Raw genomic sequence first — 115,343 nt, forward strand, 5'->3', positions numbered from 1 at the left:
ATGCTCATCTCGCTCTCTTTGCTCGTGCTTAACTTTTTGCTGCTGCTCATCTGGGTTAGTACAGGGACGGTCGAGGGGAGTTCGCCAGCCGCGGTTGTGCGGCATACGGCTGAAGGGCTGAAGGCTGCGAATAATGGGTATGTTCTTGAGGCTGAAACGGCGGCACGGCTGGATGACCAGCAGGTGTGGGCGATGTTAATTAGCTCGGCGGGGCAGGTCACGTGGGGGCACAGCTTGCCCGAAGAGCTCCCTGCCCACTATAGCTTGACGGACGTCGCCAAGCTTTCCATGAGCTACTTGATGGATTATCCCGTATTTGTGTGGGAGCATGCAGACGGACTTATTGTGATTGGCTATCCGAAGGACAGCCTTGTCAAATACCAGCATATACTGCCGACCGACTGGGTCAAAAATTTGCCGCTGCGCGCCCTGCTCCTACTCATAGGGAACCTTGTGCTGGTGCTGATTGTCGCCCTGCTGATCGGTTCCCGGCTCCTGCTTTCCATCCGCCCGCTGACGCAGGGCATACAGGCGCTTGCCGCGGATCAGGAGGTGCAGCTTGAGCCCAAGGGAATGCTCGCTGACCTTGCCCAGTCTGTCAACCATGCCTCATCGCTGCTGCATCAGAAAAATGCTTCGCTCAAAAGCAGGGATGAAGCGCGATCCAACTGGATCGCTGGCATTTCCCATGACATTCGCACCCCGCTTTCCATGGTGCTCGGCTATGCCAGCGAGCTGGAGGAGCATCAAGAAATTCCACCGTTGCAGCGAAAGCATGCGGGTATTATTCGTTATCAAGCAGAGAAGCTGCGCACCTTAGTAAGCGACTTGAATCTCGTTTCCATGTTGGAATATGAAATGCAGCCGCTCACTCCGAAGGCTTTGCGGCTGGCCGCACTGACTCGCCAGGTGGCATCCGATATGATTAATGCGGGGCTTGAGCCCAGCTATACGCTCGAAATGGACGACATAAACGAAACCGCCCAAATATACGGGGATGAGCGTCTGCTGCTGCGCGCCATGACCAATCTCGTCCACAATGCGATCCGCCATAATCCACAGGGATGCGACATCAGGCTGCGAGCAGAGCTTGCGGCCGACAAGCATACGTGCCGCTTCATCGTATTAGACAATGGACGAGGCATCCCGCCGGAAGAGCTGGCCGATGTGCTGGAGCTGCCTTTTTCCGCAAATCGAAAATATGCCAGACCTTCCGGACATGGTCTCGGGCTGCCGATGGCTTTCCGAATAGCCAAAGCCCACCACGGGCGCCTGACGTTAACTAACGGGCCTAGAGCCGGACTCGCCGCCGAGCTTGAGCTGCCTTGCTTGGAAACGCGATAAGCTGTTGTGTGCTAGGAATACTCTAGAGGCTAAAAAGCTGCTCCCTGCACCTGGATCGACTTGGCGGACACAGCAGCAGCTATTTTAGAAAAATCATGGGTTATGGCACCTTATACGGACTCAGGAGCCGCTAATACGCTGATTTTCGCCATTTTGATGGGATAATGAGGGCAATAGCGGATTTCCTGTCCGCTTAGGCAGACTCAAAAAATTAGTAGAACCATACAATCACACGAGGGCAGTTCTTCCTTCGTATAGCCGTTCTCGCGAATCTGCAATTCGTGAATGACTTTGACCGTCAGCCGGGTATAGAGTCTTCCAGTTTGCGCAACCCTTTGCGAATGGTATTCCGGCTGACCTGGGAGATGGCTGACGCTGCTCTGCCTATTTTTCTTCATCCATTCATCCACTCATTCATTCACGGAGTTGTTTGGGTCTGTTTTTTCTTTCATGTGCCTTATACCGTGCGATTTCTGGAGGCGCCGAGGCCGGACAGGAGCAGCAGAGCGCTAACGACAAGCAGCAGCAACAGCGGGGGCTTCCAGCTTGCCGTAATATCATGAAGCAGACCGAACAAGATCGGTCCGGTTGCCGCCAGCAAATAGCCAACCGATTGCGACATGCCGGAAAGAGCAGCGGAATCGAAGGCATCTTTCGTGCGCAAGCTTAAAAAGATCATGGCCAAGCTGAACGCACATCCTCCGCCAATTCCGAGTAAAACGGTCCACAACGAAATGAACGCATTTCCTCCGAAATAAAGACCTCCCAATGAAACAAACAACAGAACCGTCATGATGATGACCAGCAAACGTTGGTTCTTCATGCGTCCCGCCACGATCGGCACAATGAACGCTACGGGCAGCGCGGCCATCTGAAACAGCGACAGCAGCAAGCCGCCGCTGTCTTCATTCAAGCCCCGGCTTGACATGATTTCAGGCATCCAAGCGATCAGCACATAGAACAAGAGAGACTGCATCCCCATAAAAATCGTAACCATCCATGCCAGTGGCGAACGCCACAGACTTCCGCGCTTCGATGCACCGCTCGTCGCTGCCCCAACAGCCGCCCGACTCGCCCGGGCTTGAGGCAACCAGAACAGCGCGGCCAACAGAACGAGTATGCCCCAAATGCCGAGCGCGCCATTCCAGCCGAAACCGAGATCGCGGGCGACCGGAACACTGACACCGGATGCGATTGCCCCGCATAAATTCATTGACACGGAGTACACGCCGGTCATGAGGCCGACTTGCTGAGCAAAATTCCGTTTGACGAGACTTGGAATGAGCACGTTGCACACCGCAATCGCCAGCCCAATCAAAGCAGTGCCTACAAACAACGAAGCGGTTGCGGTCAACGAACGGATCGCGATACCCGCCATGAGTAAAACCAGCGCATAAAGCAGGGTCCGCTCCGCCCCCAAGCGGCGTGCCAGAAAGGGTGCGAACGGTGAAAGCAGCGCGAAAGCAAGCAACGGCAGTGTAGTGAGCAGACCTGCCGCAGCATTCGACAGTCCGAGGGATTCGCGAATCGAGCCGACCAATGGGCCTACCGACGTTAGCGGCGACCGCATGGTCAGTGCGATCAGGACGATGCCGAGGATGATCGGCCAACCCAGCGACAAAGACTTCTTCGCCATCATTGACTTCGTATCGCTTGTTACGCTCATAGCCGCTCGCCTCCTTTGACCTCAAGAACTGCTTTCGATTCCGCAATATAACGGTGAACCGTTGCCACGGCACGATCGGCGTCTTGATCGACAATCGCTTGAACCAATTGCCGGTGCATCTCCAAGAAATCCCCATCGGCTTCATAACGAGTCAAGCTTGTAATCGAATCTTGTGACGCGTCCGCGATATGGCTGTACAATTCAATCAAGATTTCATTATGAGACGCCGCGATGATGCCTTGGTGAAGACGGATATCCTCCGTAACAATGGCATCCATGTCACCGCGTGCTGCCGCCCCCTCCCAGCGTTCCAGTTGGAGAAGAAGCTCTCGCGCCTCTTCGTCCGTTCTGCGCTGTGCAGCCAGATGGGCTCCCTCGCGTTCGAGTGCATGCCGGACTTCCAACGTCTGCAGCGTATCGGAGCGCATAATTCGTTTTTGCAGCACCACTCCCAGCGCGCTCGAAGAGCTGACGTACGTTCCGTCCCCTTGCTTCGTCTTTAAGAGTCCCGCGTGGATCAAAGCCCGAACGGCTTCCCTCAATGTATTGCGGCTAACATTCAACTCGACCATCAACTCCGGCTCGGCCGGAATACGCATCCCCACAGCCCACTTGCCGGACTCGATCTGTCTTTCCATTTGCAATGCGACTTGCTCGACCAGCGTCAATCGATTTGTTTTCTGAAGCATACGTCAGTCCTCATTTCATCTATTTATCAAACATAGGATGTTTGGTTAATTGGTATTTTAACATACTTATATCGTGGAGACAACTCCTTCCCTAAAAAACCAAGCTTCGATATATTGAAGTTTGCATAAACATCCTAGTAAAATTGTAATTCTATTATTTTCTATCGTTACCAATCCTCATTTAATGTCGTATAACTCTTTAGATTGCTTTGCTGCCCGCATGGATGCTGTCGAAAAAAATCGTTCTTTCGATAAACTTGTCCAGCCAATCTAGCAAATGGGCAAAAAAGAAGCTACACTAAAGCTATCGCAATATCTGAGGAGGGATCAACGTTGCCAAAAGCGCCATTCCTTGTTTCTACTCTATTATTCATGTCCTTGCTATTTCTGTTATTTCCGCATCAGGTTGCCGAAGCAGGCATGTGGAGCAACATAAAGGGCATTTTCTCCGCCCCCGAAAAAATCGACGCGCTGGAGCAGCAATATATGGATGCCAAGCAGCAGCTTGATGCACAGAAGGAGCAGCTCACCGAATCGCTGCAAAGTGCAGAGCAATACGCAGCCAGGCAAGAGGAGCTCATGCAGCAGAACGAGCAGTTCCGCAAAACCAACGAGCAGCTAATGGAACAGAACAACGCGCTTATACAAGAAATGGAGCAAATCAAGCAGAAGCAAGCCAGCTTTACGCAAAAGCTCATCAATACAGCAATCATCATTATGATTATTATTTTCGCCTATATTCTTTCCCTTCGCGTTTGGCGCTATCTCGTTTGGCGCAAACAGAAGCATGTCGGCAGAGGAGTGTAGCGGATGAAAGCAACCTCCCCCGCGCCGATTGGACATGTGAAGGTGACGCTTCAGGAAGCGGACAAGCTCCATGTGCTCCATCCGGGAGCGATTATTGCTTACCAAGGCGCACCGCAGCAGCGCGAGGATCGTTTTATGAATTTGGCAGGCGTCTATCGCAAAAAGAAATGGGTGCGCGCCCTGCTGAGCGGCCCCTCCGAATTTATTATCGGCTTGCCGCCGGGCTGCTCGCTGGAGACGATCCCCATCGGACCGGAAAGCGATTTGCTGTTCGACTACCGCCACGTGCTCTATTTCACAGACGGCATGCAGCTCAAAAGCGTCATTCAAAAAATGAAAAATGTGTGGATCACCCGCGAGCTGGTGCGGATGCGCTTCTCCGGCCCCGGCGAGCTTGGCGTCATCACAAGCGGCGACATTGCGGTGCTCCAGTTGGACAAGGAGCGCCCGCTTTTTGTAAATACGAGCTCGCTCGTCGCTTATCCCGCCAATGCGAGCATCCAGCTTGCCGTTTACGGCAATCAGCTGGCGAGCCAGAACATGAACGTCCAGTGGAAAATAACCGGCAGCGGCCCTGTTCTTATTCAGACGGGCTCGCATGGAAAAGATTTGGAGCATCCGCTGCAAAACGACGGATTTTTCAAGCGATTGCTGCGTGAAGTGCTGCCGTTCGGCAGCGTGTATATTAAATAGTAAAAGGGCATTGCAAAAAACACCCGAAATCGCTGTACTAGCGGTTTCGGGTGTTTTTTGTATTTGGGGCGTTCTTTTCCAAGAAAGATAAGAACGTTAGTTTTAGTGCGATATATGTAGAAGCAGATTGAGAGTAAAAATAGTCTTACTTTTTGCAACTTTAATCTGCGCACTCCGTACGGAGTGCGACAGTTGCATCAACCTATCTCCCATGGGCTGCACAGTTTCAATCCACGTACTCCGTACGGAGTGCGACGGATGCAGTCGCTTAAGGGGATTAATGCTATTAAGTTTCAATCCACGCACTCCGTACGGAGTGCGACCGCCACTTGTCCTGGCGCATATGGCTATTTTTCCGTTTCAATCCACGCACTCCGTACGGAGTGCGACAGACTCATTGGTGCTTGTGTCGACAGCAGTAACCTGTTTCAATCCACGCACTCCGTACGGAGTGCGACCTCACAAATTTCCTTTTTCAATACCGTGGGACATTGTTTCAATCCACGCACTCCGTACGGAGTGCGACGATGTAATATGCCGATACTGAGCCAGACACTGGCTGTTTCAATCCACGCACTCCGTACGGAGTGCGACGATATGACAGAAGAGCAATTCGACAAATTGTCTGTTTCAATCCACGCACTCCGTACGGAGTGCGACGACAGTAGATAGCCCTTTCACCAGATCAGTAAGGTTTCAATCCACGCACTCCGTACGGAGTGCGACTCCAGGCGGAATTTGCAGCTAAACAAGCAGCATTTGTTTCAATCCACGCACTCCGTACGGAGTGCGACCGGATGGCACCGCGCGCCGGGAGGCGCGCGCGGGGCGGTTTCAATCCACGCACTCCGTACGGAGTGCGACCAGGGCTGGGAAGTAGTCATCGTGTATATCGAAGTTTCAATCCACGCACTCCGTACGGAGTGCGACCCGAATGTTTCTTTTATAGTCAGGTCGCTGAACGTGTTTCAATCCACGCACTCCGTACGGAGTGCGACATGAACGGCATGTCTGAGGGTAAAACCCTTAGCGGCGTTTCAATCCACGCACTCCGTACGGAGTGCGACAGCGAAAATACAAGTGATTGATCCCATCATGGCATCAATCACCTCTTTTTTCAATAAATATAATACTAGAAAAATCTAGATCAAATCTTGACTTTTCTTGAAATAGCTCAAAATCGACATGCTTCTACAATTTCTGAGGTGCGAATCCCCTAGGGTTTTTATGTGAGCTTCACATTCGCACCTGGGCATGTAATCTCAGCTGCTAAAAAACTTTATGCAACTACGCCGTCTTAAAGCTCGACACCGTATGCTGGAGATCATCCGCCAGTTGGGCCAGCGATTGCGCGGTCGCTGCGGATTCTTCGCTGCTCGCTGCGGACTCCTCGGCAGCAGCGGAAACATTTTCAACGGTAGTCAACACGTTTGTCGCTTGGGCCGCCTGCTCTTCGCTCGCTGCGGCAATTTCGGATACGCGATGGCCTGTATCGTTGACCATCTTCGTAATACGCTCGAATGCTTCTCCCGTTTTCTCCGACAGCGTTGCGCTTTCCTCAACTGCATTCACGCTGCGCTTCGTATTTTGCTGCATACCTTGAATAATGACCGTAATTTTCTTCGTCGCTTCGCCACTTCGCTCCGCCAGCTTGCGTACCTCATCGGCTACAACAGCAAAGCCTCGTCCTTGTTCGCCTGCCCGTGCTGCTTCAATGGCTGCATTCAGCGCAAGGAGGTTCGTTTGATCGGCGATATCCTCAATGACCTCGATAATATCGCCAACCTGATGGGAATCCTGCTCCAGCTGGGACATTTGCTCGCGCACGCCATTCATGCTTTTCACCGAGTTGTCGATAATGGTGCGGCCTTCTCTAGCAATTTTCATCGCGGAATCCGATAGCTCTGATGCTTGCTCTGTACTTTGAGCGACCGATTGAATGGCCATCGTCAGCTCGCTGAACAGCTCATGAATCGTCTGTGCCGCCGATGCTTGAGCTGTGCTCCCGCCGGCAATTTCCTCTGTAGCAGCCGAAATTTGCTCTGCAGCCGCAGCTACGCTGTGCGATGATTCAATAATACCGCTAACCGTTCCGTTCAAACGGTCAATCATATGGTTGAAGGAGCTTGCAAGATTGCCGACCTCGTCCTTCGTATGGATGTCTACCTTTTCACGCAGATCGCCGTCGGCCACATTTCTCGCCAGAACAACGATACGGCTGAGCGGCTTCGAAATCATCCGGGACAACACGATTCCGAAAATAATGCTCAGCAGGAATGCCAGCACCACAATGACAATTGTAATCAACAAAGCGCTATTATATGCTTCCGCCCCCTTCTGGTTCGCTGCGTCCGCTTCACGAATCGAAAGCTCGATGCTATCCTCAAGAATCTTGAAAACAATATCACCCTGCGTTTTTAATTCGTTACTGATCAAATTTTTAAACGCGGCATCATCGCCGGAATTATTGAGTTCAATACCCCGGTTGTAAATGACCAAATAAGCTTTCCAATCCGTATCAAAGCTATCAATGATCCTTTTAGCATCATCGCTCATATTCGTTGCTTTATATTTTTCAACAGCCTGCTCGACATGTGTTGTCGTTTCCCTAATTGTAGCAAGCTCTGCCTGCATTTTCTGCTCCGTATCATGCATATACAGGCTTCGGATTTGAACCCGCATACTGGTATAGTTGACCTGCGCCTCATAAGCTTCTTTAACAGGAATCAAATTATTGGAATACATATCATCCTGCGACGCATGCATTTTATTCAAATTATAAATACCGAATAAACCTACGACACCTAAAATAATCGCAACAATCAGAAATGCGGATATTAATTTGACACTGATTTTCAAGTTGTAGAACCAATTCATATCAAATACCCTCCCTATTCTATCTAATATTTGCTGTTAGTTTGTTTTCTTGCAGATCTGGCAAACGACGTTCTAGCTGATGCCGCTTGCTTTTTTCATAATGCCGCCAATTTCCAAAATCAACGCAATTCGCCCGTTGCCCAAAATCGTTGCTCCTGAAATACCGTCCACCTTGCCCACATAGGAACCAAGCGTTTTAATAACGACCTCTTGATTCCCAAGCAGCTGATCGACCGCAATAGCCAGCCGCTGCTCCGCTCTGCCGATCATTACGACCGGAATTTTGTCGGGTCTGCCCTCCGTGCGTGTATAGCCGAACATTTCATGCAGCCATACGAACGGTACGATCTGATTGCGGATTTTAATAACCGGCGAGCCTTTTATCATTTTGAGCGTGCTTGTATCGACTCGAATAATTTCCACAACGGCGCTCATTGGCAAAATAAACGTTTGGTCGCTCGCCTTGACGAGCAAGCCCGTTGTAATGGCAAGCGTCAGCGGCAGCCTTATCGTGAACTTCGTTCCAACGCCGACGGACGTATCAATATCAATAATTCCGCCAAGCCGCTCGATATCCGTCCGCACGATATCCATGCCCACGCCTCTGCCCGATACATCGCTAAGCTGGGAGGCCGTTGAGAAGCCTGGTTGAAAAATAAGGCGCAGCGCCTTATGCTCATCAAGCAGTGCCGCCTCCTCTGCGGTGATGACACCTTTGGCAACAGCGGATTTACGCAGCTTGTTCGTATCAATGCCGCCGCCATCATCCTCGACGACAACAACAACCTGATTATCCTCATGCGCCGCGCTTATTCTAACTGTTCCCTGCTCAGGCTTGCCGCATTTAACCCGCTCTTCCGGCATTTCAATACCGTGGTCCACCGCGTTGCGGATCAAATGAATCATCGGATCGCCGACCTCTTCAATAAGCGTGCGGTCAAGCTCTGTATCGCCGCCGACCATTTGCAGATCAACGCTTTTATTCAGCGTTTGCGCCAAATCACGGACCATGCGCGGGAAACGGCTGAACAGCTGCTCGATCGGCAGCATCCGTACTTTTAGTACGTTTTCCTGCAGGCTGCCAATCAATCTGGACAGATGATCGCTGATTTCGCCGAGGTCATCCATCGTCTCGGAATACCCATATGCTTGATGCAGTGTTTGAATGGCCTGCTTCAAGCGGGTTTGGTCGATTACTAGCTCTCCGAGCAAATCGAGTACATTTTCCAGTCGTTCCACGTTGACGCGAATCGTCTGCTGTTTCACTGACGCTTTGGACTGCTGCGTCTTGTCTGCTTCATCCTGCGCTACGCTTACGGCAAAACCGGGCAGCATGTCCACGTTCTCCTGTTCCAGCTCCAAAACTGCGGCTGTCTCAGCCTCCGGTTGGGACGGCATCGATGCCTCCACCCTTACGCTCTGCACGTCCATCAGCCCAGCTACCGCCAGCTCAAGAGCATCTGGCTCCACCTCTTGAGTGGCAATCAGCCACCGTATCGCATGAATATCCTGATCATCCTTCACCAGCTTCATATTGGGCTCATTCCACAGCACCTCGCCAAACGCACGCAAGGAAATATCAATAATGCTGATGCGAGCGAGCTTCATCATGCAGTCCTCAGTCAGCTTGACGGTAATTGTATATACGGTTTGACCGCTATGTATATATTCTCGCAGCAACTGCTCCGCCTCTTCCGGCAAAGCTTCGCCTGCTGATTCCTTTGCAGCCGCGACTGATTCCGTATTTGCTTTCGAGAAGCGTCCCAATTCCTTGATGACCGCCGAAGGGTCCGGCAGCAGCTCCTCGTGGATAATGCTGTTTTGCAAATCTTTAATAAAGTCGAGACATTGAAAAAATAAATTCGTTAATTCCCGTGTCATCTCAAGCTCTTCATTGCGCAGCATATCAAGCAGATGCTCCCATTCATGGGTTAGCTGCTTGAGCTCCATATAGCCCATTGCCGCGGAAGAGCCTTTAATCGTATGTGCCGCCCGGAAAAGCCGCTGAATGCCCTCAGAATGAGAGCCTTGCTTTTCCAAAGATAAAATCTCTTCTTCCATCGTCATAATCTGTTCCTCAAGCTCTTCGAGAAACACTTGCCTGAATTCCGAGTTATCGAACATATGCACCACCTTGTAAGCGTTGACTTAAGAGCTACCTTGCTGCTTGAAGTATGCTGTGTGAAGCAAGAAGCATTAATCGCGCAGCAGCACCTCATCGATCTTTAATATGCCGACCAATTCTGACTCTGTAAGACCGATTCCTGTAAAATAGGCACCGTTAATGCCGCCTACCCGCTCCGGCGGTGGCTGAATATCGTGAAACGTCGTAACCTTGTACACCCGATCTACAATAATGCCGATCGACTCCTCCTGATGATGAACAACGACGATTCGCGTCGCTTTTGAATACACATCCTCATCCAGTGAAAATAACGCTCGCAGGCTAATAACCGGAATAATTTTGCCGCGTAAATTAATGACACCCATCACATAAAACTGGCAATTCGGTATTTCGGTAATTTCCTGCATACGTATAATTTCATGAACTTCAGCTATACGTATGCCATAGCTTTCTTCCCCTACGCCAAATTGTACATACTGCATTTGCTCTACCCCCTGCATGATTTCACCCCCTTTCATATTCTGCCTTTGGTAACGTCCAGCAGCTTTCTGCCAATCTGCTCAATGGGCAGCACATAATCGACGGTTCCCCGATCAACTATCGGCGCTCCGGTTGCGTTTTTTATTTTTTACACAATTCTGACTTTACTTTATAAATATCGGCTGACAGCTCTCCCGACGGCTTGGCGACAAAATCAACCGCCCCGCACTGAAGCGCCATAATGGTCTCTTCTCCACCAAATTTTACATCTTCAGTCCTCCCGTTTTGCTGATTGCTGCGCCTTATTTCCTACACAATAACAAACATCTCTGAATCATAACTGAATCTTTTGTCGATTTTTGTAGCATTTTAACGAATTTAATTAGCATTACGCGTTAACTTGATCAATTAGGAAACTTTTCATAATCTTCTCAAAAGCGCAAAAAAACTACCTTTGTCTCAGACAAAAGGCAGCTTCTTATTATCCCCTATCAGGTTGATTGCATTAGCGACTCATATCGGTCTACAAGCTCGGCATGTGGACAAGCTCCAAGCTCCCCTGCACTGCGCTTGCAAAACTGCTTAAATACGGTGTCGGCCTTCACCCGATTGCCTCCTCTCTTATAGCAGCGGACTACGAGCCATAAGGCCCCCTCATCGTAAGGCTCCTTGTTTAAGTATTCGAGCGCATAATCCGTTGCTACAAGAATATCTCCCTGATTCAGCAGCTCCTCGACAAGCCGCTCCACAACCAGGCCTCCGATAAGCCTATAATGCTCGCGCAGCCGATAAACCCAGACGCTCTGAATGTCAGTCAGCACTTCCTCCTTGTATAAGTTCACCGCCTGTCGGAGCAAAAATAGGCTGCCCATGTCGACCGCACGTTTCGCTAGCTGTTGAAATTCAAGCATATCTGAGGACATATGCTCGGCAGTCAAAATATACTTCTCCCGCAGCGATTTAATCCGAACCCTCCCGTCCAGCCCATTACGCTTCAACAGCTGACGGAGTTGATACACGCAGGTGTGAATGTATGCCCTTGCCTTCGTATCTTCCATTCCAGGAAAAACATCATCCATAATATTCTCCACGCGGCATTCCCGGTTCGTCCATAAATACGCGAACAGCTCCTTCGTTTTCAGCACCTTCCATTTGACGGGACCTGCTGTCCCATACAGGTTCAGCTTGCCGAAGCATTGAACGTCGACTCTGTCTTTCTGCTTTACCGCCTCGGCGGCCAATTTATTTCTCCCAATTCTGCGTTGACGTACACGCTCCACCGTTCGCTGAAGCCGCTGCGGGGCTACCGGTTTCAAAATATAATCCTCCACATTCAGCTCATAAGCCTGCAACGCATGATTGTCAAATGCCGTGACAAATACGGTAGCCGTCCCTGGGCAATAAGCGAGCATTTCCTCCGCGAACATAAGACCAGAAATTTGCGGCATGTAAATGTCTATGAATACGACATCTGGCGGCTCGCGCTTAATGGCCGCAAGCCCCTCCAGCGGATCATCATAAAGCTGAATGGAGCCGATTCCTTCACAGTTCGATAAATATTCCTTCATTTCCTCAAGCGCCCAGTGCTCATCATCCACCACCGCGACGTTCAACATTTAAAATCCCTCCCTGTGCCGGTATCAAAAAGGTAACGGTCGTGCCTCCGCTTTCGCGCCGTCTAATATGCAGTCCCGTTCCAAAATGGCGGAGCAGCCGCTCGTTTGTATTCGCAAGCCCAATTCCCTGCCTCAGCTGCTGCCCACTTGGCAATCGCCTGCTTGGCGGCTGTTTCCTTATGCGCATGAAGCTTTCAAGCTGCTCCTCCGGAATACCGACTCCATCGTCCTTAATAATGACGCGGATGCCCCCAGGAACGGAGAGCGTAATAATTTCAATCGTGCCGCCAATGAGCTTGGCTGTAATGCCATGGCGAATCGCATTTTCCACCAGCGTCTGAATGATAAAGGGTGGCAGGTGAAACTGCGTCGCTCCGAGCTCGTAATTCACCTGCAGACGGCTGCCAAATCTAGCCTTCTCCAAATCCAGATAGGCGCTGACGAGTGCAAGCTCGACCTTGAATGAAACAGCCTCCGCCTGATTCTCAAAATCAAAGCTGCTGCGCAAAAATTCACTCAGGCTGCGAAGCAGTCCCCTCGCTTCCTCGGCATTACGCTTGCTGATGAAAATGATTGTACCGATTGCATTAAACAAAAAATGCGGCTTAATCTTCGCACGCAGCATCGCCAGCTCCGTCTCTACAAGCCCGGCCTCTGATTTTCTCAGCTGCATGAGCATGCAGAGCTTATGCTTAAGCTCTACAGCGGCGAAGGGCCGCAATAAATAATCATTCATCCCAGCTGTGTAGAGCCGTTCCAGCTGACTCCTGGCCTTGATGTCAAGCAGTAGGAGTATGTATAGCTCCTTGCTGCCGCTTGCCTCACGAATAGCGCGGCACGCGGCTTCAGCATCCTCTGCCAGAGAAGCGTCAATAAGACATAAGTCAGCCTCGTCGCCCTGCTTGAACCAGAGCAAAGCGTCTTCCAGCCTGCTCTCAGCCGAGATTTGTATATTTTGTTCTGTGAACACATCCGTAATAATCGCTCTTTCGGTTACGCGGTCATGAACGAGAAGCGCATGAAGCAATGCAAATCCCCCATTCCAAATTATAGTAGATAAAAACGTCTAGTAACTATATCGGTTATAGAAGCTTTTCTTTATACTATGCTCTGTAGGGAGACGCAGAAAAGACCGGTTGCTTTCAACCGGCCTTGCACGAAGCGTATGTTTTTATACGTAGGTTATGTTGTGCGAAATTCTGCTGCCTACTCTTCCTTCGGAATCAGCTTATAGATTTCTCCTGACTCAAAAGCATCAATGAGCCGTCCCAGCCACTTGTAATACGCGAGTGCTTCCTGAAGCTTCTGTCTATCGCTTGCGAGCACATCAAGAAAGGCTTCGGAATGCTCCGGATTTTCCTCCAGCTGTTCAATTTCCTTAAGAGAACGGGTTAGGGCAAGTACATTTTGCTCAGCAGCCTTCCTCCATTTAATCGAGAAAAAATCCGTGAAGTTCTCATGCCAATCCGGCACCACCTCATACAAATCTTTGCGTGAGCCTTTGCCCCATACTTTATTGATCATTTTCAGATCGTATAATGTCCGCATTCCGGTGCTCATTGACGTTTTGCTCATTCCCATCGTAGCACTCATTTCGTCCAGCGTGACAGGCTCGCGGTTGAAATACATATTGCCATATAAATGCCCGATGGACAGCGTTATGCCATACAGATCCATGTTTTTGCCGATTGATTCAATGACGCGCCGGCGCGTCTTCAGCAGCAGCTGCTGCTGCTCTTCTGTTAATGCTGCAAGTTCATCCATGTCGTTCCTCCTGAGGAGTGGCGTGTCCCATTCATCCTACAACATGTATTGTAATCAAACGCCTAGGGTAATGTAAAGAAACATGTTGATATGAAAAAGGGAGTTATCAGGAGTATTCTGTACAAAAAGTTTGTAAAGTTATAACTGTACAAAGTATACAAGGGCTCACGCCTTTTGACCATTACATTGTTATCCAACTACACTTGTAAGCAGACGAACACTCGAAGCTTGGTGAAGGAGCGTTATGATAAAGCGTCCACCTCGCTTCCTGTGCCAAGGATCGTGGAGGGGGTACTACATGGCTATTATAGAAGCTAAAAAGCTGACCAAGATTTTCGGAGCGGACCCAAAAAAAGCAATACCGCTGCTGGATAAAGGATGGTCAAAGGAAAAGATTCTAAAAGAAACAAAGCTGACTGTCGGCGTGAATCAAGCCAATTTTTCGATAGAGGCCGGACAAATATTTGTCATTATGGGCTTATCGGGCAGCGGCAAATCGACGCTCGTTCGCTTATTGAATCGCTTAATTGAGCCGACGGGCGGACAAGTGCTGTTTAATGGCAAGGATGTGCTCAAGATGACGGCGGAGCAGCTCAGGCAGTTTCGGCGCAAGCATGTCGGGATGGTGTTTCAGAAATTTGCGCTGTTCCCACATCGCACGGTGCTGCAAAACATCGAATACGGCCTTGAAGTTCAGGGCATCAACAAGTCGAAGCGCCGGGAAATGGCGATTCAATCTTTAGAGCTTGTAGGCTTGAAAGGCTACGGCGACAGTTATCCCGAGCAGCTAAGCGGCGGGATGCAGCAGCGCGTAGGTCTTGCAAGAGGACTTGCCAGCGATCCCGAAGTGCTGCTGATGGATGAAGCGTTCAGTGCACTTGACCCGCTTATCCGCAAGGATATGCAGGATGAGCTGCTGGAGCTGCAATCGAAGATGAAAAAAACGATCGTCTTCATTACTCATGATTTGAATGAAGCGCTGCGCATTGGCGACCAAATTGCCCTAATGAAGGATGGCAGCATTGTGCAAATTGGCTCACCGGAAGAAATTTTGATGCAGCCTGCCAATAAATATGTCGAGCGTTTCGTCGAAGACGTCGATTTGTCCAAGGTGCTCACCGCCTCCCATGTCATGGCGAAGGCCGAGACGATTACGAATGAGAGAGGACCGCGCGTTGCGCTCCAGCTCATGCGTGCCAGAAGCATTTCCAGCTTATATATGGTGGACAGGGAAATGCGCCTGCTTGGTGTCATTACGGCTGACGACGCTGCGAAGGCTTTGAAGGAAGGGCTGTCGCTTGAATCGCTGACCCAGCGTGATGTTCCGACCGTCTCCCCCGATACGCTGCTCAATGAGCTGTTTGAGCTGATGGGCAATGCCCGATTGCCCGTTGCAGTCATCGGTGAAAATGGCCGATTAAAGGGCATCGTCATTAAAGGCGCAGTGCTCGCCGCACTCGCAGGCAATACCGAAATAGAGGCAGGTGTTAAAGCATGAATATACCCAAAATCCCTTTAGCGGACTGGATTGGGGCGCTGGAAACATGGCTTGAAACCCATCTCAGCCCCTTCTTCAAGCTAATTAAAGTGGTCGTTGGCGAAACGGTTGGCGGATTAAATACCGTTCTCGACTTTTTCCCGGCGATCGTGCTCATTATTCTTTTTACCGCAGCAGCTTGGTTTCTCGGCAAATGGCGCATGGCGCTGTTTACGTTTGTCGGCCTGCTCATCATTGATAATCTCGGCTACTGGAGCCAAACGATGCAGACGCTGTCGCTTGTGCTGACCTCTGCCCTCATTTCAGTCGTGGTAGGTGTTCCTGTTGGCATTTTGTGTGCACGTAAAAATAGCATTCAAAATATCGTTACTCCGATTCTTGACTTTATGCAGACGATGCCGGCCTTCGTTTATTTGCTGCCTGCCGTCTCCTTCTTCTCGCTTGGCGTCGTGCCAGGCGTCATCGCTTCGATTATTTTTGCGATTCCACCAACGATTCGCATGACCAATCTTGGCATACGCCAAGTTCCGGAAGAGCTGACTGAAGCGGCGGACGCGTTCGGCTCTACACCGTCGCAGAAGCTGATCAAGCTGCAATTGCCGATTGCGCTGCCAAGCATAATGGCGGGCATCAATCAGACGATTATGCTGTCGCTTTCGATGGTCGTTATCGCATCTATGATCGGCGCACAAGGTGTCGGCTCGTACGTTTACCGTGCGGTGACACAGGGCAACACTGGAGTTGGCTTTGAGGCGGGGATTGCCATCGTTATACTGGCGATTATCCTCGACCGCTTGACGCAAAATGCGATTCGCCGTACGAAAAAGGCGTAATTAATCGCAAGTCCCTTCCCGCCTATACAGCGGGATAGCTGCTCGATCAATCGAAAGATTTTCAGAAGGAGTGTTATTGTTGAAAAAAATGAAAATGCTAGTTGCTGCCGTTATGCTCGCTGTTCTAGCCGCCGGCTGTTCTTCCGCCAGCGGAAGCAAGAACATTACCCTTGCTTATGTCGCTTGGGATTCAGAAATTGCGAGCACCTATGTCGTTAAAGAAGTGTTGGAACAGAAGCTGGGCTACAAGGTTGAAATGCTTCAAGTGGATGCCGGGCCGATGTGGGCTGGCATTTCCGACGGAAGCGCAGACGGAATCGTTGCCGCTTGGCTCCCAAGCACGCATGCCTCTTATGCAGATAAATATAAAGGGCAATATGAGGATCTCGGCGCTAACCTAGAAGGCACCAAAACCGGACTTGTCGTTCCTAAATATATGGACATCAACAGCATCGAGGATTTGAATGATAAGACGGGTCCCGAGCTGGACTATAAAATTATTGGCATTGAGCCGGGTGCCGGACTTATGATGGCTTCGGAGAAAGCGCTCGATGCATACGGCCTGCGTGATAAATGGACGCTGCTTGAAAGCTCGTCCGCTGCAATGTCGCAGGAGCTTCAGAAGGCGTATGACAATAAGGAGCCGATCGTTGTAACGGGTTGGACACCACATTGGATGTTCGCCAAGATGGATCTGAAATATTTGGATGATCCGAAAAATGTATACGGCAGCGCGGAACAAATCCATACGATTGTACGCAAAGGACTGAAAGAGGACAAATCGGAAGCTTATGCTTTCCTCGACAAGTTCAACTGGACGCCGGAGGATATGGCGAAGGTCATGGTTGCTATTCAAGGCGGCGAAACGCCAGAAGCAGCAGCTAAAGCCTGGGTTGAAGGCAACGCGAAGCTAGTTGATGCTTGGTTGAAATAATTCGGCCTTGCTTTCATCAGCAGCGCGCGCTATAATACATCTAATTTCATTACAACGACTTGCTGATGACGAGAATCCAACTCCGAGGCGTTCTCGTCAAGAGAGATGCTTAGCGCTTCTCCTAAGTTAACCGGGCCCGCCCGTTATCGCGGAACCAAAGCGGATCGTTCGGCACTGCCGTCCGGTCAAGTTGGGTGGCACCGCGAGTTTAACGCTCCTCGTCCCAAAAGGATGAGGGGCGTTTTTTGCGTTTTTATTTAAAAGGCGAAGGAGCGCGGTAACATGCTGGACATGAAATGGATTCGCGAAAACAAAGAGCTGGTGCAGCAGGCGGCGGAGCATAAGGGGCTGGATTTTAACGTTCAGCAGCTGCTGGATGCCGATAGCCACAGACGCGAGCTGCAGCAGAAGGCGGACGAACTTAGGCAGGAGCGCAATGCGCATTCGCAGCGCATTGGGAAGCTGATGCAGAGCGCAAATGCGAGGCAGCAGAAGCAAGGAGCGGAGCAGCACGGGGCAAAGCAGCAACAGGCGGCGTTCGAACCGCCGCAATGGACGGAGCAAGAGCAGGCCGAGCAATTGAAGCAGGCAGTAGCGAAAATTAATGAGCTGCTAAAGCCTTGCGAGGAGCAGCTGCTTGAAGCCGAGCAGCAATTCCGCAAGCTTATGCTGGAGGTGCCGAATCCGGCTTCGACAGATACGCCTATCGGCAGGTCGGATGCTGACAATGTGGAATTGCGCCGAATCGGCAGCATTCCGGCCCCCGCTTTTGCGCTGCGGGATCATGTAGAGCTTGGCGAGCTCCACGGCATGATAGATATAAATCGCGGCGTTCGGACGGCGGGCTCGCGCAGCTACTATTTGAAAGGGACAGGTGCCCTGCTGCACCGTGCGGTCCAGCAGCTTGCGCTCGATTACTTGCTGGAGCGCGGATTTACGCTGCTTGATGTGCCTCTGATGGTAAGAGAGGAAGCGATGTACAATACGGGATATTTCCCCGGGGGAACGGATTCTGCATACCGGATCGACGGCGAAGATCGCTGGCTGATCGGGACTTCGGAAGTACCGCTAGTCGCCTATTACGATAATGAAATCGTCGATGTGGCCGAGCCGATTCGGCTTACTGCCGCAACCGCCTGCTTCCGCAGCGAGGTCGGCTCGGCTGGCCGGGATGTGCGCGGCCTCTACCGCGTGCATCAATTTGCCAAGGTTGAGCAGGTTGTGCTTTGCGAAGCCGATCCTGCCCGTTCGGAGGCGCTGCTCCACGAAATAACAGCGAATGCGGAACAACTGCTGCAATTGCTGGAGCTGCCCTATCGTGTTGTTGCGGTATGTACCGGCGATATGTCGCAAAAAAATGTGAAGCAATTCGACATTGAAACGTGGATGCCGAGCAGGCAAGCTTATGGCGAGACGCATTCGTCGTCGAATGTGCATGATTTTCAGGCGCGGCGCTCGAATATTCGCTATCGCGATGCCGAAGGCAAGCTGCGCTACTGCCACACGCTCAACAACACGGCCGTCGCAACGCCGCGCATTCTTATTCCGCTGCTGGAAAATCATCAGCTTGAAGACGGCTCGATTTATATTCCGCCAGCGCTTCGTCCCTATATGAACGGGCTGGAAATGCTGCAAGCTCCAGCTGCCCCCCTTGCGGAAGCAGCCCAGGTGCAGCCAGAAACAAAGTAAAACATGTCCAGATAATGGTCATACCAACAGGCTGGAAAATAAAAAGACAAGCGCTGCCGATTCAGCAGCGCTTGTCTTTTCTATAGTTGAGCAGCAGTCTGAACGGCAGCGGGCAGCTTGCTGGCTTTATTTTTCCAAGCTGTATTGGCGTTAGGATGATTTCAGCTCTTCCAAGTAGGCGACCAGACGATCCGATGTTTCGCTGATGCCCTGCTCCATTCCCATTTCGACTACCGTCTTGAGTGCTTCCTCCGTTGGGTAGCGGGTCACGCTCACGAATTTGGTTTTGCCATCCTGCGTCGCTTCGAACGTCATGGTGACGTTAGCTGACGGCATGTCCGCGGATTCATTGCCTTCGGCATCAGAGAAATAATCTACGTAGGCGATTTTCTCATTCGTTACAATTTATTTCCTTGTATACGGCCTTGCCCCATGATTCATAGCCGAAAAAATCCCCTTGGTTCTGGTCGATGCATTTCATGCAGTAATGCCATACGCCGCCTGGACGGAAATCGACTGTGCAAGCCGACAAAATCCAGCCATTCGGTCCCCACCAATGCTTCAAATGCTCAGCCGTGGAATGGGCTTCAAACACGAGTGCATGCGGTGCGTCAAAAACCCGCTCCATCGTAAGTACCTGTCCGTCTACCTTTAAGCTTAATTTGTTCGTCATTGTGATTGCCTCCTGAAAGTTAGTTTGGTTTGCTGCCTCGTTCCTTCAACTGCTGCAAGTAAAAATCCAATTTGTCGAACCGCTCGCTCCATAGGCTGCGATAGGTTTCCAGCCAGCTGTCCATCTCTTGGAGCGGCTCCACCCGAAGCTTGTAATAACGGCGATTGGCCGCTGCCTGCACCTCGACGAGCCCTGCTTCCAGCAATATACGCAAATGCTTGGAAGCCTGAGGCTGACGAATGGGCAGACGTTCCGCAATTTCTCCGACAGTCAAGGAACCATCCACCAGCAGCTCCATGATCCGCAGGCGCGTCGGGTCGGATAATGCGCTGAATGTCGTAGCTTTCATAAAAACCGCGTCCTTTAATGGCGCTGTTAGAATTAAAGGGAAGTCAGCGCTATGAAGGTGCTTTCGTTTCCCTGAATTGAATATACCATTACAGGAATATTCCCGTCAAGGAATAATCAAAAAACTTCCGCCGAGCATAATTGGCATACTGTCATTTTGCACAAAAAAAAGCCGCTAACAAGCATAAAACTTGTCACCAGCTTACGTATAAAGATCAAAAAAAAGAGCTGCACCCCAGCGGTGTGCGCTCCTTCTAGCCCTTCAATGATCCGGCGGCCATGCCGGAAATAAAATAACGCTGCAGCAATAAAAATAAAATAAGCATCGGCAGCGAGATCAGTACAACTCCGGTCAGCAGCCCCGGATAATTGGTTGAATATTCGCCCTGGAATTGCAAAAGCGCTAAGGGCAGCGTCATTTTTGCCTTATCTGTGAGCAGCAGCATCGGGAACAGCAGGTCATTCCAGACGCCCACGAGCAGGAAGATAGCTGTTGCCGCAAGTGAAGGTGCTGACAGCGGCAGCGCTATTTGGGTGTAAAGCCGCCATTCCCCCGCGCCATCCATGCTGCCTGCCTCGAACATTTCCTTTGGCAGCGCGCGCATGAAGCCCGTCAGCATAAAAACCGCTACTGGCAGCAGCATCGCGACCGTCACTAATATGAGCCCAAACCGGCTGTTCATCAGCCCAAGATCGCGCATAAAGGAGTAGATTGGAATCATATTCACCTGTGCCGGAACCATCAATCCTATGAGAAATATGCCGTAAAGGATTAGCCCGAGCCTATTGGCAATCCGGTAAATGCCGTAAGCAATCATGCTTGACACGATCAGCTCCAGGACAACCGTGCTGAAAGAAACCGTTATGCTATTGCTGAAATAAGACAGCATCGGTTGGCTGTCGAATAGATGGCTGTAGTTTTGCCCTGTGAATGAGCTTGGAATACCGAGCGGACTCGCATAAAACTGCTGCTGGTCTTTGATCGTCGTCACAATCAGGAAAATAAGCGGCAGCAAAATAATGATCGCGAAAGCGAGCAGAAACAAACGCCCTGCTATTCGTAACAGCATGAATTCTTGCCTCCTTTCTGATCTCATCATGACGCAAGTTAAGGTCCTATCATTAAGCCGCCTGCTTCATAGAGCATGGAGGCAGCTTGAAAATACGGCCTAATAGGAGACGCGATTCGCCCGCAGCGCTCTGAATTGCAGAAACGTAATGAAGGCAATAATAAATAGGAAATAAATCGACGCAGCAGACGCTTGGCCAAACTTATAGTTTTGGAACGCCGCCGAATAAATGTACGTGGACAAAATTTCCGTCGCATAATTCGGGCCGCCCCGCGTCGTAACGAAAATCAAATCAAACGCCTTGAAGGACTGAATCGTCGTATAAGCAACAACAATCGTAGCCGCAGGCGCAAGCAAGGGCCAAGTAATCCGGCGAAAAATAGCCCATCTGCCGCCCCCGTCCAGCTTCGCCGCCTCATACAGCTCCTCTGGAATCGCATGCAGGCCTGCGATAAACAAAATTGCCATTTGCCCAATATGCGCCCATGCTTGAACGGCAGCAATGGAATAGATCGCAAGCGACGGATTGCCAAGCCAATTATTCGCAAGCGCTGACAATCCGAGCATCCGGAGCAGCTCGTTAAGCAGCCCCAGATTCGGATCGTAAACATAAGCAGCGATAAAGCCGACGGCGGCAGACGATAATATCGTCGGGAAGAAATACAGCGCCCGCAGCGCCACCGTCGTTTTTTTATTTTTCGTCAGCAGCAGCGCTACAATTAGTGATACGAGCGTCTGCACGACCACGACCGACAGCATGAACCGCAAGTTGTTGCCGATCGCTTTTTTGAAAATAATGCTGTCTGCTACCGTCTTGTAATTATCAAGACCTACGAAGCCGGAGGTGTCCGACATGCCGTCCCAATCCGTGAAGGAATTGTAGAAGCCGGACAGCGTCGGATATAGAAAGAAGACAGCATAGAGCAGCAGCCCCGGGACAAAAAAGAAGTATATCGTCTTCCGCACAGCCATCAGACTATGGCTTCAGCTGCTGGATCACAATCGCTTGCGCGCTGCTGGCAGCCCCTTCCGCCGAATCGCCAGCAATGACCGCTTGAATGGAGCCGGTAACCGCCTTCTGAATTTCAATATTCGTAATGAGATAACGAGGCTGGAAGCGCGTTTTCTTATCGGCCCAGCCGCTGATGACTTGCAAAGCAGGGCTTGTGTATTCGATATCCTTGACCGGAATGTTCTGGTTCGCCGCATTTGCGACTTTGCCCGCTACTTCTTTTTTGCCCAGATAGGAAATGAAGGCTTTGGCTTCTTCCGGATGCTTGGACTTGCTGTTGACGCCAAGCATGAATGTCGTCGTATGAATGCCTTCATAGATTGCTTGATCAGCGGGCACGGTAATTGGAGCGAGCAAATCCAGCTTCAGCTCAGGACTCGCTTTCAATACGGCTGCAATGGAGTACGAGCCAGTTGCCAGCATCGCCGCTTTTCCTTGTGAGAAAAGGGCAATCGCCGCATCCGTATTCGTACCCAGCGAATCCGGCTGGAAATAACCTTTGTCGTTCAGTTCTTTGAACTGCGACAGCGTGGTGGTCCACCATTCATCCGTAAGCTTGGTTTCGCCCTTCTCAAGCTTTTGGAACACCTCTTCATCCGGCGCATTGTTCATCATCATCGGGTTCATGAATTGGCCTGGGCCAATATCGGCGCCGGGGAAGGCGATCGGGATAATGCCGTTGCTCTTAAGCGTTTCGCTTGCGGCAAGGAAGCTGTCCCAATCCTTCGGAGGTGAAAGGTTGTATTGCTCGAACAGCCCGACGTTGTAAACCGGAATGTTGTACACGAGAGAATACGGCAGCGCGTATTGCTTGCCATCCTTTGCTCCGGATTTAATCAGCTCCGGCACAAACAATTGGACGAATGCCTCATTCGTTAAATCGGTGTATAAGCCTGCTTTGGCAATGGATTCAAACTGTGCGCCCGGGAAGGAAGCAAATACGTCGCCTACAGAGCCGTCGAGCAGCTTAACCTGCGCCGTCGTCTGATATTGCTCAGACGGGAACGTCTGCATCGACACTTTGATGCCGGGATTTTCCTGCTCAAAATCTTTAATAATCTCGTTCCAGACTGGCACATCGCCCTGCCAATGGATAAAGCTGATCTCTACGGGCTTGCCAGCTCCGCTATTGCCGCTGGATGCGGTATTGCTGCTGGCATCGCCGCCAATGCCGCCGCAAGCTGCCAAGATGAGTGCAAGCAGCAGCAGTATGGCTGCGGGAAACGAATATTTTTTCAACATCATGGATTTAAAAACCCTCCTGTCATCTTCTGTGAAAATTTACGCCCGTACTTCGCGTCTGCTCGCCCACTTCTGATGGAACAGCGGCAATGCTTCTTTGCCGAAGCGCTCTGCCTCCTCCAGATGAGGGTAGCCCGACAATATAAAGGAGGATACGCCTAGCTCTGCGTATTCAATTAATCGTTCTGATACTTGGTCGGCTGTGCCTACAATCAGGATCGCTCCGCCCGAACGGACAAGCGACAGTCCTGCCCACAGGTTCGGCCCTACGACAAATCGCTCATCCTTGAACTGCTCGCGCAGCTCGTTCTGCCGGCGTTGGTTCGTTGCGTCTGTCTTGGCAAAAGCTTTCTGCGCCTGCTCAATCGCTTCAGGCGACACCTTGCTAATGAGCTCCCATGCCGCGGCCCAAGCCTCTTCCTCTGTGTCGCGTACCAATACTTGCGCCCGAAGCCCGAAGCGGACCGGACGGTCAATGCCCGTCTCCTCGCGATACTGCGAACGAACGACTTCAAAATCTTCGATCTGCTCGCGAATCCAGTCATGCGGCTCGCCCCACATTAAATACGTATCCGCGAATTCAACCGCTACGCGCTTCGCTGCTGGAGAGCTTCCGCCGAGGTAAAACGGCGGATGAGGCTTCTGCACCGTCAGCGGCGTCGTCACCGCACGCGTGAACTGATAATATTTTCCGCGGAAAGGCTGCTGCTGATCGTTCTGCTTCGTTTCGGCACCTTCGCTGCCGACGAATTCAGAAGCTTTAATGCCATTCGATTGCTTCCACGCCTGCTGCATCACCGCCAAATATTCACTGGCGCGCTCATAGCGCTCATCATGCGCATGGGCAAGCGGGTCGCCAAGCTCCTCCAGATCCTGCACCGAGCTTCCGGTCACGACGTTAATCATCGCGCGTCCGCCAGATAATTGATCGAGCGCCGCTCCCATTCGGGCCGACAGCACTGGGGTTGTGAGGCCTGGGCGCACCGCTACAAGCGGGCGAAGCGTCGTCGTGTGGCTCATAATGGCTGAGCCAACAACCCAAGCGTCCAAGCACGGGCCGCCCGTTGGGATCAGTACGAAGCCAAGGCCTGCTTTTTCAGCCGCTTTAGCCACATCAATCAAATACTCCAGCGTAGGTTCCCTCTCCGATGCTACGCCTACGTAGCTGCCATCTCCCGCCGTAGGCAGAAACCAGCCAAATTCTATCTCTTTATGTTCATTAAGATTATTCACCATTATGCTCTCCTTTACGGGTATGACTCTGGATCCGTGAGCAGCCCGTATCTCCAGTTCGTCTGGCAGATGCCTATGGTACATCCGGCTGTCCGGTCAATAACCAACAAGTTTAGTAGGAATAGTTGTATTTGCATCATAACAATCAACCGTTAGTGGGTCAATGTCATTTCGCGGCGTTTTAAACTTGTCATTTTGTGATGTCGAATCATTTGCTATACTGGGAAAGGTTATGTCTTTTCACAGCGCCATTGAGGTAAAGATAGAATAATAGATTGTAGGCCAGGCACGTTTAAACATGGAAAAAAGGGGGTATTAATGATGAGACCGAATATGCGTGAGGACCATCATGAATGGCTGGAAATCTATCATTTCACGCCTTCTGCTTTCGAGAAATCGGGAGCTGCATGGCCCATTCGGGTCGGAACGAATATCGCCAAGCCGAATTATCATATCGGCCCGCGCGTGGCGCCTTATTATTATTTGCTAGGCGTGCTGGAGGGGCAAGGAACATTCATTCAGGGCAACAAGACGTACACGCTGCGTCAAAATGATCTGTTCTGCCTGTTCCCGCAAGTTACCCATGAATATTTCACCTTGGCGGAGGAGCCGCTGCACAAAATCTTTTTTGCCTTTGATGGCAAGAAAGCGATTCAGCTGTTGGCCCGGCTCGGGCTTGGGCCGCAATCGCCCCATGCACCCGGCGCACTGACACCACAGGCTGCCGAATTTATGCAGCAGCTATTGCAGCTCGTCAGCCACTCGGGTCCACCGAATACCGACCTGGCGCGGCTAGGCCTTTTTCACCGGATATGGGATGAGCTTGTCTCATCTGCTTCTCCCGCTGTTGTTCCCCGCGACCATCGCAGCATCAGTTGGCTGCAAAAGGGGCTGGAGTATATGGAGATTCATTATGCGGAGGGCATTTCCGTGGAGAGCGTCTCCGACTACGTGGGAGTCAATCGCACACATTTTACTAAACAATTCAGCAAAGCATACGGCATAACACCGGTCCAATATATCCAGCAGCAAAAAATGGGCGAAGCCAAGCGTCTTCTCGCGCAAACCGGCTATACGTTATCGGAAATCGCCAGCTCCATCGGCTTCCCCGACCTCTTTTCTTTTTCCAAAGCGTTTAAGAAAAATGTAGGGATTGCGCCCAAGCAATACCGCTCCCAGCTCATTAGCGGGAAAACAGAGAGCAACGATTGACAGCTGTAACTGTATAAATTATAATTACAGTATTATCATTGTTAGATTGTAATGGGATTCAAGGTGAAACGGCCGTTGCCATCCTTTGACGGCGCAGCGCGTTTCATTCCGAGAAATATAGAGAAAGGATAGTGTTACGATATCCCTTCCTATATTTCAAGTGTAAACGGCTGTCGCCGTCCTCTGGCGGCAAAGTTACCGTTTCACGCTGAAATATAAGCCCATTTATAAGGATGTGACTTATAAATGCTTATATTTTTGAAAAAATCAGGCATAATTGCAGGTTCCATTAAACGACAGGTGGTGACTGGAATGAATAATGAGATGATAATTAAACCGGGCGACTGGATGAACGGAACGACTGGAAATGGCGAGCTGATGCTCGGCTTCGTAGAAAGCGTTGATGCTTCCCACGGCACGGTACGGCTATATGTAACGGCATGCGACAATGAGCTTGCCATCGGCAGAACGATTACGCTTGCAGCTTCACAGGTTAATTCGCTGCGCTCGTCACCGCTTTATACGGTGCAGCAACTGACGCAGCTAATCGACCTGGCGCTCGCAACAAACGATGAAGCTTGGTTTAATGAGCTTTCGGCCATGCTCGTCAATTTGAACAATGGCAAATTGCCGCAGGACAGCTCCCTGCCAAACGCCCATACCAAGATTTTCAACCGTCTGGGCATTTCGGTTAATGGAGAAGCAAACGGCTTGTAACACATAGCAGTAAAAATGTTCATCGTCGGCGCTAGTGTGCCGGATGGAGATGGAGATGAAGCGTTCCTTCTGGGACGCTTTATTTTTTTGAGGGTGGCATGGACTTGTGGGGAACGATTGGGGTGAGCTATAGCGTCGCTAGTATCAGCGGTATCGGCGGTGGATTTCATGCTGAATTAGGGGTTGTATTGTTTTCTGCCATCCCTTACGATGAGAGAAAATAATGTAAAAGAAGTATGTAAGGGAAATATGCAAAAGACTGGTGCGAATGTGAAGCTCCCATGAAATCCCTGGGGGATTCGCACCTCGAAACTTGTCGAAAACGACTTATTTTCATGAGAACGGGCAAAAGTCAATTTTTGTTTTAGACTTGTTTGGCATTACTTTTTTTGAAAATGTGCTGGATGAATGCCTGCTTGGCATCATTCATGGGCATTTTCGCTGTCGCACTCCGTATGGGGTGCGTGGATTGAAGCTGCTTGACCGCACCTATTTTTTTCTTCCGCAAACAGTCGCACTTAAATAGATTTGGTGGACACAGCAGCAGCTATTTCGACAGAATCACAGGTTATGGCACAAGCTGCGGACTCAGGAGATGCTAATGTGCTGCAAATGATCATTTTGACGGGATAATGAGGGCAATAGCGGCTTTCCAGTCCGCTTAAGGTCTAAATTCAGTTTAAAAGCCAAAATAGCGGAATCTCAGTCCTTGAAAAAAGAGTGAGTAGCCTGAGCCGCGTACTCTTAGCAAAATCGCAGGCCATTAGAGCTCTAAAGTTATACCATTCTACTTGCAACATCAACAAAAACCGTTCCTTTCGTTAATGGCAGACTCTGCTTGCCCTTAACGAAGAAACGGTTTTTGTCGTTTTACCTTTTATCTTTTACCTCTCACCTTTTACCGATCAACCTTCTAAAGCTTAAATTTATCGATTTGCGTACGCAGCTTCTCCGCCATGTTGGCGAGCTCTGCCGAGGAGGAAGCGACTTCCTCCATCGATGCCATTTGCTGCTGCGCTGCAGCCGAGACATTTTCAGATTCAGCAGCGGTTTCGCTGGCGGAATCGGCAATGTGACGAATAGCGTCCACTAGGCTTCCTGTGCCAGAGACAATTTCGTCCGCCGCTGCCGAAACGCTTCGGATGCTGCCAGCAACCTGCTCTACGGATGAGCGAATATGCGTAAACAGCTCGCTTGCCGATTCGCCTGCTTGTCTGCCCTGAGCAGCTTGCTCTACGGTCTGATCAGACGCGAGAAGCGTCCGCTTAATCTCAAGTTGAATGCTGCCAATAAAGCCGGAAATTTGCTCCGCCGATGCCATCGACTGTCCTGCAAGCTTCCGAATTTCATCGGCAACGACGGCAAAACCTCGCCCAGCTTCGCCAGAGCGCGATGCTTCAATTGCCGCATTCAAGGAGAGAATATTCGTCTGGCGAGCGATGTTGCTAATGCTTCCTACAACCTCGCCAATTTTGTCAGACAAGCCGCTAAGGTCTTGAATCGTACCGGACAACTCGCGAATGCCGAGCTCCATCTCGTCCATTTTTCCACCGAGCTTAATCATAGCGGCTGACCCGTCTGTTGCAAGAGTGGACGTCTCAGAAGCAATGACTGATACGTCTGAGCTATGTGCAGCAACACCATTAATTTGCACAGCAATATTTTCAGCTGCATCGCTGCCATCTTGTACGCTGGACGTTTGCCGCTCCGAGCTTTCGGCTACAACCATAATAGCCTCCGAAATGCTCTGCGCTGCATGTGCCCCTTGATCGGCGCCTGCCGCAAGCTGTTTCGCTGATTCCGTCAATTGCTCGGATAGGCCTGCAACACCTTTCATTAATTGGTGCATTTGATCGCCTGCTGCATTAAAGGAATGTAGAGCAACGCTAATATCGTTTTTGCCTTTGGCCGGAATGCGATGCGTGAGATCCCCTTGTGCCAGCAAATCAATTCCGTGAGTCAACTGGCGGATAGGATGTACAATTCGGAGCGCTATCAAAATGCTAAGCAGCAGCGCGCCCAAAATAATGAATTGCCCTACGATAATAATGAGCTTCAGCAAATCATTAACCGGTTTTAAAAACTCGCTTTCATGCACATAGGTGACAACGATCCAATTGAGATCTGTTTTGGTTAAATAGGAAAGCTGGTCGACCCCTGATTCATGGAAATGAATGGCCTTGTAATTGCCCTGAACCGCATCAGCGAATGCTTCATCCAGTACAGGGTTATTCAAATCGGCAATCTTATTGTTTAAAATAAAGGACTCATCCGGAAAATAAATAAAGGTTCCATCCGCAGTCGTCATAAGAGCTCTTCCCGTCTCGCCTTGCTCAAAGCGGGCGATGCTCTCAACCGCCTCACTGATTGGATATGCTGCTGAATAGAAGCCCACAGGCTTGCCATCCTTCATTAACGGAGCACCAATCGCAACGACAAGCTGGTTGTCTACTTTAGAAATAATCGGGTCAGAGACGAAAGCGCGTCCTGCCTGTACCTCCTTTATATAGGCGCGTTCAGATAAGTCATATTCCTTGCCGTTCAAGTCTATTGCAAGCTTGCCTGTCATATCAGCCGAATACATAATCGTTGAAAATTCAGGATGCAGCTTCTGTGACTCGATGATATAGTCAAGCTGCTTTTGCTTGTCGTCTCCAAGCTCCGCTCCATGCTCCGCAAGCATTTTAATAATGGTCTGCTTCTCTTTCATTCTGCTGTCAACTTCCTTTGCCAGCAGCCGCGTATTCAACTCCATTTGCTTCTCTGACTGGCTCCTGACCTCACTTGAGGTGGGGGCATAGAACGTATAGGACAGGACCGATACACAGACAACGACTATGAGCAGTGTAGACAGCACGATCCGCCCCGCTGTTTGACGAAGGGAACAGAACCTAAGTAAAGCACGAATAAAACGTGAATTTTTGAAAGCCATAAGCTATCCCCTTTTTTAAAAAATGATTATTGTGTAGTAGTTATATCGGAATAGGAATGAGACTTTTTAACCAATGTGACACTTTTTCGACAATTTTCTATTCACTTGTTTTATTGCAGCCTTAGCTAATCCCTTGATTATGATAATAAAATTTCATCCCTTGAGGTTGTAAGCCCTGAGCATCTTGCGCAGCAGTTGGCGACGTTGGTTTAAAAAAAGGCAAAATACAGAAGAGCCGCACCTTAATGGGGCGGCCCTTCTGTATTTCGTTTATTACAACGGCTTTATTGCTCGGATCTCCTCTTCCGTCAATCCAAATGAGCTTTCTTTTTTTCAGCATCATATTTATTAAATTGTTGCATCTCAACATTAAAACCAAGAGGAAGAGCTCTATAGAGCCCCTCCTCTTGGTCAAAAATAAAACGATAGATCTAGCGTAAAAAAAATTCGATGCTATGCTCTTTCCACTCTCTTCACTACCGGCTTGCTGATGCCTTCCGCCGCACTGCCCGTCGCCGCGAAGCTGTCCGCGTCGTAGTTATACGAGATTCGCTCAGGCAGCGGCATCCGATTGCCGTCTAGCAGTCCGCGAACGAGCTCGCGGCCAAGCTCTGGCGTCATGCCGTTATACCAGTTGCCGTCGGGATAGACGACCACATTGCAAGCATCCTCGCATCTGCCGTTGCACATCGTCTTCGTCGTATGGACGAAAGAATCCGCTTCGCGCCTCGCAAGCTCCTCACGGATGGCGAGCGTTACCTCTTCAGCGCCGCTGCGTTTACAGCTGCCTCCGTTGCATAGAAGCAGATGATGGCGCGTCTGCGTCAGGTTCCAAGTTGCCATCCTCTTGAAGCCTCCTTTCCTACCTCGTTTCCCGGTGCACAGTTACCCGCTTGAGGCGAGGACTGTATTTGCGCATCTCCAGCCGCTCCGGGGTCGTACGTTTATTTTTGGAGGTCGTGTAGTTGCGGTCACCCGTCTCCGTGCATGCCAACGTTACAGTAACTCTCATTAGGCTCACCTCCTTTTATAACATATTATTGAACGGCCTGTCTCCTTAATTTATTGCGCAAGCCTCCTGCTGCGACTGCGGAAACGGATCAATAAGGCTGTCCCAATCCTGCTTCATCTCTTCCTTCGTCAGCAAGCATTGGTCAAGCGTTGCTTCAATCTCGGCACGCTGCAAATCGATTCCGATAAACACAACCTTATTGATTCGGTCACCATACATCGGATGCCAGCTGTTTGCCAGTTCAGGCTCCTCCTCAAGCAGCAAGTGCTGCTCAGACTCGGGAAGCGCGGCCACCCACAGTCCAGCAGGGCCAAATTGAATCGACGGCCCCGCCTGGCTAATGCTCTGCGCCTGCAAGCTGCGGGTTGCCAGCCACATAATGCCTTTTGCCCGAACGATAGCTTCTGGCCACTCCTCCATCCAGCGCATTAACCGTTCCGGATGAAAAGGCTTCGCCCGCAAATAAACGAATGATCCGATTCCGTATTCCTCCGTTTCTGGCGTATGGACAGGCGCATTCAGCTCCCGCATCCAGCCAGCCGATACGCTGGCTTCTTCAAAGTTGAATCTGCCGGTATTCAAAATTTCCGCAGGATCTACCTTGCCCTGCTCGGTGCGAATCAGCTTGGCTCGCGGCTGAAGTGTACGAAGCACACCTTCCAGCTCGTCCAAATCCTCCTCGCTCACCAGATCGCATTTATTTAGCAGCAGCACATCGCAAAATTCAATTTGGTCGATCAGCAGATCAACGACCTCCCGGTGATCTTCCTCATGCGCCCCTTGGCTGCGTTCAAGCAGCGTCTCGCCAGAGGCATAATCATGCCAGAAGCGGTATGCATCAACGACCGTCACCATGCAGTCCAAGCGGCAAAATTGCGACAGGTCAATGCCCTGCTCCTCATCAATATAGGTGAACGTTTGGGCAACGGGAACCGGCTCGCCCACGCCCGTCGATTCGATCAAAATATAATCAAAGCGCTCCTGCTTCGCCAGCCGCTCTACCTCGCGCAGCAAATCCTCGCGCAGCGTGCAGCAGATGCAGCCATTCGACATTTCCACCAACTGCTCATCGGTGCGGGACAGCCCGCCTTCTTTTTGAACCAAAGCCGCATCGATATTGACCTCGCTTAGATCATTGACGATGACCGCCACCCGAAGGCCATCGCGATTGTTCAGCACATGATTGAGAATCGTCGTTTTTCCTGCTCCTAAATAACCGCTTAGCACCGTCACGGGAATTTTAAAGCCTGATTGCTTCTTCACTACTGCTTCCTTATCCATTCGTTTCACGCTTCCCTTCATATATATAGCTTGTAAATAGCTTGGCCTAAAAGCTAGATGACCTGTCGCTTGCTACGGCTTAAAACTGCCTTATTCGTTCAAAGCGAGCTTCAGTGCTTCCAGGTTATTTTTCATTACACCAATATAATCGAGCCCGTCTGCCGCTTCTTCCTCTGTCAGCCCTTCAAGCGGATTAAGTACAGCTGTCTTGGCGCCGATTTCGCTCGCAATCGTGCTGGCGATTTTTGGATCAACCAACGTTTCGAAAAAAATCGTCTTTATTTGCTGCTCCTTCGCCAGCTTCACAATTTCCGCCATTTGCTCCGGGGATGGCTCCTGGTCAGGAGAAAGGCCGGAAATCGGCACCTGCGTCAAGCCGTATTCACGCGCCAAATAGCCAAAAGCCGCATGCTGGGTAACGAACTCCGTACGCTTCACTCCTGCAAGCCCTGTTTTATAAGCCTCATCCAGCTCTTGGAGCTTGGTAATATAAGCATCAGCATTCGCTTTGTAGTTGTCGGCATGGGCGGGATCTGCTTTCGCGAACGCCTCTTGAATCGCCGCTACTTCTGCTTGTGCCAGCTTCGGACTCAGCCATACATGCGGATCGAGGCTATGCTCATGAGCGTGATCATGCCCCTCCTCCCCATGGGCAGCTTCCTCATGCTCGGCAGCATGGTCATGATCATCATGTTCCGCATCCGTATCTGCATCACTCGCAGCACCGTGCGCCTCTTCACCATGCGAATGCTCATCTTCCCCGCCCTCTGCTAGTTCAATGCTGCTGCTCGCCTCCACGACGATGCGCTTCTCATTGGCGGCGCTGTCCAGCGCCTGTTCCGCCCAGCCTTCTACGATGCCGTTATATACGAATACATCTGCCTCTTTCAGCACCGCCATGTCCTTGGCACTTGGCTCCCAGTCATGCGGCTCCGTGCCGGCCGGAATAAGCGCTGTTACATCGGCATATTCGCCGCCCACCTGCTTGCTGAATTCATACATGGGATAAAAGGTAGTTACGACTTGCAGCTTCTTCGCTTCCTTCTCCCCCGCAGTTGGCGAAACGCTTGGCTCTGATGAAGCAGCACCTCCGTTATCTGCCTGCGCCCCAACTGTATTCGCCCCATTCGTGCTTCCTGCCGCGCCGCATCCCGACAACAGCAGCACCGCTGCCATTAATAACAAAGAAATTTTACTAAACATAACTTTCATTTTATGTACCTCCATGTGTGTGAGTAGCTGGTGCATCCAGCTTGTTGCTCTTCATGCGGGGAAAAGCGTCCTGCTTCGCCACTTGCCCCGTTTGATGATGGTTGATGATGGTGCGATTTTGCCGATTGCCCAGCTTGCCGGCGATGACGGATACTTTCTTCAATACAATGCCAAGGATCAGCAGCGCCAGCAAAAATAGGGCGATCGTTCCGCCTGGCGGCGTTCCCAGCTCATAAGAGGCGGTCAGTCCGGTAAAAACGCCCGCCACGCTGGCCAGCATCGCAATCATGAGCGCTGCCGCAAAGCTGCGGGCAAGACGAACCGCCAGCGCCGCAGGCAGCACGATCAGTGCCGATACGAGCAGCACGCCTACAATCGGCATAGCCGCAGCGACAATCATGCCCGTCACCATGCTGAACAGCATGGAGATGAGCCGGACGGGAATGCCATTCGTTTGTGCCGTTTCCTCGTCGAAAGCCATCTGATACAACGGTCTGCGCAGCAAAATAAAAAAGATCGCGCCTACTGCCGCCGCACCGAGCATGAGCATAAGCTCGGCTTCGTTCACCGCGACAACGGAGCCGAATAAATACGAGGAGAAGCTTTTGTTCATTCCCTTATTCAGCCCCATCAGTACAACGGCGCTCGACAAGCCGCCAATCATAATAATGGCAATCGACATTTCGCTGTAGGCGCGGTAGGAGCGCCGAATATATTCAACCGCTATCGCTCCTGCTACAGCAGCAGCAAACCCGGCATAGGAAGGGTTCCAGCCCAAGTAGGCGCCCGCGGCAACGCCGGCTAATGATACATGCGAAAGCATATCCGCCATCAGCGCCTGTCGTCTCAGCATTAAATGTACGCCCAGCACAGAGGCGACTAAAGCGATGATGCCTCCGGCGCAAAATGCCCGCTGCATGAAGTCGTAGTGCAGCATTTCCATCCTCCCTCCCCCTTTCGTTCCAGCTCAATTATTCGGTCCAAATAAGGCCGGACCTCTTCGAGTCCATGGGTCACCATCACAACCGTCCGTCCATGAGTCTGCACATGATGATGCATTAACTCGTAAAAACCTCTACGGCTCGCTTCATCCATGCCGGTTGTCGGCTCATCCATAACGAGCAGATCAGGCTGCTGGGCCAGCGCTCTGGCAATACACACCCGCTGCTTCTGTCCGCCTGAGAGCTCGCCGATTTTGCAGCCGCGCTGCTCCCACATGCCGACCTGGCGCAGCGCCTCCTCGGCACGAGCCCGCTCCTGCGGCCGCAGCCGCCGCAGCCAAGCTCCGCTCTCATATGCGCCTGACCTGACGAACTCCAGCACCGTGCTGGGAAAGCCGCTGTTAAACGCCGCAATCTGCTGCGGCACATAGCCGATCACGAGCTTCTTGCCGCTCGCACTCTGCTTCGCCAAGTAAACCTCCCCGCTCCATGGCTTCAGCAGGCCCAGCGCCAGCTTAAGCAGCGTCGTCTTCGAGGCGCCGTTAGGCCCGGTTACCGCTATAAATTCGCCGGCATGAATCGCCATATCGGCTTCATTCAGACTCGGTACGCTGCCGTAGCCGAATACGACCTTTTTTAAAGTAGCAATCTGCACGCGGTCTCTCTCCTTCTGCTCCAACGTTACTTTTTAAAAATATAAGAATTTATAAGTTTCACCCGCGAAACGGCAGCTTTGCCGCCTGGGGATGGAGACAGCCGTTTATGACTAATCGTAATGATTACGATATTATCTTAAAAAAGAAATCGCCAGCAGCGACTTGTTATCCGTTATCACCTTGTTTAATAGTAATCATTACGCTTAATGAGTATAGCAAGCAGATTTTCATTCGTCAACTGCCTATTTTGGGCTAGCCCCCATCGCCTTATACGGAGGAATATCCCAGGCATGCGCTGGCATACAGGCCAGATCCAGTATACAATAAAAGTCATTATTCAAATATTTTCCGGCATAGCTTGCCAAGAAAGGATGTTTACATTTCCGATGAGTACATCCGTTGAACAACATCGCGAGGAAGCACCTTCGACCGTCAATTGCATGGTCATTACCGTATCTGACACACGTACGCCTTCTACCGATAAAAGCGGCACGCTGCTTATAGAGCTGCTCAAGGCAGGCGGCTATCAAACGACGCGCTACGCCATCGTCAAGGATGAATACAGCGAAATCCAGTCCGCGCTGCGCAGCGGAGCTTCGGACCCGGCAGTTGAGGCGATTTTGCTCAATGGCGGGACGGGCATTGCCAAGCGCGATACGACCTATGAGGCTGTAAAAGATTTGCTGGACAAGGAGATGCATGGGTTTGGCGAGATTTTTCGCTATTTGAGCTTTGCTGAAGATATCGGCACGGCGGCGATTTTAAGCAGGGCGATTGCTGGCGTCTACGAGGATACAGCGATTTTCTCCATGCCAGGCTCCAGCGGCGCAGTCCGGCTCGCGGCCGAACGCATTATCGTTCCTGAACTCGGTCATGTGATGCGGGAAATTTATAAGGATATCCGCTAACGGCTTTAAATAAATTGCAGCAAGGTATTATTAAATAGGAGATTGCAAACGATGATAGAAGTATTTGAATTGCGAGATAAGATGGCGTTTTTTGATGATGCTGTTCAGATGTACTGGGATCAATGGGGTAGCGAGAGCAACTTTAAGTTTTATCAGGATTGCATGCTTCATTCATGTAAATCCGATTGTGACCTTCCACGATTTTATATTGCGCTGCAAAATGATTCCATTGTCGGTACATCTCTCTACTGATTTGGAAGGCTATTATGAAAAATATGATTGGACGTATCTCACCAAGGGCTACCTCTTTAATGGAGAAGCTGCAAAAATATATGAAGCCACTGTCCATCCATAAAAACAAGAGAAAGAGGAGGCGGCCTCTCTTTCTCTTGTTCCCCCTCTCTTTCTACTCTTTCTCGCGCCTCTTTTTTCAGGCTCTATTCAGCCTCTCACCTTTCCATCTTTCTATATTTTAAGAATAGTTCGTTCGTTTGAATGTCGCGTCGTTTTTGGCAATCGTTGTTGTGAGCGCGCTCAAGGCATCCAGCCGCAGCACGAAGTTATAATGGCGAACGTAATAGCCGCGAATAATCGCTGCCATTTTCGTAATGCATCCAAAGCACCTATTTGCCTGTTGCGGCGTTATAGATGACCTTCGGGCGCTCAATTTTGCTCGTATTCAGCTCCGTTGCCGAGGTTTTAGTCAGCACACTGCTGCGGAAGGTCCAATTTTTGAGATCGCTTGACGTATACACGTTAACGGCATCGAAGGTTCCGCTCGTTGCATGCTCGCCATACCAATAGTAGGTAGAACCGACTTTTAAAATGTTGCCGCTGTTCGCAAGGATCGGATTGCCTGCGGTGTCTTTCCAATCCGTCCCGTTCACAATGCTGACGCTTGCAGCGTTGGCACGGCCCGCCGGAATCGCTCCGGCAGCAATCAACATTTATGTAAGCGATTTCAATTGAACAATCCGGCGAAGGGTGAACGATTTGGACGACGGCCGAAAAGGGACAGAAAATGAGTACTTTATCAGAAATTTGCTATTCAAACTCGTTTATTGTAACATTTTATTAGTTTGAGAGATTGCTAGTTTTGCTGCCCATTATTTATATTTATACATTCAGGAGATGATCTAGATTAGTTACGCTGCTGCATTTGCAATGTCTTTCATTATTGTGCTGCTGCTTATTCCTCCGCTTCGCAAGCTCGCTTTCCGCATCGATTTTGTGGACAAGCCTCGCAAGGATGTCGAACGCAAAATACATAAAGAGCCGATTCCACTCACGGCGAGCTATGCTATTTTTGTCGGCTTCATGGCAACGTATTTGGTGTTTGTAGATGAAATTACAATGAAAACAGTAGCTATTATTATAAGCTCGATTTTGCTGCTCATTATTGGCACGATTGACGATTGGTACAAGACGCATGGCAAGGATTTTCCGTCTCTGCCGAAAATGCTCGTTCAAGTGTCAGCCGCAGCAATCGTATTTTTCGCAGGGGTATCGTTCGAGGGCTTCTATAATCCGCTTAGCGGGGAATTCGTCAACCTGCCTTATGCTTTGCAATTCGTGCTGACGATTTTATGGATCTTCGGCGTAACGACCGTTATTAACTTCTCGGATGGCATGGATGGCTTGGCGGGCGGCCTTTCAACAATTTCAGCTGTGACGCTGTTTATTGTGGCCCTCACCAAGGGACAAAGCGATTCCGCGATGCTGGCTATTATTTTGATTGGAGCTGCGATTGCGTACTTGCGTTACAACAAGCCTCCGGCGAAAATATTTATGGGCGACGCTGGCGCGACGTTTCTCGGCTTCATGCTCGGGGTTATTGCCCTCGATGGCGCCTTCAAGCAGGCGACCGTGCTGTCGATATTCATTCCGATTTTAGCGCTTGGCGTACCGATCTTCGATAACATCTTCGTCGTAATCAAGCGCATGATTCAGGGCAAGCCGATCTATCAGGCAGATGCGACACAGGTCCATTACCGTCTGCTGCATTCCGGCCTCAAACCTACGCAAGTATTGTCGTTTCTGTTCCTGATTAGCGTATGCTTCTCGCTATTTTCGATTATTTTGCTTATGATTCCGGTATAGCGCGTGTTATACAAAATCCCCCTGCCGTGTGGCAGGGGGATTTTTCATGGCTGCGTTGAGTAGTGGCTATTCATTCAAGCGCTGCATTACGCGATGCAGCAGCACGCTGACTTCTGCACGAATCGCATGATCTCCTGGAGCAAAAAGCTTGTCCGTTCTTCCTTGCAGCAGCTCCTGCTCGTACAAATACGCAATATCCTGCTCTGCCCAGTGGCCGCTAATATCGCTGAACGGATGCCAGGCGGACGAGGCTTCTCCCGGCGCACCTGCTGGCTTGGCCTCGTTTGACGGCGAGGCTTCCGCAGTAGCTGCTTCCCCCGTTGCAGGCTTTGCAGCTGCTGCGGAAGCAGCGGCCTCCGCCGCGCCGAGCGCCTTAAGCTGCCGCGACAGCACCGCAGCAATTTCCGCCCGCGTAATCGGCTGGTTCGGCAGAAAAGCGCTGCCTTGCGGCCGCTCTACCCCTTGCAGCAGGCCACCTGCCGCAACCGTCTCCACATAGTCGTATGACCAATCGCTTTTGCCCACATCGGTAAAAGCAGGGATGGACTGCTGCTTCATATCCAGCTCAAATGCCAGCACAGCAGCCTTAGCGAATTCTGCCCGCGTCATTAGGCGTCCCGGCTCAAAATCGCCAGCGGCCGTACCCTGCATCACCTGCTCCAGCGCCAGCTCCCCGACAGCTGCGGAAGCCCATTTCAGCTTCGCAACCGCTTCATAATCCTTGAATTGCTTAAGGCGCTGCTCCACGGTCAATTGGGCGCCAGCTTTCGAAGGCGCTTGTCCAACGATTTTCGCCGCACCTTCCTTTACGGGTCCGGCGCCAATGCTAACGACTGGCTCATTCACGCTATGCTGGATATTCAGCCCCGGATTATCCGGCAAAATAATAATCGACTTCGCCAAGCTGAAGCTTGCTGCTCCATCCTTCACCGCTTTGAAGGTCACACTGCCCAGCTTGCCATAGCCTGAAAATAATGCCGGGCCGCGCTGGGCCGTCGCCTCGGCAATCTGAATCAGACCTGCTGCTGCATCAAGCTTGTTCAGCAGCTGCATGGGGCTCGCCGAAGCTGCAAATACTGCAGGCCGCAGCAGAGCACCCGCCCCTTTTTCAACTACAGGCGCTATCCGCTCCGTATCGTATTTCATATGTACCTCATAGCCTTGGACACCGCCGTAGCTCCCCTTAAACCCTTGCAGCCATACGGCGACCTCGAACTCCTCTCCAGCCTTCACCTGGTCCGCGGATGGGACAATGCGAATTTGCGGCAGCTTGCCTGCCTCCACCTTCTCGGCTCCCGCGGCTGCAACCGTACCAAGCCCCAGCCATGCAGCGGCCAGCAGGCTAGCCCCCATCAATAACAACCATTTTGAATACAAACTCACTCTCAAATCCCATCTCTCCTGTCCTCAGCTTCTTACGCCATGTCCATCGCCTGCCCAATCTTTTTTATCAAGTTTATAATAGTTATATTTTTCGTTATCAATCTCGATCATACTCTGAAAGTTAAAACCACATTTATCTATTACTCTATTCGACGGAACGTTGTCTAATAGAGCAATAGCACTAAGCACCTCAACGTTCGTATTCTCGAATAAATAATTAGTCATTCCTTGTGAGGCTTGGGTTGTATAACCTTTACCTCTATGATCTTTTGAAATTGCATACATGATTTCTCGGTTTGGCGGTGGTAATTCGTCTTTCATTCCTGAACAACACCAACCGATAAATTCTCCTGTCTCTTTCAAAATAATTCCTAATCGAAGACGGAGATCACCAATATCTTCACCTTTCGATACCGTATTGAAAAACTGTTTGTTCTCTGGAATTTCATAGTTAATCAACCAATCTTTCCGTTGCTCTTTAGATACGTTCCAGCCTGGCAAATACTCATGTATTTCAGGTTGCCAGGTGAGCGAATGAAAATGATCTAAATCAGTAGCCAAGAATTCTCTTAGAATCACATCCTTGCAGTCAATCGTAAAAGCGTTTTCCTCTGGAACGAAACGAATATTAGTGTCCATGATAATTCTCCCTCTATAAACTGTACTAATGTCTATAATAACTCTCTAAGAGAATCTATTGCGAGGGTAAAATCACTATAATTGTTTTTTATTTAGCTACCATATTTCAGAAAACAGCCTATTAAAAAAGAGAATGCTCAGATTCAACCATACCTATGTGGCATCCTGAAAATAAGGAGGGGAGCTGCTCGCGCTCCCCTTCCATTTTTTCACGACTGTTTCATGATCAGCCACTTGTTTCGTGTCTCTTGTCTCTTGTATCTTGTCTTTTTCCTTTTACCTCTTGCCGCTTACAGCTTGAAGTTGCCTAAAACGAAGGAAATATCGAGCAGATCAACTGCATTATCCCGGTTAATGTCCGCTGCGCTTGCTTGCGCATTTGCCCAGCTTGTGCTCCGCGACTTGCCGAACTGCTTGGCAACAAGCTGGAGATCGGCCAGATCGATTTTGCCGTCGCTATTCACATCGCCCGCCAGAAGCGGTCCGACATTAAGCGTCGTATCCTCGCCTGCCACCATCACCGAAGCAGCCGAAGCCACATGGCCTGGCGCTACTACGCGCACCGTATAAGTCCCCGCTGGGACAAGCAGCGTATAGCTTCCATCCGCCTTCACTTCACCGACAGCTGCAACCTTTTTGCTTGCTGTAATGGCCTCTACCACAACTTTGTGAACGCCATCAGCACCTTGGTACCAAGTCTCGCTGTAATTCACACCGCTGCCGAAAGCTTCCGCTGTTATTCTGCCTGTAATCCGATGCTCCGGCTCTGTAGGACCCGCCGTCACCGTAACAGACGCGTCACTCACGCTGCTGTAGGAAATTTCTTGCGTATCGCTGTTCAATGCCCGTACATTGGACAATTTAAAATCCCGTTTTCCGGTGCTGCCACTGGAGAAATGGAACGTTGCCAGCGTCCCGGAGCCACTGTAGCCGCTATGATCTCCGGTCAAGGATACGACATAATCGCTCCTTGCAGTGCCGTTGCCGAGATCGACAATCGTCTCATCTACGATAAGCGATCCGCCAGGATTCGCCTGCTGCTGGTAGGTCGACAATGCAACGCTCGGCTCCACTGAGCCTTTCACCAGCGAGCTGTCATACGTCAAGCTGAATTGCGCCGCATATAAGCCCTTAACATGAGCAAAATTCACATCAAGGTCAAAGGTTTCTCCTGTCCGTACGCTGGACTTTGAAGCAACAGCCGCTAATGTGGCAGGCTGCTGAGCCGTGCTCTCATAACGGACAACAAAGGCTGGCTCAATGACGCCATTATCGGCGGCATCATACACATACACATCAAACGTATTGCTTCCTTGGACAATTGGCACCGGAATCTCAAAACGCCCGTCTGCTGCAATCGTCGCATCATACTGCTGCAAATCGCCTTTTGCATCCTCAGCCATCGCAGCAGCGCCAACTGCCGAATAATCGCCGAACAAAGTAATGAGGCGGTCGCTAATAATTCGCCCGCTAATCACGCCTTCACTGCCCGTAACGGCAATCGGCGGATCAGAGAGCTCCGCAACCGGAGCCTGCACATCCACGATAAATTCGGCAAGCTGGTCCAGCAAATAATCTTCGTTCCCAAGACCAACCCAAGGCACGACGACATATTGTCCTTCCCCAAGCTGCTGAGTGCCAAGTGCCGTCAATATTTCCCCGTCCCAGCCTTCAACGATGTAGCTGCCCGGGCTAATGCCTTGCGCGCTTTCCACAATGACGCCCTTCCAGGACAAATTGCTTCCCGAAACCGCATAAACATCTAGTGAAAAATACGGCAGTGTGGCATTTACGCGGAACTTAAGGTCGGTCGTATCCGCTGCGCCATCACCATTTGGCGAAAAGAGGAACGGTTCAAGCGTGATTTCCGATACTTTTGCCGGAAGCTCCACGTCGCCCACATAGACAGCGAGTGGAAGCTGTATCGTCTGTCCTGCACCTTGAATGACGACCTCGCCCTCGTAACGGCCAGCTGCTGCTGCTTCAGCTACATGCAGCGCTACATCGAAGGAAGCAGTACCTCCTGCCGCCACCGCAAACTGTTCTTCGCTAACACTCAGCTCACCCGCTGCCTCGCCATACCATATCGTCGATACCGCATACGAGCTACCTGCTCCGGAAATATCCTTCACTTGAATGGTTTTTTCCGACTCATTCCCGGCGGCCAGCGCCCCGAAAGACAAGCTGCCCGTCAAATAGGATGTAGCGGCTGATCCTGCTACCGCAACCGTCGTTTCTTCCACGAGCGCTATCGCTTTGGCATTGGAAATTTGCTCCAAGTCAATCCGTCCTGCCCCTTGATCCATATGCGAATAACGCTCGCCGCTGCGATCTGCCAGCTTCTTCGCATTGTTCATCAGCAGTCCTTTTACCTCAAACGGAGTAAGCCCCCGCTTCTTTTGAAGCAGCAGCGCCGCAGCGCCTGCAATATGCGGACTTGCCATGCTCGTGCCTTGCTTATTTTCATAAGCATCCGAATAATCGCCGCCATACGCAGGTATGGATGAACGAATGGCTACACCTGGCGCCGTTATATCCGGCTTAATGGCCAGACCCGGCAGCGATGGGCCGCGCGAGCTGAAATCTCCCATCATATCCTGCTCTACTACTGTGCTGAAGTCGATCATGTAAGCGCTGGCTCCAGTCGCCGCCGCGTCAGCCTTCGCTTTGAGCGCAAGTCCATCCTCCTGCGAGATGCTAAGCGTTGGGACATAATCGACTCCAGCATTGAGCGTTCCGCTAAATTCGCCTGTCGCATTGTTATAAATAATGACAGCCGCAGCTCCGGCATTTAAGGCATTCAGCGCCTTTTCGCCAAAAGTAATGGAGCCCCGTGAAATGAGGGCAGCTTTCCCCGTCACATCTTTGCCAATGAAATCTGCCGCTGTTCCAAAGCCGGCATATACAAGCTCCAGTGCACTATTTTCCAAATTTCCAAGCTCGGGAGAATAGGCCATGTACGCACCATAAACACGGCCTGCACCAGCTCCTGTCAGCACTGGCACCGATAATGGCGGTGAAGATGCACCGACGGAAATCGCCAGCTCTGCAGTAGCTGGAACACCAACCGTATACGGCTCTGGTCCATCATTGCCGTTCGCCGCAACTGCCACGACGCCTGCCAGCATCACATTATTCAGCGCAACGGCGCTAGCCTCGAACTGGTCATTAAAGTCATCGCCCAGCGAAAGGTTAATGACATCCATACCGTCAGTAACCGATCGTTCCATGGCGGCAATGACGTTTTCGGTTGAACCTCTGCCTTTCGGCCCCAGTACGCGGTAAGCATAAATATCTGCACCGTATGCGACGCCTTTTACCCAGCCGCTTTCGCCCTCAGGGTTTCCCGGATCTCCGCGCCCTGCCACGGTACCAGCCACATGTGTGCCGTGGGAGGTTGCCACTTCGGCATCATTCGGATCGGGAAGCGTCTCGTACGGATCATTGTCATTGTCGACAAAATCATAGCCGCCCTTATAAGCATCCTTCAAGCTTGGATGGAGGTAGTCAATGCCGCTGTCGATCACACCAACCTTAATGCCTTCCCCCGTTAGGCCGCTGTCCCAATAAGTAGGGGCACCTATAAATGGAGCACTTTCGTCCATTTTCGCCTCCACGCTTGGCAGCGGGTCTATAATGATTTCCGTATTCGGGTAGATCGCCTTCACGCCAGGCAGTACCAGCAGCTTGTCCACCTGATTGGCCGGAACCTGTACCGAGTAACCATTGAAAATTTGCTGGTACTGGCGCCCGAGCTTCACATTCAGCTTCCTCGCAGCAGCCGCAAAGCTGGATTGCTCCTGCTTCACAATCGTCTGATAGTTGGCAATGGACTTAGCCTGCCCTTGCTGTGCCTTGACGCTCTGTACGGCAATGGGATCAGAAACCAGCTCAACGATGACGCTGATCGTCTGGCCACTGTCCGAATGCGGCACATAATTTTTGAGCAATGGCGTTGTTCCCTCTGCTGCAGATCCCGTGGTTTCGGAGCCACTCGCCGCTTCCAGCTTGAAGCGCTGCTCGCCCTGAGCGCCAAGCAAGCCTGCCGACTCCTTCTTGCCAGCTGAATCTACTTGCTGATAGGCCGATTTGGGCAGCTTCAGCTGCTGTGACAAAATGGAAGATTTAATGCTTTGCGGCGCTGCTTCCGCCCCCATAGCTCCCGCGGGGAACAATAAGGTGAGCAAAAGCGCCATAACGATTAAAATAGATAATGGCTTATTCCGACTTGTTTTGCGTTTAAACCATTGCTGCATGAAATCCCTCCTATTTTTCTTTGCCCTCTACTAAACTGCTAGCCGATCCTCCTTTCTATCTCATATCACAAATTTCCTTTTAATCCATAAATATGTATTTCTAAGTTCGCTAAAATCTATTGTAAAGGATCGTTTACGAGAAAATTGTAGAATCGTCTGATTATTGAAAATATTTTGGAGCATACAAGGTGAAACGGCTGTCGCCGTCCTTTGGCGGCGCGGCGCGTTACATTCCGAGAAATATAAGCCGATTATAAGTGTGAAACTTATAATCGGCTTATATTTAAAAAAAATCTGGCAAACGCTGTAAAGCAGCGTCTGCCAGATTGTCTATGAATCTATGAATGGCATACCGTTAAGCGCCAGCTTTCGGCAAAATCAGCACGGATGCGGTTCAAACTATGATTTCGTTTTTGTCGCTGCACGCACCATAGGTGCGACCTTCCCGGCTAAAAGCTCGATGCTTTCGGCAACTTTGGCATAAGGAATGCCGCCAATATCGAGCTGGGCAATAAAACGCTGATGCCCGAACAGCTCATGCTGGCAAATAATCTTCTCAGCTATTTCCTCAGGGCTGCCGACGAACAAGGCCTGATCCGGCGCCGTCATATCGGCGAATTCCTCCTGCGTAATGCGGAAGTCGCTGCCGCGCTGGCGGTTCATATGCGACCAATAATTCGTGTAATAGGGGAAATATTCCGCACGCGCCTGCTGGCTATCCTTCGCGATATAACTGTGGCCAGTGACGCCAACCTTCAAGCTCGCTGCATCAAAGCCCGACGCGATTCCCGTTTCGCGATAAAGATCGACGAGCGGCTTGAACCTGTCCGGCGAACCGCCAAGAATCGCCATGATCATGCCGAGGCCAAACTCCCCTGCGCGCACGGCGCTCTGCGGCGATCCGCCAACGCCAACCCATACCGGAATTTGCGGCTGAATTGGACGCGGGGCAATCGCGGCGGCCCGAAGGGCAGGGCGATGCTTGCCCTGCCAGGTTACCGTATCCTGGCGGCCTAGCTCGCCGAACAGCTCCAGGTTTTCGCTAAACAGCTCATCATAATCGCTCAATTCATAGCCAAACAGCGGGAACGATTCGACGAAAGCACCGCGTCCTGCAATAATTTCCGCGCGTCCATCAGATAATAAATCAAGCGTCGCATAATCCTCAAATAAGCGCACCGGATCAACCGTACTTAGCACGGTAGTCGCACTCGTCAGCCTAATGCGCTCCGTTTCCCGGGCAATAGCTGCCAGCATAACCGGCGTTGCCGAAACGACAAAATCATGGCGATGATGCTCGCCCAAGCCGAATATGTCAAGGCCTCCCTCATCCGCCAGCTTTGCCGCTGCAATAATGTCCTGAATCCGCTGCTTCGCACTTATCGTGTCCGATGTATGAGGATCAGGCAATATATCGCCCAGTGTATAAATGCCAATTTCAATAGAGGCCTGTTCCTGTTGACCTTCCGTTTGCTTCTCCATCTCCACTTACCCACCAATCGTCAGCAAACTGGATATGCCAGAAGGATCTGTGACCATCCAGCCATCTGCCTGCTTGCGGAATTGTATTTGCTTTTGCCCCAGTCTGGCCAGCACTTCGTCCATCGCTGCTTGATCAGGAAGCACAATCGTGTAGTAATCCAGACCTGCCGCATTCGCTGGAGCCGCTGGAACACCGACGCCTGCCCAAGTATTCAGGCCTAGGTGATGATGATAGCCGCCCGCCGAAATGAACAATGCGGAGCCGCCCATATTGAAAATAATATCAAAGCCTAATGTGTCGCAATAAAACTGCTGAGCTTGCGGCAGATGGCTTACATGCAAATGCACATGCCCGATGACCGTGTCCTCCGGCAGTCCGTTCCATACTTTGCCTTCGGAAGCATCCAGAAGCCCTTTAATGTCAACGGGATCAGTCGCCATCTTATAGCCGCCGCCCTCCAGCTTCTCCCATTGCTCACGCGGGCGATCGCGGTAAATCTCAATGCCATTGTTGTCTGGATCATTGAAATACAAAGCTTCGCTAACCAAATGGTCGCCCTGTCCGACGGCTACATTATGGTTTGCCAAATTCCGCAAAGCAAGCCCTAGCGCTTCGCGGCTCGGCAATAAAATTGCAAAATGATACAGTCCCGCAGCTGCACGCTCCGGCAAAACAACCGCACCCTGCTGCTCCTGCAGTATGAGCAGCGGACGCTTGCCATCAGCCGTTAGCTGCACTTCGTTTCCGCTGCGAGAAAGCTCCTTAAAGCCAACAACCGCTTTATAAAAAAGGAGCGAGCGCTCCATATTACTTACTTTAAGCTTCACATATCCAATATGTGCAGCCGGATGAATGGAAATAGTCATTGTCCATCGCCTCTTTATTTGATATATTTGTTATAAGAATATATGTTTTATATGAGAAATATTATCATGCTCATGGTGGCAAGTCAATAAAACATTTGCTACTATGGATGAAGCTTAATGCCACATTCACAAATCAGCCAGCAAAGCCCTCACAGCTTAACGACATCGTTTAAGAGGCAACCAAGGTTTCAGGAGGTACTCATGGATATTGGCAATACAATTCGTACAATTCGCAAGAAGAAGCAGCTCTCCATCCAGCAGATTGCGGAGGCTACTGGACTATCGCAAGGCTTCCTGAGCCAAGTCGAAAATAACAAAACATCGCCATCTATTTCTACGCTGGATCACATTGCGGGTGCGCTGAACGTTCCGCTCGCCTTCCTGCTGCTCAAGAAGGACGAGCGAATGCAGATTTTGCGTAAGGATGAGCGTCGGCACACCTTGTATGGCGGCGGAAAGATGAAGGTCGAGCAGCTCAGCGAGCGCGGTTCTGTCAAAATGATGCTCGTCGAGCTTGAGCCCGGCGCATCAACGGCAGAGGCGCACGCCCATGCGGGCGAGGAAATCCACTTCCTCCTCTCCGGCACGATCTATGTAGAGCAGGGGGACGAATCGGCGACCATCTATGCAGGCGATTCCTTTAGCTGGAAAGCCTGCATGCCCCACTACGCCAAAAATATTGGCGAGGATACAGCCATTGTGCTCATTTCCATCAATAACGATACGCAATTGGTTTAGCCCATCCTATTCAAATTGCTCTGCTGAAAAAGCAAAAACCCGCAGCTGGAGCATCTGTTGCCAGATGTCCTGCCTGCGGGCAGCTTATTGCATGAGCTGCTATTATTTTTTGGCTGCTAGAAAAGCATCGATTTGGCTTTGCACTTCTGCAATAATTTTATCAATGCCGGCCGCTTTCACCTGCTTGTTCAAATCCTCGAGGCCTTTATCTACATCCTTGATCGCGCCGTATTCCAGCGGAATCGCAAAGCGGAGCATCACATTGCCGACGTTAGCGACTTCCGTCTTCACCTTGCTGTTGTCAAAGACGAACGTTTCGAGCGGATAGTGGTAAACCTTTCCTTCCCAATCGTTCGTAAGCGCAGTTGCTTCCTCTGGGAAGGATGCGTTGTCACGGTTAAGCGGCGAATTGAAGCCCCAGCTGGAGAAGCCTGTGAAGTTCACGCTTTTATCGGTCGTATCGTATTTATCGTCGCCAACGGCTGTGAAATGTACGCCTGGGATACCGTATTGCACCAAGTCATGAAGCTCTCTGTCATTTTGCATCAAGTCGACGAACATCAGCGAACGCTCCGGATTTTTGGACGTTGCATGGATAGAAACGCCGTTTTGCGTCGATACGGCATTCGATTTCTTCGTATTCGGCGTAATGTCGGCAAGCGCAAGCTCATAAGGAGATTTTTCCATGCGCATCAATGCCATGAGTGAGCCGAGCGTTCCCATATTATGCGTAATGGACGCTGTTTTGCCTTCCTTGAAATCCTGCTGATGATCATTTTTATTATTCAATACGTTTTTCGACCATGCATTATTGTCAGCAAGATCTTTGTAATAATACAGCAAATCCTTGAATTCCTGTGTTTCATAGACGTTAAACACTTTGCCCGCTTCATCCGTCAGCTTAAAGCCGATCGGCAGGTCGAAATCGAGCATGTTCCAGTCATTTTGCTGCTTGAGCAGGATACGGTCTAAATTATGCAGCTTCCAGTCGCCGGTTTCCGGTGTGAATGGCGTAATGCCTTTCTCATTTTGAGCGATCGCTTTCAAATAGTTAGCATAAGCTTCCGGGCTGTCGATAGCGGGAAGATTGTATTTTTTACGCAGGTCCTCCCGGTACAAAATCAGCTTCTCTACCGATTCGCCTCTGTTTTGCGGAACCATGTACAGCTTGCCGTTTACTTTCGCTTGATCCCAGCCTACCTTGTCCATCGCCTTCCATGTTTCCGGCATATATTTGGACAGCATATCATCGGTCAGCTCCAAGAAGCCGCCTTTGAGCGCCTGATCGTTATAGCCCGCCCAGTTCGCGGAATAGATGAGGTCGAAATCTTCATTCGCCGCCAGCTTCAGCGGATATTTTTGCGCCCAATCGGACCAATCCAAAAACTCGGCATCGACAGTCGCATTGATTTTTTCCTTGAGCTTTTTATTAATTTCTGCGAATACGGCATCATAATCAACCGGCTTCGGGCCGACAAACACCATTTTCAGCTTGACCTCTTTGGAAATATCTAAGCCGTCCTTTGTAGGCGACTGCGTTGCGGAAGAATTAGTACCTGATGCTGGCGCTGTGCTCGCTTCTGTTCCTGTATTGCCACCGTTGCCGCATGCACCAAGAACCATGGCTAAAGTTAAGGCTACCGCCGGTATAACGACTTTTTTCTTCTTTTGCATATTGAATTTCCCCCTTTAATGTAACTGTCGATCTATTGATCTATCATGATAAACCAAGTTCCCTTGGGATTATCCTTTCACTGCGCCAATCGTCAAGCCTTTTACAAAGTACTTCTGGATGAAGGGATAGGCAAGCAGGATCGGACCGCTGGCTACAACCGTCATTGCCATCTTAAGACCCTCTGTCGGCAGGCTTGTCGTCACAACAGCGCCTGAGCCCATCATCGCCTTTCGCATACCATCCATGTTGCCCAACATTTTGTACAAGTAATATTGCAGCGGCATCAGCTTGTCGTCGGCAACGAACAGCAGGGCGTTATACCAATCATTCCAATAGCCGAGGGCAAGGAAGAGACCGATCGTTGCGAGAGCAGGCTTGGACAGCGGAAGAATAAGTTTCATGAAAATGAGGAAATCGCCTGCGCCATCGATTTTGGCCGATTCAACAATCGCTTCTGGAATGTTGCTCATAAACGATTTCATAACGATAATATAAAACACGTTCAGCAGCAGCGGCACAATCAGCGCCAGCGCCGTATCCTTCATATGGAGATAGTTGACGATGAGCAGGTACCAAGGCACAAGCCCGCCGCTGAACAGCGTCGTAAAGAAAAAGAAGAAGGAGAAAAAATTGCGCCATTTGAAATCTTTGCGTGATAGGCAATAGGCGGTCATAGCGGTCAGGAATAGGCCGATCGCTGTACCGATAACGGTAACGGAGATGGTTACCCCATACGCCCGAATCATTTGTTCGGGATATTTGAATAGGATTTTATAAGGCTCCACAGAGAAGGCCGTTGGGAAAAATTGATAACCCTCACGCACAATGGTGCTTTCCTCGGTAAACGAAGAGGATACGATCAAAATAAAGGGCAATATGCACAGAACCGACAGTACGGTTAAGGAAGTATAGCCGATAATGGCAAGAAGCTGGCGGTCGAGCTGACCGCTTTTCACAGACTTGTTGCTGACGATATTAGCATCAGATACACTCATTTTCATGACCTCCCACTAGAATAAGGCGCGATCTTTGTCATACTTGCGAACGGCATAGTTAAACAGCATAATGGTGGTAAATCCAAGAACTGATTGATAAACCCCAGCTGCGGCCGACATGCCAATATCATTCGAAGTGATGAGCGATCTGAATACGAACGTATCAATAACATCAGTAGACGAGAACAGCACACCATTATTGCCGACCATATTGTAAAACATCCCAAAATCGCCTTTGAAAATATTGCCGACTGCCAGCAGCACCAATATAATGACGGTTGGATATAAATTAGGAATCGTTACCTTGAAGATACGCTGAAAAATATTCGCGCCATCGATTTCCGCGGCCTCATACATTTCGGTATCAATGCTCGTGATCGCCGCCAAATACATGATCGTACCGTAACCGAGCGTTTTCCACGCCGCGACCAGTACGAGAATAATCGGCCAATAGGCAGGCGTATTATAAATATCAATCGGCTCCATCCCAATATTCCTCAGCAGGGAATTAACCGTTCCGATGTCAAAGCTGAGCAGGTTGTAGGCAATCGCTCCCACGACTACCCAGGAAATAAAGTAAGGCAGGAACAAAATCGACTGGGCGATTTTGCGGAACCATTTGCCCCCAACCTCGAACAGCAAAATCGCTGTGAAAATTTGCAGCACATTGTTGACTACAATAAAAGCGATATTATAGAGCGCCGTATTTCTTGTTATGCGCCAGGCATCGCCCGATTCAAAGAAAAACCGAAAGTTGTCCAGCCCATTCCACGCGCTGCCAAAGATTCCGCCGGCATAATCATAATGCTTGAAAGCAATAATAATGCCCGCCATTGGTATATAAGCAAACAGTAGAAAAAACAAAACGGCTGGCAGCAGCATGAGCAAAATAGCCCGATATTTGATGACATCCTGTATAAATCCGTGTCGCTTCATCTGTGCTCCCCTCTCTTCTCTTGTCTGCTTTCATTATAAGAAAAGCAGGGCGTCCGCATAATTAAGGGGAACAACTAAAACTAATACTAATTCAACGATTGGATAAAATAACGGCTAAAAATAACCCGGAATCCACCGGACCCGGGCCGTTACCATGCAATAAAAAGAGAAATACGATTAAATATTATGCTTTTTCCGATATTCTCCCGGCGACATGCCAACCTGCTGCTTGAATTGACGATTAAAATAAATAATATTTTTATAGCCAGCCAGCTCGGCAATTTCATATATCTTCTTGGTCGGGTCCTCCAGCAGCTTGCACACATGCTTCATACGCAGCTCGCTTAAAAAATCACTGAACAGCGTATTCGTCTCGGCTTTGAACAGCTGGCCCAAGTAGTTTGGCGTAAAGTCAAAGTGGGCCGCTACCTCATTGAGCGTAATTTTCTGATCGAGCCGCTGCTCAACATATAGCGCAATTTCTTCAATCAGCTTCCGCTTCTGCCGCTGCTTCTTCAAATACAGCAGCTCGGACAGCTCGAAAAACCGCCTTCTCAGCCAGGAGAGAATGTCATGCACCGTCTCAAATTGGAACAAAACCAACGGCTGATGGGAGTCCCATTTTAAAATTTCATATAAATGCTCGTTCATTTGCTGGAGATCCGCATGCAGCTTGGACGTAATGCGAATGATGAGGTCGTAGATGTCGTTTTTCCCGGTTAACGGCTGGTCGCCGCTGAACAGCTCCCGCAAGCAATCATCAACCGTCGTCAGATCATATTCCAGCATCGCGCGCAGCATACGGTCTACCGTCTCTTCGAGGCTGTAGGCCATCGCTTCTTTCGGCGACCAAGCCGCTGCATCGTGAATAAGCCTGTTTTTCCCGACAATCCATTTGATGCTGAGCGCTGCCTGTGCCTGCTGATAGGCATCATGCAGCTTGGCGATAACCGTTGTATGCATGCCAGCGCCAATCGTAATCGAATACGGAAAAGCTTCATTAAATGCTTGCACCAGCTTTTCAAGCAGAGCTTTGCATTCCGCCTCCTGCACCGTCGCCAGCAGCACAAAATGATAGTCATAGCTGGTCAGCACCGTTCCAACTTGATGGCGATCTACAAAGGAACGAATAAACAACGCCATTTCCGCTGTTAAGGAACGGCGCTCGTCAGCTGCCATTTTACCCAGCTTCCACTCCATATCGTCGATTTCAATAATGGCAACGGCTGCTCCGCCCTGCAGCAGCGGCATGAGGAAACTGTGAAGATGCTGCTCCACTCGCCCCGATGTCGGCTCGTTAAACCAGCGCAGCAGCAGCTCCTGATGCACAAGCGTCAGCGTCTCGGTCAGCGACTGGTTTTGCATCCGCTCCTGCTCGATTTTGTTGCACAGCTCCAGCAGCATATCATGAAGCTCATTGTCGTCAACTGGCTTAAGCAAATATCCAGAGGCATTCAGCTGGATCGCTTCCTTCGCATAGCTGAAATCCTGATGGCCGCTTATAAAAACAAGATGAGCCTGCGGATTAATCGCCTTCGCCCTGCGTGCAAACTCCATCCCCGACATAATCGGCATGCGAATATCCGAGAGAATCAGGTCGATGCGCTTCTGCTCCATCATTTCCAGCGCCTCAAACCCGCTAGTGGCCACGGACACATCCTGCAAATGCAGGCGCTCATTGCCGACTACCCTTCGGCGGAGCCATTCCAAATCGATCGCCTCATCATCCACCAATAATATACTAATGTCCATCCTGCACTCTCCCCTCTAAGCTGCCTATGGCCGAAGCCCTTCTGCATCCTCCCGCATCTCGGCATTTTCGACCGGAAGAATAATTTGCACCGTTGTGCCTGCGCCATAATGGCTGCCAATTCGAATGCCAAAATCTGTGCCATAGCGCAGCTTGATCCGCTCTTCGACGTTTTTCAGCCCATATTTATCCGATTGGCCTTCTTCCACGCTTTCCGTTGGGCCCGCATGAGCTTGCATAGGCAAGGACGTATTCGAGAGCATTTTCCTCAGTGTATCCGGGCGCATTCCTATGCCGGTATCAATTATTTTCAGCTCAATGCGGTCGCCCAGCCGCCTGCCCGTTATGCGAATCGCTATCGTTTTGCCGAACCAGGCATGCTTAAATATATTTTCGACAAATGGCTGTAAAATAAGCTTAATAATCGGCGTTTGCAAAATATCCGGCTCAACATCGTAATAAACCTCGAACGTGTCCGCATATTTGACCCGCTGAATGTCCAAATACGTCTTTACCTGCTCAAGCTCCTTCTCCAGCGTAATGTACACATTGCCGCCATTCAGCGTTAAACGGTAAAACTTCGAAAGCCCCTGAACCATCGCGGTCACCTTGTCCGTCTCGCCCAAATTAGCCAAGCTGCCAATCGTCGAGAGCGTATTATACAAAAAATGAGGGCTGATCTGCGCTTGCAGCACGTCCAGCTCCGCCTGTTTTTTCTGAATGCCCTGCACGTAAACGTTTTTAATCAGCTCTTGAATGCTGGTCGCCATCTGATTAAAGGAATTGGCGATGTGGACAAACTCGTCATTGCCGGTAAAACCGATCCGCTTATGAAAGTTCCCCTCTTGGAAAGAGCGGACCAAGGTGACGATTCGCTTCATCTTCTTGCCGGAAAGCCGGGCGACGATGTAGCCAATAAACACCATGACCAGAAAGCTGATCAAGCACACGGCGAAAATAACCTTTTGCATGCGGCTGGCGTCCTTGTTTAAATAAGCATGCGGCACTATCGTTTCAATGACGAATGGCGTTCCGGGTATGTCCTCTTTCACACTCAGGTAGGAGGCCGAATCAGAATGATCGCTTGTTATGCCGCGCGTATACATGACCTCGCCTGATTGAGTGTTTAGCAGCCGCAAGCTGATGCCTTGATCGATCGGGAACGTATCGAAGTTGCCAAGCAGCTCATCGAAGCGGGCCGTCACGCGCACATAGCCGATAATGGGAGCCATCCCGCTGGAGGACACCAGCTTGCGAAAATGCGAAACGTTTTCCAGCTTGCGGTCGGAACCCAGCTGTATCCAAAGATTATCCTGATTGGATGCTTGAAGTGACTTGAACCAGTCTGTATGCTCGATCTGACGCACCGAGAGCACATAATAGTCTCTGCGCTGAATCGGCTTGTCCATATCATCGCCCGGCACCTCGTACAATTTCTCGTCTACCGTGTAGACGGCAAGCCTGATATTGTTGCCATACAGTTGGAGCGGCGCTCTCATCTGCGGTATGATGTCATCCTTCATTTTCAGCATCATTTCCAACGGCTCTCCCGTGTTTTGCAGCGCATTCTGAAAAGTTAAGCTGCTGAAAAGCGTGCTCGATATGCGCTCAATTTCATCCATTTGGTATTCAATATTATTGCGCGTCTGCTCCAGCGCGGTGCGAATATTCGTCTCCGCCATCTCTGTTCTTGACTGAACGAGCATCGTATACGATATATAGCCGACCAGCACATCCGTCAGCAGCACAAGCGCCATATAGGGAATCATCATTTTATACGTAAATGGTATATACAGCTTGCTCAGCTGGAAGCTCTTCATCTGTCGTCTCCTTTCGTATCATGCACCGCTTATGTGCATCATTCTACAATACGGGCGGGGAATTTGATATGGCAATAAAATCACTATTTTCTGCACTTATTTAAGCATTACAAGAAAACAACCCGTAAAGTGGAGGTTGTTAGAGCATCCACTTTACGGGTTATAATGATTTATTTATTTCACAATACTCTCAAGCACATCATCAATCATCTGCGAGTTCGCAATCGTTCCCGTATACAGCCAGCTGGCATTGTTGTCATACGCGTAGACGTTGTTATTTTTAACCGCAGGAATGCCCTGCCAGATTGGATCGCTCAAAATTTCCTCTTTCGTCGCTTCCCTGCTATTCACAATGAACAGGTAATCGGCGTCCAGCTCGGCCAGCTTCTCCTTGGAAATCGCACTCCAATTCGCCTTCGCTGTCGACGATATTTCCGTAACAACATTCGGAACGGTCAACTCCAGATCCCGATAAAGCAAATCGCCGCTGGATAAGTTTTGGTTGACGACGTACACATTTTTAGCCGTAACCCAGAGAACAGCAGCTGACTTATCTCCGATCGCCTGATGCAGCTTTTCCTTGGCATCTGCTGCTTTCGCTTCATAATCAGCCAGCACCTGCTTCGCTTCCTCGCTCTTATTCAGCACTTCGCCTACCTTCAGCAGCTCCTGCCGCCAATCATTGTTGACATCGCTGCCTACCGTATAGGTTGGGGCAATTTTAGCATATTGTGCGTACTTGTCCCCCATCACCATTTCCGCATTGTCGATAATAATGAGATCCGGCTGGTAGCTCATCACGACTTCATAGGGAAGCTCGGATGGAATAGCAGGGATATTAGCCAGCTCCTTCTGCAAATAATTTTGCACCTTCCCATCACTGACCGACCACTGAGCAACCGGAATGACGCCTAGCGCCACCAAATGATCTTCCAAATAAGAGGCTATAACCCGTTTAGGATTAGCTGGAACCTTAACTTCATTGCCCAAACCGTCCTTCAGTATTCGCTCACTCGCTGTCTGTTCCGCTGCATTGCTGCTTGCGGCTGGTGCAGTGCCATTTGTCGCTGGAGAATTTGCCGAACTTGCGCATGCGCTGACCAATAAAGTCATCGCAAGCAGCATCATAATGGCAATGGATTGTTTCGAACCTCTGTTCATTTTTAATGCCCCTTCACTACTGTTTTGATAATGATTATCACCAATAACAGTATGCCCGCTGCGTCTTCTCGACACAATAGGGTATCGGGACATCAATAATGGATTATAAGGGCGTTTTCGCGGAGCGCTCGCTTCCGTTTTATAATGGATCGGCGAAATGCCCGTATGCTTTTTAAAAATACGACTGAAAAAATAGACGTCCGGATAGCCGACACCGGCAGCGATTTCCTGTAAAGTCCCCTCCGTGCTCGTCAGCAGCTCCTTCGCCTTCTCGATACGAAGCTGGATGAGATAATCAATCGGACTATGCTGGATTTGATTTTTGAACAGGCGTGTTAAATGCCTTGGCGTGCACTCCAGCACCTTCGCCAGCCGCTCCAGTGTAATGGCTTCGGCATAATGCTCATGGATGAACCTGACCGCCTGGGCGACCAGATCTGCTTTTATAACGGGAACCTCCTGCTCACTGAGCTGCCGCATCCATTCATATATAAAATCATAAAACAATGTTTTCACATGCAGCTCGGCAAGCTTGCCGCCCTTGTGAAATTCCTCGTCCAGCTGCTTCAGCTTCTCATAAAGAGATATTGGAAAAGCAGGCGTAACGCCATATTGCATGCGAAAAGGATTTTTCTCCAGCAGCCGCTGTTTCTCCGGCATATTCAGAAGCGGCTGAACCGCTTTGTAGAGGATGAGATAATATTCAAAAAGCTCCTCTGTCGAGCGAATATCCAAATAAAAACCTTTTCCGCCATGCAGCATTTGAAATTTTTTGAATGCATACTCCCGGTTGTCCAATGCGACCGCTGCACTGCCTCGCAATGCAAACAAAAACGCATTGGCCGGAAGCCGATAGGCGCTAAGCGCTTCCCCTAGCTTCATTTTTATATGCCGAACGTCCATCACTTTAATGGCGCTATGCGTGAACCAAAAAAGCTGCTCGTCGATGTTTATCGTGTCGTTCATGACTTCCACTCTATCTTCACTCCTTGCTCTAACGCTCCACTCGTCTATATTTGAAAAAACGGATAAAAAAGCAAAAAACAGGCCAATCATGGTAATATCTAACCATAATCGAACTGTTTCATGCAACTAACTTTGATACCTTTAAATGTTGAAGGACTGAGGTTCCGCTATTTGGGCTTTTGATTCGATTTCAGGCCATAAGCGGACAGGAAATCCGTTATTGCCCTCAATATCCCGTCAAAATGGCTTATGGCCGTGCATTAGCTGCCCCTGAGTCCGCAGCCTGTGCCATATCCGTGTTTTTGCCGAAATAGCGGCTGCTGTGTCCGTCAAACCTCCTGAAAGCTCCTGAAACTTTCTAAAATTTCCTAACCAGCGAGCGATACATGAGGAACAGGAAATACGGACTGCCAATCAGCATAATAATTAGGCCTGACGGAATTTCTTTCGGCGCCATGATCGTTCTTCCGAGCGTATCAGCAATGACGAGCAGCAAGCCGCCGAGCAGGCCTGACAAAATAATGGAGCGTCTCGTGTGATGCCCAATCATCATGCGCACGACATGCGGCGCCATAAGTCCGAGAAAACCTATCGTACCTACGCTCGCAACAGCTCCCGCTGCCAGCAAAACGCCGATAATCATCGCCCAGAGCCGCGTTCCTCGAACCGGCAGGCCAAGGCCTACCGAACTTTCGTCGCCAAACGCCAGCAAATCAAATTTCCGTCCCAAATAGTAGGCAACCGGTAAAAGGATAACCAGAAACAGCATAATGCTATAAAATTGGTTCCAGCCTCGCCCATAGGTCGTGCCCGTTAACCATATTAGCGCTGTACTGTTCCACAGGCTCGCCTTGACGATCATCGCCTGTATGCCCGCAGCGCCGATTGCCGATACTGCGATGCCAAGCAAAATAAGAACAGACGGATTTAAGGATTTGCGCCATGCTAACAAAAATACAAAGGCCGCGGCAAGAATCCCACCTGCAATTGCAGCAAACGGAAGGGCGAAGATTGTTAAATTCGGCAGTGCAACCAATACGATTAGCGCGCCAAACCCCGCTCCCGACGTTACGCCAATAATTGAGGCGTCGGCCAACGGATTTCGGACGGCGCTTTGAATTAAGACGCCGCTAATTGCAAGCGCAATACCGCCTCCAGCCGCAACAAGTGTACGCGGGAGCCTTAAATTCAGCAGCACAGAATACGATGAGTCTCCTCCACCGACAAGGCTGCCCAGCAAATCGGCAATCGGTATTCTCGTTCCCCCAAGCGACAAGCTTACAAGGATGATAACGATGAGCAGCGCTGTCATGGATATCACAGTCGGAGCGAAGCGCATACGCAGCGCTACCCCGCCGATGTTCATAGATGACTGCCCAGAGCCTGCTCCGGATATATTTTTCATCTTGGTGAGTACGAGCCAAATGAGCCAAGGCGCTCCAATAATCGCCATGACCGCGCCAACCGGCATTTCCCCTAAATTGCTCCGTACCATACGAGCAAGCAAATCCGCCGCCGTAATGAGCAGCGCTCCCCACAATGCGCTGGCGGGAATGAGCAGGCGATGCTTGCGAATACCGCTAAGCCGGACAAGATGGGGAGCGACCAAACCAACGAAGCCAATCGGACCAACTACACTGACTACAATGGCAGCCAGCAGTACCGAGAGGCCAAGCCCCATTGCCCGTGTTAATCCTACACGCTGCCCAAGCGAGCGAGCAGTAGATTCGTCGAGCTCCAAGGCATCAAATTGCCTTCCTGCGAGCATCGCGATCCCAAGCAGGGCAATGACGAAAGGCCATGCATACAAGACGCCGCTCCAGTTCAGCTGAATCAAGGAGCCTGAGCCCCATAAAAATAAATTTTGCGTTTCCGTTTGCTTAAAAATTTGAATGGCCGTTGTAAACGCCCCAAGCACCATAGATACGATCATGCCTGATAAGGCAAGTCTGATAGGTGTGGCCTTCCGGCCGCCGCTCAGGAAATAGGCAATTAACGCCGCCAGCAATCCCCCCGCCGCCGCCAGCAAAAATGGGAACTGCTGCTGCAGAGCAGGAAAAGCTACCACGCCAAGGACAACCATAAAATAAGCCCCGGCATTGATACCTAATGTATCGGAGGCAGCGAGCGGATTTTTCGTTATCGTTTGCAGTAAAGCACCAGCCGCAGCGAGCGCAGCACCAGCCAAAATACCAATAACCGTGCGCGGCATACGGATATCCCAGAGCAGATTATGCTCCATTATATCTTGGCGGCCGAGCAACCCATCTAATACGGTAGCTGCCGGGATTTTGGCCTCCCCGAAGCAAAGACTTAAAATCGATAATACGAAAAGGGCGGCAATGCCGCCCCCAAATATTCCAATTACCCGCCAGGCCATTCCGATTGAGGCTTCGTTGTTAACATTTTCGTTCATCGTGCCACTCATTTCGTTAATGTATTTACAACTTCATCAACGATCACTTTAGAGGAGATTGGACCGCCGAACACCCAGGTCGCGCTATCTAATCCGAAGAAACGTTTTTCCTTAACGAAGGTAAGACCGTTCCAAACAGAGTTATCCTTTAGTTCTTTCGAAAAAATATCATCATCCTTTTGGACGATGTAGATTAGATTGGTGTCTTGAACCGCAGGCAGCGCTTCAACCGTCGAAGTGCTAAATCCATAAACCTCAAAATTTTCCGATTTCCAATCGTTTTTCAGGCCAATCCGATTCAACGTTTGTACGGCAAGAGAGTTATCAGTAAAAAGACGCAACGTTGCTGCATTTTGGTAGCTGTACGCTTGTGTCAGTACATAGTTGAAGCCGCCCTTGCCTGCCGCCTCCAGCTTCGCCTTTGCATCCGCATAATGCGCATCCAGGTCAGCTAGAACCTTCGTGCCTTCCTCTGTTTTGCCAACAGCAGCTGCAATCGTTTTGAACACTTCTTCCATCTGATCATATTGATTGGTTTCCCCTTCAAGCGGGTACAGACTAAAAATCAACGTTGGCGCAATGCCTTTCAATTGATCATAGATCGCTTCGTGGCTATCCGTATTCGCAATAATCAAATCCGGCTTCAAAGCCGCAATCGTCTCCAGATTCGGCTCTTCACGCAAACCAACATCCGTCACGTTTGCATCCAGTGGCGCCTCTGATGTCACATACTGCTTATATTGTGCGTTATCGGTATTCCCCACTGGCTGCATGCCAAGCGCAATCACGTCTTCCGTAAACGTCCACTCTAGTACGACAACCTTTTGCGCGGGCTTATCCAGCTTAACCTCGCCTTTAGCATCCTTAAGTACAATAGGACCAGCCGCAGCGGACTCCCCATTTGTATTTGCAGCAGCTGAATTGTCAGTTGCCGTTCCTTCTGCTGCTGAATTATTCGTTGTGTTAGATCCACAGCCTGCCGCGACCAGCATAACCATGATGACCATAATTAAACCCATTAGCCTTTTGTTCATTTTATATATCCCCCTATTTTTTCAAAAATCAAAGCTGTTCCAATGTGATAATATTTATCATTATATTGATAATGATTATCATAATTAGACACAATAGCTATATTAGCTACCATTTTACCGAAAGTCAATGTTTAAATTTTCAAATTCCACTTTATCCGACCCGAATACAAAAAAAGAACAGGATACGTTCTCCTGTCCTTCGCTACCTTGTATTTCTGCCGCAAGCTGTATCTATGCCATCCGTTGCATCAATCCCGCAGTCTTAGACACTCACATCTTTCAGCTCCGCAGCCAGACGCTCATTTCGCCAGGCTGGCGATTGCCCCATAAATAATAAGGGATGGACTTGAAGCGCACAGCTGTCTTCTGCTTCGTAAAAGGACGGTAGGGCTTGCCATCTGACCACGAAGCAGAGTCTGTCACTACTCCGTCTCCTTCTACAATAACGCAGCCGCCAAGAAGATTTGGAGCGGTATACTCCGTCAAATTTGGCTCCTCCGCCAATGAGAGCGAGGCAATCGGAGCTCCATTGTCCGCTTCCTCCAAGCAATAAACGAGCGGCCCGCGCTGAATAGCCACTTTGCCAGCATCAGCCCGAATAGACGGGTGGGCTGCAATGAACTTCGCCTCCATCGGAAGCAGCCACTCCAATGTATCGCCATCTGACCAATTTCGCGCTACTTTCGCATAGCCATTTTCAACACGATAAAGCTGCGTTTCGCCATTCACCTTCAACGCTGGCTGCTCGTGCTGGAACCAATCAGGTATGCGTAAGGCCATTTCAAAAGCAGCACTTGCAGTGCCCTCCGGAAGGGAAACCGACCATTCAACATGTCCGCTCCAAGGAAGCTCAGAGCGTTGATGCAGCGTTACGTTGACGCCGCCAAGCTCAAAGGAAGCTTTGCTTCCAATAAACAAATGAGTGTACACCGTTCTGCCATCCTCAGACACGTCGTAAATATAATCGTTTAGTGAAGATAGCAGCCGTGCGACGTTAGGCGGACAGCAGGAGCAGCCGAACCATTTTTGCCGAACTGGCTTTACGTGCTGCCGGTCTGGACTTTTGCAGCTTGCTTCTGGCCATACCTCTAGCGGGTTGACATAGAAAAAATGCTTGCCGTCGTTGGACATGCTGCCCAGCACATTGTTGTACAGCGCTCTCTCCATCACATCCGCATATTCGCTCCTTGCTTCAAGCTGCAGCATGCGCCGTGCCCAGAAAATCAAACCGATAGAGGCACAGGTTTCTGCATAAACCGTATCGTTAGGAAGATCGTAGTCAAACGTGAAGGCTTCTCCGTGATGCGTTGAACCAATGCCTCCAGTAATGTACATTTGCTTGCCTGTCGTATTGGACCAAAGGCGCTCGCAAGCTTCGCGCAGCCCCGCGTCTTCCGTCAAACGGGCGAGGTCAGCCATCGCCGTGTACATGTAGACGGCTCGAACGGAGTGGCCGACAGCGACCGTTTGCTCACGTACAGGAAGATGGGATTGGTATACTTCCAAATTAGGCATGCCTTGTGACCAAATGTTCGTCCTGCCGCCGCGTTTCCATTCCTCTACAAAATAGTTTGGCTCGTTTCCACGCTCATCAATGAAGTAGCGGCTAAGGTTCAAATAACGCTCCTCCCCCGTAACTCCGTACAGCTTGACCAAGGCCAATTCAATTTCCTGATGCCCGCAGTAAGCCCGGATCTGGCCCGGTTCAGTTCCAAACAAGCTTGCAATCAGGTCAGCGAAACGGCAAGAGAGGTCGAGCAATTTACGCTTTCCTGTCGCTTCGTAATAAGCAACTGCTGCTTCAATCAAATGGCCTGCACAATAAAGCTCATGGGCCTCGTAAAGATTCGTCCACTGTTTTCCAGGCTCTTTAATCGTAAAATAGGTATTCAAATAGCCGTTGGTTTGCTGGGCTTGGCCGATCAGATCAATGGCTTCATCAGCCGTTTGCTCCAGCTCAGGATCGGGGTGGCGATGCAGCGAGTAGGCAACAGCCTCCAGCCATTTGTACAGATCGCTATCTTGAAAAACCCAGCCGCCAAATTCCCCTTTCGCAAGTCCTGCAGCTATTTTGAAATTTCGAATGGCGTAGCTCGGCTCAGCACCTTCTATCCTATCGTTCAGTGCTTCCCACTGATAAGGGATGACGGTTTGGCGAACAAGCTCGGAATATTGGTTCCAAAAATCGTCTTGGATAAAAATCTGATTTTTTCGCATAAATATCCACCTCGAAGCTATAAAATTTGACTCTCTATAGCATCGAGTATATGCTTTTTATAGCTGTCATAATAGAAACGGATTGACCTTTTTTCTATAAAATATAACACAGAAAAATGAGGGTAATCACTTGAAGGACGAGTTAATGGTTTCGCTGCAGACCCCGCCCCTTCCTTATTATTGGGAAGCTGGCCGCGCGGACTTTCGCGCAGGAGATCGCCACCCGAATCGAAAACATTTCGGTCTGTTCGACCTGCTGCTTGTAGTTAATGGAGCACTGCACATTGGTGAAGACGGGAAAGAATGGTCGCTTGGCGCAGGGGATACGTTATTGCTGCTGCCGGAAGGGGAGCATTATTCGGTCAAGCCATGCGAACAGGAAACGATTTTTTATTGGGTTCATTTCGAGCATAAGGTTTGGCGTCAAACTCCTGCGATTGCTAAAGCAGAAGCAACGGCCCCATCATCTCCCTTCGATAATCCAAAATTAATCCATATCCCTAAGCATGCCTCGCTGCCTAACCCCCAGATCGCGTTTGATCTGATGAGGCAGCTTCTGGAGCTGCCGATCGGCGAAGCCTTCTGGGAGAAGCAGCACTTGCTGTTCCAGCTGCTCGCTTTGCTGGAAAATGGAAGATCGGGGATGACTAGCACGCCAGCAACGCGTCTGGCTGAGAAAGCTGCTGCTTACCTGCAGCGCAACTACCAAGAGGAAATTACCAATGAAACGCTGGCATTAGCGCTGCACTTCCACCCTAACTACATTGTGCGTTGTATGAAAATGAAGTACGGGGTCACGCCCATTCATTATTTGCTGCAATTCCGGATGGAGCGGGCCAAGCAGCTTCTCGTCTCAACGGAATGGTCCATCGATCGCATAGCTGAGGAGGTCGGCTTCCGATATTCCCCTTACTTCTCGACCTGTTTCAAGCGCAGCGTTGGAATGACTCCACTCCACTTTCGCAAGAAATATTTGAATTGAAGAAATACGATTACTATTTATCCGAGGTTTGAAAATTAGAATAGACACCGTATATTTATAGCTAACAAAAAAACAACGACCGATCATCATCGATGACCTGTCGTTATTTTTTAAGTTAGAGCATTTGCTGCTTGCTCCATTATTTTTTTCAGCTTATACCCAAATAAGCACTTAAACAACTTGTGATACGCTCATGTTCATCAACGTCCGAGGTGCCCGTAACTGCTATGGCCCCAATAAAGCCAACTCCCCTTACTACGATTGGGAATCCGCCTCCTGCTGCTACATAGTCAACAGGGCTTAAATGGAGAGCCTCCTCCAGTGTCACACCTTGCTCCTTCAGCTTCAATTGAATGCCTAATGTGCTTTGATTGAGCCTATAAACCGTATTTTTCTTCTTCCGAAGCCATTCATCGTTGTCTACGGTCGTCCCTTCCAATGCAGCATGGAAGATTTGTTGTCCGCATTTAGAAATATCCACTGCAATAGACTTTCCTTCACTTCTGGCTTTGTTTAGCAGCAATAAACCAATTTCTATTCCCATGTCATGACTAAATGTATCAAATTGCAATAACCTTTCTTGTTTGGCAATCCTCTCAATATTCATCGTCAATTCCTCCATCCTGTTGCGTTATATTAGCCTCTTCCCTTAATCTTCAAAAGGATATTTAAGCCCCCATTGACGCCGCAATTCATCGCACTGCTTCATAATGGACAGGCTTTGTTCCCATGTCATAATGGGCGACTGCTTCAGATTTCCCCTTATGCATGCATTCACATGCGCAATCTCATATTGAAAGCCATCATCTTGAATGCCTTCGACACTTTGAGGCGCTTTTTCTTCATAGGTTGTAATATTGCCATCCTTCATCACATGGATTAAAGTAGGCTTCCAAAAGGACGGCACTTCAATATAGCCCCCAGTACCATAGATCATGGCAGTATCGACCATATTCGTTCTCACGCCACTGCTCATGACGACAAGCTCGCCTTTATCATACTTGGCAATATAGCTTGCTTGCTCGTCAACCTGTATATGGTATTCATCAGAATCAATAGTAGCGAATCCTGTAAGGGCAACGGGATTTTTCCCTAATACGGCTTCGGCAAAATGAAGATTATAAATACCTGTATCCAGCAAGCCGCCGCCAGCAAGCTCCGGATTCATCCATCGTTGATCACGGAATTCGCCAGGCATTCTAAAAGAAAAAGCAATATTCATCGCTCTAACTTCACCGATGCCCTCATCATTTAATAATGAGCTTATCTTGTTCATCATCGGAAAAAATCTTGTCCACATGCCCTCCATGAAAAATACATTATTTTTCTTGGCACATTCTAATACTTCAGTTAATTCACCTGCATTGACACATGCCGGCTTTTCTACCAATACTGATTTTCCGTGCTCCATCGCCATGATCGCCATTTTTTTATGTGCGGGATGTGGGACGGGAATATAGACAACATCAATATCCGGTCTTTCTAGCAAAGCATCATACTCTAGCGCTAAGGGAATATCGTGCTTTCGAGCCATCTTCTGCGCACTTTCTATTGTTCGCGACGATACAGCCACAATTTCCACATCATTCAGCTGTTTGGCACCACAAATCCATCTGTCAACAATACTTCCTGACCCTAATAAACCCCATCTTATTTTTCTATCCATGGTTATACTCCTCCTTATGGCTTCGCCCGACCTGATCGCTCAATCCTTGTATTCGCTTTCATTCTATCTTTTAGTTTACATGGTGGAACGACGAATTCCGATTGTCCAAACCAAGGCGTTTTTACCCAAAATCGGGCTACACCCCCGTTCGATCGCGATATTCCTGGGGAGTCATGTTCGAAAACGTCCTGAACAGCTTAATAAAATGCGGCACGGCTTGATACCCAATGATTCGGGCGATTTCATAAATTTTCTTGTCGCTGCTGCGCAGCAAATACGCGGCCAATTCCATCCGGTATCGCAAAATATATTCGCTCAAATTGTTTCCTGTTTCTGCCCGGTACGCTCTCGACAAATAGGCGGGATGAAGACCGATTTGCGCCGCAAGCGTCTGCAGCGATAAATTGTCGTTCATGTTTTGCTCGATGAATTTATGGACTTTGTCCACTAATCCGGTCTGCTTGACGCATGAATCTTCCAATTGTTCTTTAAGGCAGCGGAATATGAAAAATGCCCACTTCTCCAACTGCTTAAGAGAAGGAGCAGTTGGCATGAGACCGAAGGAGGATGCCCCGAACTCGCTTAGCAGCTTTCCTTTCTTGTGCGCCATATACTGGTAGGCGTTAGCAATGGCGAAATACGCTTCATTGGCATACTCGGGGGGATAATCTACGCTTTTCAGTTCCTTGAATATTTCGATTAGCTTTTCCTCCGCATGCAGCCAGTTCCCCGTATCGAGCAAATGAATGAGGAGAGGAGGGCGATATAGCGATGTCAGCGTTCCAATTCGAACCTGATCGAGTAGGCCCGTGATCCGCAAAAATAGGCTTTGCCGCCCTTCTTCTATCCGCCTCATGCCATCAATTACGGAGCGGTACAGGCCGGGAAGGCCTTCGGGAAAAGATACCCCGTTCACGGCTAGCGCGATGGACACATGGCCATTCAAGAGGGACTCCGCCTTTTTCTTCAGCGCAGCCACCCGGACGTCCATCGTAATCCGATCGATTGTCATAGCTTGTTGAGCCTGCCCGTTCGCACTGGCTTCCCCTTTGGCCGAAACGACAAAGACGAGATATTCATTATGATCACGGCAGAACCACAAGTGAAAGACGTCCCTAAACAATTCTTCCGCCATATTCGTGACCGCATATTCAATAAGCCCTCTATCCATGCTTTCATATTCTTGCAGCCTGCCCTCCAGCCTTACGATGAACAAGCCTACTTCCTGACCCAAGGTGAAAGGCAAGTCCAATAGGAAAAGCTTTCGTTCCAGCTCCGCGAACGGGATGCCGTTATCGTGCAGCAAACGATTCAACAGCTCGTTGCGCAACGTAGGCAAATTTTCTCTGAAGGCGTATACGTCGCGCTGCTGCTGTTGTTGCTGCCTCATCTCGCAGGTAATTTCTTCGGATAATTTGCCCAGCATCTCCCGAAGCTGTTCGGGATTTACCGGCTTCATTAAGTAGCCAGACGTATTATACGGTACAACACCTTGCGCATATTCGAAATCGGCATACCCCGAAATAACGATAATTTTGACTTTGCGTCCCATTTCACGTATTTCTCGAATGAATTCAATTCCGTTCATCTCCGGCATCCGTATATCCGTAATGATGATATGTATGTTTTGTTCCCGATAAAGCTTTAAAGCCTCCTCACCCGTATGGGCTTTATGAATATGCCTGATTCTAAGTTCATCCTTTGGAATGGTAGCGGCTATGCTGTCAACCTGGGAGGGAATATCGTCTACGATCAGCACTTCAAATATCGGAATCGCCTCCGTTCTTAATCATCAATCCCACGCGAAGCCCACCTAAAGAGGAATGGTCGATCAAAAGCCCCGAGGATTGTCCGAAGTAATGCCTTAGACGTTGATGAACGTTCCTTAGCCCAAGGCTGTGATCCGCGCTTGATTTCAACTGCAAGGAATGCCTTAAAGCATTTAATTCAGCTTGCTGCATTCCGACGCCGTTGTCTTCTACGATGAGTTCCCAGCCTTCCTCGGTCTGTTTGCCGGTTATGACGATTTCAAATTTCCCCTTCTTGCCTTCCATTCCATGCACGATCGCATTTTCGACAAGCGGCTGAAACAGCAAGCGGGGCATAAGCAAAGAAAACATGCCTAATTCGATCTGTTCATGAAATTCCAGGCGCTCGGACTGCATCCGGTGGATTTCCAAGTAATTGCGAATCAATTCCATCTCTTCGGCCAAAGAAGTCAATTGCTGCTCCGTCCTGGTCGTATAACGGTAATACTGGCTCAAGTGCTGGGTGAAGGCGACAATCGCTTTCGTCCGTTCAAGCTGAGCCATGCTTTGGATATATGCGAAGTTGTTATACAAAAAATGCGGATTGATTTGCGCCTGTAAATGCTTAAGGGACGACTCTTTGGCCTGAAGCTGTTCCGTGTACACTTTATCGATTAGCGTCTGAATATCGTGGGACATCAGGTTAAACTGCTCGATCAAATAATAAAACTCATTGTTCGATATATGCTTGACCCGATGACCGTATTCGCCCCGCCGGAGCGACTTCACTGCCCGAATTAAATCATAGATCGGCTTCTGCACGTTGCGATACAAAAGCGCTGCGGCGGCAACACCAAGAACCAGCAAAAGCAAGCCTGCGGCATAAAACATTTTCTTGCTATGATCAATGGGCTCCAGCACTTTTTGCATCGGTTGGAAATCGATTAAATACCATCCCAACGAGGCGGATGCCACATAATTGACAAGATACGGTTCATTGCGAAAAGTCAATTTGACCGACCCTTCGGTCGGGTTCTGTGCTTTGATTTTATCAAATTGCTTGGCCATGGCATTGATCAGATCGGGCTCCGACTCCCGCGGCATAATCGGCTCGAAGCCCGGACAATAGAGAAACGGCTCTCCGACGCTGCCTTGCTTAAAACGATCCAGCATTTTGACTAGATTTTCCGACGAGAACGAGACTTCGACATACAAATTCGGATTTTCTGGCTTGGCGTTCGATTCGAAAGGAGTTATTAAATCCCGCACAAATGCGTTTTCCGGTCCACGCTCCGTAACAATCATGCGATAATCCCAGCGCTGCTGGCTCGAATTTCTGAAGTAATCCGCATCGTGCTGCTGCAAATAATTCGTAGAAACCATTACGTCCGAAACCGGGGAATATACGGTGAAATCATTTACCCATTGGAAAGTGGTAGACTGCATATCCAGCTTCTGCAGCAGAAGCGTCTTCGATGCCAGCATGGAATAGGAGGGTTCGGAAGAAGAACGCAGCTGCAACTGCAGCGCATCCGGGTCGGATGCAACGACGAAGGCCGCTCTCCATAAACGGTCTGCTTCAACGTCCATCTGCTCCACAAAAAAACGAATCCGATTCATGTTGACTTGAAGCAGCTCCTGCTCAACAACGCCGGTACTAATCTTATTCGACGAATTATACATCATAACGACAGGGATGAGCATGAGAACGATCACGATCATGACTTTCGTGAATATATTCATTCTGCCTCCCATAACGCTTCTGCTGTATAACATAGGTCTCCTCCAATTCAGTTGCATCTTCTCGGCCTGCTAGAATTACCCTAGGATTTCACCGAGCCAAGCACAATTCCTTTAACAAAATACTTTTGCAAAAATGGATACACGAGTAAAATCGGCAACGCGCCGATAAAAATTTGTGCTGTTTTAACCGTACGGTTGGAGAAATTGGCTATACTTTCCGATGTTACACCAATCCGTGACATATTGTCACTAACAATCATGGAATGCAAATAAGTGGCGAGCGGATACCCATCCGGATTGGTCATATAGATTACGCCGTCAAACCATGAATTCCAATGAGATACCATTGAAAATAAAGATAATGTCGCAATGGACGGCATCGATACGGGCAAATAAACGCTCCAAAGCACTCTCAAATGACCAGCTCCATCGATATGGGCAGCCTCTTCCAGCTCCTGAGGAATCGTCCGGAAGAAATTGAGCATCAAAATCATATTCCACACGCTGACAGCCGAAGGCAAGATCAACGCCCAAATGGTATCGATCAGATGCAGCTTGCTGACCAATATATACGAGGGAATCAGACCACCCGAGAACAGCATCGTGAACACGAAAATCCAGATGTAAATTTGACGCCCCGGGAATTTGTAGCTGGACTTCGATAAGCTGTAGGAAGCCATCGTGACCACAACCATTGAAAGGATCGTGCCTAACACGGTCCGCTCTACGCCAATCCACATGGCTTTAAGAAATTTCCCGTTGGCTAGCGTTTTGACATAGGCGTCAGTCGTAAAGCCGACCGGCCAAAAATTGACGATATTCGCTGTTGCCGCAGCCCGTGAGCTGAAGGATACCGCAAGCACATGGACAAGAGGAAGAATGCAAATGAGCGCCAGCAGGCAAAGAAAGACGGTGTTCAGTATCGTAAATACGGTGTAGCCTCTAGAGCGGTAGTGCATGGTCGACCTCCTCAAGCGTAAACGGCTGAAGCCGTCCTTTGGCGGCAAAGCAACCGTTTCGCGATGAAATATAAGTCTATTTATAAGTGTGAAGCTTATAAATTCTTATATTTTAAAAAATCCGGTAGTTAGCTAGTTTATATGCCAATCTGTAGCTGATGACGATTAAAATGAAGCCGATTAAAGACTTGAATAGTCCAACCGCCGTTCCGAAGCTGAATTGTCCGTTGTTCAGTCCTTCTCGGTAAACGAATGTATCAATGATATCTCCGTGCGAATACACGAGCGGATTGTACAAGTTCAAAATTTGATCGAAGCCGGCATCCAAAATCCGGCCGAGCGATAGCGTCGCTACCACGATTACGATTGGCAAAATGAGCGGAATGGATATGGATTTGACTTGCTGCCAACGGGTAGCCCCGTCGATTTCGGCCGCTTCGTATAAAGCCGGATTGATGCCTATTAGGGTAGCTAAGAAAATAATGGCAGAGAAACCAAATTCCTTCCACACGTCGCTAAGGATGACCGTAAACCGGAACCATGGGCCGTTGCCTAAGAAAAAGATGCTGTCTATGCCGAACGAATTAAGGATGCGATTGACGATTCCGCCCTCCGTCGATAAAATATCGAGCATAATGCCACCCAAGATGACCCATGACAAAAAGTGCGGCAAATACACAAGCGTCTGCACGACTCTCTTAAAAAAAATCTTCCTGACTTCATTGAGCAGCAGAGCGAATACAATGGGAATGAATAAATTCATAATTACCTTAAATGCGGCGATAATTAACGTATTCCATATGACCTGCTTGCCGTCCGGATACGTGAACAGATACCGGAAATGATCCAAGCCCACCCAAGTCGACCCCTTGATGCCAAGCCAAGGTTGATAATCTTGGAAGGCAATGACAACTCCAAACAACGGGATATATTGAAACACGATGCATAATATTAAGGCCGGCAACAATAGCATGTGGAACGGCCATGTTTTTCTCCAGTACATTGCCACTTCGTACCCATCCTTTCATCGGAAAAACGGAAAGGAGACCGGCAGCAAATGCTGCCCTCTCCTCCGTCCTCCATTCCTGTTGTCAGCGCGCGTTACTGGTTTTCCGCATACCACGCGTTAACTTCATCCGTAATTTTCTGGCCGCCATTATCCAGCCATTCTTTGACGAATTCATCGAAATATTCGATCGGTTGATCGCCATAAATAATTTTGAGGTAGCTTTCAGTAGCAAGCTTCTTCAGCAATTCGCCTTTGGATTTCATCGTTGGCGTCATAGGGCCGGTAAAATAGTTTTTCCCCTCCGTGATGCCTTGGTTAATACGGACGCCCTGACCATCGATTTGTTTCTTCTTCATTTGTTTAACGTCAAATTCTTTGGAGCTTACGGGCTCAGCGTTAGGGTCGGCCAAAAACTTCTTGACTGGAGCCTCGTTGGAGTAAGGAATCGTCACGCTTGAGCCGAGAATATTCGTCATCATGAATCTCATATCCATACTTCTTCCGTCTTTAAGCGGCCATTGGTCTGCCGGAACGCCCGCTGCTTCGTAATCGCCCTTGATGAGCTTACCGTTGTATTTCACATAATCGTATCCTTCATAGTAACCGTCTTTCCAACGTGGATCGAAGAACGGATCGCCTTCTTGCTCCAATTGCTTCGCGAACATTTTGTTGAAATAAGCGAACCATACTTCGATATCCTTGAAGTCTTTATTAAATACGGTGAAGCCCGAAACCAACATTTTCTCCGCACGACCTACCAAGCCATCCGGACCAGCTGGAAGCGGATATGGCTCAAAGTCGGCTTTTGGATCGTTCTTGGTCGCGTCGCTCAGCGGCCAGTCACCCATCCAGGCCGGACCGAACATAATGCCGGCTTTGCCGCTGGCAACCAATTCGGAGGATTTTGACGGATCCTTGATTCCAGCTTCTTTGTCCATATAACCTTTGCTCATCCAATCTTTCATCGTCTGCAAATACAATTTGGCGTCTGGATTAATCGCGCCATAGGTCAGCTTGCCATCTTCCCCCTTGTTCCAGAAACTGCGGATGTCAGAGGTATTGATCATTTGGGTGGTAAGGGCTGCAACAATGGCGTCCGTCTGCCCCATCCAAGTCCACGGTCCTTCTTTAAGCGGAACGGCCAGACCGATCGTATCGTTCTTTCCGTTTTTATCGGGGTCATTTTCCGTAAATTGCTTGAGCACGTTTTCGAACTCGGCCAGCGTCTTAGGCGGCTGAAGACCTAGATTATCAAGCCAGTCTTTGCGAATCCACATAACGGTGCCTTCATCACCCATGAAGAAGGATGGCAAACCATAAATTTTGCCGTCTTTTTTGACTTCACCTAGTGTGTATCCATAATTTTTCAATAATTCCTTATAGCCTGGATGCGCATATTTCTCTATAGCTTCGTCCAGAGACATTAGTTTATTAGCTGCAAGCAAGCTTTGAAGCGGCTCCCCCTGGGCTCTGAAAGCATCAGGAAGCTTGGCGCCACTGGAAAGCAGGAGGCGAAGCTTCGTATCGTAATCTTCCGGTTTCGTTACAATAAAATCGAATTTCACGTTGATGCCCATATTTTCTTTCATCCAGCGAAGATTCATGTTGTCTTCCATCGACTCGCCAGGCTTGAACGCATTGCCCCTCGAAGCGCCATCATCGACAATGGCAGTCGTAATCGTAACCGGTGGGTCAAACTTCTGTTCCCACGTACCCGCCCCAGCCGAAGCGCTTTCAGCTGTGCTTGCCGGGCTGCCAGACGGCTCTTGATTATTATTGCTCGAACATGCGGCTAAAGTCGGCAATACTCCGATCGCAATAGAAAGCGCTAACAACTTTGCAAACTTAACATAATGACCCATGTTTTACCCCATTTCTATATATTGATGGTACATAGGAGCTGCGAGGAGTTTAGCTGTCCTTTATTTCGTCGCAGTCTCATAGCTAATTATAGGGTCATAGTGCAGCTGTTTATATATTCCGTTTTTAACATCATATCAAAAATCGTACATTCGGCTTTCCGCTTAGACTTTCTTTGATGGAATCTAAACAGGCAACTACTATAGTTCAAACAAAAGCTCAACCTATTCTATATATAACTAATAGGTTGAGCCTTTTGATTGATTAGATTCTTTATACTTAAGCATGCATGGCTGGATGAAATCCCATTCTGTACTGTTTTATGGTCCATGATGATCGCCTGGAAGATGAGGCGTTTCGGATTATATTTGTCCCGCCAATGGGAATCCGGCTATTCATCTGCCCATATTAAGATTATTAGATAAAAATAGCATATGTACAAAAAACTAGACATATTGTAAAAATTTACTTATATTGTGATAGGGGGTATTCCAGGCTTCTGTTAGATGCATCTGTCGATTTAATCTATCTATGAATCTGGTGCGGTTATCAACAGAATACTCCTCACACCATTGAAGAGGGGGCGATCTTCATGAATCTATAATGGAAACAATTCTATCATTTCCAAAAAAATATGAAGGAGGAATATTTATGAAAAATAATCTCAAATTCCTGTTCACATCCGTTTTTTCTTTGATTTGTGTTTTGTGCATTCATACGAGCGTTTTCGCCGCACCAGCATACAATGGGGTTGTCGAAATGGAGCAACCGTCAGGCGAGTCGTTTCAAGCTACGATGCATGGAGATGAATGGTTCCATTGGGCAAGTACAAACGATGGCGACGTACTTATACAAGATCAGCAGGGGTATTGGAATTACGCTGAACTTACATCAAACGACCTGAAATCGACGGGAGAAAAATATAAAATTGACAAGAAGCCTGCAAAAGCGGTAGATGAGAACCATTTAACCACATGGGTAAACAAATACAATCCTCAAGCTCAGAAAAAACAGGAGCTGATAAATGAGCTGCAAAAGGAATCCTCATCTTCTCTTGAACGTTCAGAATCGAAAGAGTTTACGGGATCACTACAAAATATTGATGGAACTGTCACTTCAGTTTCAGGAACCAAAAAATTACTAGTTTTGTTAATTGAGTTTACAAATATTGATATCGCATATAGCGACAACGATTGGAGCAACAAATTCTTTTCAGCAAATCAAAAGTCAATTAAAGATTACTATAATGAAGTGAGTAATGGAAAAGTGCAGCTCACTCCAGCGTCCGAATTATATGGCACGCAAAATGATGGGGTAGTAAAGGTAAAACTAGACTACGATCATCCGGATACATCGGGAAAAAGCATGGGAACAGTTATAACAGATGCAATGACTAAAGCTGATCTTGCGGTGAATTATGCTAGTTTCGATACCAATAATGATCAGGTCATCGATTCTAAAGATGGTTTCTACATTGTAACTATTCTTGCTGGTAATGAAGAGGCTAGTGGTGGTCCAGCACCAAATGTTTGGGCACATCAGTCGTTTGCTCCCGACACCAATCACGATGGTGTTACAGTATCAGGTATGTATACGGCACAGGGCGAAAAACAATATGGTCATATGGCAACGATTGGTCTCCTTGCTCATGAATTAGGCCATTCCTTTGGTCTTCCAGATCTCTATGGTTCTAATAATCATGTGGGTGAGCTAAGTATAATGGCTAATGGATCCTGGAATAGTCTTCAAGGAGAAGATTATGGAGCTACACCCACTCATATGGATGCCTGGTCAAAAGTAAAATTAGGATTTGTAACACCTGTTGTAGTAAATACAACAAACAATGTTACTCTGCATAGCATCCTTAATAACTATAATGTTATAAAGATTCCTTTAGCGGATAATTCTTATTTTTTAGTTGAGAATCGCCAAAAAGTTGGATATGATGCAAGCTTGCCAACCGTTTCTGGCGGCATCGCGATTTGGCATATTGATGAATCCATGAATAATATCCAAAATGATCCTCACCCTTTCATCGATATTGAGCAATCCGTCAGCGAATACCAGGACTCGTTCTATTATACGAATAATAATCATGCTGCTTCCTTCGGTCCAGGCACCAATCCAAACAGTAATACCTACACTGGAAATAATTCAGGAGTTACAATTACGACGACAAGTACAAGTAATTCCGCTATGAATACGACAGTAACAGTAGGAGGAGCCAATCTGATTCCGCAAACGAATTGGACGCTAAAATATGTAGACAGCGATGAATTGTACAATGAAGCCCTGAAAGCCTTTGATGGAAGCAACAGCACGTTATGGCACACGAAATGGTCCCCAGTAGCTCCAATGCCGCACGAGATTCAAATTGATCTGGGTGCATCCTATACTCTCTCCAAATTCAGCTATCTGCCAAGACAAGATGGCCAAGTGAACGGAACGATCAAGGACTATGAGTTCTACGTCAGCAGTGATGGAGTAAACTGGGGAACATATGTAGCCTCAGGTGCCTTTACAAATGATACCACTTTGAAAGAAGTCAGCTTTGCAGCCAAGACGGGTCGATATATTAGACTGCGTGCCTTAAGCGAGGTAAACAATAACCCATGGACAAGTGCGGCTGAACTTAATGTATTTGGAGTGACGCAATAATGTATCAGCACTCAAAATTCGAAGTACCGGGCATCTTAATACGATTTTTGAATTTCTTCCGCCACCTTATGGCACACTAGAGACTTTCTCTCTTTAGCCAGTTGAGCTACCAAGCGCACAAGAGGCCAACCTATTATACAAAACTAATAGGTTGGCCTCTTTGATTTAATAGATTTTTCAGGCTCTCGTTTACCAACCGAACCGCTTCCATTTTTGGCTCCAGAGACTGCCGGAAGTTCCGCCCTTATCGGCAAAAAAATACCATGTGGCGGCCTTTATGTGATTTCTCCAGAACCTTCCCCCCTTATAGAAATTGTTCGGGCTGCACGCATTAAAATGGTTTAATCATTTGTTGGGCGTTGCTGAATCAAAGTGTGAAGTTCTTTTTGAAATTCGTCTGCCAGACAGGCCGTTTGAATGATTTCATTAAAAGTCAGCAAAGCTCTTTGGAGTTTAGACTCGCCAAGCTCTGTTAAACAAGTATAAACGCCTCTTCGATCATCTTCACAAACATGACGTTGTAAAGCGCCGCAATTTTTGGCTTCCATTCTAACTACCAATCTGGATATGGCACTTTGACTCAAACCGACCATGTCTTGCAATTGCTGCAATCTCAGCTGTTTATCGCTTGTTTGAGACAGAAAATACAGGACATAAAATTCCTTTAAGGACAAGCTGTATTTCTCCTCTAAAGCACTCTCCAGCTTATTATTAATCTTTGCCTGAATGTCACTAAAACTCAGCCAATTATCTAAAAGTTTGTTATCGGTGTTGGTATTCATCAAGTTTTCACCTGTTCTATTTCATAGTATTTAGTCCATAGGCCGATCAACTTGAACATTTGTTCAGCGGCATATCGTTATTATAACCTTAACCTTGTATCCGTACCAGAGCCTTCATTTTATAGCTTTATATGCTGGGGATATAAGTTGTCACTATGCATTTTACTATTTATAGAGGGTGGGAAATGACAAACCGATAACGCACATTGTACGTTCAAGCTAGAGCTGTCGTCATTTTTCTTCTATTCGTTCAGCTCTTAGAATCCAGAAGAATACTGTTTAGGGATATCGGTTTCTTTGCCCAGCTTTGATGCGGCTTCCAATGCCCAATAAGGGTTTCTCAGCATTCCTCTGCCAACGGCAACTAAATCAGCATCTTCATTGCCAATGACGGCGTTAGCCAACGTTGGATCATCGAGTCTTCCTACAGCGATCACTGGAATATCAAGAGCTTGTTTAATATCTCTAGCCAATGGCACTTGATAAGCAGCATGAGTTCCCGGTCTGCCCCATGCAGCAATTGGCCCCTCACCACCGGATGAAATATCAAACATGTCCACCCCTGCTTTTTGATATTCCTTGGCAAACGCAATGCTTTCCTGAATACCGTATCCGCCCTCCACGTATTCCTTGGCAGAAATACGCATTATGAGCGGCATATCTTCTGGCATCTCGGCCTTCGCCGCCTGAATAATTTCCCGACCAAAGCGGTTAAGGTCTTTTCCATATTCATCATCCCGTTTGTTCGTAAGTGGCGAGTGGAACTGATGAATCAAATAGCCATGTGCCCCATGAAGCTCAATCGTATCGAAACCCGCCTTCACCGCGCGAGCAACAGCAGCCCGGAATTTCTGTACCAATCCTTTAACCTCTTCGGTTGCAAGCGCGCGCGGCTGTTTTGAATTTTCATCAAACGCAATCGCAGATGGCGCCACAGGAACTTCGGCATCTTCTGCCTTGCGTCCAGCGTGGGCAATCTGAATCCCGACTTTGGCACCGTAACTATGGCATGCATCTACGATTCGTTTCAGCGCCGGAATCTGCTCGTCAGACCATAACCCTAGATCAAAATCGGAAATACGCCCATCCGGCTCTACATCCGTCATTTCAAGCATAATAAAACCAGCTCCGCCTACTGCACGGCTAACATAGTGCATGTAATGCCAATCTGTAGCGATACCATCTTTTTTACCAACCGAGTACTGACACATTGGCGGCATTACGATGCGATTTTTCAATTCCAAACCTTTAAATGTATACGGACTAAATAAATCTTTCATGAGAAAGACTCCTCTCTTTATTTAACTACATAGAGAAATTCAAATCCGCGCTTTCGCAAAATTCGCGCAGCTTTTTTTGATTTAAATGCCCTAGTAGACAATATGATGACATTATCCTCACGGATAAGATGCTTTTTCCATACGTAAGGAAGGCGGCCTAGCGAGATATTGATCGTCCCAGCTGTAGGATCAGCCAAATACTCGAGAGAATCTCGGATATCAATTACTTTATATTCACGAAATTCATCCCGCCGTTTCATAAAATCTTGATAATCGATATGTTTAAGGTTTGGCAAGGGCCATAACTGACGTATAACAACGAACATTGCGATTATAACGGCTAAAAAAATCAACCAGAACATTCCTAAGCCCTCTCTCATTTCATTCGGATTTATACTGCAGCTGCTTTTTAGACTTTTTTCAATGCATCGGCAATTAAATCGTCACCAGCAATTAAGTCAAACCCACGCTTGTAGGTATGCTTCTCATCCAATGCGGCCAAAATAGCATGAGCTACATCTTCACGAGGAATACTGCCAGAAGTGATATTCTCAGCAGCAAATACTTTTCCTGTACCCGGTTCATTCAAAAGAATGCCTGGCCGTATAATCGTGTATGTCAACTTGCTGCTTTCCAGCAGTCTGTCTGCATAATGCTTTGCTGCGTAATACGGAACAATCTCAGTGTGCCAGTTCTCACGGTTATTCGCCTGAATGGCACTGATCATAATAAATCTGCCAATGCCTGCTTTTTCAGCCGCTTCAATCGTTTTCACAGCACCATCTAAGTCAATCAACAGTGTTTTATCATGACCTGTTTTGCCTCCTGAGCCCGCGGTAAACACAATGGCGTCACAGCCCTCAGCGGCTGCGGCAATGGAATCGACCGTTCCTTCCAAATCTGCAAGCACCGTTTCGACGCCCTGCTTCTCATAGGCATCGGCTTGTTCTTTTTTTCGCACCATCGCCCGGACGGTGTGCTCTTGGCTTGCTCTCAACAGTTGAATAAGGCGCTGTCCAATTTGTCCATTCGATCCGACTACTAACACCTTCATATTCAAACCCTCCTCGTTATGAAATATTGCCAGTCTATTGCGATAGCCCTACGGATACCAGCAATGCTTGAGTATTGTGGGTAAAGAACGCTTTTGTGCGCAAACGATCTATGATCAGATAACAACATGATCCGTACGCCAAACCGAATAAAAGCATGCGCATGCATTTAATTTAGCGTAAAAAACAAATGATGTCAAGTCGTGTATACCATCAATATAATCAGTCATTAATTGAAAATAAGCTTCATCATTTCCTCTTTATTTCCTCGTTCCTTTGATATTTGCTTGGCCTTGGACTTTTTACCTCTCGGTTTTATTTGTCTTGTATCCAGTCTCACGAATTTCTAAATTCACACTAAGATCTCGTAGCGCCTGCTAACTAAAAATAACCAAATTTTAATCCTTTTCAGGTACATAAAAAAACAAGACGCTAAACAATCGCGTCTTGTTTTTTTATCTTAGAAGTCATTTAAAGCTACTAGCTTCACTAAATGATAAGTTGATTGCTTTATTAATTGGCGAGAGACTGCTCTCCGCCATCCGAGCTCCGGGTATAACGGTGATCCGTGGACGCCTCCTGAATGTGTCCGAACGCCCAATGACTTGCCGGAACATCCTTCCAGGCGGCTTTCTCGCCCGTGAGTGGACCGCGCTCCAGCACGCGGTTCAGAATGACGACCGCTTCTGCGCGCGTCAGCGAGTCGTTCGGTCGGAACAGACCGTTGCCAGAGCCGGACATGATGCCAGCTGCGCTTACTCGTCCGATCGCTTCAGCCGCCCAGTGGCTGTCAATATCCTTGAACGATGCTTTAGCATCGCCCGCTGCCATTCCGTTTTTCAGCAAGCGATCGACAATCACTGCCATTTCCGCACGGGTAATCAACTTGTCCGGCATGAAGCGACCGTCGGAGCCCTGCATATAGCCCTGCGCCGTCGCTTGCGCAATCGCTTGCTTCGCCCAAACGGCGGACGGCAGATCGGAGTAAGCAGCATCCGCTGCTCCTGCAGTAGTACCCGGCATCGCTCTGGATAGCAGCGCCGCCATCTCCACACGCCGAACTGCTTGATTTGGACGGAATGTACCGTCGCTGTACCCTTGAATGTAAGCTGCATGAGACGCACTATCCACGTTCAACTTCACGATGGAAAAGGTGCTGAACTTCGTGATGGTAAATCGGATGCCCGGCTTGTCCGTTCCGTTGTAGCCGACCTGTTCACCCTTCACCCATTCCTTCGTACCGTCGCTATGCTCGATGAAAACGCCCAGCTTCTCCAGCTCCGCCTTTGGCAAATCCTCCCCTACCGGCAGCTCAAGGGTTACCTCGCGGCTGCTCATGTTCGTCTCAATCGTCATCGGCCGACCAATCAGCTGCAAGCCGTCCGCCGTCGCTAGTCGGAGAAGCGTTGGCTCCTCTTTGAGGCGCTCTTCCACCTTCTTGCGTTCGACAGCTGCCTTGATCGGTACGATATGGAAATACACTTCCTCCTGCAAGCCTTGCAAGGAGCGGCTCGGTATGAGGATACCGCCGTTGTTGGTCCAGATTTGCAAATCAACGCCTTGTGCGGCAAACTGCTTCGCAGCCTCTGCCGGCAGCTTAATAATAAAATCGGATACTTCGTCCTTCTTGTCAGGAATGACGATTCTGGCCGTAGACGAGCCGGCTTCCTTCAATTGCTTAAGCGCCTGCTCCGCCTGTGCCCACGTCAATGTCACTTCGTCTTTCTTGCTGCCATCTGCAAGGGTCGTTCTTGCAATAGTCGTGCTGGCAACTACACCGCCCTTGCCGCTGCCATCGCTGACTTCGACTTTAATTTGCTCCGTCGAAGTCGAAGCTCCGCCGCCACCTCCACTTACCGGTGCCGTCGGTATCGCAGCTTGTGATGCTGCGGACGGATCGGACATCCCCGCAGCATTCTGGGCGACAGCGTTGAAGGTATAGGACGTGCCGTTCGTCAGCCCGGAGATGACGACCGACAATTGCTCTCCGCCAACTGTGACAGAGATGTCGCCAGGATTAGACGTCACAATATAACGATCTACCGGAGCCTCGTTCACATTGGCTGGCGCGCCCAGGGTAACTTGTACTTGCCCATTGCCTGGCACAACCGACAGGATAGCTGGAGTCAGCGGCTTCGCCACCGGACGAACCGTGCCGATGAGCGGCGCCGAATCTCCAGCAACATTCACTGCGTAGATGCGAATCGTGTACGTCTTTCCATTAAACAAGCCATCGAAGCTCGCGCTGTACAAACCCTCGCCGCTTTCCGGCACTTCCTTCGCTGAAACGATGCCGTTATCTAGCAGCGCTTCGATGCGGTACTTCAAAATTGGCTCGCCGACCGCTCTGACCGGCTTCACAAAGGAGATGACCGCCGTCCCGCTGCCTGGCGTGGCGTTAAAATTCGTCGGTGCTCCAGGAACCGAAACAGGAGCGACTGCCTCCGAAGCCGGGCTCAGACCGGATGCGCCGGAAGGATTGACCGACTTAACCGCAAATACGTAGGATGTACCGTTAGCCAGTCCCTCTGCAGTATACGCATTGGTGCTAACCCCACTAGCGATCTCTACCCAATCGGTGACGTCGTGAGGCCCAGCTTCTCCCTCATAAAGGTATACTTTATACGTCTCCGCCATCGGCACGGCCGGCCAAGTCAGCCTGATCTTGCCATCACCCGGAGTCGCAGTGACCAATGCCGGAGCTGCGGGCGGAACGACGACGGAAACTTTGCCGTTTGAGACAGTCTTGTTCATCTCCACGGCATGCACGTCGGTAAACGTCAGCTCCCGCACGTCATTTGGCGTCTCGATAGTCAGCGCGTGATCGCCGATCGGCGCGTCATCTTCAACTGCGAACTTGATCGTGAAGAGGGTCTGAGCATCCTGAGAAGCCGGAATCGGGCTATCTCCGCCCGTCAGATCCAGCCAAGAAACAATCAACCAGCCGTCAGTATTGTTATAGTTCGACATGAAGCCTTGTTCCACGATCCCATCGTAGCTTATCGCGTCCGGATCGAACTTGATCCGTATGCCATAGGAGGCAACCTCCTTATCAAGCTTCGCCTTCACCGGCACGGAGACGATGCCGTCCTCCCCTGCCTTGATGGACGCCGAGCCGATTTCAATGGCCGCATTTCCTGATGGAGACACGGTCACCCTCCCGCTCACGAGATCGGCAGATACTGGATTGACGTCCTCGTAAAGCTGGCCCTGAACGACCGTAAGGGCGGAGTCGCCTGCCGGCACGCCTTCCTTGATCTTGAACCGCAGCGTGAACAGCTCGCTGGAGTCCTCTATAAAACCGGTAAGCGTCAACTTAAGCTTCAGACTTCCGGTTGTTGCTTTGTCTACAAGCAAAAGCGCGTTGGAATCGATTGCTTTGACCAGCCCGCTAATGGCTGCTTCCTCTCCTGCCACCGGCTCAAGCACGTTCGGATCGTAATTAATCGTAGTGTCCGACCGGTAGACATACAGATCGGAGCTATTCGAGTCGAAGAAAACCGGCACATCAATATAAGCACCCGGCGCTCCGGCCACCGTGCCGACACGCACGGATGGCGTGTTCGACGGGGCAGCAGACGCTTTCGGGAGTGCCGGCAGCAGCAGCGCCAACACCAGCAACAAAGCAAGGAAAGCGCTGAACCTGCCGCGCAATCCAGATCGGTTAGCATAAAAGTAGTTCAATATATTCACCTCAAGGTTTCTTAGGTTGCATTGCCCATATAGATATTCATAATCAAGGTAGCATCAGCTTCGGTCACTTCACCGTTATCATCCATGTCGAGCGCTTCAAGCTGATCTGCCGTCAGCGTGATTTTCCCTTTTAGATACTTGGTGATGAGCAGCGCGTCCGCAGGCGTTACGGCTCCGTCCCCGTTGGCGTCTCCCTTCAGCCCTATGATAAGCTCCACCTTGCCGGCCGTTTCGGAATACGCTCCGCCAGAATCCATGGCCAGCCATTCGAAGAAGGTCGTACCTCCCCAAGCTGCATCGGGCGTGAATATCAAGCCGTTCAACGAGGCCTCAGTAATCGCTTGTTCGGCCTGAACAGGAACTCCTGCGAGGCTGAGCGTGCCGTGAGCCGGCAGCGTAACGACGCGAATCCCCTTCATCACATGGCCGTTCGGATCGGAATAATGGTTCAGGAAATCCGAGCCGTTCAAGGCAATCGCATGGCCTTTCTTGCCTCGTTTCATGAAAGAGCCGGCGATCGGGGGATCGTTCAGCTCGGAGGTCAAGCTAAGCACCCGATTAAAGGTGCCGGTATCATCCAAATTAAGAACGACAATGCGATTTTGAGGCGCATCCGTCACATACAGTTTATTGTCCGGACCGACGGCAAGGGCATGCGGCTCGCTGATGCCGTAATCGTCGGTCAGGTTGAGCCAGGGCTGAAGTGTTGGGCGATTGTAGTAGGAAGCGCCGTTATAGGAAGTACGATAGATTTTCGTCTTGTTCATAACCACGTAAAACATCTCTCCGATGAAATCGACCGCGATTTCCCCCGTCGAGTAGCCATCCCCTGGAAACGTGTTAAAGACAGATTCCAAGTCGACGTAGTAGCCGCCAGAATCCCAGAGTTTACCGTCAAAGTGAAGCGCGAAGCCCAGCTCTCCTTGACCGGAGCTGCCGCGGCCCGAGCCGCTCAGATCCAGTCGAAGACTAGCTTTTGTATTAACCATGCCATATGTCGCAGGAAAATAACTGATTGTTCCGTAGCTTTCATAATAGAAGTTGGCTTCTGTGTACACTTGCTGGTTGATCGGGTTGATTTTCTGTCTAACGAAAAGACTTTTGATGTTCATAAGCTTCGGATAGTTTTGGACAGCGGTGACCATCGGGGTGATCAAATCAATGGGATTGTCCATCGCCTGCCCGTTATGCTTTACTAGCGAAAGCAGTCCTCCTTCCCGGTTAAACGCATGCAGTCCCGCGGTCAAGCCCGATTCGGCGACGTAAATATTGCCGCCTTGGTCGACAGCGACTGCCGTCGGATTATTGACGGGAAGAATTAAATTCGCCAGCCCGTCCTGATCCGCCCGAATGACCCGGTTATTGCCGGTGTCGGCGATGTACATCTCCGTTATGCCGTTGTAAGTGTAGAATTTGATATCTTGCGGTGAGTTGAGGTACAAGGGACCAACCGCTGCATTTGCCTCGCGGGACGGCAGCGCCAATGCGGCCAATAGAATAAAGACCATTACCGCAACAGACCTTCTTTTCCATTCCTTCACCCAGTTTGTTTTTCTCGTTAGCATCTGAAACTGTCCTCCTCCTTAAGTCATCAGTTATGATGGTATTTGTCGAATAGTGTAACAGCAAGCACTTAACAAACACTTAAACTCTAAAGTCCATATTGCACAGCTCATGCTAATGTTCATAATCAATTTGACCCTGCTTGCCGGCATAAAAAATGCACCCCCTAGAATTTCATTGGATAAACCAGGGGTTTATTCCAATGTCTATTCTAAGGGGTGCACTTCAAAGTTGGTCAAGTCATTCTTGTCGTTTTTATACGTGGCTGCCATTTTCAAATGGTCTCAGTGATGTTCGGGGGACATCTAATCAAATATAGCTAATAAATGTTCTTACTTAAGCTCATAGTAAACATCCGGTACGGGCGTTTGTTTGAAAATGGATTGTTTCCTCAAGTAGGCTTTCCCATTTACCTGAACTTCAAGCTCATTGAAGCTTTCAATGAGACCCCAACCAACCATTTTATCCTGATTAAAAACAATAACGAAATAACCCATAAAAATCGCATTATCAAACTCGAAATCAGAGTTAAGTGTTGTATTTACAATCATAATTTTGCACTCCTCTCTTTTTCAACATTTTCGCTTCTCCTACTAGAACCTTTTTGCTGTATACTCACAACGCTTGGGAACAATTCACTCGGCAATCCGAATGGATTAGCTGACTTTGGAGTGACTCAAGTGGTAATGTAAGATAAACTAACGCTTTACCACTAGCCTTAGCGACGGCCTCTGCTCTCTGTCCACCAGTCAGAATTTCTCAATGCCCGCCATAAGAAACATAAGGACTAAAGCACTTTGCAAAATAATCAAAATCATTGACAAATCATTCTCTCCTTGAAAAAATGAATAATAAAAGACGGGATTCAACAAGGTATTCCCGTCTTTTGGTAATATTTTGCTTAGCTTTGTAAAACCTTTGCATCAACAAAAATGTATTTTGATGTGCGCTCCTTAATGAGCCACTTTTCATTTTGACGTACATATACATCATGATATTGAACACTATAATCAGTGAGGACTTCTGTGCCCTCCTCACCGTCACGCAACATTTTTATATGAGAAAATACGACTCCCGTTGCAGTATCTCCATCCACGTTTACAACATGCTGCCCGTTCAGGGAGAAGTATCGTTTCACAAGTGAAACGTGACCGTTGAACTCCTCCTCCAGTTGTGCGGTGCCAGAAACATTAGACACCAATTGGTCACTCATATATATTTTAAATTGGGTATCTGGTGTAAATAATAGCATTTGATCTGAAATTCTTTTCTCATCGGTTAAAGTTGCATAAGCATCCACAAGTTCTCTTAATTCAAGTTTTGCTTGGAGCGTTTCTAGTGACATGATGTTATCCTCCTGGTAATTTAGATTAGAGTAAGTAATCCAACACTTGTTGAACAACTTATTCTTATTGCTTATTATATAAGGTATATCGATTCGTTCAATTGTTAATCATTCGGTTTTTGTTCGATATTCAACAGAAGATCGTGTTTTGTTGTATTTTTTCAGGGAGGTTATGCAATTGGAAGGTAAAGTTGACAGAAGAATTACAAGAACAAAAGAGGCAATTTTTCAATCCTTTATTACTTTGGTCTCTGAGAAGGACTTTGAAAGCATTACGATCAACGATATTGCAGATCGGGCTAATATCAATAGAGGCACCGTTTATTTTCATTTTGATGATAAATACGACCTTCTGAACAAATGCATAGACGAAAACCTAAATAAAATGATTTCGGTTACGACTGAAACAAATGCAAGCGGGGAGACTGTCGATTTGATAAAATCCTCCTTTTTGCCCGTTATGAATTATTTTGCAGAGAACCATCGATTTTATGCATCTATGCTTGCGAATAAAGGAATACCTATATTTCGTGAACGGATGCTAGAGCTCGTTACGAGTCACATCAAACTCCACATTGATATGGGTGGCAATAATCAAAATTACAGCAAGGAGCTAGTGACTCAATTTATGGGCTCGGCATTTGTAGGGGTAATCGAATGGTGGATTCTCAATAACATGCCACAATCTCCTATTGAGGTAGCTGATCAGTTATGGGGTTTGTTGAAACGGAATCAAGTCATCAATTAATCATCTTGAAGTCATGCTCCTCATGGCACGACTTCATTTCCCAAAGTTACAAGATAAGCAAGTAGCCCTTGTTACAGATGCGAATCGAGGAATCGGATTTAACAGACATATAGGCCTGTCAGCCATTGTCCAGTGCGCTAACTGTAAACCAGCCAAATTCAGCCCACCCAGGTGATGCCTGTTCCTTAATGGCGCTTGCCGTCTGATCTTTGACAACATCCGATTTAGCATACACCCCTATTTTAGCTCCTACCCATTTGCTGACTGTTGCTTGAAATAACGGTGCGTTCAGAGCTTCGAAGTGCTCCCCATCTAAACTATATCCAAAGGAGCAGCGGGCTTCAGGGTAGACGTCTGCCCGCAATACAACATGATTTGCTTCAATGGGAGCTTCCCAAATCACCGTTTCCTGATCCTCGTTACCGTGTACCAGTTGCAATTTTCTTGTATTCATAGATTTGCTGCAGCAAACACGAAAAGCAGCATACTGATATCCAAATACAATTAATCCTGTCTCCATTCCATCTGAAGCAGCTGAAATGTCCAGCAAAGCAGAGGCTCTGAATGAAGGTGCGGGAAACTTCTGTAACAACAGATGAGGAGCATGAAACAACGTATCCTCCGCATTCAGTCGTGGCTGGGCAACCAATCTTAGCCAACCTGGCCGCTCCGACAGGGAGTACCAGTTGTCAGACGGATTGGCCTGCCACTGCCATTGCACGCCAAGAGTAGAGGCTGCAAAATGATCAGATGTGGCCGGAACTTCACACGAATGCTGACTACCTACATCAGGTTTACGGTAGCGTTCGAGCGGTTCTCCCACACCATTACCATCCACAGCATTCCCCATAATCGGCCAGCCATCGACCCATGCAACAGGCTGCATATGCACAATTCTGCCGTAGGCACCTTTATCCTGAAAATGCAGAAACCATGATTCCCCGGATTCTAATTCTACCCATCCCCCCTGATGAGGGCCATTTACCTTTGATGCTCCCTGAATAAGCACAACACGCTCTTCATAAGGACCATAAGGGCTGGTAGCCCGAAATACGGCTTGCCAGCCGTTCTCCACACCACCTGCAGGAGCAAACACATAATAGTATCCTTGTCTTTTGTACATTTTTGGACCTTCCAGTGTGGGATGCCGCTCAGAATCATGGAAGATAATTCGGCCTTCGCCCAACAGTCTTGTTCCATCAGTGGACATAGGACGCAGACACAACCGATGCTTACGGCCGCTGCGGCTTTTGGCAAATGCATGAATTAAATAGGCTTGTCCATCTTCATCCCAGAAAGGGCAAGTATCAATGAGGCCTTTGCCGGCGTGTACAAGATGCAACTCCGACCATTCTCCTGCTGGGTCCTCGGCGGTCGTCATAAAAATACCTACATCAGGGTCACCATAAAAAATCCAATACCGGTTGTCATGATACCGGAGGCTCGGTGCCCATACACCATTCCCATGCTGAGGTCTGTCGTAACCTTCCAGTGGCATACGCTGCAGGGCATGATTGATAAGACGCCAATTTACCAGATCCTTTGAATGCAGAATCGGAAGTCCTGGAATATGTCCAAAGCTGGAAGCCGTCATGTAGAAATCTTCACCTACCCGAATGACATCAGGATCAGAATAGTCGGCGTGCAATACAGGGTTTTTGTAAGTCCCGTCCCCCAGGTCAGCAATCCAAGGTTCCAACCCATATTTCGGTTTGATAAGTTCCTTCATCATTTTCGTTTCCTCCCCTTGTTCAGCTATTTTTGTTTGAACTCGCTTGGGCTCATGCCCGTGTACTTTTTAAATACTTTAGAAAAATACGCACGGTCTGAGTATCCCAGCATATAAGCTACATTCTCTGCCGTTTCATTTTGCCCGCCAAGCAATCGTTTGGCTTCCTCCATTTTCAGAAGATGCACATGATCCGTAAAATTCAAACCGGCCAGTTTCTTGAAATATCGTGAGAAGTAGTTTGGGTTAAGATGCAGATATTGCGCAATATCAATAGAAGTAACATTTTTGTAGATATACTGATAAATAAAAGCGTTTATTACCTTAAGATCAGGATTTGTGTTCTGATTGTCTGTGTAAGCCGAGCGCTTCTTCTCCATAAAGTCGTCTGAAAAAACACTAATAATCACAAGTGCCTCTCCTAAATTCAACGCTTGCTTTATTTCCTGTTGAAGCCGCTCATCCATTGTCCCCTTTAATTGATATACCGCCTGTTGCAGCATGCGGATCAGCAAATCCTGAACTTGTTTAGCTTCCGGTTTTTTTTCACGAATAAGCTTTTCGATGGTGCTTGCATATATGAGGACAAGGGATCTGTTAAACTCGCTTAATGCGGCTGCCCATTTCTGACAATAGGGTTCAATAGCAGTTAAATCTATATCATTTCTTGTTGCAGATTGGCTTTCAGGCCCGTCAATTGTAATCAACCACGCAGATTCGTAATACGAGCTTTGCTGTTTCCTGATAATCTCTTCAACCTTCGACTTCAGTTGAGCCAGTCCAACGGGCTGAAGGGAGATTAAGAAACAGCAATTAATTTTTAGAAATTCCAAAATTTTCTCATGAATGTGGTTGAGATGCCCGCTGACAGCTAATTGTTCATCTGAGTTGCCGGAGAGGTTAGCAATAAACCATAACTGCAGCCCTTCGGCTTGAATCGGAGTAATCCCGGTTCCTTCCGTTAGTTCTTTGGCTATGTTGTACGCTGCATATTTGACCAGCTCCAGGTTGTTTCGATGATAAACGTTCAGCATAGAGCCTATATCAAGATGGCATAAAATAACCATATAATTAGGAAATACCCACTCGATCCCGAGTCTTTCTCCTTGCTTTAATAATGACTCGGGCTCAGAAGCCTTAAGAATTTCAAGAAAGAAACGCTGGATTAATAGATCCTTATTCCGCTCAACATCGCTTTTATAGGCTATCTTCTCCAGTTCGGTTTGGGCAGATTTCATTTTTGCAACCGCTTTTTCAACACTTTGAATAATTTTATCAGGGCTTAATTCGTCTTTGACGATATAATCATCCGCTTCAATACTCATTGCTTCTTTAAGATAATGAAAATCCTCATGGCAAGTTAAAAAAATAATCCGCAGCTCGGGATATACAGACCGGAAATATTGAGCGAGCTCTATGCCGTTTCCATCAGGTAATCCAATATCCGTAAGCAGGATGTCCGGATACTCTTTCATAAATAATTCCTTGGCTTCACTAACTGAAAAGGCTGCAGCACAGACCGACAGATCATGACTTTCCCAGGGAACAAGCCTTTGCAAATATTCAACAACCGGCACATCATCGTCAATTAGCATCACTTTGGCCATGTTACATTTCCTTTCCAACTATTCATTCCGGGTATCCGTAAAATACATACAAAACCCTTTGGGTAATTTGGCGAAACAGTAAACGATGTTCCCTCACCATAGCTGAGAAATAAACGCCTTTTCACATTGTGAAGACCTACGCCTTTTTCATCTGTCGACTGTTCTCCTGAAATCAGCTTTCCACTCAGCTGCTGTAATTCCTCTTTACTGATCCCGCTGCCGTTGTCCTCCACCCGGATTTCTATCGTTTGATTAGCCGCCGATTCGACGGCCACACGAATGCAGGGATTTGAATGATTTCGTTTTATTCCATGAATGATACTGTTCTCTACCAGGGGCTGAAGCAGCAGTCTCGGTACAATTAATTGACGGTATTGTTCAGGCAGCACGATATCGAGCTTAATGTTTATCCGGTTTCGCAGCCGCATGATGGACATATATTCTGTTAACAGATTACATTCCTCATATAAAAACAAAGGTTCATTTACCCGCAAATGGGCCCGCAATAAAATCATTAAGGAATCAATGTTCTCGCTATTAGAGAAATCTCCCTCCAAGGCCAGATTGCATTTAATCGAATTTAATGTGTTAAGCAAGAAATGCGGTTGAATCTGCGAAAAAAGAGCATACAATTCGATCGTTCGCTTCTCTTCTTGTTCCTCCTCAATTTTTCTCATTAAGGAATGAATATTATTGAGCATATGATTAACCGCGCTGCCGAGCTGAGCGATTTCATCTTGCCCCTTCACACTGTAGCGGACCGAAGTATTCCCTTCTCCATATTGCTTAACCACGCGCATCAGCTTTCCTATCGGACGATTAAGCCCCCTGGCAATCACAAAAGATATAAAGAGAAATATAAATAAAACAATTAATATGCCCATCAGTAAAAAGGAAAAGCGCTGTGTAATCTCGCCTGTAACCTCTTTTATATCCACTTCAAAGGTCAGCTTCCATGGAGTTCCTGCTACCTCTGTCTTCTCCAGCATCCAGCCTTTTTGCGCAGCTGCCGGCAGAAGCGGGGCACTCCCATCCATCCCGGCTATGAGCAAATTCTCCTCGCTATACAGCGAAAATTTTCCATTTGTTGTATTTTTAAATAATTGGATAAAATAAGACTCGGGAATCCCAATAAACAAAGTGCCCAGTATTCGGTCTTGTACAGGATCGTAAACGGATTTTTTGCAATAATAATAGTATTGTTCCGCTACCCTTTTCTGCATAATCTCAGGCCATTCTGACCGGAACCATTGCACAACTCCGGAAGCTGCCTCGGCTGTAGTCATGTGCTCGAATTGCCTATCCATTCTTAGCAGCTTAATATCTTCAGTTGTTAGAGAACCGACAAGTGGGTAGTCCGCTTCATTAATAAAAAAAGTATCAACATGCAGCAGCGAGAGTTTACCCACCAGAATGGTCATGCTCTCATTTAAATCCGTATAATTTTGATAATCCTCAAAATGATCAAAGTGCTGCAATTGATTAAGCTTTCTTAAGTCGTAAAATATACCGTTAGCCTGAGGTGTCGTAAATTGATTTACCGTATACAAAATATCATTTGCGGTTTTAGATAGATCATTTGCCATTATGCCAGTGATCCCCTTCATATTTGCATGTGCATTAACTTCGCTGGACTGTTTGTTAGCAAAATAGGAGAACCCTGAAATGAACAGCAACGGGATAATCAAAAACAGCAGCAATGCTGCCTGAATCCTCCGGTAAAACGATATCCGATACAACCACCTCATGCTGTATTCCCCCAAAGTCTGCTTTCTTCTGATACTACACGAGGACTATCTAAAGAAAAATAGGGGAATCGAAATAAATTCGATCTCCCCTTTCGTTATGGTTATGGATTAGCGGCAATTATTTTTTGACCTTCATCCATCATGTATTTCTCTGCTTGTTCATAAGTGGAGTTATCGAGTAAATATTTATTGATTCCTGCTTCAGCCACTTTCTTCAATTGCTGCTGGTAAGCTACACTCACAGTTGAAGAGCCTGCCGTATGCACACGTTCATCGAACAGTACATTTGAGAGCACTTGATTATCCACCAAATCTGATTTATCACCAATAATCTTCGCCAGAACCGCTTTTCCATCTGCCTTCTTCCAGCCAGGGATTCTTCCCGACAGTTCGGCTCCTTCCATCGTTGCGAATTTGATGAACTCAAATGCAGCTTCTTTCTGCTTGGAGTTTTTATGCATGGTCAGAAAGCTACCGCTTATGCTTGTCAACCCAGGTTCTGCAGCCTCAGAGGAACGAGGCAATGGTGCAAAAGTGATCTTAAAATCTCTAGGATAGCTTTCTGTGTTTAAAAAAGCTTCATCCAATGCGTAACCTGCAATAGGAAGCATGCTGGTAGTTCCATTCATAAAATCAGTAGCCCAGTGCTGCTTAGCAGCAAGTACATCAGCGAGAGGTTTTACCGATTTGTCTTCTACCTCCATCGCCCGGCGTAAATTAAACCAATATTCAAAGGAAGGATCATCGAAGAGCAGGGTACCATCTTCTTTTAGCTGAGGATTTTTGAAATCCGTGTAAGCAATCAGATTAGCGTATTCTCCAAAGGTATGAAAGTAGGTGCCGTAGCGGTTTTCACCGCTCGCTGCAAGCTTTTTGGAATATTCTCTAAAGTCATCCCATGTCCAGTCAAAACCGGGAACCTTAAGACCGGCTTCCTTCAGATGTGTTTCATTTAAGGCAACAAACCAGAAGCTGGCATCTGTCATCGCAGCATAGTGCTTGCCTTCAAAAATCGGGTTGCGGTAATATTCATTGTCAGGATTGATATTGCTTGCTGTAAAGAATTCATCTAAAGGATATAACATCCCATTACCCGCACGCTCTAGCACAAAGCCTTCGTTGTTAAGCAGAACGACATCCACCTCTTCACCTGATGCTGAGAGAACATCAAGCTTTTGAAGCATTTCTCTGGAGTCATTATTTTGTACAAGTGCCACATGCTCTACATTAATATGATCATTCTGCTCATTAAAAGCGGCCACCAGCTTCATCATCGGTTCTCCCGGGTCGCCTTTAGCATTGGTATACAATTTAATCGTAACCTTTTCAGCTGACGAATTTTCTCCGGCTTGATTTTCCGGCTTACTGGTACCGCTTTCGTTTTTCCCGGCATTATTGCCGCAAGCGGCCAAAATCAACATTAAGCTCAGGAATAGAAAGATAGATGCCTTCTTCATGCGCTGTATCCCCTTTTTCTTATATAGAATGTGCTGCATCTTTATCATACTCATTTGTAAGCGTTTTACCGTGTAACCTGATGCGCTCTTTTTCGTGTGTAATTCCATTACATCCTGTTCTGCTATCCTTTTACACCGCCGACTGTAATACCGTTAATCACTTGTTTTTGCAGGGCAATAAACACAATAATCAGCGGAATAATCGCCGAAACTGCGGCCATCATCATTAGTGAAACGTTGTTTGAATATTCCTGACGGAAGAACTGTATCCCGAGTGGCAGCGGATATAGCTCCTTCGTAAACAGAAAGATAAGCGGGTTCTGGTAATCATTCCAGGTCCAGATAAACTTAATAATCCCTGCTGTGGCCAATATAGGTTTGCTAAGAGGCAATAAAATTTGGGCATAAATCCGAACATAGCCTGCACCGTCAATTTTGGCCGATTCAATAAATTCATTGTGAACACCTACCATAAACTGACGCATTAAGAACGTAAAGTACATGGAAAACATCAGCATGACGATAATGCCAGTATGCGTATTATATAAACCCATCCATTTTATCATAATAAATCTGGGAACCAGTGTCGCTTGTTCAGGAATAATCATAAAGGACATCATCATTCCAAACATCAGGCCTTTCCCGGGTGCTCTCAATTTGGCAAAAGAGAACGCGGCCATAGACGAAAAAAGAAGGGTAAATACGGTAGCAATAACAGAAAGCTTCAGGGAATTCCAATAAAATAGACCAAACGGGACATTCTCAAGCCACACCTTGTGAAAATTACTAATCCAATTCCAGTCCGTTGGAATCCATTGAATAGGGTATACCATGACATCACGTTCAAATTTGGCGGAGGCAGAGAGCATCCATACCAGTGGAATAATAAAGAAGATAGACAAACCGCCAAGCACAACAGATACGATTATACGGCTCCAATCCCATTTTCTAGCCTTCATTCGTTCACCCCCTCTTCTAAGCCCTTTTTTCTTTCGCTTGAAAAATCCATGTGACTGAGGTCACCAAAATCACGAGCAGGAAAAGAATCCATGACATCGCTGAAGCATATCCCATATTAAAATTAATGAAGCCTTCTTCATAGATCCGGTAAACAATAACCGTTGAAGCATCGTTTGGTCCGCCATCGGTTAAAAACTTAATCAAATCAAACACTTTAAAGGAGCTTATTATCGTTGTAATGGTCAGGAATAACGTGGTTGGAGCTAGTAGAGGCATCGTAATAAACCAAAATTTCTGGATTCCGTTTGCTCCGTCTATGTCGGCTGCTTCATATAGATCCTCCGAAATTTGAGTCAAGCCCGCCATAAAAATAATCATCTGGTATCCGAGTGCCTGCCAGATCGCAATGACCATAATGGCTATAATCGCGTAATGGGAGTCCACAAGCCATTTCGGCGGATGCTCCAGACCTATTTGCATCAAAAAGCGATTGATCGGCCCGCTTGACGGATGGTACAAGGCTGCCCACACGGCAGCAACCGCTACGGTAGAGCAAATATAAGGAATAAAAAACAACACTTTAAACAAATCCTTGGCATAGGCCTTGGTATGAATAATAACAGCCATAATCATTGCTGCTATTAGACCAACGGGAACCGTTATAGCCGTAAAAAAGATATTATTCTGAAGCGCCTTTAGAAATTTTGAATCCTCTGCCAATCGTGTGAAATTGTCAAACCCGACCCATTTCATCCCCTCAAACCCGTTCACCAGATTCCAGTCGGTAAAGCTTAGAAATAACGAAAAGATAAGCGGGAAGATAGCCAATATAATAATGCCTATCGCTTCCGGTGCTAGAAAGATCCACCCGATAACGCCCTCTTTCCGGCGTTGATTCCACCATTTCCTCTGAGGTCGATCTGTACTTCGTTTGATCGCCATGGACATCTTGATCCTACCTCCTGATTGTTGTTATTCGCATAGGATCATTATAGGAATATATAGGGAGGGTGACTGCTTGTAATTTACACCTTTTTGTCGTGTATAATTTCTTATCCCACAAAGATCCCATGCATACAAAAAAGCCAAACAACGATTCCCTCCTACACAAGCGTAAACGGCTGAAGCCGCCCTCTGGCGGCAAAGCTACCGTTTCGCGTAGAAATATAGAGAAAGGATCGAAAAATCACATCCTTTCTCTATATTTGAGAAATCGCCGTTTGGCTTACTGAATATAGAAGTTTGAGGTTATATATAAGGCTAAAAATGAATTTCCTCATTCGAGGAGAAGGAATAAGTCTGTCCTGCTTCAGCCATAAATTCTACCTTCGCCAGGCCGGGCCCGCTTATTCTGCATAGGCCCGCTGCTGTACACTCTATCCTAGCCTCTACTACCTTCATTTCCGACCACTGCATGCTTACAGTAAATCCTCCACGCGCTCTAAGACCGCGGACGAATCCACTATCCCAAGCTGCCGGCAGTGCTGGCAGGAGCAGGATTTCTTCCGTATGACTCTGCAACAGCATCTCGGCGATACCTGCCGTTCCACCAAAGTTGCCGTCTATTTGAAACGGCGGATGATTGTCGAACAAATTAGGCAGTGTCGAATGATTTAATAACGCTAACACATTGGAGAAGGCTTTCTCCCCATCCTGAAGTCGCGCCCAGAAATTAATGATCCAGGCACGGCTCCATCCCGTATGCCCGCCGCCTGCGCTCAGCCTACGCTCCAATGTTACACGTGATGCAGCTGCAAATTCTGGCGACTGCTTCTGGTTAAACTCGTCGCCAGGATAGAGGGCAAACAGATGGGAAATATGACGGTGACCCGGTTCCGGCTCTTCATAATCCTCCATCCATTCCTGAACCTGTCCATATTTGCCGATCTGTGGCCTCGGCAGCTGTTCCAGTGTGGCGGCAAGTTCTACAGCAAACGGCTGATCGCGGTTCAGAATTTCACAACTTCTTATACAAGCGCCGAACAACGCTCTAATGATTTGAAAATCCATAGAGGCTCCTACACAGAGTACACCACTCTCCCCTCCGGGAAGGGTATAGCGGTTCTCGGGAGATACAGAAGGACAAGTGACCAGCCTTCCTTCTGTATCTTCTATTAAATAATCCAGTAAAAACTCTGCCGCCTCCTTCATGGTTTCATAAGCCTGTTCCAGAAAGAGACGGTCCCTTCCAAAACGATAATGCTCCCAAAGATGCAGGCAGAGCCATGCTGCGCCCATCGGCCAGAAGGAAGCCGGCAAATAAGTATCCTGCGGGGCGGTATCCGCCCAGATGTCTGTATTATGATGGGCTGTAAAGCCACGGCAGCCATACATGACTCTAGCTGTGCGGCGGCCAGGTTCTCTCATCCGCTCTATCAGCTCAAATAAAGGCTCGTGACAATCCGCTAAATTACAATTTTCCGCCAGCCAGTAGTTCATCTGAGTGTTAATGTTGATCGTAAATTTACTGTCCCATGGCGGAAGAAAGCTGTCATTCCAAATTCCCTGCAAATTGGCCGGCAAAGAACCGGGACGGCTGGAGGAAATGAGCAGATAGCGTCCATACTGAAAGTACAGGGCGACTAAACCATTATCCACCTTCCCTTCTTTGACCCTGCTTAGCCTTTCATCAGTTGGCAGTTGCTCCATTACCCCATCAATTCCCGCGAGCCCCAGCTCCACCCGATCATATAGTGCTCTGTAATCCTGAGTATGCTTTACGAGTAATTCATTATAGGACAGCTTCTCTAGTGTGCCCAAATGTGATTTGCAGTGTGTCTCGGGGTCGCTGTATCGAAAGGTAGTGGCTGCCATAAGCAATAGAGTTACACTGTCCGCCTTATCAATAAGGAGATGTTCACCAACAGTCCGGCAGCTTCCCCCTTCAAGGACAGCCTTAAGCACCACCCGGAACTGACTTCCCCCTTCACCTCCGCATTCGCCTCTCATGACCAGTCCGTCATGACCCCATTTTTCAGTCTTCTCCATATACTTCCACCGATTGCGGTTGAATCGGGCCTTCAGTGAGATAGCACCTGGTTTATTAGCCGTAAACCGCAGCACAATCGTCTGATCGGGATGGCTCGCGAACAGCTCCCGGGAGCAGTTTACATTGCCTAAACGATAACTGACCCGGGCCACTCCGTCAGACAGATCCAGCTCCCGGCAGTAATCGGCAGCATCCTGGTCATGTCCACCCATAGTAAGGAGCAAGTCACCGAGCGGCAAATAATGCCGCTGGGCTTCCGGCAGACCCGGCATTGTCAGTGCTGCAAGCTCCTCGGCTTCCTTCAGCCGTCCTTGCATCAGCAGCTCCCGCAGCTGCGGCAAATGAGGCAGCGCGTCTTCATTATTTCTATCCCGCGGTCCACCGTACCATACCGTATCCTCATTTAGCTGAATCTTCTCTTCATATATCCCACCGAAGATCATCGCACCCAATCGACCATTACCAATAGGAAGTGCCTCATTCCACTCTGAGGCAGGCTCTTTATACCATAATTTTTTCCTTTGTTCGTTATTCAACAAAATCCCTCCCTTGTAAATATGGTTGTCTCCGATTATGTATATAGACATTATATAAATAAACGGGATAGAAATAAGCTTGTAATTTACACTTGTTACCGTGTATAAACCTCTCTTTTCAGGAAGTGTACAGCCTTTTCAATCCTTAAATGAGTCTGCTATAGCCTCCATTAAAATGACTCTTTCATTCTAAGTTAAGCTTCTTAAACAAAGAATGTAGAAAATTAACTTATGCATGAACAATTCTATCCTCTTGTATGTTTCACATTGGTTTATCATATGTGGCTAAGGTAATTATTTTTTGAGTATACACGCGAAAAACCCTGATAGATCAACGTTCTTGATCCTATCAGGGCATATTTAATTCTCATTTATTAAGTTTCTATAATGAACCCCATTGCTTATATCAGTGACGTCCTATTTAGTCATTGGACGAATTTAACTTTCATCTTCTCTGTTTAGTATACATGTTCCTGCTTAACTAACAGATCTTTTACTACATGAGCGCTGCTAATCGTTACAATATGCTGTGGCTGTAATCCTAAAAGCACTCTCCCGTATAGCTCTAGGCAGGTAGAGGCTGTTGTAAACGCATGGTTAGCTGCTCCTCTAATATCACGATATATTTGAGATAAATGATTCGAATTCAGGATTGCACTACCACCGCTTTCTACCATCAGCATTTCAACAGCCTCCGAACATAGCATAGCTGCGTACCCAATATCCGTTTGGATTCGTACAAAGTCTTCTTGATCTAATAGTTCATTATTTCGTATATGATTCTCTAGAATTTCAATGGATCGATTGATCTGAAGATGAGCAGATTCTATCTTCATGGCTGCTAGACCTACTTTGTACTGGATATGTCCAACTTCTGCCTGGGATTTGTGAATGGTCATAGCAATTCCTTTTTTAGGTGCTCTTTCAATAAAATACTCCAGTGCCCCTCTACCAAGTCCAAGAATGGTGCTTATTCCTGTTGTAAGGCTGGTAATCAGAAATAAATAATGCTTATATCGATCTTCGCCCTTTAAATGTTGTAATATAGCCTCATTCACTTGCTCAAAATCTTCGTCAGCAACACATTCATTAGGAATAAATACGCAATTCATTTCTAAACTATTACTTGCCGATCCTTTTAAGCTCATCGTGTGCCAATCATCAACAATTTTAATTTCATCCATGGGAACAACAGCGAGCTGCATTTTTGGATCTTGTTGCATTGTACTAGCATCTTTTAGATTTAACAACGCGTGTGTGGCATGCTTTGAACCAGAACCGAATGCCCAACGGCCATACTCAACCAAATAGCCTCCATCCACCTTCTTCACAACCGATTTAATCGCCAGTAGTACCGAGCAAAATTTCACCTCATTGGCTTCTCTGAATATTCTGTCCACCACTTCTGAGGGCAGTAGTTGGGAGGCACTATAGTTATTTCCGTTTATATTTTGAATCACCCATCCAACAGAACCATTGCCTTTCGCCACTTCGGAGACAATTTCAATCATTGCTCTTATGCTAACTTCAAATCCACCATATTTCTTCGGTGTTCTAAGTTTAAAGAGTCCCGCACTTGAAAGCTTTTCGATAACTTCTTCCGGTATGTGCATGTCTTTATCAATTTTCGTACCATATTCCTTTAAAAATGGAACTAATTCCGTAGCATTCTGGAGAAGTTTTTGCTCTTCATCGGTAAGTGAAATTACTTTACTAAGGTTTGACATTACGAACACTCTCCTCTTTACACGTATTAGGTTTTAATATGGATCATGAGATAAAAGACTCTCAAACTATTCTAATTCAACATACAATGGAATGATAAAGAGGAGCGAATAGATATTCGTAAATCATCTATTCGCTTTTACATCTTTTATTAATCCTATGGTTAGGTCAACGATGCTTCAAGACAAGCATTATGACCAATCGGAGTCTCCTGACCACTTATGAACCTTCACTCGTCTAACAAATACGCCAAGAACAAGGCCGGCAAGGGCTACAAACATCGTGAAGAATAATGCGTTTTGCATACCTGCAGTCAATGCCATTGTTGCATTAGCTGGGTTTGAAGGATCAGCAACATTCTTCATAAAGTCTGCTATTCCGGTTGTCATGACACTAACCGCCATAGCAATACCGATCGCTCCTGCAATTTGCTGCAACGTATTCATAATAGCCGTACCATCCGGGTACATCTCGGAGGGCAGCTGGTTAAGCCCATTCGTCTGAGCAGGCATCCACACCATAATAATTCCAACCATCAGGCAGGTATGCAGGATGACAATTAAAGTGATTGACGATGCAACCGTAATATCAGAATAGAACCATAGGGTGGCCCCAGTTAAGATTAGACCAGGAACCACCAAAAATTTAGGTCCGAATTTGTCAAAGAGTGACCCTACAACTGGAGAAAGCACAGCTGAAATGATACTGCCTGGAAGAAGAGTCAGCCCAGCTGTCAAAGCACTTAATTCAAGAACACGAATCAAAAACATAGGAAGAATAAACATGGCTGCGAGATCAACACTCATACAAATGAATACTAGCAACGTACCGATAGCAAACATCGGATTTTTAAGCGTTCTTAAGTTCATAAGTGGTTCTTTCATGTTCATTTGGCGAATGACAAATAGTATCAATGCAATAACACCAGCTATTAGAGATATAATGGTCACAGGGTTACTCCAGCCATGGTCTCCCTCTCCAGCAGTACTAATACCGTAAACAAGTCCGCCAAAACCAATTGTCGACAAGACCAGAGAGTATATATCAATACGTGGTTTAGTTATTGGTGCTACATTCTTTATAAATGTAACGCCAACTACCAAAGCAACCACCAGTGTCATTAACGATACCCAGAATATCCAGTGCCAGCTCAGATTATCAATCAATAGACCTGAGGTGGTTGGACCTAAAGCAGGTCCTGCTGTAAACACAAGAGTAACCAGTCCCATCGCTTTTCCACGTTTCTCAGCTGGGAATATAATGAGAGCAGTATTAAACATCAATGGAAAGAGTAGAGCTGCTCCAGCAGCTTGAAGTATCCTTCCAAACAGCAATATATCGAAACTTCCTGCCATAGCACCAATAGCTGATCCTACAATTGAAATAATGACGGATGTCAGGAAAAGTTGCCTCGTTGTAAACCACTGATTTAATAATCCTGAAAGTGGAACTAAAATTCCAAGTGTAAGTAAATAACCACTTGTTAACCACTGGACTGTGGATTCCGTAATCGCAAACTGATTAATTAAATCACTGATAGCGATATTAATTGCCGTTTCATTAAACGTACCTATGATACCTGCAAGCATTAATGCAAACATTATGGGTAAAACTTTAACATTTGGGACCTTTTGCTCTTCTGAAATAGTTCCTGATTGCAAAACCTTCACTCCTCTAAGACTTTCTAATTTTTACCGCATGACACTACGCAGTACAGAATACCTTTATTAGAAAGCTCGTGCAGCAGAACCACGGTAACAGGCAGTGCATTGAGTTATTTCCATATCTGAACCTCCTCTTGCATCTTTATCTCATTCTCTCTCTAAAATCTTTCTAAAAGTAAACTCGGAAGCGAACGTTATAGCCCAGAACTTCCAAATAAAGTAGAGGAGAACTTCCAACTTTTCGATCATAACACACGCGTGTCAAGTCCCCCCCTCAACTAAAGAAAAAGTCAACCCCATTTATTTTTTTTTGAGTAAAATTGAGAGAGATTTCATTTACTATCTATTGCAACTAGCTACAAATGAAAAGTTTGCTTGTTTGATCTTCTCTGAGATGCTGGAAAAGCATTGATCATTTTGCTGACTATTTTTACTTTTTCACATCAAGTTTTTGCGCTCATCCAAAGACAAAAAAATCTATCTTTAAAACAAAAAAAGCCGCTACTTATGCGACTTTCTAAGCGATCTGTGTTTTATATTTTTCTATGTTTCCTTCCTCAAAGCCTCCACGATACTCGTTTGATTTAATCGATACATTGGCCAAACTGTGGCAATCAGCGTTGTGGCTATGGCACCTGCACAAGCAAGGACAATGCTACCCCATGGAATTGTCCAGTCTATATCCAATACACCTCTTAAGAGCCGATGCAAACCATAACTCAGAACCGTTCCGAGGGTGCTGCCGTAAATTGCAGCGTACATGCCGTAAAATAATCCTTCCAGCAAGATCATTTTGCCTACATTTCTATGTGTCATGCCAATGGCCTTGAGAACCGCGAATTCTTTGGTTCGCAGAATGAGATTTGTGCTGACGGTATTCAATATGTTCAGGAATGCAATAAGGACAATTACACCGATAAAACCATACAAAAAGATGCTTGCTGTGGTGGCATCGTTTTTGGCCTTTGCACGCGCCATCACATTATCCATATAGCTGTAACCTGCGTCTTTTTCGGTTAGGGACTTGAGGTAATCCGTGATCGGTTTGTTGGAAGTATCGGTTTTCGCAAGAATAAAGATCCTTGAATAAGCATCGTTACCTGTAACTTTCTCTATGACTTCAGGTGTCGTAATGAATTCAAGCATAGCACTCTCATTATAATCTTTCGATAACACCCCTTGATCAACGATTCCAGTCACCGTCAGTGTCTTGTATTTTTGATCCCCCCCCTCTAAAGTACGTACTTGGATATGATCCCCAACCTTAAACTGGGTTTGGTCGATGATAATCTGTTTGCCTTCCTCCGTCGTTATGATTCGTAACTTCTGATTGAGAATGACGCCATTCTCCTGGTTCATCTTATCCTTGTCGATCGTGCCAGCCGTTAGTTTGGATTTCAGAGCATCGAGTCCGTTATCTCCGAAGGATTGGAGGTAATTGTTGTCAGTTCGATACCCCTCTCCTTCTTCAACAGAATACATTCCCTTCCTGAGTTCATAGTATTTGGGATTCACTTTATCCTTCGGAAGGATTGCCATCACTTGATGGGTGTATAACTTATAGGCATGTTCAACTGCGTCAGTTTTGACAATATCTGAATATACGGAATCATCGATCCGCTTGGAATTCCCTTCATATTGAACTGAGTAGGAATATTCGATCCCCGATTGAGACGTCTGTCCTAAGAATTCTGTCAAGCCGCTAAAGACAATAAATAAAAGCATACTGATAACCATGGAAAAGGCTGTGATGCGGAAACGTTTTTTATTCCGTCGTATGTTTCGACTAGCAAATTGGCCTTCCATACCAAACAGCTTTTTCACCAGCATCGATTTACGGATGGATGTTACATTGTCCACCTTTGTGCTGCCCAAGCCATTTATCGCTTCAAGTGGGGATACATTGGCTGCCAGTCTAGCCGGTCCGATCGCAGAAAGATACACAGTCAGCAGTCCAAGTGCACCAGCAATCATCAGGATCGGTAGGGAAATGACCATTTGCATATCATTCAGAAAACCTAGTGCCAAAAAGCTAATGTTGTAAAACAGTAGCTTCATAAAGACAGTTCCCGTGAATAGTCCTATGGGAATGCCAATCAGACTGAGAATTGTCGCCTCTTTGAGAACTAATTTGCGTATTTGTGATGGGGTAGCTCCTATGCAACGCAGCATACCGAATTGGGAAGTGCGCTCCAAGACAGAAATATGAAACGTGTTATAAATTACCGCACTCGTACAACCCATAATAATAAGTATGATCGCAGCGAATGCGTATAGTAAACTATGGTTTACACCTTCGTAGATGCTTTTGCCATATAACTTGAGCAGTTCATTATTGTACTCAATCCGAACATTTTTAATGTCGATAGCCCTATCTAGTTTTATGGCAGAACCTTGATCCACTTTCTCAATATTCAGTGATGAAAGGATAGCTTTTGTCTTTGCTTCGATTTGATCCATCGATTTCATTTTGACGTAAATGAAATATTTTTTATCTGGTTCGATCGCTTGGTTATCTTCGTAAGTGATCGCCGATAATATGAAGTTGGCCGACCAGGAACCCTTAATGCCTGGGTTACTAAACCCTACGACGGTAAATTCCCTCTCTGTTTGGGGTCGAAAACCTTCATCCTGATCCCAGCCGAGATCTCCCAAACCATTGATTGGTTTGATCTCCCCTGTTGATGCGACAATCCGTTCTCCCAGAGTTAGCTTAATCGAATCACCCAGTTTCGGTTTCGTCGGAAAGCTATCCAGACTCAACGTCGGTAGGATAACTTCATGCGAATTCTTGGGCAGTCTGCCCGCATCCAACTGGATCTGGAGTTTGCTCATCGCATCGGTGTTATAACCTTTGAGATTCAAATACCGATAAGGCGCAGCAAATGGATTTTCTCGCTTCTCTTTCTCACTCGTTTTACTAAGGACCGAATATCCTTCCCTACTAACAATTCCGGCACTCTCCACCGATGCATGATTGACAACTTTAGAGATGGCTTCTCCGGGTATTCCGTTAAAAGAAACATGGTAATTCCCATACTCTTGAACGGTTTGCCGAACTACCTTGTCCCTAAAGCTAAGGCCAATGGTTCCGATGGCTGTAAGTAGTGTCACAGACAAAATAATACCAACGACGGTGAGCAGTGACCTTCTTTTTTGCCCGAGCAAATACTTCTGGGTAAGACTGGTATACTTATTCACGATCGCTCACCCCGGGTTGCTGCATGAGTGTGCCATCTTTTATATTTACAACGCGGTCCGCTCTTTGGGCTACATTCAAATCATGCGTAATCATAATCAAGGTTTGATTGTATTTTTTGACAGAGAAGGTGAGCAGATCAACGATTTCCTTACTGTTTTTGCTATCCAGATTGCCTGTGGGTTCATCGGCCAGTATAATCGATGGTTTGTTAATCAATGCGCGCCCAATTGCAGTTCGCTGCTGTTGCCCGCCTGATAATTGGGACGGAAGGTGCTGCCTTCGATCGCTGAGTCCCAACACGCTCAATAATTCTTCGAGATAGCCCTCGTCCACTTTTTTGTTCTCCAGCAGCATTGGCAGCTTAATGTTTTCTTCCGTGGATAGGACCGGTATCAGATTGTAAGATTGAAAAATAAAACCGATTTTACGTCTTCTGAATATGGCGAGTTCTTTCTCGCTTTGTGAATACAAATCCATACGATCAATAAAGACTTGACCACTTGTCGGTTGATCGACGCCCCCGAGCAGATGCAGCAAGGAACTTTTTCCAGACCCGCTGGCGCCCACGATTGCAACGAATTCTCCTTGGTTGACGGACAGATTAACGTTTTTCAGCGCCTCCACTCTGGCCTCAGCACTTCCATATGATTTACATAAATTATCGGTCTTCAAAATTTCCACCTTGTTGTACCTCCGTTGTGTGATTAACATTGCTTGATTGTTATTATAGGTGTGGAAGCTTACGATGAAGTGAAGAAGAAGCTTACATTTTCGTAAGCTTCTTCTTCACTTCATTATCTTTTGAAAAACGAAATTCTGAATGTAGCACCCTCTCTAGGCACGCTCTCCACCGTAATAATCCCGTTTTGTTCCTCGATGATCGATTTTGTCAAAGCCAGACCGATGCCTAAACTATGGGGCTTGTTATGGTTCTTTCCTCTATAAAATCGCTTGAAAATATGAGGCAGATCATCGGGATGGATGCCTTCGCCTGTGTCTCGGATAACGATCGTATTAAATAGTGCGTTTTCTTCCAGTTTAATACGGACCTCCCCTTCTTGTGGGGTGTGCTCCAGTGCATTTTTAATCAAATTCATAAAGGCTTCCTTCAGCCATTCTTCATCCGCTTGCAAAAACGCATTCTCCCCGCCGCGAATTGTGATGGTCTGTCGCTTTTGCTCTGCTACTGTTCGGAGTGAATAGACAGCACTCTCCATTAACTCCCGTAGCCTGATTCTTTCTTTGCAAAACCCGATGGCCCCAGCTTCGACCCTCGCCAGCTTCAGCAGGCTCACGATAAGCCATTCCATTCGGTCAAGCTGCTGCCGGCTTCGCTCCAGAAACGTCATTCTCATTTTTTTTTCCATCCCGGGATCGCTGAGCAAATTTTCATTGAACACTATGAGGGAAGCAAGAGGCGTTTTGAGCTGGTGTGAAATATCGGATAACAGGTTTCGCAGAAAGGCTTTTTCCTGTCGGAGTTGCTCCAGGCTGTTGGTTAGCCTTCCGGCCATCGCATTGAAGCTTCGGCCTAACGAGCCGAACTCTCCCTCCTCATTCTCGGGAAGTAGGTTGTCAAACTGATTTTCCACAACCTGCTCTGCTGCGTAGGAAATCGTTCTGATTTTGTCAAACAATTTGCGATATTCCCATAGCAGCAATAACATGAGCGGGATTAGGAGTAGCAATACCTGAGCCGCTGTTTTCAAGGGTAATGATCTTCCCGAAAGTACTGGCTGATTTTCTATGGGGATATCTCCCTGATAACCGTATTGCGCGAGGATGCGTTTGCCCTCAGCGAGTTCATCTGCTTTAGCTCCTTGGGTGATAAAGTGAATCACCTCATTTTCCAACCCTGGCTCTTTCATCAACAGATGTCCGATCAGGGCGGTATTTTGATTCACAATGGTTGTATTGATACTCTCGACTTGGTGGTGCATGTAAAAGAACATTAATAACGACAAAAGAACCTGCAGTGCAAGCACTTTAACGGCGATGGATTTCCACTCTGGATTACGCAGTACTTCGATCATGTTCATTTCCCTGTGACTTCCACGTTCCATTTATATCCGATCCCACGAATGGTTACGATATATTGTGGTGCAGCGGGAATGTCTTCCACTTTTTCTCTTAACCTCCGGATATGGACTGAGAGCGTATTATCATCAATGAACTCGCCCGAAAGATCCCATAGATGGTTCAAAATTGAACTCCTGCTGCATATCTGCTTAGGGTGGGAGATTAACATCAGTAATAGTCGATATTCAAGCGCCGTCAGTGTAATTTCAGTATTATTTTTGAGTACAGTTCCTTCTAAAATACGCAGTTGAATGTTGTCGGATTTCCATATGCTCACTTCTTGTTTGCTCTGGTTTTTCCGTCGCAATACCGCTTTGATTCGTGAAATAAGCTCTTTGGTTCGGACAGGCTTGGTTACATAGTCGTCCGCTCCTAGGTCAAGTCCGACAACCACATTCGCTTCCTCATCCAAAGCTGTCAAAAAAATAATGGGCACCTGGGAGGCTGCCCGGATCTCACTGCACAATTGATATCCTGACCCATCAGGCAGGTTGACATCCAACAAAATTAAATCGATGGGGTCTGCCTGAAGCTTATTCCTTGCTTCTTCCAAGCTGCCTGCCAGAACGACAGTATATCCTTCACTGGATAGCGTATATTGTATACCAAATACCAAGTTTTCATCATCTTCTACGAGTAATAACCGATTCATCTTGCACCTCAGATCATGCTATATTTAATATAAAAAATACTGCTTCATTTTTATTTGATTGTTACAGCGTTATTATACATCATTTTAGTTTCACTTTGGCTCGAGGGATTTTAAATTATTTTTCGTATTACTGTCAATAGAGTAACCACATGAGACCGAGGGGATCAAGTTGCATTTCAGTACGTACGCATTTGTACCTCTATCCGTAGCGATGTAGGTGATGTCGGTCACCCAAGCTTGATTGGGTGCCTTGGGCCTGAATTGGCGGTTGAGTACATTCTCAGCAACGGGCAGGTTATGTTTGGAGTTCGTTGTCGCTTTATATTTTTTAACGGTTCGAGATTTCAGCCCCTGCTCCTTCATCATTCGAGCGACGGTCTTCTCCGAAACTTTCCTGCCTTGTCTATGAAGCATCTATGTAACCTTCGGGCATCAGCGTCGGTCTTTTGCAAAGTAGTGCATGGCCTTTTTCGTATTATTAGGTCAGCCAGAGATTTATGGTTGGCTTATTTTATTAGGCACTTTAAGATGGCAGTAGTCGGGAAGAACGTTGGCCTTTTAGGGAGCATAGATCCCGTTCTTAAAACTGTTCTCCCCACCACCCTCAATCACAAAATTGTAGATTGAGACCTTGACCGCCTGATTCTGTTGATATCAAAACTTGGCAATCTCCATTTCGAAATCGTTCGATAGACATTTGCTTTTCGCTAGAAGAGAGGCCCCCTTGAAAAGTAGTAAAAGTCACGTCATGATCGGTAAACACAGACTTTAGCATTTCAATGGTTGCAAGATATTCAGAATATACGATGACTTGATTGCGATTAGCTTTAATGATTTTCAGTAATTCTGCTGTCTTAGTCGGTACTCCAATACTTTCACCAAAACCAATAAGATCTTCACATATTTTTTGGTCATCTAGTCCTGATAATCGAGGCAGCATTCGATTCTTGAGAGTCCTCAAGGTTGATTGTGGGCTACTGCAATTTTGCTTCAGAAGCATCATTAGAATAAGAACAATTAAATTGATCTCCGTCTTATCCCATCCAATAGGAATTTGGTCATCTACATACTTACGATAAATATTTCTACAGAAATCTATAACTTGATTATGGAATTTCCTCTCGGTATCAGACAACTCTATCTCAATGCTATAAACTTGCCGTCTTGGCAGCTCCACTAATGTATTAGCCCTTCGATTTCTGACCATTACGTTATTAAGAAGTTCTTTAAGGTTTTGAATATTTTTGGGTGTATAACGGTTAACCATATACTTTTCTCTGAATAGTTTTCGACTACGTAAGTATCCTGGTTTTAATATGTTCACGAGATTATAAAGTTCTCTAATATCATTTTGGATAGGTGTAGCAGACATAAGTAATGTGTTTATCTTACTTATACTGTAGATAAACTTGTATGTAGCTGTGGTGTGATTTTTAAGGCAGTGCGCTTCGTCTACTACAAGGAGATCAAATGTACGTTCACTGATTCTTTGTTTTCTCTCAACAGAACGCACGAGTCCAGGAATGGATGAAATAATAAAATCAGACGTCTCCCATTAAACGATCAAATCCTTTTTGAAGTCGAATGGTCTGGGATTGTAATTCCAATTTAACGTTTATACTGGAAGATCTACCTGATAATAATAAAACCCATATTAGCTCCTAACTCAGCTATGAAGACGGCAAAAGAGCCTGCGTTAACAGGCTCTTCCATGTCATATAATGCGATTAATCATTCCATAATGATAGGCGATCTTTCACTAGAGCCCCGTAGCTGTCTTCCAACTTCTCTACGCCCGCATCGATCAAATCTTTCTGATACGTATCCCATATAACGTCGAACTGGCCCTCTTTGACGTCATGTCAATGAGCTTAATCGGCTGAATTCCTAACCATTGATAGTTGCCTAGCACTCATATTTGTTTTCATTAATAGAATGTGGTGTAACACATCAACATGAGGAGGCATGCCACAAATGCAGAAAAAGGGACCTGTAAGGAAGAAAACAAAAAATTGTAAAAAGGTACAGCGGCACGTACACGAATTTGAAGGAAGTACTAAATTGGCTGAAGAAGGCGATGATCGACATAACCATCGCTTTGCTGGAGTTACAGGCCAAGCGATTCGAGTAGGAAAAAGCCATATCCATGAAATCGATCTAACGAAAACGGATTTCTTTAACCATTTTCATAAACTGAAAAAGATTAAAACAGGGCCTGCAATTCCAGTAGGAAATGGTAAACACGTACATTTTGTAACAGGTCAAACGACATTAAATGATGGTCATGTTCACCAATTTAAATTCGCAACATTGATTCAAGAACCACTAATTTAGTGAAATATCGCTTAACGGAAAACAAACCTGCCGGATGAAAATATCGGCAGGTCTGTTCTGTTTATATTTTCAATTTTGAACTTTAAATTATTACTCACATAGGACATTGTGGCCAACTGCCGTCATGTTTTTATTCAGCTGTATTCATTTGAGGTTCCCACCAGACTCCCCCTTCAAGTTCCTCTAATGTTTTAGCCATTAGAAATAACCTGACCGTTAGAATTCCTGTAATACGAATAATTTGGAGTTTGAACAAAAATGAGCGCCTCTGGCACATTGGCTCTCTACTCAGAGCATTGAGGCCGTTCTCGTCAATCCTCACTTTTCTTCATTTTAACTATCTGAACCGTTGATTAACAAAAGCCAGTAGAATCAGGCTTTTTTAGCTACTGGCTTTTGTAACGACAAAACACTATAAAATTAGCGTCATTATTAAATAAAGTCTACACACATGATCAAAACAATCTAAACCTTATAAGCCCGCATCGCCTTGCGCAGCTCCTTAAACGTCGGGCGCTTGCCATACATTAGGACGCCGGTGCGATAAATTTTCGCTCCCAGCCAGCCGAAGATGTAGATCGATACGAACAAAATGCCTAAGGACAGCAGCACCTGCCACACTGGCGGGTTCGTCAGCCCAATTCGCAGCATCATAACGAATGGCGAGAAAAACGGCACATAGGAAGCGACTTTCACGAGCATCGTGTCCGGATTCGAAATACTGAATGTGCTAATGTAGAAGCCTGCCAGCGATAAAATCGTAATCGGCATGACTGCCTGTGCCAGATCCTCCGTCCGGCTCACAATGGAACCGATTGCCGCATACAGCATCGCATACAGGAAATAGCCTGCCAAGTAGTAGATGACCGCATACACAATCAGCGACGGATCAATTTGGTCAAAATGAATATTCAAATTCGTGAACGCATCTTTATTTTGCGGCATCGATAAATTGATGATCATAACGGCTCCATACAGCACCAGCTGGAACAAGCCGACGAGGAACATCCCGAACACCTTTCCGAACATTTGTGTCAACGGCGATACGCTGGTAATGAGAATTTCCATAACCCGCGAGCCTTTTTCCGATGTAATTTCTGTCGCAATCAGCTGCCCCGTCACCATAATAACAAAGAACAGCATAATGACAATAATCGATACGAGTCCCATATTGACCGCTTGCTGCTCTGGGGACAGCCCCTCTGCATTGGAACCTGCTCCCGCTTCAGCAGCAATTTGCATGGTATCAATCGTTACCGGCGCGAACAGCTGTCCCTTTTGTTCCTCGCTCAGTCCGGCTTCCTTGAAAATCATTTCGGTGCGTATGTTTTGCAGCGCCCCTTGCAGGGAACGGGTTGTAGATTCATCCAGCAGCTTCTCGGATTTATAAGTTACAGCTGGAAGCCCGTTTGCCTGAACGTCGCCAAAGGTCAAATATCCTTTAATTTTCTGATCGATAATGCCCTGCTTAAGTGCTTGCTCATTACCCGCATTGGCACCCGTATCCGCAAAATCAACCAGCTCAACATTTGGCTGCTCCTGCTGCGAATAATAGACTTTGAGCTGCTCCGCAAGCTTAGTCCCCTCTGCCCCACTGCCCGCTTCCGCCTGAATATAACCAATAGAAGTGGTTTTTACTTCGTCATTGTTAAACTGGGAGATGAGATAAGGCAGATTAGCACCAATCGTAATAATAATTGCAAAAATCAACGTCATAACCAAAAAGGATTTTGTCCGAAACTTATTGCGAACGGTGAAGCTGACGACTGTCCAAAAATTACTCATGCTTTTCACCCACCAATTTTATAAAGATTTCGTTTAGGGTTGGCTCCATAATTTCAAACCGCTTAATTTCCGTTTGCTCCATCGCATGGCGTAAAATAAGCCCGCCCGCCGCTTCGTTCTCAATACGGAGCTCGTAACCCGATTCATTGCGCTGCACATTCGTTACGCCTTCCAGCGTCTCAAGCCCCTTCACGGTGCGCTCGGTGCCTAGCATGACGCGCTCGCGAGGATATTGGCCCTTAAGCTCCTTAAGGTTGCCCTGCAGTACCGCGTTCGAGCGGTGCATGATCGTAATATTGCGGCACAGCTCTTCCACATGCTCCATGCGGTGTGTCGAGAACAGCATCGTCGTACCTTCTTCACGCAGCTCCTTCACCGCTGCCTTCAGCAGCTCCACGTTCACCGGGTCAAGCCCGCTAAAGGCTTCATCCAAAATGACGATTTTCGGCTTATGGATGACCGAGGCAATGAACTGGATTTTTTGCTGGTTGCCCTTCGACAGCTCCTCCAGCTTCTTATTGTAATATTCCGGCACGCCGAATTTTTCCAGCCAATACTTCAAGCTTTGATCGGCATCCCGCTTCGACATCCCCCGCAGCTTCGCCAAATACAGCAGCTGGTCGCTTACGCGAACACGCGGATACATCCCCCGTTCCTCCGGCAAATAACCGAGCATTTGCAGCTGATTATGGCTGTAAGGCTTGCCGTTATATAAAATTTGTCCCCCATCGGGAAAAATAAGTCCCAGCACCATTCGCATCGTCGTCGTTTTGCCCGCGCCGTTCGCACCTAGCAGGCCGTAAATTTCGCCTTCTCCTACTTCCAGGCTAATGCCATTTACTGCTGTTTTATCGCCATACTGCTTATAGATTTGTTCAATTTTTAGTGGCTTCATTGTCGTCTCCTCCTTGATATCAAGCTCTAATATGCTGTCTGTCCTGCTGGATTAATACCGCCAAAATATCATCAAGGTCGAGCGCCTGCCGCCCCATGATCTCGATGCTCGCCTGCTCAAGCCAGCGCTCGGTTTCCAGTGCCTGCCGCGTAATGATTCGCAGATTGCCGCAGCCTGCATCTTCCACCACGCATTGGCCGGGAATACTCCTCACATCCCTGCCTTCAAGCTCTCTGCCATTCACATAAAACATATGCCAGCTGCTGAGCAGCTCATCCTTCTCGTACATGCCCAGTATGCGGCCTTGCGACATAAAGACGATGTAATCCGCGAGACGCTTTACTTCATCCACAATGTGAGAGGCCATAAGAATCGTTCGCTCTCCATCATTCATATAATTGTGCAAAAAGCTCATCATGCTGCGCCAAGCCAGCGGATCGAAGCCAGAGGAAGGCTCATCAAGCAGCAGCAGCTCGGGATGATGGGCGAGTACAAGTGCAAACTCATACTTGCGCCGCGTCCCTTTGGACATTTTGCCAAGCCTGATGCTGTCATCGACCTCGAACATTCGCAAAATTTCACGATACAAATTCACGTCCCAATTCGGGTACCATTTTTGCACAAAATCGGTCTTATCCGAAGCCCTCAGCTTATTCTCATGACTGCCAAACAGCTCGGGCACATAACCGATTTTATTTTTCCAGTCGATATCCTTCTGGTCTGCAATGGAATGGCCAAGTACGCTCAGCTCGCCTTTATCAGGCTTGATCAAGTCCAGCAGCATCCGAAAGGTCGAGCTTTTGCCTGAACCATTCGGGCCGACAATTGCAGTAACGTATCCCTTCGGCACTTCCAATGAAAGCGGCCCTAGCTGAAACCGATCACGCCGCAGCTCAACTTTTTTTATATGAATAGCCGTCTCGTTGCTCATCTCTTGTCCTCCCTCTAGGCTTGATCTTTAAAATGCTTCTCCAGCTGCTCGCGAAAAATCTGTTCCAGCTCCTCGCGTGAGCACTTCACCCGCTGTCCCGCTGTTATCGCCGCCTCGAATGCTTCGACGACAGCCACTAAGCGGTATCGGTCACGATCATCCTGCTCAACCGCCGCAACGTAGGTGCCCGTTCCTTGCCTCGTTCGCAGCAGCCCTTCCGACTCCAGGTCCTGATAAACCCGGCGTACCGTGATGACGCTGCATTTGAGCGATTGTGCAAGCTCCCGGATTGAGGGGAGCAGCGTTCCTTCTGACAATTGCCCACTGACAATCAGCGCTCTCAGCTGGACTTCTATTTGATAATAAAGCGGCTCGGCGCTCTGCTCATTAATTTGAATCGGCAGCCACACGGCTTCACCTTCTTTGCTTATTTACTCAATTGCCTATTTAAAGCTGCGCGTCTCCAGCCGATGTTTTAGACCTCTATAACTAATGGTGATTCCAATCATACTGACTAGCATCCCAACTAGCAAATACCACCACTCCCCATTTCCAATTCCTATCAGCGAATAGTTGACGATCGAAATGCCATTAAAGCTGAGCAGAGCGCTGATGATCAAAAACACAATGCAGTACAGCACACACACGAGCATGTACGTCTTTCCCGTGAAGCCATATTCCCAAATGGCATACGTAGCAGCAAAGCCAAGCGAATAGAAAAACCAGAATAGTCCATATAAAAGATAAGCACCCGGAGAAATTGCCTCACTTAAGCCATCCACTAAAAAATATTGAATCAGGAAGAAAATGATTTGCATCGGGAAAAGCATAACCGCCAGCTGCAGTATTCTCCCCCATATAATCTGCGGTACTGTAATCGGCATCGTACGCCATTCTGCCAGCTTGCCACTATAGGTATCATTGAACCAGAACATATTAGAGCGGCTTAGCCCAAAACCGAGGCAAGGCAGCGTCGTAAGAAAAACAAAATCGATCGCCCAATATTCACCTGCCGAAACATCCAATTCGTTAATTTGGTACAACATCCCCAACACAATTGCCATATATATAGCTAGTAAAAACGAAGCTAGAAAACCCCATCGTGTTTTCCGCAATTCATAAACTAAAATATGCCATGCCCCTTGCCACATACTCACAAGTTTTCCTCCAGTCACTCTATATACTGTATATATCTTTATACACAGTATAATCACACCTAAATCGGTTGTCAATCCATCCCAGCATTTTTTTTGAAAAAGGGCTCTGCCTAGCCATGTTTGTTAAGCGGCAAATCAAAAAAAGCCTTGGACATGAGCTTATTAGGCTCTGGCCAAGGCTTTATAGCTTTTAAAATGTAGGATGTGCTGCTGTTTTAGAAGCGTGCTGCTGCTGCTTTCGCTTCTTCGATTGCATGCGCAACAATAGCTTCCGCTTCATTAGGCATTTGGTTGTGGCCTTCTGCAATGACGATTTCGAAATTCGTTACGCCGAAAAATTGCATAATATTGCGGACATAATTGAGGGACATTTCAGCTGCCGCTGCTGGACCTTCGGAGTATACGCCGCCTCTTGCATTCAGCAGAGCTACCTTTTTATCAGGAATAAGGCCAACCGGACCTTGCTCGGTATATTTGAACGTTTTGCCTGCTTCGTAAATGTAGTCAATATACGTATGCAGCACAGCTGGAATCGTCAGGTTCCACAGTGGAAAACCGAAAACGACCTTGTCCGCAGCAAGAAATTGATCAATATATTTGCTGGAAACATTAACCGCCGCTTGCTCCTCAGGTGTCAGCTCATAACCGCGCGCCGCTTTAAATTTACCGTTAATCATATTGGCATTCAAATACGGAAGCTCTTCTTGGAACAAATCCAGTTCCGTAACGCTATCATTTGGATGTGTCTCTTTGTAAGTATCTAGGAACGCTTGATAGAGCTTCACGCTCACTGCTTGGTCCAAACCACGATCATTTGCTTTCACAAAAAGTACAGTGCTCATAATAATTATTCCCTCCGTAAAAAAGCGCTCAATGCGGGCAGCTTCTCAATTGTGTATTTGTAATAAGCTTTATTTTACAAGCCTTTTTCTTACAAATCATCGGCCAATAGCATGAAAGTCGCCCGTTTTGAGTCTCAGAGGGCTTAGGTCTAGTCTTACGACTCTGGGCCCAAATAATGAATACCGCGCAGCGCGGCTTGTGTTCGATCGGTTACATCCAGCTTGCTAAGAATGCTGCTGACATGGGTTTTGACTGTTTTTTCGGCAACGACTAATTCCCGGGCAATTTCTTTATTGCTTTTCCCTTTCATCAGCTGCCTAAGCACCTCTATTTCACGAGGCGTTAGCGATGTAAAGGCTAATTGATCTGACTTAGCGCGTGTTGAATCGGGTTCCGACTGTAATTGGAGCGGAGGATGCAATAAACGATCCTCTGTTCTTTCAAACCGTCCAGCTGGCGTCCCACCCCCGATTAGCACGCTGGAAATATCGGGATGCAGCTGAATATTGCCTTTATAAGCGCTGCGTATCGCCTCCGCCAGCTGATCCGGTGCGACATCCTTCAGCATATACCCAATCGCCCCCGTCTGAAGAGCAGGAACAATATGGCCGCGGTCTGCGAAGCTGGTCAGCACCAGCACTTTAATCGCTGGATGCTGCTCGGCAATGATTCGGCTTGCCTCAATCCCATCCATGACAGGCATTTGCAGGTCCATCAAGATCATATCCGGCTGGAGCTCAGCCGCTTTCTCCACTGCTTCCTTCCCGTTGCCTGCCTCTCCGACAATTTCAAAATCCGGCTGCAAATTTAGAAAGAAAGCGATGCCCTTCAAAACAATTTGATGATCGTCAACGAGTAAAAGCTTAATTTTCACCGTTCATCCTCCCTCCTCTGCTGCCAGCGGTATGCTCGCCCGAATGACGGTTCGCTGCCCCATTTCGCTATGAATGATAAACTCACCGCCGAGCGCCTCTGCTCTTTCGCGCATAGACAGCATCCCCATCGTCTGTCCCTGCAGTTGTTTAGGAGAAAAGCCTCGACCATGATCCTCAATTTCCAGCGTTACTTCCCGCTCTGATTTCACAAGCCGAATATAGGCAGCTTCTGCACCTGAGTGCTTTCGAATGTTGTTAAGCCCTTCTTGGCCAATCCGCCATAAGCCTTCTTCAAGCGCACGGGGCAGCTCCTTCAGCCCTTCCGCCTCTGCAAGTACGACAAGGTCCATCCTTTCGCCATACTGCTTAAGCGCAGGAAGCAGACCATTCTCAAGACCAGCGGGATGCAGCTGCCAAATAAGCGTCCGCATCTCCCCCAGCGTTTCCTGCGACAAGCTGGCCATTTCCTGAAGCGAGCGTTCCACGATCGGCTCTTTCCCGCCGAGAATCTTTTCTGCCCCTTTAGCGATAAAAGACAGCGAAAATATTTTTTGCATCACCGAATCATGCAAATCCCGTGCCATTCGGATTCGTTCCTCCATACGGGCAAGCTCCCGGCGCTGTTCATTTACTCTCAAATTATCAATGCTGAGCGTCAAATGCTCACCGAGGGCATACATAAATTCTTCATGATAATGATCGAATTGCCCACTATCGTTACTGCTAATGAACAAAACACCATAGGGACAGCTGCCTCTTCGCAGCGGAATCGCTGCAGCCGATGTGAATGCCTTTAGACCTTTCGCTGTTAGCGGGACGACTGCTTCCTCCTTGCTATCTGCAACAACGACAAGACGATTTTGGTGAAAAGCGTCAGCCACAACTCCCCCGTTTCCACAATCGAGCTGCTGCCAGCCTTCCCTCGTCTGCTGCCCGTCGTAATAAGCTCGAAGCGAAAGCTTGTCCTGCTCATAGACGAATAATGCAATTTGCGGCCAGTCGAAAGCAGCGCTTATATGTTCAACCGCTTTCAAGGGCAGCTGGCTAATGTCCTGCACCGCATGGATGCGCGTAATGACCTCGCCAAGCTTCGCATAGAGCAGCGCATTTCGCTCCTGTGCCTGATATAGGCGGATACGCTTAATCGCTGTGCCTATCTGGTACGCAACTGCCTGCAGCAGGGCAAGC

At 47.8% G+C, this 115,343-nt stretch carries 89 protein-coding genes, 4 pseudogenes and 1 CRISPR repeat array (2 of these 94 only partly in view); of the genes and pseudogenes, 17 read left to right on the forward strand and 76 right to left on the reverse strand.

The genetic code is table 11. From position 1 onward, the window contains the following. A protein-coding gene (locus AC6B99_RS03990; RefSeq protein ID WP_496662800.1) for a sensor histidine kinase crosses the window boundary here: on the forward strand, positions 1-1,344 show its 3' portion. 45 nt of this gene lie to the left of the window's left edge; only the last 1,344 of its 1,389 coding nucleotides appear in the window; the start codon falls outside the window, past its left edge; it ends in the stop codon at positions 1,342-1,344. Positions 1,345-1,801: 457 nt separating this feature from the next. Here AC6B99_RS03990 and AC6B99_RS03995 read toward each other — a convergent pair whose 3' ends face one another. Together AC6B99_RS03995 and AC6B99_RS04000 are read right to left on the reverse strand one after the other, a co-directional pair. Then, positions 1,802-3,010: a CynX/NimT family MFS transporter gene (locus tag AC6B99_RS03995; protein WP_494859376.1), complete on the reverse strand. Its 1,209-nt coding sequence runs from the start codon at positions 3,008-3,010 to the stop codon at positions 1,802-1,804. After that, positions 3,007-3,699, reverse strand: coding sequence for a FadR/GntR family transcriptional regulator (locus AC6B99_RS04000; protein ID WP_496662801.1), 693 nt, complete (start codon positions 3,697-3,699; stop codon positions 3,007-3,009). The genes AC6B99_RS03995 and AC6B99_RS04000 overlap by 4 nt, the downstream gene beginning before the upstream one ends. A gap of 333 nt (positions 3,700-4,032) precedes the next feature. Between AC6B99_RS04000 and AC6B99_RS04005 the strand changes: the two genes are divergently transcribed. Continuing rightward, positions 4,033-4,506 carry a hypothetical protein gene (locus AC6B99_RS04005; protein WP_056042766.1) on the forward strand — a complete coding sequence of 158 codons (474 nt, stop codon included), beginning with the start codon at positions 4,033-4,035 and terminating at the stop codon, positions 4,504-4,506. A gap of 3 nt (positions 4,507-4,509) precedes the next feature. Then, positions 4,510-5,199: an AIM24 family protein gene (locus AC6B99_RS04010; RefSeq protein ID WP_056042767.1), complete on the forward strand. Its 690-nt coding sequence runs from the start codon at positions 4,510-4,512 to the stop codon at positions 5,197-5,199. A 157-nt stretch (positions 5,200-5,356) separates the two neighbouring features. Beyond that, positions 5,357-6,266: a CRISPR direct-repeat array (repeat unit 33 nt; unit sequence GTTTCAATCCACGCACTCCGTACGGAGTGCGAC). A 220-nt stretch (positions 6,267-6,486) separates the two neighbouring features. Here AC6B99_RS04010 and AC6B99_RS04015 read toward each other — a convergent pair. The 7 genes and pseudogenes from AC6B99_RS04015 to AC6B99_RS04045 all read right to left on the reverse strand — a co-directional run bounded on the left by AC6B99_RS04015 (position 6,487) and on the right by AC6B99_RS04045 (position 14,061). Then, positions 6,487-8,076, reverse strand: coding sequence for a methyl-accepting chemotaxis protein (locus AC6B99_RS04015; RefSeq protein WP_056042772.1), 1,590 nt, complete (start codon positions 8,074-8,076; stop codon positions 6,487-6,489). 72 nt (positions 8,077-8,148) lie between these two features. Continuing rightward, positions 8,149-10,200: a chemotaxis protein CheW gene (locus tag AC6B99_RS04020; RefSeq protein ID WP_496662802.1), complete on the reverse strand. Its 2,052-nt coding sequence runs from the start codon at positions 10,198-10,200 to the stop codon at positions 8,149-8,151. A 72-nt stretch (positions 10,201-10,272) separates the two neighbouring features. After that, on the reverse strand, positions 10,273-10,701 hold the full coding sequence (locus AC6B99_RS04025; RefSeq protein WP_046228964.1) for a chemotaxis protein CheW: 429 nt from the start codon (positions 10,699-10,701) through the stop codon (positions 10,273-10,275). A gap of 124 nt (positions 10,702-10,825) precedes the next feature. Continuing rightward, a pseudogene (locus tag AC6B99_RS04030) lies at positions 10,826-10,939 on the reverse strand (chemotaxis response regulator protein-glutamate methylesterase); the annotation flags it as partial. Between the two features lie 233 nt (positions 10,940-11,172). After that, entirely contained in the window at positions 11,173-12,297 is a 1,125-nt protein-coding gene (locus tag AC6B99_RS04035; RefSeq protein WP_056042778.1) for a BTAD domain-containing protein, read from the reverse strand. Continuing rightward, on the reverse strand, positions 12,272-13,324 hold the full coding sequence (locus AC6B99_RS04040; RefSeq protein ID WP_496662803.1) for a histidine kinase: 1,053 nt from the start codon (positions 13,322-13,324) through the stop codon (positions 12,272-12,274). The genes AC6B99_RS04035 and AC6B99_RS04040 overlap by 26 nt, the downstream gene beginning before the upstream one ends. Before the next feature lie 179 nt (positions 13,325-13,503). Continuing rightward, positions 13,504-14,061, reverse strand: coding sequence for a GbsR/MarR family transcriptional regulator (locus tag AC6B99_RS04045; RefSeq protein ID WP_473758269.1), 558 nt, complete (start codon positions 14,059-14,061; stop codon positions 13,504-13,506). A gap of 298 nt (positions 14,062-14,359) precedes the next feature. Between AC6B99_RS04045 and AC6B99_RS04050 the strand changes: the two genes are divergently transcribed. The 4 genes from AC6B99_RS04050 to serS all read left to right on the forward strand — a co-directional run bounded on the left by AC6B99_RS04050 (position 14,360) and on the right by serS (position 19,015). Then, positions 14,360-15,559, forward strand: coding sequence for a quaternary amine ABC transporter ATP-binding protein (locus tag AC6B99_RS04050; protein ID WP_341281342.1), 1,200 nt, complete (start codon positions 14,360-14,362; stop codon positions 15,557-15,559). Further along, complete coding sequence (locus AC6B99_RS04055; RefSeq protein ID WP_494880202.1) at positions 15,556-16,392, forward strand: ABC transporter permease subunit; 837 nt, start codon at positions 15,556-15,558, stop codon at positions 16,390-16,392. The genes AC6B99_RS04050 and AC6B99_RS04055 overlap by 4 nt, the downstream gene beginning before the upstream one ends. Positions 16,393-16,480: 88 nt before the next feature. After that, the gene (locus AC6B99_RS04060) at positions 16,481-17,326 is read left to right on the forward strand and encodes a glycine betaine ABC transporter substrate-binding protein (protein ID WP_496662855.1); all 846 of its coding nucleotides are present in this window, start codon (positions 16,481-16,483) and stop codon (positions 17,324-17,326) included. A gap of 282 nt (positions 17,327-17,608) precedes the next feature. Continuing rightward, complete coding sequence (gene serS / locus AC6B99_RS04065; protein ID WP_496662804.1) at positions 17,609-19,015, forward strand: serine--tRNA ligase; 1,407 nt, start codon at positions 17,609-17,611, stop codon at positions 19,013-19,015. A 150-nt stretch (positions 19,016-19,165) separates the two neighbouring features. On the opposite strand, the pseudogene AC6B99_RS04070 reads toward serS, so the two are convergent. The 6 genes and pseudogenes from AC6B99_RS04070 to AC6B99_RS04095 form a co-directional block, all read right to left on the reverse strand. Continuing rightward, a pseudogene (locus tag AC6B99_RS04070) lies at positions 19,166-19,688 on the reverse strand (SRPBCC domain-containing protein). Between the two features lie 19 nt (positions 19,689-19,707). Continuing rightward, positions 19,708-20,037 carry an ArsR/SmtB family transcription factor gene (locus tag AC6B99_RS04075; protein WP_056042790.1) on the reverse strand — a complete coding sequence of 110 codons (330 nt, stop codon included), beginning with the start codon at positions 20,035-20,037 and terminating at the stop codon, positions 19,708-19,710. 253 nt (positions 20,038-20,290) lie between these two features. After that, the gene (locus AC6B99_RS04080) at positions 20,291-21,106 is read right to left on the reverse strand and encodes a carbohydrate ABC transporter permease (protein WP_056042792.1); all 816 of its coding nucleotides are present in this window, start codon (positions 21,104-21,106) and stop codon (positions 20,291-20,293) included. A 99-nt stretch (positions 21,107-21,205) separates the two neighbouring features. Continuing rightward, entirely contained in the window at positions 21,206-22,078 is an 873-nt protein-coding gene (locus AC6B99_RS04085) for a carbohydrate ABC transporter permease (RefSeq protein ID WP_496662805.1), read from the reverse strand. Between the two features lie 4 nt (positions 22,079-22,082). After that, positions 22,083-23,363 carry an ABC transporter substrate-binding protein gene (locus AC6B99_RS04090; protein WP_496662806.1) on the reverse strand — a complete coding sequence of 427 codons (1,281 nt, stop codon included), beginning with the start codon at positions 23,361-23,363 and terminating at the stop codon, positions 22,083-22,085. 36 nt (positions 23,364-23,399) lie between these two features. Next, positions 23,400-24,596: an LLM class flavin-dependent oxidoreductase gene (locus AC6B99_RS04095; RefSeq protein ID WP_496662807.1), complete on the reverse strand. Its 1,197-nt coding sequence runs from the start codon at positions 24,594-24,596 to the stop codon at positions 23,400-23,402. A 318-nt stretch (positions 24,597-24,914) separates the two neighbouring features. Between AC6B99_RS04095 and AC6B99_RS04100 the strand changes: the two genes are divergently transcribed. After that, on the forward strand, positions 24,915-25,805 hold the full coding sequence (locus AC6B99_RS04100; RefSeq protein ID WP_494859717.1) for a helix-turn-helix domain-containing protein: 891 nt from the start codon (positions 24,915-24,917) through the stop codon (positions 25,803-25,805). Between the two features lie 312 nt (positions 25,806-26,117). Beyond that, on the forward strand, positions 26,118-26,522 hold the full coding sequence (locus tag AC6B99_RS04105) for an IDEAL domain-containing protein (RefSeq protein WP_063892701.1): 405 nt from the start codon (positions 26,118-26,120) through the stop codon (positions 26,520-26,522). A 913-nt stretch (positions 26,523-27,435) separates the two neighbouring features. Here the strand turns inward: AC6B99_RS04105 and AC6B99_RS04110 are convergent. The 7 genes from AC6B99_RS04110 to AC6B99_RS04140 form a co-directional block, all read right to left on the reverse strand. Beyond that, the gene (locus AC6B99_RS04110; protein WP_494859348.1) at positions 27,436-29,454 is read right to left on the reverse strand and encodes a methyl-accepting chemotaxis protein; all 2,019 of its coding nucleotides are present in this window, start codon (positions 29,452-29,454) and stop codon (positions 27,436-27,438) included. A 453-nt stretch (positions 29,455-29,907) separates the two neighbouring features. After that, positions 29,908-30,297 (reverse strand): (2Fe-2S) ferredoxin domain-containing protein, encoded by a 390-nt coding sequence (locus AC6B99_RS04115; RefSeq protein ID WP_496662808.1) that lies wholly within the window; start codon positions 30,295-30,297, stop codon positions 29,908-29,910. 19 nt (positions 30,298-30,316) lie between these two features. Continuing rightward, positions 30,317-30,466 carry a 50S ribosomal protein L33 gene (gene rpmG / locus AC6B99_RS04120; RefSeq protein WP_074905075.1) on the reverse strand — a complete coding sequence of 50 codons (150 nt, stop codon included), beginning with the start codon at positions 30,464-30,466 and terminating at the stop codon, positions 30,317-30,319. A 45-nt stretch (positions 30,467-30,511) separates the two neighbouring features. Beyond that, a complete protein-coding gene (locus AC6B99_RS04125) occupies positions 30,512-31,747 on the reverse strand; it encodes a GTP-binding protein (RefSeq protein WP_496662809.1) in 1,236 nt (411 codons plus the stop codon). Positions 31,748-31,837: 90 nt separating this feature from the next. Continuing rightward, the gene (locus AC6B99_RS04130; RefSeq protein WP_496662810.1) at positions 31,838-32,959 is read right to left on the reverse strand and encodes a metal ABC transporter substrate-binding protein; all 1,122 of its coding nucleotides are present in this window, start codon (positions 32,957-32,959) and stop codon (positions 31,838-31,840) included. Position 32,960: 1 nt separating this feature from the next. Further along, positions 32,961-33,902 (reverse strand): metal ABC transporter permease, encoded by a 942-nt coding sequence (locus tag AC6B99_RS04135; RefSeq protein ID WP_496662811.1) that lies wholly within the window; start codon positions 33,900-33,902, stop codon positions 32,961-32,963. Further along, positions 33,839-34,555, reverse strand: a complete 717-nt coding sequence (locus AC6B99_RS04140; protein WP_496662812.1) for a metal ABC transporter ATP-binding protein — start codon at positions 34,553-34,555, stop codon at positions 33,839-33,841. Before AC6B99_RS04140 ends, AC6B99_RS04135 begins: the two co-directional genes overlap by 64 nt. A gap of 387 nt (positions 34,556-34,942) precedes the next feature. Between AC6B99_RS04140 and AC6B99_RS04145 the strand changes: the two genes are divergently transcribed. Beyond that, entirely contained in the window at positions 34,943-35,464 is a 522-nt protein-coding gene (locus AC6B99_RS04145; RefSeq protein WP_056043023.1) for a MogA/MoaB family molybdenum cofactor biosynthesis protein, read from the forward strand. A 51-nt stretch (positions 35,465-35,515) separates the two neighbouring features. Continuing rightward, complete coding sequence (locus tag AC6B99_RS04150; protein WP_496662813.1) at positions 35,516-35,716, forward strand: hypothetical protein; 201 nt, start codon at positions 35,516-35,518, stop codon at positions 35,714-35,716. A gap of 220 nt (positions 35,717-35,936) precedes the next feature. On the opposite strand, the gene AC6B99_RS04155 is transcribed toward AC6B99_RS04150, so the two are convergent. Continuing rightward, positions 35,937-36,065 (reverse strand): fascin domain-containing protein, encoded by a 129-nt coding sequence (locus AC6B99_RS04155; protein ID WP_268795479.1) that lies wholly within the window; start codon positions 36,063-36,065, stop codon positions 35,937-35,939. A gap of 25 nt (positions 36,066-36,090) precedes the next feature. Further along, positions 36,091-36,411 (reverse strand): annotated as a pseudogene (locus tag AC6B99_RS04160) (beta-xylosidase); the annotation flags it as partial. A 217-nt stretch (positions 36,412-36,628) separates the two neighbouring features. Here AC6B99_RS04160 and AC6B99_RS04165 point away from each other — a divergent pair. Further along, positions 36,629-37,564: an MraY family glycosyltransferase gene (locus AC6B99_RS04165; RefSeq protein ID WP_056042822.1), complete on the forward strand. Its 936-nt coding sequence runs from the start codon at positions 36,629-36,631 to the stop codon at positions 37,562-37,564. 66 nt (positions 37,565-37,630) lie between these two features. Here AC6B99_RS04165 and AC6B99_RS04170 read toward each other — a convergent pair whose 3' ends face one another. From AC6B99_RS04170 to AC6B99_RS04190, 5 genes are all read right to left on the reverse strand, one after another. After that, positions 37,631-38,947 (reverse strand): S-layer homology domain-containing protein, encoded by a 1,317-nt coding sequence (locus AC6B99_RS04170; RefSeq protein ID WP_496662856.1) that lies wholly within the window; start codon positions 38,945-38,947, stop codon positions 37,631-37,633. Between the two features lie 24 nt (positions 38,948-38,971). Continuing rightward, the gene (locus AC6B99_RS04175) at positions 38,972-39,586 is read right to left on the reverse strand and encodes a GNAT family N-acetyltransferase (protein ID WP_496662814.1); all 615 of its coding nucleotides are present in this window, start codon (positions 39,584-39,586) and stop codon (positions 38,972-38,974) included. Between the two features lie 290 nt (positions 39,587-39,876). Continuing rightward, positions 39,877-43,842, reverse strand: a complete 3,966-nt coding sequence (locus tag AC6B99_RS04180) for a S8 family serine peptidase (protein WP_496662815.1) — start codon at positions 43,840-43,842, stop codon at positions 39,877-39,879. A 399-nt stretch (positions 43,843-44,241) separates the two neighbouring features. Next, on the reverse strand, positions 44,242-45,324 hold the full coding sequence (locus tag AC6B99_RS04185) for an LLM class flavin-dependent oxidoreductase (protein WP_496662816.1): 1,083 nt from the start codon (positions 45,322-45,324) through the stop codon (positions 44,242-44,244). Positions 45,325-45,330: 6 nt separating this feature from the next. Then, positions 45,331-46,191, reverse strand: a complete 861-nt coding sequence (locus AC6B99_RS04190) for a VOC family protein (protein ID WP_056042831.1) — start codon at positions 46,189-46,191, stop codon at positions 45,331-45,333. Positions 46,192-46,392: 201 nt separating this feature from the next. Here AC6B99_RS04190 and AC6B99_RS04195 point away from each other — a divergent pair, with 201 nt between their 5' ends. Further along, positions 46,393-46,929, forward strand: a complete 537-nt coding sequence (locus tag AC6B99_RS04195; RefSeq protein WP_056042834.1) for a helix-turn-helix domain-containing protein — start codon at positions 46,393-46,395, stop codon at positions 46,927-46,929. A gap of 102 nt (positions 46,930-47,031) precedes the next feature. On the opposite strand, the gene AC6B99_RS04200 is transcribed toward AC6B99_RS04195, so the two are convergent. The 9 genes from AC6B99_RS04200 to AC6B99_RS04240 all read right to left on the reverse strand — a co-directional run bounded on the left by AC6B99_RS04200 (position 47,032) and on the right by AC6B99_RS04240 (position 61,899). Beyond that, entirely contained in the window at positions 47,032-48,603 is a 1,572-nt protein-coding gene (locus AC6B99_RS04200) for an ABC transporter substrate-binding protein (protein ID WP_496662817.1), read from the reverse strand. A gap of 69 nt (positions 48,604-48,672) precedes the next feature. Further along, positions 48,673-49,599: a carbohydrate ABC transporter permease gene (locus AC6B99_RS04205; RefSeq protein ID WP_056042838.1), complete on the reverse strand. Its 927-nt coding sequence runs from the start codon at positions 49,597-49,599 to the stop codon at positions 48,673-48,675. A 15-nt stretch (positions 49,600-49,614) separates the two neighbouring features. Continuing rightward, complete coding sequence (locus AC6B99_RS04210) at positions 49,615-50,535, reverse strand: ABC transporter permease (protein WP_056042839.1); 921 nt, start codon at positions 50,533-50,535, stop codon at positions 49,615-49,617. 177 nt (positions 50,536-50,712) lie between these two features. Continuing rightward, positions 50,713-52,287, reverse strand: a complete 1,575-nt coding sequence (locus AC6B99_RS04215) for a response regulator (protein WP_496662818.1) — start codon at positions 52,285-52,287, stop codon at positions 50,713-50,715. Positions 52,288-52,311: 24 nt separating this feature from the next. Continuing rightward, positions 52,312-54,105: a sensor histidine kinase gene (locus tag AC6B99_RS04220; protein ID WP_496662819.1), complete on the reverse strand. Its 1,794-nt coding sequence runs from the start codon at positions 54,103-54,105 to the stop codon at positions 52,312-52,314. 174 nt (positions 54,106-54,279) lie between these two features. Beyond that, positions 54,280-56,232: an AraC family transcriptional regulator gene (locus tag AC6B99_RS04225; RefSeq protein ID WP_496662857.1), complete on the reverse strand. Its 1,953-nt coding sequence runs from the start codon at positions 56,230-56,232 to the stop codon at positions 54,280-54,282. A gap of 358 nt (positions 56,233-56,590) precedes the next feature. Next, positions 56,591-58,648 carry an iron ABC transporter permease gene (locus AC6B99_RS04230; protein WP_496662820.1) on the reverse strand — a complete coding sequence of 686 codons (2,058 nt, stop codon included), beginning with the start codon at positions 58,646-58,648 and terminating at the stop codon, positions 56,591-56,593. Positions 58,649-58,656: 8 nt separating this feature from the next. After that, entirely contained in the window at positions 58,657-59,682 is a 1,026-nt protein-coding gene (locus AC6B99_RS04235; RefSeq protein WP_056042847.1) for an ABC transporter substrate-binding protein, read from the reverse strand. A gap of 279 nt (positions 59,683-59,961) precedes the next feature. Continuing rightward, positions 59,962-61,899, reverse strand: a complete 1,938-nt coding sequence (locus tag AC6B99_RS04240) for a glycoside hydrolase family 127 protein (RefSeq protein ID WP_496662821.1) — start codon at positions 61,897-61,899, stop codon at positions 59,962-59,964. A 130-nt stretch (positions 61,900-62,029) separates the two neighbouring features. Here AC6B99_RS04240 and AC6B99_RS04245 point away from each other — a divergent pair, with 130 nt between their 5' ends. After that, a complete protein-coding gene (locus tag AC6B99_RS04245) occupies positions 62,030-62,881 on the forward strand; it encodes a helix-turn-helix transcriptional regulator (protein WP_496662822.1) in 852 nt (283 codons plus the stop codon). Between the two features lie 148 nt (positions 62,882-63,029). On the opposite strand, the gene AC6B99_RS04250 is transcribed toward AC6B99_RS04245, so the two are convergent. The 7 genes from AC6B99_RS04250 to AC6B99_RS04280 all read right to left on the reverse strand — a co-directional run bounded on the left by AC6B99_RS04250 (position 63,030) and on the right by AC6B99_RS04280 (position 71,868). Continuing rightward, entirely contained in the window at positions 63,030-63,488 is a 459-nt protein-coding gene (locus tag AC6B99_RS04250; protein WP_494859321.1) for a heme-degrading domain-containing protein, read from the reverse strand. Positions 63,489-63,530: 42 nt separating this feature from the next. Next, entirely contained in the window at positions 63,531-64,547 is a 1,017-nt protein-coding gene (locus tag AC6B99_RS04255) for a Gfo/Idh/MocA family protein (RefSeq protein WP_496662823.1), read from the reverse strand. Between the two features lie 136 nt (positions 64,548-64,683). After that, complete coding sequence (locus AC6B99_RS04260) at positions 64,684-66,306, reverse strand: response regulator transcription factor (RefSeq protein ID WP_496662824.1); 1,623 nt, start codon at positions 66,304-66,306, stop codon at positions 64,684-64,686. Position 66,307: 1 nt separating this feature from the next. Next, positions 66,308-68,038 carry a sensor histidine kinase gene (locus tag AC6B99_RS04265; RefSeq protein WP_162241952.1) on the reverse strand — a complete coding sequence of 577 codons (1,731 nt, stop codon included), beginning with the start codon at positions 68,036-68,038 and terminating at the stop codon, positions 66,308-66,310. A gap of 80 nt (positions 68,039-68,118) precedes the next feature. Then, a complete protein-coding gene (locus AC6B99_RS04270) occupies positions 68,119-68,997 on the reverse strand; it encodes a carbohydrate ABC transporter permease (protein ID WP_056042861.1) in 879 nt (292 codons plus the stop codon). Positions 68,998-69,109: 112 nt separating this feature from the next. Further along, positions 69,110-70,000: an ABC transporter permease gene (locus AC6B99_RS04275; protein WP_496662858.1), complete on the reverse strand. Its 891-nt coding sequence runs from the start codon at positions 69,998-70,000 to the stop codon at positions 69,110-69,112. 98 nt (positions 70,001-70,098) lie between these two features. After that, entirely contained in the window at positions 70,099-71,868 is a 1,770-nt protein-coding gene (locus AC6B99_RS04280; protein WP_056042862.1) for an extracellular solute-binding protein, read from the reverse strand. A 649-nt stretch (positions 71,869-72,517) separates the two neighbouring features. Between AC6B99_RS04280 and AC6B99_RS04285 the strand changes: the two genes are divergently transcribed. Further along, positions 72,518-74,524, forward strand: a complete 2,007-nt coding sequence (locus tag AC6B99_RS04285) for a M6 family metalloprotease domain-containing protein (protein WP_496662825.1) — start codon at positions 72,518-72,520, stop codon at positions 74,522-74,524. Positions 74,525-74,865: 341 nt separating this feature from the next. Here AC6B99_RS04285 and AC6B99_RS04290 read toward each other — a convergent pair whose 3' ends face one another. The 8 genes from AC6B99_RS04290 to AC6B99_RS04325 all read right to left on the reverse strand — a co-directional run bounded on the left by AC6B99_RS04290 (position 74,866) and on the right by AC6B99_RS04325 (position 84,239). Next, a complete protein-coding gene (locus tag AC6B99_RS04290; protein ID WP_056042866.1) occupies positions 74,866-75,306 on the reverse strand; it encodes a MarR family winged helix-turn-helix transcriptional regulator in 441 nt (146 codons plus the stop codon). 257 nt (positions 75,307-75,563) lie between these two features. Beyond that, positions 75,564-76,586 (reverse strand): NADH:flavin oxidoreductase/NADH oxidase, encoded by a 1,023-nt coding sequence (locus AC6B99_RS04295; protein WP_496662826.1) that lies wholly within the window; start codon positions 76,584-76,586, stop codon positions 75,564-75,566. Positions 76,587-76,603: 17 nt separating this feature from the next. Further along, positions 76,604-76,948, reverse strand: coding sequence for a rhodanese-like domain-containing protein (locus AC6B99_RS04300; protein WP_081419144.1), 345 nt, complete (start codon positions 76,946-76,948; stop codon positions 76,604-76,606). A gap of 47 nt (positions 76,949-76,995) precedes the next feature. Next, the gene (locus AC6B99_RS04305) at positions 76,996-77,640 is read right to left on the reverse strand and encodes an SDR family oxidoreductase (protein ID WP_056042870.1); all 645 of its coding nucleotides are present in this window, start codon (positions 77,638-77,640) and stop codon (positions 76,996-76,998) included. Between the two features lie 511 nt (positions 77,641-78,151). Beyond that, a complete protein-coding gene (locus tag AC6B99_RS04310) occupies positions 78,152-81,322 on the reverse strand; it encodes an S-layer homology domain-containing protein (protein WP_496662827.1) in 3,171 nt (1,056 codons plus the stop codon). A gap of 20 nt (positions 81,323-81,342) precedes the next feature. After that, on the reverse strand, positions 81,343-82,896 hold the full coding sequence (locus AC6B99_RS04315; RefSeq protein WP_496662828.1) for a dockerin type I repeat-containing protein: 1,554 nt from the start codon (positions 82,894-82,896) through the stop codon (positions 81,343-81,345). A gap of 330 nt (positions 82,897-83,226) precedes the next feature. Beyond that, positions 83,227-83,445, reverse strand: a complete 219-nt coding sequence (locus AC6B99_RS04320) for a hypothetical protein (protein WP_056042875.1) — start codon at positions 83,443-83,445, stop codon at positions 83,227-83,229. 350 nt (positions 83,446-83,795) lie between these two features. Continuing rightward, the gene (locus AC6B99_RS04325) at positions 83,796-84,239 is read right to left on the reverse strand and encodes a nuclear transport factor 2 family protein (RefSeq protein WP_494859303.1); all 444 of its coding nucleotides are present in this window, start codon (positions 84,237-84,239) and stop codon (positions 83,796-83,798) included. A 172-nt stretch (positions 84,240-84,411) separates the two neighbouring features. On the opposite strand from AC6B99_RS04325, the gene AC6B99_RS04330 reads away from it, so the two are divergent. Continuing rightward, complete coding sequence (locus AC6B99_RS04330; protein WP_496662829.1) at positions 84,412-84,987, forward strand: TetR/AcrR family transcriptional regulator; 576 nt, start codon at positions 84,412-84,414, stop codon at positions 84,985-84,987. A 118-nt stretch (positions 84,988-85,105) separates the two neighbouring features. Here the strand turns inward: AC6B99_RS04330 and AC6B99_RS04335 are convergent, their stop codons facing one another. The 15 genes and pseudogenes from AC6B99_RS04335 to AC6B99_RS04405 all read right to left on the reverse strand — a co-directional run bounded on the left by AC6B99_RS04335 (position 85,106) and on the right by AC6B99_RS04405 (position 106,848). Further along, the gene (locus tag AC6B99_RS04335; RefSeq protein WP_496662830.1) at positions 85,106-86,719 is read right to left on the reverse strand and encodes a glycoside hydrolase family 43 protein; all 1,614 of its coding nucleotides are present in this window, start codon (positions 86,717-86,719) and stop codon (positions 85,106-85,108) included. A gap of 23 nt (positions 86,720-86,742) precedes the next feature. Next, on the reverse strand, positions 86,743-88,323 hold the full coding sequence (locus tag AC6B99_RS04340) for a response regulator transcription factor (protein ID WP_496662831.1): 1,581 nt from the start codon (positions 88,321-88,323) through the stop codon (positions 86,743-86,745). Continuing rightward, entirely contained in the window at positions 88,311-90,071 is a 1,761-nt protein-coding gene (locus AC6B99_RS04345; protein ID WP_496662832.1) for a sensor histidine kinase, read from the reverse strand. Before AC6B99_RS04345 ends, AC6B99_RS04340 begins: the two co-directional genes overlap by 13 nt. Positions 90,072-90,172: 101 nt before the next feature. After that, positions 90,173-91,636 (reverse strand): ABC transporter substrate-binding protein, encoded by a 1,464-nt coding sequence (locus tag AC6B99_RS04350; RefSeq protein ID WP_496662833.1) that lies wholly within the window; start codon positions 91,634-91,636, stop codon positions 90,173-90,175. A 14-nt stretch (positions 91,637-91,650) separates the two neighbouring features. Then, entirely contained in the window at positions 91,651-92,487 is an 837-nt protein-coding gene (locus AC6B99_RS04355) for a carbohydrate ABC transporter permease (protein ID WP_056042885.1), read from the reverse strand. Positions 92,488-92,503: 16 nt separating this feature from the next. Continuing rightward, entirely contained in the window at positions 92,504-93,436 is a 933-nt protein-coding gene (locus tag AC6B99_RS04360) for an ABC transporter permease subunit (RefSeq protein ID WP_494880162.1), read from the reverse strand. Positions 93,437-93,748: 312 nt separating this feature from the next. Next, positions 93,749-96,064 carry a glycoside hydrolase family 95 protein gene (locus AC6B99_RS04365; protein ID WP_496662834.1) on the reverse strand — a complete coding sequence of 772 codons (2,316 nt, stop codon included), beginning with the start codon at positions 96,062-96,064 and terminating at the stop codon, positions 93,749-93,751. Between the two features lie 407 nt (positions 96,065-96,471). Then, entirely contained in the window at positions 96,472-97,740 is a 1,269-nt protein-coding gene (locus tag AC6B99_RS04370; protein ID WP_496662835.1) for an acyl-CoA dehydrogenase family protein, read from the reverse strand. A gap of 189 nt (positions 97,741-97,929) precedes the next feature. Further along, a complete protein-coding gene (locus AC6B99_RS04375; protein ID WP_496662859.1) occupies positions 97,930-99,339 on the reverse strand; it encodes a DHA2 family efflux MFS transporter permease subunit in 1,410 nt (469 codons plus the stop codon). Positions 99,340-99,945: 606 nt separating this feature from the next. After that, the gene (locus AC6B99_RS04380; RefSeq protein ID WP_494859277.1) at positions 99,946-102,603 is read right to left on the reverse strand and encodes an FtsX-like permease family protein; all 2,658 of its coding nucleotides are present in this window, start codon (positions 102,601-102,603) and stop codon (positions 99,946-99,948) included. Then, complete coding sequence (locus tag AC6B99_RS04385) at positions 102,596-103,285, reverse strand: ABC transporter ATP-binding protein (protein WP_056042894.1); 690 nt, start codon at positions 103,283-103,285, stop codon at positions 102,596-102,598. The genes AC6B99_RS04380 and AC6B99_RS04385 overlap by 8 nt, the downstream gene beginning before the upstream one ends. 113 nt (positions 103,286-103,398) lie before the next feature. Continuing rightward, positions 103,399-104,643, reverse strand: a complete 1,245-nt coding sequence (locus tag AC6B99_RS04390) for a HAMP domain-containing sensor histidine kinase (RefSeq protein WP_496662836.1) — start codon at positions 104,641-104,643, stop codon at positions 103,399-103,401. Further along, complete coding sequence (locus AC6B99_RS04395; protein WP_056042898.1) at positions 104,640-105,335, reverse strand: response regulator transcription factor; 696 nt, start codon at positions 105,333-105,335, stop codon at positions 104,640-104,642. The genes AC6B99_RS04390 and AC6B99_RS04395 overlap by 4 nt, the downstream gene beginning before the upstream one ends. A 194-nt stretch (positions 105,336-105,529) precedes the next feature. Continuing rightward, a pseudogene (locus AC6B99_RS04400) lies at positions 105,530-105,749 on the reverse strand (IS3 family transposase); the annotation flags it as partial. 190 nt (positions 105,750-105,939) lie between these two features. Beyond that, entirely contained in the window at positions 105,940-106,848 is a 909-nt protein-coding gene (locus tag AC6B99_RS04405) for a DEAD/DEAH box helicase (protein WP_496662837.1), read from the reverse strand. 461 nt (positions 106,849-107,309) lie between these two features. Between AC6B99_RS04405 and AC6B99_RS04410 the strand changes: the two genes are divergently transcribed. Beyond that, positions 107,310-107,669, forward strand: a complete 360-nt coding sequence (locus AC6B99_RS04410) for a YmaF family protein (protein WP_056042903.1) — start codon at positions 107,310-107,312, stop codon at positions 107,667-107,669. A 465-nt stretch (positions 107,670-108,134) separates the two neighbouring features. Here AC6B99_RS04410 and AC6B99_RS04415 read toward each other — a convergent pair whose 3' ends face one another. The 8 genes from AC6B99_RS04415 to AC6B99_RS04450 all read right to left on the reverse strand — a co-directional run. Continuing rightward, complete coding sequence (locus tag AC6B99_RS04415; RefSeq protein ID WP_056042905.1) at positions 108,135-109,454, reverse strand: ABC transporter permease; 1,320 nt, start codon at positions 109,452-109,454, stop codon at positions 108,135-108,137. After that, positions 109,447-110,349 carry an ABC transporter ATP-binding protein gene (locus AC6B99_RS04420; protein ID WP_056042907.1) on the reverse strand — a complete coding sequence of 301 codons (903 nt, stop codon included), beginning with the start codon at positions 110,347-110,349 and terminating at the stop codon, positions 109,447-109,449. Before AC6B99_RS04420 ends, AC6B99_RS04415 begins: the two co-directional genes overlap by 8 nt. 19 nt (positions 110,350-110,368) lie before the next feature. Beyond that, entirely contained in the window at positions 110,369-111,280 is a 912-nt protein-coding gene (locus tag AC6B99_RS04425) for an ABC transporter ATP-binding protein (RefSeq protein WP_496662838.1), read from the reverse strand. Between the two features lie 14 nt (positions 111,281-111,294). After that, a complete protein-coding gene (locus tag AC6B99_RS04430; protein ID WP_494859259.1) occupies positions 111,295-111,690 on the reverse strand; it encodes a GntR family transcriptional regulator in 396 nt (131 codons plus the stop codon). Between the two features lie 33 nt (positions 111,691-111,723). Then, positions 111,724-112,437, reverse strand: coding sequence for a hypothetical protein (locus tag AC6B99_RS04435; protein ID WP_155973613.1), 714 nt, complete (start codon positions 112,435-112,437; stop codon positions 111,724-111,726). A gap of 215 nt (positions 112,438-112,652) precedes the next feature. After that, positions 112,653-113,279: an FMN-dependent NADH-azoreductase gene (locus AC6B99_RS04440; RefSeq protein ID WP_056042914.1), complete on the reverse strand. Its 627-nt coding sequence runs from the start codon at positions 113,277-113,279 to the stop codon at positions 112,653-112,655. Positions 113,280-113,434: 155 nt separating this feature from the next. Next, positions 113,435-114,154 carry a response regulator gene (locus AC6B99_RS04445; RefSeq protein WP_496662839.1) on the reverse strand — a complete coding sequence of 240 codons (720 nt, stop codon included), beginning with the start codon at positions 114,152-114,154 and terminating at the stop codon, positions 113,435-113,437. 3 nt (positions 114,155-114,157) lie between these two features. Further along, a protein-coding gene (locus AC6B99_RS04450) for a GAF domain-containing sensor histidine kinase (protein ID WP_496662840.1) crosses the window boundary here: on the reverse strand, positions 114,158-115,343 show its 3' portion. 452 nt of this gene lie beyond the right edge of the window; only the last 1,186 of its 1,638 coding nucleotides appear in the window; its start codon lies beyond the right edge, outside the window — the gene reads right to left on this strand; the stop codon is at positions 114,158-114,160.

Source organism: Paenibacillus liaoningensis (genome assembly GCF_059609455.1).

Excerpts from the sequence above, each read along its gene's own strand:
- AC6B99_RS03995 (WP_494859376.1), bottom strand. The coding sequence starts at position 3,010 with ATGAGCGTAACAAGCGATACGAAGTCAATGATGGCGAAGAAGTCTTTG.
- AC6B99_RS04000 (WP_496662801.1), bottom strand. The coding sequence starts at position 3,699 with ATGCTTCAGAAAACAAATCGATTGACGCTGGTCGAGCAAGTCGCATTG.
- AC6B99_RS04010 (WP_056042767.1), top strand. The coding sequence starts at position 4,510 with ATGAAAGCAACCTCCCCCGCGCCGATTGGACATGTGAAGGTGACGCTT.
- AC6B99_RS04015 (WP_056042772.1), bottom strand. The coding sequence starts at position 8,076 with ATGAATTGGTTCTACAACTTGAAAATCAGTGTCAAATTAATATCCGCA.
- AC6B99_RS04020 (WP_496662802.1), bottom strand. The coding sequence starts at position 10,200 with ATGTTCGATAACTCGGAATTCAGGCAAGTGTTTCTCGAAGAGCTTGAG.
- AC6B99_RS04025 (WP_046228964.1), bottom strand. The coding sequence starts at position 10,701 with ATGCAGGGGGTAGAGCAAATGCAGTATGTACAATTTGGCGTAGGGGAA.
- AC6B99_RS04035 (WP_056042778.1), bottom strand. The coding sequence starts at position 12,297 with ATGTTGAACGTCGCGGTGGTGGATGATGAGCACTGGGCGCTTGAGGAA.
- AC6B99_RS04045 (WP_473758269.1), bottom strand. The coding sequence starts at position 14,061 with ATGGATGAACTTGCAGCATTAACAGAAGAGCAGCAGCAGCTGCTGCTG.
- AC6B99_RS04050 (WP_341281342.1), top strand. The coding sequence starts at position 14,360 with ATGGCTATTATAGAAGCTAAAAAGCTGACCAAGATTTTCGGAGCGGAC.
- AC6B99_RS04055 (WP_494880202.1), top strand. The coding sequence starts at position 15,556 with ATGAATATACCCAAAATCCCTTTAGCGGACTGGATTGGGGCGCTGGAA.
- AC6B99_RS04060 (WP_496662855.1), top strand. The coding sequence starts at position 16,481 with ATGAAAATGCTAGTTGCTGCCGTTATGCTCGCTGTTCTAGCCGCCGGC.
- serS (WP_496662804.1), top strand. The coding sequence starts at position 17,609 with ATGCTGGACATGAAATGGATTCGCGAAAACAAAGAGCTGGTGCAGCAG.
- AC6B99_RS04075 (WP_056042790.1), bottom strand. The coding sequence starts at position 20,037 with ATGAAAGCTACGACATTCAGCGCATTATCCGACCCGACGCGCCTGCGG.
- AC6B99_RS04080 (WP_056042792.1), bottom strand. The coding sequence starts at position 21,106 with ATGCTGTTACGAATAGCAGGGCGTTTGTTTCTGCTCGCTTTCGCGATC.
- AC6B99_RS04085 (WP_496662805.1), bottom strand. The coding sequence starts at position 22,078 with ATGGCTGTGCGGAAGACGATATACTTCTTTTTTGTCCCGGGGCTGCTG.
- AC6B99_RS04090 (WP_496662806.1), bottom strand. The coding sequence starts at position 23,363 with ATGATGTTGAAAAAATATTCGTTTCCCGCAGCCATACTGCTGCTGCTT.
- AC6B99_RS04095 (WP_496662807.1), bottom strand. The coding sequence starts at position 24,596 with ATGGTGAATAATCTTAATGAACATAAAGAGATAGAATTTGGCTGGTTT.
- AC6B99_RS04100 (WP_494859717.1), top strand. The coding sequence starts at position 24,915 with ATGAGACCGAATATGCGTGAGGACCATCATGAATGGCTGGAAATCTAT.
- AC6B99_RS04105 (WP_063892701.1), top strand. The coding sequence starts at position 26,118 with ATGAATAATGAGATGATAATTAAACCGGGCGACTGGATGAACGGAACG.
- AC6B99_RS04110 (WP_494859348.1), bottom strand. The coding sequence starts at position 29,454 with ATGGCTTTCAAAAATTCACGTTTTATTCGTGCTTTACTTAGGTTCTGT.
- AC6B99_RS04115 (WP_496662808.1), bottom strand. The coding sequence starts at position 30,297 with ATGGCAACTTGGAACCTGACGCAGACGCGCCATCATCTGCTTCTATGC.
- rpmG (WP_074905075.1), bottom strand. The coding sequence starts at position 30,466 with ATGAGAGTTACTGTAACGTTGGCATGCACGGAGACGGGTGACCGCAAC.
- AC6B99_RS04125 (WP_496662809.1), bottom strand. The coding sequence starts at position 31,747 with ATGGATAAGGAAGCAGTAGTGAAGAAGCAATCAGGCTTTAAAATTCCC.
- AC6B99_RS04130 (WP_496662810.1), bottom strand. The coding sequence starts at position 32,959 with ATGAAAGTTATGTTTAGTAAAATTTCTTTGTTATTAATGGCAGCGGTG.
- AC6B99_RS04135 (WP_496662811.1), bottom strand. The coding sequence starts at position 33,902 with ATGGAAATGCTGCACTACGACTTCATGCAGCGGGCATTTTGCGCCGGA.
- AC6B99_RS04145 (WP_056043023.1), top strand. The coding sequence starts at position 34,943 with ATGAGTACATCCGTTGAACAACATCGCGAGGAAGCACCTTCGACCGTC.
- AC6B99_RS04150 (WP_496662813.1), top strand. The coding sequence starts at position 35,516 with ATGATAGAAGTATTTGAATTGCGAGATAAGATGGCGTTTTTTGATGAT.
- AC6B99_RS04155 (WP_268795479.1), bottom strand. The coding sequence starts at position 36,065 with ATGGCAGCGATTATTCGCGGCTATTACGTTCGCCATTATAACTTCGTG.
- AC6B99_RS04165 (WP_056042822.1), top strand. The coding sequence starts at position 36,629 with ATGTCTTTCATTATTGTGCTGCTGCTTATTCCTCCGCTTCGCAAGCTC.
- AC6B99_RS04175 (WP_496662814.1), bottom strand. The coding sequence starts at position 39,586 with ATGGACACTAATATTCGTTTCGTTCCAGAGGAAAACGCTTTTACGATT.
- AC6B99_RS04180 (WP_496662815.1), bottom strand. The coding sequence starts at position 43,842 with ATGCAGCAATGGTTTAAACGCAAAACAAGTCGGAATAAGCCATTATCT.
- AC6B99_RS04185 (WP_496662816.1), bottom strand. The coding sequence starts at position 45,324 with ATGGAGAAGCAAACGGAAGGTCAACAGGAACAGGCCTCTATTGAAATT.
- AC6B99_RS04190 (WP_056042831.1), bottom strand. The coding sequence starts at position 46,191 with ATGACTATTTCCATTCATCCGGCTGCACATATTGGATATGTGAAGCTT.
- AC6B99_RS04195 (WP_056042834.1), top strand. The coding sequence starts at position 46,393 with ATGGATATTGGCAATACAATTCGTACAATTCGCAAGAAGAAGCAGCTC.
- AC6B99_RS04200 (WP_496662817.1), bottom strand. The coding sequence starts at position 48,603 with ATGCAAAAGAAGAAAAAAGTCGTTATACCGGCGGTAGCCTTAACTTTA.
- AC6B99_RS04205 (WP_056042838.1), bottom strand. The coding sequence starts at position 49,599 with ATGAGTGTATCTGATGCTAATATCGTCAGCAACAAGTCTGTGAAAAGC.
- AC6B99_RS04210 (WP_056042839.1), bottom strand. The coding sequence starts at position 50,535 with ATGAAGCGACACGGATTTATACAGGATGTCATCAAATATCGGGCTATT.
- AC6B99_RS04215 (WP_496662818.1), bottom strand. The coding sequence starts at position 52,287 with ATGGACATTAGTATATTATTGGTGGATGATGAGGCGATCGATTTGGAA.
- AC6B99_RS04220 (WP_496662819.1), bottom strand. The coding sequence starts at position 54,105 with ATGAAGAGCTTCCAGCTGAGCAAGCTGTATATACCATTTACGTATAAA.
- AC6B99_RS04225 (WP_496662857.1), bottom strand. The coding sequence starts at position 56,232 with ATGAACGACACGATAAACATCGACGAGCAGCTTTTTTGGTTCACGCAT.
- AC6B99_RS04230 (WP_496662820.1), bottom strand. The coding sequence starts at position 58,648 with ATGAACGAAAATGTTAACAACGAAGCCTCAATCGGAATGGCCTGGCGG.
- AC6B99_RS04235 (WP_056042847.1), bottom strand. The coding sequence starts at position 59,682 with ATGAACAAAAGGCTAATGGGTTTAATTATGGTCATCATGGTTATGCTG.
- AC6B99_RS04240 (WP_496662821.1), bottom strand. The coding sequence starts at position 61,899 with ATGCGAAAAAATCAGATTTTTATCCAAGACGATTTTTGGAACCAATAT.
- AC6B99_RS04250 (WP_494859321.1), bottom strand. The coding sequence starts at position 63,488 with ATGAATATTGAGAGGATTGCCAAACAAGAAAGGTTATTGCAATTTGAT.
- AC6B99_RS04255 (WP_496662823.1), bottom strand. The coding sequence starts at position 64,547 with ATGGATAGAAAAATAAGATGGGGTTTATTAGGGTCAGGAAGTATTGTT.
- AC6B99_RS04265 (WP_162241952.1), bottom strand. The coding sequence starts at position 68,038 with ATGAATATATTCACGAAAGTCATGATCGTGATCGTTCTCATGCTCATC.
- AC6B99_RS04270 (WP_056042861.1), bottom strand. The coding sequence starts at position 68,997 with ATGCACTACCGCTCTAGAGGCTACACCGTATTTACGATACTGAACACC.
- AC6B99_RS04275 (WP_496662858.1), bottom strand. The coding sequence starts at position 70,000 with ATGTACTGGAGAAAAACATGGCCGTTCCACATGCTATTGTTGCCGGCC.
- AC6B99_RS04280 (WP_056042862.1), bottom strand. The coding sequence starts at position 71,868 with ATGGGTCATTATGTTAAGTTTGCAAAGTTGTTAGCGCTTTCTATTGCG.
- AC6B99_RS04285 (WP_496662825.1), top strand. The coding sequence starts at position 72,518 with ATGAAAAATAATCTCAAATTCCTGTTCACATCCGTTTTTTCTTTGATT.
- AC6B99_RS04290 (WP_056042866.1), bottom strand. The coding sequence starts at position 75,306 with ATGAATACCAACACCGATAACAAACTTTTAGATAATTGGCTGAGTTTT.
- AC6B99_RS04295 (WP_496662826.1), bottom strand. The coding sequence starts at position 76,586 with ATGAAAGATTTATTTAGTCCGTATACATTTAAAGGTTTGGAATTGAAA.
- AC6B99_RS04300 (WP_081419144.1), bottom strand. The coding sequence starts at position 76,948 with ATGTTCTGGTTGATTTTTTTAGCCGTTATAATCGCAATGTTCGTTGTT.
- AC6B99_RS04305 (WP_056042870.1), bottom strand. The coding sequence starts at position 77,640 with ATGAAGGTGTTAGTAGTCGGATCGAATGGACAAATTGGACAGCGCCTT.
- AC6B99_RS04315 (WP_496662828.1), bottom strand. The coding sequence starts at position 82,896 with ATGCTAACGAGAAAAACAAACTGGGTGAAGGAATGGAAAAGAAGGTCT.
- AC6B99_RS04320 (WP_056042875.1), bottom strand. The coding sequence starts at position 83,445 with ATGATTGTAAATACAACACTTAACTCTGATTTCGAGTTTGATAATGCG.
- AC6B99_RS04325 (WP_494859303.1), bottom strand. The coding sequence starts at position 84,239 with ATGTCACTAGAAACGCTCCAAGCAAAACTTGAATTAAGAGAACTTGTG.
- AC6B99_RS04330 (WP_496662829.1), top strand. The coding sequence starts at position 84,412 with ATGCAATTGGAAGGTAAAGTTGACAGAAGAATTACAAGAACAAAAGAG.
- AC6B99_RS04335 (WP_496662830.1), bottom strand. The coding sequence starts at position 86,719 with ATGATGAAGGAACTTATCAAACCGAAATATGGGTTGGAACCTTGGATT.
- AC6B99_RS04340 (WP_496662831.1), bottom strand. The coding sequence starts at position 88,323 with ATGGCCAAAGTGATGCTAATTGACGATGATGTGCCGGTTGTTGAATAT.
- AC6B99_RS04345 (WP_496662832.1), bottom strand. The coding sequence starts at position 90,071 with ATGAGGTGGTTGTATCGGATATCGTTTTACCGGAGGATTCAGGCAGCA.
- AC6B99_RS04350 (WP_496662833.1), bottom strand. The coding sequence starts at position 91,636 with ATGGAATTACACACGAAAAAGAGCGCATCAGGTTACACGGTAAAACGC.
- AC6B99_RS04355 (WP_056042885.1), bottom strand. The coding sequence starts at position 92,487 with ATGAAGGCTAGAAAATGGGATTGGAGCCGTATAATCGTATCTGTTGTG.
- AC6B99_RS04360 (WP_494880162.1), bottom strand. The coding sequence starts at position 93,436 with ATGTCCATGGCGATCAAACGAAGTACAGATCGACCTCAGAGGAAATGG.
- AC6B99_RS04365 (WP_496662834.1), bottom strand. The coding sequence starts at position 96,064 with ATGTCTATATACATAATCGGAGACAACCATATTTACAAGGGAGGGATT.
- AC6B99_RS04370 (WP_496662835.1), bottom strand. The coding sequence starts at position 97,740 with ATGTCAAACCTTAGTAAAGTAATTTCACTTACCGATGAAGAGCAAAAA.
- AC6B99_RS04375 (WP_496662859.1), bottom strand. The coding sequence starts at position 99,339 with ATGTTTGCATTAATGCTTGCAGGTATCATAGGTACGTTTAATGAAACG.
- AC6B99_RS04390 (WP_496662836.1), bottom strand. The coding sequence starts at position 104,643 with ATGAACATGATCGAAGTACTGCGTAATCCAGAGTGGAAATCCATCGCC.
- AC6B99_RS04395 (WP_056042898.1), bottom strand. The coding sequence starts at position 105,335 with ATGAATCGGTTATTACTCGTAGAAGATGATGAAAACTTGGTATTTGGT.
- AC6B99_RS04410 (WP_056042903.1), top strand. The coding sequence starts at position 107,310 with ATGCAGAAAAAGGGACCTGTAAGGAAGAAAACAAAAAATTGTAAAAAG.
- AC6B99_RS04415 (WP_056042905.1), bottom strand. The coding sequence starts at position 109,454 with ATGAGTAATTTTTGGACAGTCGTCAGCTTCACCGTTCGCAATAAGTTT.
- AC6B99_RS04420 (WP_056042907.1), bottom strand. The coding sequence starts at position 110,349 with ATGAAGCCACTAAAAATTGAACAAATCTATAAGCAGTATGGCGATAAA.
- AC6B99_RS04425 (WP_496662838.1), bottom strand. The coding sequence starts at position 111,280 with ATGAGCAACGAGACGGCTATTCATATAAAAAAAGTTGAGCTGCGGCGT.
- AC6B99_RS04440 (WP_056042914.1), bottom strand. The coding sequence starts at position 113,279 with ATGAGCACTGTACTTTTTGTGAAAGCAAATGATCGTGGTTTGGACCAA.